The organism is Mycoplasma corogypsi, assembly GCF_045276875.1.
Taxonomy (GTDB): Bacteria; Bacillota_I; Bacilli_A; order Mycoplasmatales; family Metamycoplasmataceae; genus Mycoplasmopsis; species Mycoplasmopsis corogypsi.
Genome location: NZ_CP174163.1, coordinates 749728 through 862285, shown reverse-complemented (window position 1 = coordinate 862285; position 112558 = coordinate 749728). Strand labels below are relative to the sequence as shown.

Sequence of the window (112558 nt, the reverse complement as noted above, 5' to 3'; positions counted from 1 at the left end):
TAATAACACACTTATAAAATTTTTTATGGCGATAAATAAGCTATAAAAGTTAGTTATTCACATATTTAATATATATGTTTATAACTTTCTAAATTACTGGTAATTTCATATTTATTAACATGTGTATAATTATGTTTATTTATTAATATTTTGTGATTTATTATATTAATTCACCACATAATACAACAGCTAAAAAATGACTAATTTGGTATAATTTAAAAAACAATTTTTTAAAGAGGAAATAATGGACAAAGCAGAAAAATTAGTAGGTCAATTTACTAAGTGAAAAAAGAAATTTGCAATAACAAGTGGAACAAATAAAAATAACTGTTATGGGTTAATTTTATTTAAATTAAAAGATGAGGCAAAAACTATTTTAGTTTATTATAATGGTGCCAATCCTGCTTTAAATATAACTTATGAAATTGAAGTTGTTAAAAATCCAAGATATAACAATTTAAAAGTGATAAGCAGTAAACCAATAATCGATGAAGAAAAAAAGGAATTTGATTGAATCAAATATTACAAAATCAACGTTCCAAATGTAGGAGAACAAACTGCTAAAAAAATTCATTCTCATTTTGGTCCATCACTTTTTGAACTTGTTAAAAAAACTAACACTGAACCACAAGTTGAACAAGAATTATTAAAAGTTCTTTCAAAACAAGTTGTCCAATCTTTAATAAAACACTACCACGAATACTCTTTAGAAATAAATGCTATTTTAATTGAAGGTGATTCTGATCACAAAAAAGTCTTAACCACATTTTTTGATTTAGCTTTACATAGTTTGTATGACAAAATTACTAGAATTTGTGAAAAAAGAGGCATAACAAACTTGTTTAAGTTATTTAATGAAAAAGAAAATGATCCATATTTTTTATATAACGAATTTGACATACCTTTTGTTGATTTAGATACGATTGCTGCTAAATTAGGTAGACACGATTTAAACGAATTGTATAGTGAAAAAGATATTTATCGTTTAAGAGCGTGATTAACTTGAAAAATTGAACATAATTTAATTAATAATAAATCTAATTCAACAAAAATAGATGCTCATTTAATTAAATTTAACGAAAATTTTAATGATTGAAAAAGTATGTCATTACCAAATTCAACCGTAAATAACTGACACACTTTTGTAGATTTATTTAATAAATACAAAGATAAATTTAAATCTTGAATAACCTTAATAGAAAACAATTGTTTTACAATTGACAAAATTTACAAAAAAGAAAAATTGATTTCTAAAATAATTTACAAACTACAAGTGTTAAATGAACCACTAATTCTTAAAAGATTAAAAGATCAAAAATCTCTAGATGTTTTATCACCATCACAACATGAAGGTTATGATAAATTTTTAATTAACAATGTTTCAATAATTAACGGTGGTCCAGGTAATGGAAAAAGTTATTTGATTAAAGAAATAGCAAAAACTTTAAAACAAAACAAAGTGAATTATGTCGTTCTAACACCAACAGGCCGTGCTTCAACAGCTTTAAGTAGTAAAATCGATGATGAAGCAAAAACAATTCACAGTTTTTTAAGTATCGCTGACGATACAGAAACTCCAATAGTTAGTGAAAAAGTTGAAGAAGTTGAATGTATAGTTATCGATGAATTTTCAATGGTGAACTTAAACATCTTTTTCAAACTATTAACAAGTTGCAAAAATCTTAAAAAACTAGTTCTAGTTGGTGATTTCAATCAACTTCCAGCTATCGGTTTTGGTAATTTATTAGCTGACCTAATAAATTTTGGAAAAATACCAACAACTACATTAAACACGTATTTTAGAAGTGATAACATTGAAAATTATAATGTTTTTAATTCAATTTTAAGAAACCAAGTTCCTTTATTTGAACATAGCGCTAAGTTTCATTTAACTTTATCAAATGATAGAAATGAAAATTATGAATATGACTTTATTAATGAATATATCGATGCCATACAGAAATATGGTGTTGAAAATGTAATTATTATCACCGATGTTAATAAAGAATATTTTAAATTTAGTACTTCGAATATAAATAGATATATTCAATCTATTTTAAGAAAAAACAATAAACCTATCAAGTTTAAAAATGAACAAAGATTAGGAAGTAGAATTTTCAAACTCAATGACCGTGTAATGCAAATTGAAAATAGATGAATGGATAATATTTATAACGGTGATATAGGAACGATTATCGATCACGAACCAGCATCAGTTTCAAACGGGAATAACGGTAAAATCACAGTAAAATTTATCAGACCTCATAGCAATAATGCTGTTATTTATAAATATTCAGAAGATGAATTTTTAAAAGAGGTTGAGCTAGCTTATTCAGTTACTGTACACAAATTCCAAGGTAGTGAAGCTGATAAAGTTATTTATGTACCAAGTAGACAACAAAGCAATTTGAAAGCTTTATATACAGCTGTAAGCCGTGCTAAAAAAGAACTATCTTGATATGACTTTATTGATGTTAAAACAAGACTATCTTCAACATCTAAAGGTGATGATATTAACACTAATATGCTGGAATTACTAAGAAAAGAGGGAAAATGAGATTAATTGTAGGTTTAGGAAATCCAGGAGATGAATACAAATTCACGAGACACAATGCTGGTTTTTTAGTTATTGATAAAATACTCGATAAATTAAAAGTTTCATTAAACAAAAATAAATTTAATGGTAATTATGTAAAAGTGGATGATTTAATTATTGCAAAACCAAATACATATATGAATAAATCAGGTGAATTTATTTCTCAACTTATGTCTTTTTTCAAAATTTTACCTCAAGATTTGATAGTGATTCATGACGAAAAAGACTTTCCTGTTGGAAAAAGCGCTCTTAAAATTGGTGGTAGTGGTGGTAGCCACAACGGAGTTAAAAATATTATTGAAAAACTTAACTCACAAGACTTTAAAAGACTTAAAGTTGGTATAGGAACTCCACAACATGGAGAATTAAAAGATTATGTTTTAGGTAAATTTAATTTAAATGAAATGTTAATTTTAGAACCTGTATTCGAAAAATGTGCTGATGCAGCAATTCAATGTGCATTTAATGATGTTTTAACGGTAATGAATGCATTCAACAGTAAAAAATAAATTTCTTATTGCTGTCAGTGGAGGTCCTGACAGCTTATTTCTTTTATTTAAATACCTAAAATATCAACCTGTAGTTGCTTTTGTTAATTACAATCAAAGAGAAGATTCGTGATATGACGAAAAATTAGTAACCGATTTTTGTCAAAAACACAAACTAATACTAGAAACTAAAACCTTAAAAAAATCAGACTTTAAAGGTGGAAATTTCCAAGATTGAGCCAGAACAGTAAGGTATGAATTCTTTAGAGAAATTTATAAAAAATACAGTTGTACTAGTTTGCTAATTGCCCACCATTTAGATGATTTTTTAGAAACAGCAATATTACAAACTAATTCCAATCGAAAAGTTAGGTTTTACGGTATTAAAAGTCAAACAAAACTATATGGAATGAATATTTATAGACCATTTTTATATAAATATTTCAAAAGCACAATACTTAAAAAATGCAAAAAAAATAATATTACGTTTCAAACCGATTACACTAACGGAACCGATAAATATACTCGTAATGCAGTAAGGTTAAAAAATAACAAATTAAGCGAATTTAACAAATATTTAAAAATACTTAAATTTAGACTAAAAAACCTATTATTAAGTATTAAAAATCGTAAATTAGAAAAAGATTACACCAAATGACAAGCTAGTGATTTTGAGCAAAACATACTAAAAACACTAAAAAATCAAGAGTTATTAGTTAGTAAATATATTTTTGAACACTTCAATAACATCAATTTACCAAGTAGCAAACAAAAACAAATTGTTAAGTTTATTTTATCGAATAATCGAACTGCAAAATATTTGCTAAAAAATGAAGTTTATCTATTTAAAAACAAAGGCAAATTAATAAATTAATTAAAAATATAATAAAATTTAAACAATTAAGCCTAAAGAAAGGAAAAGATGAAAACAAGAAAAATATGGCCAATCATCTTTACTATTTTCGTAGTATTAGGTGTAATTGGTTGAATTATTTACACATATTTAGGTAACGGTACACAGCAATTTAGCACATCACAATTATTAGAATATATTGCTAATGCTGGTAAAGACACTCATGATAAAGTTTATATTTCTACATTTACCTTAAATCATAATAGTACAGTTACATTTACATATGTAAATGGTGATAGTACTATAAATGGAGTAGCAACTACAACTTGAAGTGTTTTAAAAGACATTCCATTAGTGCAAAGACTTATGATTGAAACTCAAGACGCCTTTGCGACTGCAGGAAACAGTGGAAGCGGTGTTTTAGTTGAAACTATCAAACCACCAAGTATTTGATCACAATTATTACTTTCATTATTACCTACAATTATTTTCATTGGTGCTTTATTCTGATTGACAAAAAGTCAAATGAATATGATGAACGGACAGGGTGCAGGAGGACCGTTTGGAGATAAAAGTCCTGCCCAAGTTATTAAGTCTGATAAAAAATTCAGTGATGTCGCTGGAAATAAAGAACCAATTGAAGAAATTAAAGAAATTGTTGATTTCTTAAAAAACCCTCAAAAATACGCTTCATCTGGAGCGAGAATGCCTAGAGGTATTTTACTTGGAGGTCCTCCAGGAACTGGTAAAACATTATTAGCTAAAGCAACAGCTGGTGAAGCTAATGTTCCATTTTACTTTGTGTCTGCTTCAAACTTTGTTGAATTATTTGTTGGTATGGGTGCTAAACGTGTTAGACAAGTAATTTCAGAAGCTAGAAAAAATTCTCCTGCTATCGTCTTTATTGACGAGTTAGATGCTATTGGTAGAACTCGTGGATCAGGAATTGGTGGGGGACATGACGAAAGAGAACAAACTCTTAACCAATTACTAGTTGAAATGGACGGAATCAAAGAAAATTCTGGTTTAATTTTCTTTGCTGCAACTAACCGTACTGACGTTTTAGACCCAGCTCTAACACGTCCAGGTCGTTTTGACCGTATCATTACAGTTAACTTACCTGACGTTAAAGAACGTGAAGAAATCCTTAAATTACACGCTAAAGGTAAAAGATTCAACGATGATGTTAACTTTGAACGTGTAGCAAGAAGAACACCTGGTTTTTCAGGTGCTCAACTTGAAAATGTTATTAATGAAGCTGTACTTCTATCAGTACGTGAAAATAATAGTTTAATCACACTTTCAATTATTGACGAAGCTATCGATAGAGTTATGGCTGGTCCTGCTAAAAAATCTCGTACAATCACACAAGAAGAATTGACTTTAGTAGCTTACCACGAAGCTGGTCATGCTGTAGTTGGGTTAAAAGTTCCAGGTGGAAATAAAGTTCAAAAAATTACAATTATCCCACGTGGACAAGCAGGTGGATATAACTTAATGATGCCTGAAAACGAAAAATACAACTACACAAAACAAGAACTACTTTCATCTATTGCAAGCTTTATGGGTGGTAGAGCAGCCGAGTTATTAGTTTATGGTGAAAAAGACATAACAACTGGTGCTTCAGATGACATTAATAAAGCCACAACAATAGCTCGTAGAATGGTTACTGAATTTGGTATGAGTGACCTTGGTCCAATTAAATATATGGAAGAAAGTGGTTCACCTTTCTTAGGTAAAACATTAGCTCAAAGCAGTTCCATTTCAAACCAAGTTAGTCATGAAATTGACCTAGAAGTTAGAAAAATTATTTTAGAAGCTCAAAATATAGCTCAAAAAGTAATTTCAGAAAACAGACAATTATTAGAATTGATAAAAACCCACTTATTAGATGTCGAAACAATTACTGCTGAAGATATTGAGTACATTGAGAAAAACTTAAAACTTCCAACTAAACAAAAACAAGAAGAGTTAGAAGATGCAAGACTTCGTAATATAGACGAATTAGTTGAAGAATCATACAATGATGTTCGTGTTAACAAATCTGCTGCTGAAGAAATTGTAGTTCCTACAACAGAAACTTCAGAAGAAGATAAAAACAACTAAAACTGCCTAAAAGTAGCTTCAAACGCTACTTTTATTTTTTAGCTTACTATGTAAATTTTTATAAAAAAATTGTAAAATTTAAAAAATAACAAAATAACCACCAAAGGAGGTCAGATGTGAAAATTGTTTAAAGAAGTTATACGATCATTTAAAATGCAAAAGATCGTTATAGCTGGTTTAACTTTACTGATTTTTTTAACCTCTGCCATTTTTACTTCATTAAGCGACACAAGTATCTTAATAAAAACAGAGTACGCAAAATATGAATCTAAGTCAGTTGCTCACGACTTGACTGTTGATTTAAACCTACCTGTAAGTGGTCAAGCCTATAATAATGGTTATTACACAAATGGTTTTTTACCCAACTCAACAAAAAATGCCAAAAATGAGTACAACAAACCATTAAACTATGTAAAAATTAACCAAAAATTTGGTGGAATTCCAGATTTTATCAACAAAATTAAAGTTTTAGATATCCAAAATGATCCAAGCACAAGCACATATATTGCTTTAACTAATTTTCTTGATGAAAAACAGATCCTTTTTATTAATAATGCAAAAAACTATTACCTAAAAACTGAAGATTTTATTAATTTATACAACACATATAATCCTAGTTACACAAACAAGGAACAAACATATGTGTATTTTGACTTCAACAGACTTGGTGATAATCAGAGTATGCATTTTAATCAAGATTATTTAATTAATCTTTATGAAAAAAATACATCAAACAATGTATCTACCTTTCGTCCAACTCAAATAACACATGAAGTTACAAATCAACAAAACCCTTGATTTACCTTTGATAAGAGTTACAAATTAAAGGATATTTTTCCTATTTACACAACTACTACAAATAAGTTTTATACAACTGAATTACCTACTTTACACCTTGATATAACTGATAGTAGTAAATTAAAAGCCACATTTAATTCAATTGAAGCAAATAAATGACAGTATTTAGGAAAGAATGTTTATGTAGTTAGTCCTGAAATTGTTGCAAAAGCATTTGGTTTTGTTAAAGGTGCAAATAACACTTGAGAACATACTTTAACAAATCAAAGCAGTCAAACACCATTAGCTAGATATTCAGATATTAGAACAATCCATGATTCACAAGTTGTTAACGGTTTTAACTATCGGACACTGTTTGGAAATTTACCTAAAATTTCTAGAACAATGCATAAAAAATTCACTTTTGAAACTACAGAAAATTATCGAATACCAACTAAATGAATTTCAAAACAAATTAATGTTGAATTTTTCCAAAGATTTTACTACAGCACAACTTTTGATTGTTTTCACAGAAACAATGAAGCTTACTGACAGGGAACATATAAAAGTTTCTTAAACGATATCTATAGAAAAGGTAATAAACTGCCAGAAGAATTAGATCATTTCTCATTCTGACAAAAACAAGTTTATACTTACAAAATTCCTTTAACTCAACAATTTAATTTTAGAGACCCAAATTTAGTCCCTATTTTTGAGTCTACCCCTTCTTTAACTTTTGATGAGGTTAAAGATTCAAGGTTAGTTTTAGCTGATTTACAATATCAAGCAATTGATCCACACTTTTTTAGAAATGAAAGAGTTATACCTGCTTCAATCACTAAAACAGCAACTGGTGATGTTATTAACCGTAAAACACTTGCATCTGAATTTTCACTAACAACACCAAGTACAATTAGTGAAATTGAAAGAAAACCAAAAGAATTAACTTATAATGATTATTTAAACTTCACAAATAAAAATATTAAAGCTAACAGATTTGACATTATTAAAAATGGTGCATTAAATAAAACAAAACTATCAATATACGAATCAATCAATAAATTACTAGGTACTGATAAAAATATTGGTTTAAGAGAAACTTTAACTGTTGATTCATTTAATAATAACGAGAAATACGTTTATCACTTTGTAAACGTTGGTGATTCTAATGGAAAATTAGATTTAAATATTAGTGGAACAAATGTTAAAGATGATGAAGCTTTTATACCATTAAATGTTGGTAAACCATACAATGGTACAAATGGTCTGTTTTTTAACACAAATGGAACTGATGAAGCTTTATACAAACAAGATCAAATACCTCCTTTTATTGCTGCTCTAATAATTGAAAAAGCTAATATTAATATTTCACCTGACCCAAAATATATTAATGCAGATATTGTTTACCAAGATGTTAAATTTACCAATACAGAAAATAATGAAACATCTATTTTACACGGTCAAAAAATTTATAAATTAACAAAATATAACCCAAATTCACTTGATGCCACTGATAAAGTAGAACACCAATTCAATAATTTAGGTGTTACTTGAAAAGATAATAAATTATTAATCGTTCAACCGATTAATCCTGAAAATCCAAACGAACCAGAGTTAATTGATGGTTGATTTGTTTACTGAAAACAAGTTGATTCTAACTTTACAAATTCATTAATATCAATTGATGAATTTAAAACTTGAATAACAAATAACAATTTCACAATTTTAGGAAAAGTGGGAGCTGATGGTTGAGTTGAACGTTCAGCACAATTTAGTGATTTAGTTTATTTACCATTTGGATTTAGAGGTCCAGCAACAGATGTTGAAGTCGACGCAAGGCTTAACAATTCATTGAGAGTTGGAGTTGATAAAATACAAAAAGCCTTATTAGATACAGATTTAGTATCAAAAGGTTATATTAGCAAAGAATTAATTTATATTGTCACAGACGCTTTACTAAAATCATTTGATGCTAATAATTTTGCTCGTGTATTTTCTAGTGGTGAAATTAACTTAAATTCACTAGCTAAAATAGGTTTAGATACTGTTTATTCTCTTGCGACTAATCCAAATAATAATTATTTAAGATTATTATTAAGAGGTATTTTCGAAAAAGTCTTACAAAATTTAAAAACATTAAACACAGTAGAAGCTCAAAAACAATATTTATCTGAAAATATTACTAAATTAGCCAACTTCATTAAATTAGTATCTGGTTTAGATTTAACTCAAATTTTTGAACCTGAAAACTTAATAAACTTTTCAACTGATCCAGTCATTGTTATTGAATCTATTTTATCTTTCATTAATGCCATAGACTTTAAAAAATTCGCTGTCTTATCACATACATTTCTAAATACAGACTACAATAAATTTTTCTATCAAGATTTAAAAGAAGTTCACTTTATTAATGAAAATACAACGATAAAAGAGGCACAAGCTTTTGTTTCAGAAAAAATTAGTCATATTGATCAAAATAGTGACCTAAAACAGCGTTATATAACTGAACTAAACAACTTAAATTCTAGTGTTGCAAATGGTACTTTAACTGATCGTGCAATGATTTTAACTGAATACACCAAGTTGTTTAATGAAATACCAGCTACCTTATATCAAAGAAAACTTTCATTCCATGACTTAATCTTATGATTCTTACAATCTGTTGATTATGAACAAGTAAAAGTTGCTCTAAAAATGTTAATCAGCAACATTAATACTGAATTAATTGCCCAATTAGATTCAGATGTTAATCCTTTCAATGTATTTTTAGGGAAATTTGTTTTCTTAAAACCAATTATTGAACAAATTAATGGCTTTGAAGGTGAAGATAAAAAACAAGCTTATAACAATGTTAAAGAAGGTTTAATCGAAATTTTAGAGATGTTAAACTGACAAATTTTTGTTGACATTCTAAAAGCCGAAACAAGTATTGAAAAATTAGTAATTGATGCATTGGTTTACTCAAAAGATGTTGATAAAAATGTTTTAAGAACTAGATATTATGTAGGAACTTATTTATATGATGAAAGCTACATTTACAGTTTAATTCAAGCATTCTTTAGAACCAACGGGGTTAATACAGTGTTTAAAAACGCTTTAGTTAAAATATTTAACTTATCTGACAAGACATCAGTTATTCCTGCTGGTGATGGAGCAAATATTTATCTACCAGCTTCAGACCCAGCAAAACTAGATTATTTTGATTTACTAAGCTTATTAAATACTCCTATTGCTAAAACTAATGAATACGATGTTTTCAATAAATTCGACATTTTATTACAAAAATTAGAAGCTAAAACAGACTTTATACCTGTAAGTGAATTAGACAAAACAGAACGGTCAATTATTGCTACAATCTTCCCTAGTTGAGATGTTTCAAACAAGAAAAATAGCGAAGGCTGAAATAAAGCAGATATTCAAACTGATATTAAAGAATGAATGGATATCTTAAATTCTTTAAAATTCAAACTACAAGATAGTAGATGACTTAAAAATATGCCAGTAGAATCATTAATGGCAAACATTAATGATACTGACATTACAGGTAATTTAGCTAAATTAGCCTCTTCATTTGTTTCAAAATTTGACAACTTCAAGCAACAAAATAACTTTGATTTATTAAAGCCGGCTTATCAAATTTTTGAATTATTCTTTGCTCTATTAAGCGACAATAGTATTGAAAATAATATTAGTCAAGCTGACAGAGTTAACTTTGCTAATGCTATATTAAAACTAGCAACCAACCCAGCTACAGTTGCTTCATTTAATAGCCAAGAATTATTTAGACCATCATCAGACAACATTATCAGTTACAAAGAAACTGGATTTGGTGTTACTAGATCACTTGCGAATCCAAATGCAATGCGTGAATTCTTCTTTGCTAAAGATAACGCCAAAAGATATACTAATTCACAAGTGTTAGCTTTAATTAGAAGTTTTCCAGCTTTTGAAAACTTCATTAGAAAATATGAACTTAAATTAATTTACTTATTAAGTTATATTGCTTATTCAGAAGAGAATTTAATTGAAAATGCAAAACCAAACTATCAAATGGCCGTTAGCGCCAAAGGTGTTATTGGTATTGCGCTAGAAAACTTTATTAATGGTCTGTTAACTAATCCAAATCTATTCAAACATGCAAGTATGTTAAATGCTTTCTTAAAAACTAATTTAGAAAGTGTAGATATTGGATATTTAGGTTTAAATCCAATTTTAATTAATAATGTTTTAAGAAAAAAAGTTCCTCAATTATTAATTTGATTGTTAACTGATTCATCACAAACATCAAGCAATCAAGGTAACCTTGCTTCCTTCTTAAATAACAAAATTATTAACTTTAATAATTTGGCACAAGATAGAAACAAAACTTACGAATTTATCAGAGGTTTACTATTTAAAGGTGAAAAATCAGCTGTTAAAAACTTTAACGTTGAAAAAGATGTTACTTTCCAAGTAAGTGTTGATGACGATTTCTTCGTATATATCGAAAAAATCATTAATCAAAATAGACCAGCTTATAGCCCATTCGGAATAGACCTAGGTGATTTATTAATTGAAATGATGAACTCAATCACAGGTGTTTCTTACACTTCTGGTATTTTGAAATTTTCTGATGTTGATTCATATTTAGCTCATGTTAACTTTGCGTGACTACAAAAAAATAATAAAAAAATCTATTCAGGTTTAATTCCGAATGACCCATTTGAAATTATCCAACTATTAAACAGATTACCAGCCGACTATAAAATTAATGTTAATGGTTCTGAATTTATTATTACTGGCGATAACATAAGTTTTGACTATTTATATCCAGTTTTAGATGAAAATAACTTACAAGTTAATACTAAAAACCAAGCCATTGTATATATCAGCAAAAAAGGTTTTGATAGAGTTAGAAAAGCTTATCTAGGTAATGTAGTAAAACAATACTTTTTAGTTAATACAAATGTCAACTTAACCAACAACCAATTAAGAAACAGAATTAGAAATTTAAGACTAAACCAAAGTTTCTTAAGTGCTGTTCCACAAAATGACGAAAAAGTAAATGACTGAACTTTTAAAAATATTTTTGAACAGGTAGTTCAAAATAGAATTACTGATCCAACCAAACGTCAAAGAGTTTATTTAGCAACTGAAATTGACCCAGTCAACCCTGAGCGTTCAATTAGAATTGTTACATTAAACAAAATTATAGAAACTATTAAAGTAGTTTCACAAGTGTTCTTATTTATCTTAATTTTCCTAGTAGTTGTTTCAGTTATCTTCATTATTAAGCGTTATATTTCAAATAAAAACAAAGTTATTGGTATTTTAGTGGCGCAAGGTTATACACCGATGCAAATTGCTATTTCACTAACTGCCTTTGCTGTATTTACTATTATTATTGGCTGTGTTTTTGGATATATAACTGGTTTTGTAATATACCCATTATGAATTTATATTATTCAAAACTATTGAACAATACCTATAAATACACTATCATTTGACTTTTTAAGTTTATTAGTTAATGTAGCTGTACCTTTAGTATCTATGGCGTTATTAATTGTCACAATCGCTGTTAGATCATTAAGATACAAAGCTATCGATTTAATGAGTGGAATTGTGGAAGTTAACACTTCTGAAATTAACAATAAAGCTCAAAAATTAATTAGAAGAAAAAATATTAAAACTAAATTTAGTCTATCGCTTACTCTAAGTAGCTTCTTCAAGTTAGCTTCATTCGCTATTTCAATTATCTTGTCAACTATTGCAACAACTTTTGCGTTTGCAACTTTTGGAGTATTTGATAAGTCAATTAATCAAACCTATAAAGATAGGTTATATACCTATAAATTTGATTTAACAACACCTACAAAAGAAAATGGAGCTCATATACCATTACTATTTTCTAGTAATGAAGCGAAAACTAGAGATACAATTAACAACTCTTTATATGTGCCTAGAGGTGAAAATAACGAGATCAATGTCTACCAAAACAACTATTTTGCACCTGGTTGATCACTCGCTATAAACGGAAATCCTGATACACAAGAATTTGCAAATGGTAACCCAAAAGATCAGAAATTGGGTCACTTAATTACTCAGTTCTCAGTTAACATCAGAATAAACAAAGGAGTTTCAATCGATCCTTGATCAATTGTTTATAACTCACTACCTGATGCTCAAAAAGCTCGTGTAAATAAAATCAGAAATGAAGTCGGATTAGCTTTAACTAGATTCCAAGATACAATTTGAAATTCAGGTGCTAGCGAAATTGACAACTATCAAGACTTATTAAAATTCCGTATTGATTATGAAAAACTAAATAAACAAGGTATTATAGAATTTTTCGAATATGTACCTAACGAACAAAATGTGGTTGATGGTAAGTTTTACCTTAAAAAATGAAGTGATTTAGACAAAGAATATCAAACAGTAGCAATCACTACTGAACCAGAATTAAGAACGAAGTATCGTGATTTCTTAACTCAGACTTACGCTCGTATGTTTGAATATAATTCTAGGTTAGAAAATAAATTAAAAACTATAGATGACGAAAACTTAAGAAATAAATATGAACCGGTCTATGACTTTATGATTATTTTCAATGGTGTATATTTAAACCCTGAAAAAGATGAAGTTTATTCATATGTAGATGTCAACTTAAATGGTGGTAGAATCAGGCTAAATGGATATAAAAGCAATTCAAGATTAATCACTATTAATAACAGACTGGGACAGGATTTATTATTCCAAATTAACAACAAATATAAATTTGATCCAAATAAACCAATTCCATTAATTATTAATAATGTTGTTAAGTCTAGGCTAAAACTAAATATTGGTGATAAAATCCAGGTTTCTAAGATCCTAAATCATGTAAATAGATATAGCAATCAATTTACAAAAAACACTCCAAAACAAACTTATACATTTGAAGTGTATGATATCAGCAACACTTATATTAATGACGAGTGAATCATCCCTAAAGATGCCGCGGATCACTTAATTGGTTTAAATACATTGGAAACTCCATATACTAAAGAAGTATTTAATGGTATATTATCTGAATCAAGATTACCTCAACAATTATTATGAACTACATCATTATATTCACCTTCAGGTTATGACGCTAGTGTTGATTCATTTAACACAAACACATTAATTGACGATGAACAAAAAGACTTATTTGATGGTATCTTTATAAATCGTGATTTTGCACCAGATAATGTTAAAGACAAGTGAACTGAATTTAACAATGGAGCAATGGCTAAAAACGGATTTAGTAGCAAACAAATTATTAAATTCATTTATCCAGATTTTGATGTCGAAAATGCTTCTGAAAGTGTGTTAAGAGATAAATATAAAGAAGCTCGTGAAGATAAAATTGTAAGATTGAAAACAATAAAAGACTTTGCTGACAAATATGATGGAAACCTATATGTAGCAACTGCTTCAGATATTAATTCTAAAGAAATTGAAGTTGGTTTCGTGCGTTCTATCGGAAGCACTGTTCAAATTATCATTACAATAATTTCTATCTTAAGCTTCGTGATTTCATCAATTATCTTAATTATCATTTCAACAATCTTAATTAACGAAAACGAGAAAAATATCGCAATCTTCAGTATCCTCGGATACACTATGCGTGAAAAAATTAGAATGTTCTTTGGCATTTACATACCATTTATTCTAGGAGCGTTACTGATTTCAATTCCAATTGGTTTCGTATTCGTCTTTACATTTAGTAATTTCTTAGTATCGGCAACACAAATTGCTATCCCTGTTGTTTTATCAATAGGAACAGTGTTAATTACATCTGTAGTTGTCTTTGTTGTCTTTATAGTTACAGCTGCTTTAAGTTGAAGAAGTATCAACAAAATTAAAGCAATTGACTTACTAAAAACTAAGAGTTAATAAATATATTATTAAGCTAGCATTAAGGTGCTAGTTTTTTTATTATTTGGACTTTAGTTTTACTGAATCTATGGCGTTTTAAGAAAATTTCCACATTTTCCACATTTGGGTTTTTAAGTGTTTTTGTGCTAAAAAATTTAGTGTAAAAATTTTCAAAAGGTTTCTAAATAAAACCAAAAACGCTGTAAAAATATAATATTTAAGAAAATAATGCACTTTTTTAATATAATTAAAATATATTTATAACTACTATGTTTTGAATAAATTTTAGTAATAAATATACCACCCAAAGGCTGATCACTGTTTATTTAAATACGCCTATTATATAAATAAACAACTAAATTCTCAAACAAGGAGACGTATGAAAAGACGTATTTTATTAAGTTTATCAGTAGCCTCAACAGCTATTTTACCTGTTGTTGCAATTTCATGTACAGGAGCAGAAGCTTCAAATAAAGAAGATGTTATTGCTAACAAAGACCAAAATGCAGAAGTAAACACAACTTTCGCAGGTAGAGTTTCAGCTAACTTAGGAACAATTGGACAAGTTAATGGTGTTGTATCTAAATATTTAGGTACACCAAAAGAAGGTGAAAAAGAAGCAACAGGACTATATGTACAATTAGCTAAATTAGTTGGAGATGATGCTACTAAAACAGCAGCAGTTACAAAATTTACAACTGAATTTAAAGCTGAATTCAAGAAAGTGTTAGACACACCAGGTCTAAGTGATGGTAATAGTGCTTTAAGAAAAGGTACAGCATCAGCTAGTGACTACGAATCAACATTAACAAAGTTTGAACAACAAGCAGTAGTTGCTTTATCAAAAATTGTTGAACTAGCTAAAGCATTAGGAGTTTCAGGTGTAAGCGACAAATACTGAGAAAATGTTGCTCAAGCTAACGAATTAGAATCAATTTTAGGATTTTGATCAAGAGTTAAAAATATCCCTGGTGGAGCTACACAAGATGATTTAGCTCGTTACTTTGAAGCAGCTCAAGACGTATTAGCACCTATGTACAGTGGAAAAGCTGACACTGATGCAACAAAAGCTGTTCAAAACTTTGCTAGAATTTACTCATTACTAATTGCACGTGAAGTTTGATTATTAGTAGGTGCACATAACGCACAATACCTAAATCAAGAATTAAAACAAAGTGTTGTTTCAAAAATTGAAGACAAAATTAAATCAAGTACTTTATTAGAAAGATTAAGAGTCGCTAAAGAAAGTGTTGAAAAAACAAAAGAATACATTTATTCATTAAAACAACTAAACTGAAACAAAGAAACATATGCAGGATATGTGTCTGCTCTTAAAGGTGTTGAAAGCACTAAAGTTTACGGTGAAGCACTAGAAAAACTTTACGCAAATATCTATGGTGAAGATATGAATGGTAAAGTAATTCCAGTTGGTTTTGCTAAAGGTGGATTAATTAAAGCATATGACAATGCAGCTCCATTATTAAAAGAATACACAATGGATAGTATTTCAAGCTACAAAGCTACATACAATGCTTTAGGTGCAACATGAATTCCTGGAGTTGGTTTCTTCATTAACTCAAGAGATATGAAAGCTGCTCTAGATGTGTTAGTAAAACCAGAATTTACTACAGCAGTAGATGGTGCTGAATTAGCAAATAAAGATGCAATTAAAGCATTAAGCACTAAATTTGCTGAATTAAAAGCTGGAATGGATGCTTCTGAAAAGAAAGTTGGATTTGGATTTGTTAACCAACACATTAGATGAGTTTCAACAGAATTACAAAATGTTGCAAATGCTATCGGACAAGAAAACGCTCCACTTCTATACAAAACAAACGCAAAATTATAATTTCATAAAAATGTTTAAGTACTAAAATTACACCAGTGTTATGCACTGGTGTTTCTTTTAAATTTAAATTTCATTGTATGAAATAATAAACATATATTTCCAAAACACTGGTTTTAATATATGTTTAGTAAAATTATGTGTAATAATACAAAAAACAAAAAAATAACTAGATACTACCTAGTTATTTTTGGTCTATTTATTTAGACCTGTTCATTTTCAATTAACAATTTCTTCTTCGTCAAATCCAACTTCTTTAATGTATCAGTTGTGGTATGCTATTTTTTCATCCATAATAGCTACTAAATCTTGTGCTAATTTTGAATTTCTACCATAAACAGCTTTAGCTGCTGTTTGTGTCATATGGTATCTATCCATATGGCTCATTAAACGAATATCGAATGAAGTTGTAATATCACCGTGTTCTCTGTATCCATGTACAAATAAGTTGTGGTTTCTTCTAGAGAAGAAAATATCCCTGATTAAACCTTCGTAACCATGGAATGCAAATAAAACAGGTTTGTTTTTAGTGAATAATTTATTAAATTCTTCATCTGATAAGCCACGAGGGTCAATACTTGGATGACGTAATTTTAATAAATCAACAACATTAATTAATCTGATTTTAAGTTTTTTATCAAATTTATGTAAGTAATCAACAGTTGCTAAAGCTTCTAATGTTGGTTCAGTTCCTGAACTTACAACAACTAAATCTGGTTCTTCTTCAAGTGAACAGGTTGAAGCTCAATCAATAACTTTTAGTCCTTTTTCCACTAATTCTTCAGCTTCAGAAGCGTTAAATCATTGTGGTCTTGGTTGTTTTGAAGCAACAATTAAGTTAATTAAATTTCTTTCTGTTAAAGTTTTTTGCAATACAGCTAACAATGTGTTTGAGTCAGTTGGTAAGTATTCTCTGATTAAATCAGGTTTTTTATCAGCTAAATGACCTAAAATACCTGGGTCTTGGTGTGTGTAACCGTTGTGGTCTTGCTGGAACGCTGTTGATGTAGCAATAACATTTAGTGATGGATAATCTTTTCTTCAGTGTACTTTTTTAGCTTTAGCTAATCACTTCATGTGTTGTGTAATCATTGAGTCTACAACTCTTAAGAATGATTCATATGAAGCAAAGAATCCGTGACGACCTGTCAATACATAACCTTCTAGAAAACCTTCAGCTTGGTGCTCTGATAATTGTGAATCAATTAAACGTCCAACTGGTCCGATAGCTTCATCGAATTCTGGATTAACTTTTTCTAATCATTGTCTATTTGTAACTTTTAAAATATCAAATAATCTATTTGATTTAGTTTCATCTGGTCCAAAAGCTCTGAAATTTGTAGGGTTTTTAACAATAACATCAGCGTAATATCTACCAGCATTAACCATATCTTGGTCAACAACTGATCCTGGATGTTTGATGTCTAATGCAAATTGTTTTCAATCGCTTAATTGTAAATTAGTTGGATTAATACCACCATTTACAATAGGGTTAGTTGCCATACGTTTGTCACCTTTTGGTGCAATTTCAGCGTATTCAGCTTTAAAACTACCGTCTTTGTTAAATAACTCTTGTGGTTTATATGATGTTAATCAATCGCTTAATTCTTGCAACATTTCTGTTTTGTCACAAGTAACTGGAAGAGGAACTTGGTGTGCTCTGAAACTTCCTTCGTATGTTAAACCTTTAACTTTATGAGGTCCAGTTCAACCTTTTGGTGTTCTAACAATTAAAGCAGGTCAAAGTGGTCTTGTTGCTTCTTCTGCTGATTTTTTACGAGCATTAGCCTGAATTGATAAGATTTTTTCAACTGCTTCATCGAATTTATCAGCCATTTGTTGATGAATTCCTATTTGATCATTAACATCAGCCTCAACAAAAATAGCATCTCAACCATATCCGTATAGCATAGCTTTTAATTCTTCATCAGACTTACGAGCAAAAATGGTTGGGTTTGAAATTTTACCACCATTAACGTGCACAATTGGTAATACAGCACCGTCATTTACAGGGTTAATAAATGAAGATGCAAATCATCCACCAGCTAATGGACCAGTTTCTGCTTCTCCATCACCAATTACTGATGCAGCAATTACTTGTGGGTTATCTAAAATAGCTCCTGTAGCATGTGAAAGTGTATAACCTAACTCACCACCTTCATGAATTGAACCGGGTGTTTCAGGTGCAGCGTGTGATGCTGTTCCTCCAGGGAAAGAGAAACGTTTAAACATCTTTTTAAGACCTTCAACATCTTTAGTTATTTCAGGGAATAGTTCTGTATAACTTCCATCTAAATATGAGTTAGAAATCATAACTTGTCCACCATGTCCTGGCCCTGAAATATAAAACATATTTAAATCATATTTGTTAATTACACGATTACAGTGTGCATAAATTAAATTTTGACCAGGAATAGTTCCTCAGTGTCCAATTGGATAAACTTTAACATCTTCGGCTTTTAAACCACCTTCTAAAAGTGGATTGTCTTTTAAATACATTTGTCCAACAGACAAGTAGTTTGCCGCTCTTCATCATCCGTGAACTTTTGCTAAATATTCTTTACTATCGAATTTTGTTTTCTTCATAGAATTCCTTTGTATCTATTTTGCTAAATTATTAATAATTTACGTTATTTAAATTTTACACTTTATTTAGTTAAATAGCTCAAAAATTCAAGCTAAAATACTATCTTTTATTAGTTATCAAAATTAATTTTTTCAATTAGTAAAACTATTGTAAGAAGTAAAAATGTTTTTTGGCACTTAATTAAATTTTTAAATGCATTATTTATGGTAAAATAATTGCAATCTAAATATTAAAAAACTTTGTTTTATGCTGGAAAATATAGCGTATATCTAAAATTAAAAATTTGGTAAAATATATTTGCTAACTCAATAAATGGACAGGTTCTAGCTGAAAGACTAGACTTTGGTTGGTTTTAGCGCTAAGACAAAACTTAATATTAAAATGTATTTGCTAAATACACTTATTTCAAAAATATAAAAATTGAAAGGAAATTAACACTATGGCAAAAATGGATTTTGACCGTTCAAAAGAACACGTTAACGTTGGTACAATTGGACACGTTGACCACGGTAAAACAACATTAACTGCTGCTATTGCAACAGTTTTAGCTAAAAAAGGTTTATCAGAAGCTCGTGATTACGCTTCAATCGATAACGCTCCAGAAGAAAGAGCACGTGGGATTACAATTAATACATCACACATCGAGTACCAAACAGAAATAAGACACTACGCACACGTAGACTGTCCAGGTCACGCTGACTACGTTAAAAACATGATTACTGGTGCTGCTCAAATGGATGGTGCTATCTTAGTTGTTGCTGCAACAGATGGACCTATGCCTCAAACACGTGAACACATTCTTTTATCTAAACAAGTTGGTGTTCCTCGTATCGTTGTTTTCTTAAACAAATGTGATATGTTAGAGGGTGAAGAGGAAATGATTGAATTAGTTGAAATGGAAATCCGTGGATTACTTTCAGAATACGGATTTGACGGTGACAACGCTCCAATCATCCGTGGATCAGCTAAAGAAGCTTTAGATGGAAACCCAGCATACGAAGAAAAAGTTATGGAATTAATGAACGCTGTTGATTCATACATTGAAACTCCAGTTAAAGAATTCGACAAACCATTCTTAATGGCTGTTGAAGACGTGTTCACAATTACAGGACGTGGTACAGTTGCTACAGGTCGTGTAGAACGTGGAAAATTACAATTAAACGACGAAGTTGAAATCGTTGGATTAAAACCTACTAAGAAAACAGTTGTTACTGGAATTGAAATGTTCCGTAAAAACCTTAAAGAAGCTCAAGCTGGAGATAACGCAGGGCTATTATTACGTGGTGTAAACCGTGAAGAAGTTGAACGTGGTCAAGTTTTAGCTAAACCAGGTTCAATCGTTCCACATACAGAATTTGAAGCTGCTATTTATGCACTTAAAAAAGAAGAAGGTGGACGTCACACACCATTCATGAAAAACTACAAACCACAATTCTACTTCCGTACAACAGACGTAACAGGTGGAATCGAATTCACAGATGGACGTGAAATGGTTATGCCAGGAGAAAACGTTAACTTAAAAGTTAAATTAATCGCTCCTATCGCTGTTGAAGAAGGTACAAAATTCTCAATCCGTGAGGGTGGACGTACAGTTGGTGCTGGTTCAGTAACAAAAATTATTAAATAATATAGAAGTAATTACTTCATTTGAAGGATCAGTAGTAAGCTACTGGTTCTTTTTATTTTAAAGAAAAAAGGTAATAAAAAATACGCTTACAAGCGTATTAGTTTGCGTATGTTTTTTGACCTGTTTTAACTAAATGTTGATTATGTAGAGTAAATCCAATTTGAATAGCGTATAAAACTAAGTTTGTAATTTGTCAAATTAAACCAACGATAAATGGAGCAATAACGTCTAAACCTGCTTTAGAACCAATATTTACAATTAATAAAACTCATCAAATAATTCAAATTAGGTTATTAACTTGGAATGCCACAAACATTCAAATAGATACACCTCTTCAATCTTTTAATTTGAAAGATGTAATTAATTGAGGTAGGAAAGCAAAAGTTGTAAAAGCTGGGAAAATTAGTCCTATAACAGTTGTAATTGTAGGTTTAAATGTGAAAACTAAATCATTAGTTAATTTATCTTTAACCATTGCATCAGTTGCAGTTGCTATCTCAGCACGAATTGGATAATCTTTAATAAATAAAGCTATAAAAATAATTCCTAAAATAAAGGTTACTAATATACCTACATATGCAATGAGTTTCTTTTTAAACTGAAATTCTTTTTTGTAGTGATAAAGCAATCCAGTCATCACACCATTGATAAATAAACCTGCCCCATCAGCTACAATAACAGTGATTAAATTTTGTATTGATGTTGCCGCAAAGAACACTCATCCTAAAATTCCAATGTGGAAAATTCAGAAAGAAATAAAATTGATTTCACCAGTCTTTTTATCCTTTAAAACTTTTAAAAGTTGTGGAATAGACAGCGAAATAATTGTGATTGCACTTAGTCAACCAAAGATGTTTATGGCTATTTCTAAATTCATAATTATATTTTACTATATTTAGCAGTTAACTAAACAATAAGGTTTTTTAAATCAGTTTAGAAACTAAAACACTGATTTTATGCATAAAAAAATACAACTGTGTTGTATTTTAGTTTGATGCTAATATTTCTAAAAGTTTTTGTCCAATTGTACCAGTATTGTGATCATCAATTACTGCTTTAGCTGCTTGTTTAGCATCATCAGTAGCGTTTCCTAAAGCGAAACTCATACTTGCAGCTTCTAACATATGAATATCATTTCCACTATCACCAAAAGTGATTAAATTAGCTCTTGTTAAACCAACTAGTTTTAAAAAGTAATCTAAACCAGTTAGTTTTGAAGTATGGATGTGATTAATATCGGTATAAACACCATTAGTTAAGTAAACTGCAAATTCTTCTTTGTTTAGTTTTTCTCTAGCATATTCTGTTACTTCTAGCGCTTCAGCTTCATCGTTTCTAAAAGCTGATTGTACTATTTTTGCTCCTGATTGTTTAATAAAATCAAGGTATTCTAAAAAAGTCATTTCTTTTTCAACTGTTTTATCTTTTTCTTTTAATAAAACATAACCAGCACTAGTTTGGTCTTTAAATACACCTGTTGTTTTATCAGTATCCATTCTAAATGGTTTACCGTATTTTTGGTTTATATCTAAAACTACTGGAATTAGTTCTTCAAAATTCATAGTTCCTAAAACTGTGACAATATCATTTTTAACATCGTACAATAAAGAACCATTTGAACAAACAAAATAATCAATGTGCTTAATAGCTTCTTTTTTTAGAAATCTGTATAAATCACAAATGTTTCTACCAGTGGCTAAAACATTGTAATGTCCTTTTGAATGAGAAGTTTTTAATGCTTCTAATGTTTCAGGATGAATATTATCACCTTTGGTAAAAAGTGTTCCATCTAAATCAAATGCAAATACATATTTATTCATAATTAAGCAATTTTAGTAATCCCTCCCATATAAGGAACTAGTGCTGTTGGTATTGTAATAGTTCCATCTTCGTTTTGGTAAATTTCTAAAATAGCAGCAATAACACGGTCTACAGCTAAACCAGAACCATTCATTGTGTGTGCATATTGAGTTTTACCATCTTCATCACGATAACGAATCATAGCTCTACGAGCTTGAAAATCTCCCATATAGCTAACTGAAGATACTTCTCTAAAACGTTGTTCTGAAGGTAATCACAGTTCTAAATCAACTGTTCTTCTAGAACTAAATCCCATATCACCAGTACATAATTGAAGCTCTCTATATGGAATTTCTAGTTTCTCTAAAACATCTTTAGCATCTTCTAGCATCTTTTCAAATTCAACTAATGCATCTTTTTCACTAGTAACTTTGACTAATTCAATTTTCTTAAACTCGTGTTGACGTAAAATTCCACGAGTATCTTTTCCTGAACTACCAGCTTCACTTCTAAAACATTCAGTGTAAGCTGTAGCTCTAAAAGGAGTTGATAAATCAACGATTTCGTTATTAAAAATATTAGTTAATGTGACTTCAGCAGTTGGAATTAAATATTCATCTAAACCTTCTAGCTTGTATAAATCTTCTTTAAATTTAGGTAATTGACCAGTTCCGTAAAGCATTTGTTCTTTAACAATAACTGGTGTATTAAATTCTTGGTAACCTTTTTGTACATGTAAATCAAGCATAAAGTTAATTAATGCTCTAACTAATCTCGAACCAAAATTTTTATAAATTACATATCTAGAACCAGAAAGTTTAACTGCTCTTTCTATATCGATAATATCAAGGTTTTTTGCTACTTCATAATGTGGTAAAAGTTCTTTAACACAACCACGACCAATTTTGTCGTGTGTTTTGATAATTACGTTTTGATCTTCATCACTACCGACTGGGACACTATCAAGTGGTAAGTTTGGAATTTGTAAAATTAAATCATTAATTTTTTGATTTAAACTATCACTTTCACTACTTAATTTTGCTTCTTGTGCCTTTATTTCAGCGATTTGGTTTTTTAATTCACTTAATTTAGCAGGATCGTTTTTAAATTCACCAAATTTTTTACTTAAAATACCTAGCTCACTTTTTTTGTTTTGAGCGTCATGCATTAATGACCCTCTTTTTTTAGCTAGAGTGACAAATTCATCAAAAATACTAATCTCAAAACCTCTATTTTGTAGACCTTTACGAACTTTTTCTTCATTATTTAGTACAAATTTAATATCTAACATATTGACCCTCTTTTTTCCAGCTCATATTATATTACTTTTTTGATTTATTTTAGGTAAACACTAGTGGTTTTTTCAGCGAAAAAAGCAAATATATTGCACTAAATAAATTTTTATGGATATATTTCCACATTTATACTTTTAAGACTATATAACTAATGAATAAGTGCAAAGTAAGTTAGTGATTTAAAAAGAGCCAATAATTAAAATTATTGTATAATTATATTTGCTTATATAAAATGAATTTTATCAAGGAGGAATTATGAGCAAAAGAACATATCAACCTAATAAACGTAAACATGCTAAAGTTCACGGTTTTAGAGCTAGAATGAAAACAGCTAACGGAAGAAAAGTGTTAGCAGCTAGAAGAGCTAAAGGTAGAAAAAGATTAACAGTTTCAGACAAATAATTTTCTAAACAATGAAAAAGAAATATCGACTAAGAAAAAATTGAGAATTTAGTGCGGTAATGAAATCAAAAACTCAGCTAATTAATAAATACTTAGTTGTTTATTACAAAAAAGCTGATGAGTTTAAAGTTGGAATTACTGTACCCAAAAAATTCGCTAATGCTGTTGGTCGTAACTTATACAAAAGACAATTAAAAGCAATGGTTAGAAATTCATGCCTAATGAACTTACCTTATGAATTTGTAATTATTGCTCGCAAAGAGTTTACACAAGATTCTTTTGACCGTAAGTCAAAAGAAATTTATAAACTTTTTGAGAAATTTAGGAAAAATGAATAGATCTAAACAATTTAATTATTTTACTAATGGAAACGATCCTGTTCAAAAAAGAAAAGGTTTACTGAAGAAAATATTTAAATGATTAAAAGGTATTTTTTACTTTATCCTTTTCGGATTATCAATGACAGGGTGTATTCAGTCAATGATTGTTAAATCATCAGGTACAGTTGGTAACGGTATCGAGTTTTATAACAACAAAGACGAAATAGCTCCTAGAATCAACACATTCGTTCTAAAAAACTCATTAACTAGCGTAGATGAGGCTTCTAGTAATGCCGCTAGTGCTAGACAATTTGTGTCTACAATTAAAAATATCATAAGCGAAAATAAAGCTTCAGGTAACGACTTACAAAATGCTGTTAAGGAAGCTGAAAACTACATTAGTAATACTCAATCAAAAGATTGAAATACTACAGATGCAAAAAATAAGTTAAACAACTTATTGGTTAAATCATTTGAAAAAACATCATATTTACCATTATTATTTTTAGATAGCAATATTAACTATAATGCTGAAAACTTAACATATGATGATGACAATGAAACAAAATTAATTACTGGTTTAATTAAACAAACAGAACAAAACGGTGGTGATTATGGAAAATATAAAACTTTCAACTCATCAGTTCGTTTTGTTGGTAGTTCAGCACACGACAATGGCGTTTTATTAAACAGATTAAAATCACTTGGTTTTGCAGTTCCAACCAATAAACAAGGTAATGTTCAAGTTTTAAAAAGAAATGCACAGTACGCATTTAAATCTACTACTGAAACTAAATACGTAAGTCTTTTTGGTGGTACAGAGATTCCAAAAATGTACTTCATTAAAAATGCTAGTGCCAATGGTGCTTTAGCACAGGCTGGAACAACATCTGAAGGTCAAAAATACTATTCACTTTCATCAACAGAAAAAGAAATTCTAAATGTAGAAACATTAGTTGAAAAACTAAATATTCAAAACCCATATGCAATTTCAACACTTAAATATAACCAAGACATACTAGTTGCTTTATATAACTATCAACTTGGTGAAGGATCACATTTCTTAACTTTAGTTAGAGATTTAACGAAAGATCCAAACATTACTCCTGATCAATTCATTAAATCAATCTATAATCGTCCAAATAATTCAACAGATGAAGATTGAAAAAACTTTACTTCTAATTTAAAAAGTGATTTAACTAGTGACCAAGTAGCTGCAATTGATGCACAAATCGAAAAATGAAAAAACGATAAAATCATCAATGAAGCTGACAAAACACAAAATGCTGATGTTGCTAAAAAATATTTAACAAACTTAGCAGTACTAAAAGGTTATGTTGCTCAATTAGAAGCAAAAATTGCATATTTACCTACCGCAAATGCGGAAACATTAAAACAATACTTTATTACCGAAGAACAAAAAACTAAAGGTATTAATTCATTAAAAGAGTTAGTAAAATCAACACAAAAAGCTATTACTGAAAATGAAAACAAAACAACTGAATTAAATAAATATGCTGATGCATTATTTAGACAACAGTTTTTAACAAACGAAACTTTCATTAATATCTTAAAAACTGATTTTCCTACAAAAATAGTTCTAACAGATTTAGAATTTTCATTGTTAAAATACTATCAAAACGTAGTAAATACTGCTTTAGTACAAGCTAACTATGTTGAATACAACAACAAGGTAGTAACAGAAAAATTACCAAAAGATGGTATTAACATAACAATGTATTTAACAAGTAAATCAGCTATTGAGTTTGAAAATTCAAAACCTAATAGCACAAATGATGCTGAATCAATTCTAGCTCTTAAAGGTGATGTGGCACAAAGTGCTATTACTTCATGAAAACAATCGTGAGAACTAGGACCATTCTTTGGATTATTTGTTTATCCATTAAGTAAATTTGTTGGTTCAATGCGTAGTTCATTCGGTGACTGAAATGGTTGAGGAACAATTTTAGCTATTTTAATTGCTGTTATTATTACTCGTTTAATATCATTAGCTTTAACTTTCAAAGCTACAATGATGCAATCAGTACAAGAAGACTTAAAAACTAAAAAAGCACAAATTGAAGCTAAATATGTAGGTTTCGAAAATAATAAACAAATGAAACTTCGTAAACAGCAAGAAATTTCTCAACTATATAGTAAATATAATATTAACCCACTCGATCAATTTGGATCGATGTTACTTGCAATGCCAATTTTCCTAGCGATGTGGCGTGTAATTCAGTCGCTACCTCAATTAAAAGCGACAGTATGATTAGGATTAAACTTCTCTACAACTTCATGACAAGCTGTGCTTGGTGGACAATGAGTCTACCTATGAATTCTAATTGTAGCTATTTTAGCTCAATTAGCTTCACAAATTCTTCCACAGTTATTAAACCGTAAGAGAATGCGTGAAAGAGCCACAGCTGCTGAAATTGCTGCACTGAAAAAATCAGAAAGAACGCAAAAAATTCTGATGGTTGTTATGGTTGTTATAACCGTACTATTTAGTGCTGGTGTGCAAGTTTACTGAGCATTTGGTGGTATTTGACAATTATTCCAAGTTTTAGCAATCCACAAACTAAAACACTCTGATTGATTCAAAAACAAATATTCCAAAAAAGCCCTCAAAAAAGCCTAATTTATAATTAATACTAACAACTCACTTGGTGGGTTGTTTTTTTTACAAAAAAATTAAAAAAATATTTTGCTTTAAAAAGTTTTAGTATATAATAATAACAAGTGGTTATAGCAAAGAGGTACACCTGATCCCATTCCGAACTCAGTAGTTAAGCTCTTTAGTGCCGACGATAGCCGAAAGGTGAAAATAGGGAGCTGCTTTTTTTATTTTAAATTTTTTAAATAACTAAAGAGACTATAACCAAAGTCATGATTTTATGCATTAATTTGATAAATAAACTATAATATTCTTACACTAATTTAAAGTCATGAAAATCAATGTATAAACTAGATAGTTAATATTTTTTACTATCTAAACTTCACAACACTATTTACAATAAATTATTAAAATTCTAAAACGTTGAAATAATCATATTAAAAGTTTTATAATTTAATAATTATGCATCAATTTAAGCATACGTATGCTAAACAAGCAAATTTTAACTTTTTGATATAATTTAAAATATAAATATTTTAACCTTGCGTAATAGGAGCAATATGGCTAAAAATAAAGACAACCACAATACAGATACAGAAAAAGTAAGTTTCTGATTTAAATTCAAAAAAAATAATAAAGAACAAAAAGAAGCAAAAGTTAGAAAAGTTAAGGAAGAAAGAAAAACTTACTTTGATCGTCTAGCTGATTTAAATGCTAAATACGATGATGATAGTAAACCAAAAGATGTAGAGATTGTAACTAACAAAAGTAAGAGAACAAAAAGAAACATTATCATTCTTTCTTTACTTGCAGCAGGGGCGTCTACTGCTATTGCTGTGCCTTTAGCTATTTCTCTAACTGCAGTTAATGAAGTTGCTGCTTATCCTAAAAACGAAAACTTTGGTGCAGTTTACAAAAATGGAACTTTAATCAATGGTTCACAAGAAAACTATGGGTTAATTAATACAGATGGTCAATCATTAGCAGATAAAGCTAAAAACCAACGTGAAGCAATTTACCGTGAAGCTGTTAAATACTGATATAATGAAGAACAAAAAAGTTCTGTTTTATACCAAAGAAAATATAATGCAGCAATCGAGTCAGCAAATAACGGTTTATCAAGAAGAACTGATTTAGCTCTTAAAACTTGAGATGAGTTAATGCAAGAAGCTACAACAGAATTAAATGATGAAAAAGAAAACCAAAAAACTACTTATGGACTAGAAGAATGAGAAAACAAATTCAAAGCTCTTCTTTTAAGTAAATACGGCAACAGTAAAACTGAACAAGAAGCTATTGCGTATTCAACATTTAAAAAAGCAGAAAAAGATGCTTTAAGAAGATTTGAAGTTCAAACTGTAAAAATGCCTGCATTTTTAGTAGACGCAGTATATTCAAAAAATGAAGTAGTTGTTAGTTCAAATGGAACTAGAGAGACTATCGGAACTAAAGGAAATAAAATCTTCACAAACTTTAAAGACGGATCAGTAGCAGACAATTTTAATGATACAAACGCAGTTTTATATTTTAAAAATGCTTTTGCTAAAGATGATGTTGTAGTTTTATCAACTAAGTCATTTATTCCTAAATTCCAATCAGCTATTCCTCAATTTAATAAGTATGTAGCTGAAAACAATGTAGGTATTAGCACAAATATTTTACTTCCAGGTGTTTTAAAAGGCGGAATTAACCCAACTGTAACAGTTGATGATAACGCCAAAACAGTTTTAGCTAACTTACTTAAATTTTCAAATGTTTTAAATGCTTCTGGGAATGCAACAGCAGTAAGTAACTTTAATTACGCATTTAAAAAAGATGCTTCTATTCCTAATTCAGGTTTCTTTACACATACAGCAAACGAATTTATTGAAAACAATAACTCTACTGATGTTTCATCAGTTTTTGAAACATATAGACCATTATTAAGTTTAAGTACTGACAAATTTGCGTCTAGTGGTGTTACAACATTAAACAAAGAATACTTAAATACAGCTAACTTTGTTTATGCTTTAGCTAACTCTACAACTGATAGTATTTTTAACAACAAATTAAATGAAGTGGCTTTATTAAACTTATTTAAAGATGTTTACACAGCTTTAGAAATCCCTACTTCAGATGTTCCTAATAGTTCTACACAAAGTTCTGATGTTAGAGCATCAGTTGAAAAAATCAACAGAACTATTGATCAAGTAATTAAAAACGCAACACCTGACCAGTTAAACAAAGTATTATTAAGTATTTATCGTGCAACTAGTGGAAAATTATTAATTGGAAATAATTCTATTTCATCAGAAAATCAACTTTCATTGATGTATAAAGTTAGCGATTTAGGTGGATATTTAATTCCAACTAATAAAGGTGTTCTTTGAACAAGAAGAACCGCATTAGATAAAGCCGCTTTAATTTCACTAATTCAAAAAGATATGAATAATATCTGAAACGATAGAACAGAGTTTCTAAAAATTGCTCAACAATTAACAAGAGAAAGTCAAGTTCCTGCAATGGTTAATGATGCTTTAGCTGACGTTAAATTCAAAGCATCTCTTAAAAAATCTACTAATCCAGAAGTTAAAAAACTTACAGATGCCCAATTAAATAAAATTCAATCAGAAATTCAAACTGTAAATAAATTCCAATCATCAATTGAAAATTCACAAGCTTTACAAAATGCTAAAAACTTCTTAAATACTGAAGCTCAGAAAGTTGCAAATCCAAATGTTAAAATCCAAAACGGTAAAATTGTATTTGTTTTTGGAAACACAACCCAAGACGCTTACACATCTTTAGAAGGTGTTATTAATCAAGTTTTCAATAAAGAAGGGGGTAGATAATGAAGAAAATTTATAAATGATTTCTAACTGCTGCTCCTACTCTTTTAGCTCCTATTGCGATGGTTTCATGTGGTCGTGATGTAAAAACTTCACAAAGATTAGCTCAAGAAAAAGCTTTTGAACAAGAATCTACTAAAACAACAGTAGAAAAACAATACTTACAAAGTACTTTAGCAAGCTTATACAACGTAAATAACGTTCGCCAATTAACAAACAATGCTCAATATAAAAAAGACGCATTTAATGCTTATAATTTATATTTACAAACTCAAAAAGCCAAAGACATTGGTTTTATGAATACTTTAGCAATCAACCAATGATTACACCAATCATTAATTGACACTGAATTATCAGCTAAATTAATCGATCCAGCCTTTAATGGTTTAACTGAAACAGATTTTTGAGCTTTATATAACAAAGCTGAAACAAATGTAGCTTATGAAGCAAATAAATTATTATTAGTTTTAAAATACTTCACACAAGACTTTACTAACGATAAAACAGTTTCAGAAGCTGATAAAAGTAGTTACGATTTAAAGTATTACAACCTAATTAAGTACACATTGGATAAAAAATACATTCAAGAATGAACCATCACAAAAGAAGGTGCTGATGTATTATTTAACCAATCTAATACAGTTATTACAGGTACAAATAGCTACAATCAGTTATTTGAAAACAATGACATTAAAAACCTTGATTTAAACCAAACTGCTGGTTTTTTAGGTAAATCATACATTCAAGGACTTAATGGATATAAAGGTTTTGTAGCTTCAACCAGCTATGAGTTACCTTTTGATAAAGAAAAATTATTAAAAATTACAAGTCTTGATCAATTAATAGGATTTTATGACTTTGCTAAAAAACAAATAGTTCAAGTTGATGCACAAGGTCAAATTGTAAACGCTACTATCGCAGCTTCAAATGGTGATAAAAATAAATTACAAGTGTCATTCTTAAATGTAATTGCTCCTATTAGCCAAAAACAACAAACTACAGTTAAAGAAAACAATATGGATAAAACCGTAGAAGTTGATAAATTAACATTTAACAACACTTTATTTGCACTTCCATCAGTTGATTCAAATTCTAAACTATTAAATTTAGTAGTTTTATTATCAGATGCAGATAGTAACTTATATAAAAATGCTCAAACTCATTTTGCTAAAACTTACAAATTCAAACCAGATGCAAATATTAGTATTGAGTTATACAAAGCCTTAAGAACTTTAGATTTTGTTGAAAAATTAACTAAATTAGAAGACGAAATTGCTAAAGAAGGTAAAAAATAATGCCATCTATTTTCACTAAAATCATTAACCGAGAAATTCCTGCTAACATCTTGTATGAAGATGATAAAGTTATTGCAATTTACGATATTCAACCAGTACAAGAAGGACACTTTTTAGTAATTCCTAAAATACAAAAAACTGATATTTTAGAATTATCAGAAGAAGAATACACATACCTTCTACTTAAAGCCAGAGAGCTTGCTAAAAAATATGTACAAGAAAACAATTGTGATGGATTTCAAGTGCAAATTAACACAGGTGAAGCAGCAGGACAAACTGTTTTTCACACTCATGTGCATGTAATTCCTTATAAAAAGTAATTTCTTAAGTATGACTTCGGTCATACTTTTTTTACATTTTGGATCGTGCACCAAAAAAACCTGACTCATTGAACAATTTATTTATCATTTTGATTTTTTAGTTTAATCTTAAAATCTTGTCTTTTCCACATGTAAAATATGTTAACTATTTACACTTTTTGTATAATATTGTTATACAAATACTATATGGAGGATTTATGAAAAAAGGAAAGGTTTTATTACTTTTTTCGTCCATTTCTGCAGCCACTTTATTAAGTGCAGCTTGCGATGTTTCAAATAATAATACTGAATCTAAAAAAGCTACTACTGCTGATAAAAAATCAGAAGTAATCATTAAAAATAAAAACAATATGGGTGTTGATATTCATACTACATCTACTACAAATGTAAATTTAGATGCAAATAAAGAAACTGGTACAACAACAGAACCTACACCTGTTGAAACAAATACAGCAACTGAGACTACATCTGAACCATCTATGGATAAAAAACCAGAAAGTGTTAGTCCAACACCTGAGACACCTGAGCCTGCTGAACCAGTAACTCCAACCAAACCTGTTAAACCTACACCTGACCCTGTTACACCGCCAAAACCGAAACCATCAGTAAACACTAATGGATCTGGCTCAACATCAGGAAATAACAACAACAATAATAATACTTCTAGACCTAAACCACCTAAACCTACAAAACCAGCAGAAGTAAACAACAATAATAACTCTACTAACACTAATGCAAGTATTTTGGTGACTCCAGAAGTTAATGTTCCTGAATTTAGTAAATTTTTTAATGAAGCTAAAGAATCAGCTACAAATGAATATCCATCTGTTTACATCACCAGAAATGCTGCACAGGTATTTAATGCCAGCTTCATGTTGATGGCGGCTGAATTCAATATCAGAAATAACGCAACTAATAAACCGAAACTAGCATCACAACCTTACAATGACACAATTTTAATGATTCCAAATGAAGTTAATGATTATAATAAAACACTTAACGGTGAAAAACAAAGATTTAATTTTAAAAATCTGTTAGATACATATGGTGATGTTCTAAAGAAAACTAATGATAAATTTAATGTTGAAGCTGGTCAATTTTCTGTAATTAACAATTCAAATTTAACTGGTGGTGCTATAACAAACCGTTCCCAGGATGAGCACCTAATTTTGAACAAATGAAAGCTGCATTGAAGCCTTATTTAGAAAAAGGTGTTAAGTTATTCGATTTCTACATTCCTGAAATTTCAGTGACTGAAATGTCAACTAACCCCAAAGCAATAAACTGACTATTAAGACATGCTAATAAAATTGTTTTATTAAATGATGGTACTGCGCAACCGTTTAGATTTTTAAATGATCCATCACCAGCTAAAGGTTATATATCTTGAGTTAGAGGTCAATCAAATAGTTATACAAGAGATCAACTTTTACAAAAATGAAATAGCCTTAAACAAAATGTAGATCCATACACAGATTCAAATACTGGTATAGATTGATGACATTTTTTAACACTAGGCGATAAAATGAGATTGTACAACATTGATGGAACATATTGAAAAGGTTTACGTGAATATTTAAAAGCGATCGGTAAAGAAAATAAATCGTTCCAAATTTTTAGTTATCCTACTTTTTATAAAACTATACCTAATATTGATGGCTTAAATAATAACGAATACATTGAATTATTTAAAAGCATCAGTAACATCAAAAATGAGGAATTTACAGATTTATTAAGTTTTATAGATAATGCTGAAGATGCTAAAAACTATGACCCTAAAAAGAAAAACGTTGTATTCTTATCACCAGCTATAAAAAAAGATAATAATCAAATTGCAACTTCATACGAAAAATTTTTCGATGCTATCACTAAAAAATATCCTCCAACACTTTATAATTACTTTTTCCAGTTTCACCCATCGTTTGTTCCTAACACAATTAAATCTTATTTAAGCAACACAGTTGTTAAAAGTAAGTTTGATATAAAACCTTTAATTCTTAAAAATACAGTTTCATGAGAAAATATGATGTCTTTTGACTATGAAAATTTATCAAAAGGTAAATCTATATTTTTTAACGAAAATGATTTTAGAGAAGATTCTAATGATTATAAAACAACTTTAGTAGGTGTACAACCATCATCAACTGTTTTAGGAAGTACAATTTATTTTGTTAAGCAAGCATTTAATATACCGCTGGAAAAAGCCTTAAAATATATCAATCCAACAAACTTCCCAATTCCTCAAAACTTTCATATTTTAACCGGTGTTCCAGTTGCAAACGAAAATGACAACGTAAATATAATGAATCGTATTTACAAACAATACATTGCAACTGGCCAGTTTCATTCAGTTAAGAAATTTCCGATTCTAAATGATAGTTATAAACAAAATATTTGAAATAAAGACGCTGTTATAAATGCTATTTATGCTTCTAAATATTTAATGTCACAATCAGTGGTTAATAGCTTAAAAGACTATGTAAATTCATTATCTGATACTGATCCTAAAATTGCACAAATAGGTAATAAATTAGTAGAGCTAGCAAATGAAGTAGATAAATCAAAATCTTTACTCCCAGATTCATTAACTACAAAATTAGATTTTGCTAAAAAATATTACAATGCGTCAAATAAAGTGGATTTTGATAATTCGTTAGATAAATTAACATCAATTTATACAATAGGTAATAATAATTCATACAGAATTTCTAACGATATCAGAACTAAATATGCTTCAAATTCACTATTTTGAACATCAGAATTTTTAGACAAAAACAATGTATTTTTAAACAGCTTATTATGAAATGATGGTGATGTTTTAGAAAAAGTTTCTAAAACATTTGAAATTATTAAAAAAGCTAATACAGAGTTAGATAAACAATTAAAAGAATTAAATGGTGATACTCAAACCGAAACACACACATTTAATTTAGGTGATAATAAACATTCATTCGCTACTTGAGATAATCATTTACCTAAAATTGAAATTAGTGATTATAGTGGTGATGGAGTTCATGTTGGTTCTGAACATTCAAACAACACAGAAGAACAATTATCACAAATAGTAGCTGTTAAAAATCATGATGATCAAAATAAAACTAAACTTGATGAATGATTCCAAACACATTTTAATGGTGATACCAAAACAAAAGTTGAATTAGAACTTATAAAACAACTAGGTGTATCAAAATTCAAGAACTCAACATTATCAGATACTGAAATAACCTTTAAACATGTACATTTTATTGATAAAGTTTATTCAACACCAGTTGTCACATTTACTGTAAATAATGCTAATAACTCTGAAAATTCAACACATAAGGTTTCATTGGTAATAAGAAACATCTTTAACTCATCAAATAATTCACAAGTATTTTCATCTGTACAAGGAACACACTTTACAGCTGCACCAGGTGCTAAAAACACAGGAACTCCTAACATAAATGATGTAGAATACACATCTAAATATGTCAATGTTTACCTAAATTATGAAGGAGCTCCTATTCCAATTGACGGCATTCCTCTAAAAGGTAATGTTGGTAATGCAGACAACAAGAGTTTAAATGGAACATCTATTGTTGAACATGATACAAATAATAAGTTTTCAGATTGATTCTTAAATACAGATCAAGGGAATGCTTTCCTTGATAGTATTGTTGCATATATAAATAGTTTTGATCCTAAATTTGCAAACCAAAGAGCTTACAATGATAACCGTACAGTTCTAATTGATGGTGTTTCATACGCAGAAACTAAATCACCAGCAACTGGAAATCAAGTGGATAACGACAATAGACCACAACTTAGAATTTGAAACTTTACTCCTAGACAAAATGTTTTAAGGCTATTACAACAAGTTAAAGGAGATACAGAAGCAGTTTACTTACCAATTGGAGCTGCAACTAATCAAGGTTGAATAAATACATTCCTAATTAGAATTCCATTAAGTAAGTTTATTGATAAAGGTGATTTAAAAGCTTATTTAGAGGAAAATAAAGCTACATCAAATAGATAAAATTTTACACTTTTGCAAAATCACTAGCAAAAGTGTTTTTTAACAACTTTAAGGGTAACAAGTTAAATAAGAAGCCAAAAAGTTGTATAATATAAATATTATTAACCGTAAAACAAGGAGTTCTTATGATGATAAAATCAATCGACTCACATAGAAATGAATCTATGTTAGTAAAAGCTGTATTTAAAGGTGACCAATATCCAAAAATTACAGAAAAAAATAATGCTTTAAGTGAATACTTTGAACAAAATGTAGCCTATTTATATTTAGGTGAAAAAGATAAATATAAATACGAATCAGTTGTTGCTACAGCTAAAAAATTAGCTGAATCATTAGTTAGAGATGTTCAAGTTGATTTAGATAGTTTTGTTAGTGAAAAAGTTTCTCTAAGTGAAGTTGTCAAAGCTTTTGTATCAGCTTACAACTATGCTAAAGCTGACATTTATTCAGCTAAAACAGCTAAAAAAGAAGAACAATACAAAATGAGCTTATACACAGCTAAAGATGCTAAAGAATATCAAGATGTATTATTTGAAACAGTAGTTTTAGCTGAAGCTGTAAACTTTGCAAGAAACTTACAAATTACACCACCAAATATTTGTAATTCAGAGTGATTAGCTAAATATGTTGCTGATGATTTAAAACAATACTCAAATTTAAAAGTTACTGTTTTAGATAAAAAAGCTATTGAAGCTGAAAAAATGGGACTATTATTAAGTGTTAACCGTGGTAGCATGTACGAACCTAGAGTGGTTGTAATTGAGTACAATGGAAATCCAGAATCAAAAGATAAAACAGTTTATGTAGGTAAAGGTATTACTTTCGATTCAGGTGGATACAGCTTAAAACCTTCAAGAAGCATGCTAGGAATGAAATTTGATATGTCAGGTTCAGTGTTTGTAGCTTCAGCTCTTAAAGCTATTGCACAACTAAAACCTAAAACTAATGTAGCTGCTGTGATGTGTATTACAGATAATAGAGTTAACGGGGATGCTTCATTACCAGATTCAATTTGAACAAGTATGAACGGAAAAACAGTTGAAATCAACAACACAGATGCTGAAGGTCGTTTAGTTATGGCTGATGGTTTAACATATGGTGTTAGAAACTTAAAAGCTACAAGACTTGTTGATGTTGCTACTTTAACTGGAGCTATTTTAATGGCTTTAGGACATACATACACAGGTGTTTGAGCTACAACTGACAAAGCTTGAGAAGAACTAAAAGTAGCTGCTGAAAAACAAAATGAATTAGTATGAAGAATGCCTTTAGATGAAGCTTTTGCTAAAGAAATCAAAAATTCACCAGTTGCTGACTTAAAAAACACTGATTTATCAGGTTTAGGTGGATCTAACTCTGCTGCTATGTTCTTAAAAGAATTTACAGAAGATGTTGAATACATTCACTTAGATGTCGCTGGAACAGCTGATATTAGCGCTCGTCCAACAGGAGTTATGGTTAAAACTCTAGTTCAATTAGCTTTAAATTCTAAATAGCATTTAATCATAAATCTGCTTTATAAGGAATAAATTAGGGATCTAAATTCCTAAAAAAAAGAAGGTATAGTCAAATTAACGGCTATACCTTTTTGTTTTGTAACGAAAACTGAGTCAATTCCTATATATTTAATTTCAATTGTTTAGCATTGCCTGATGTCTACTTTTTCTGCTTTGTGAATAATAATTTTTTGTATTGGCAGAAATTTATTTAAAAATGTGCTATAATTTTTAATTTTATTTAATAAATTGCATGGAGGTAATAAGATGAAACTAGACTATGCAGCAGCTATAATAAGTTTAAGAGTTAAGCTAAATTTATCACAAATGGCTTTAGCTGAACTTTTAGGTGCATCTTTTACATCGGTAAATAGATGGGAAAACGGCAAATATGCACCAACAAAATTGGTTAAGAAAAAAATAGAATTATTATGCCAAGAAAACAATATACAAATGGAGGTTTTAAAATAATATGGCAAAAGCAGTAAAGAAAACACAGGAATTAACACTTGAACAAGTATTATGGAATTGCCGTGTTGACCTTCGTGGTGTAGGAAGTTTGGATAAGAATAGAGATGCTGTAATCAGCCTTGTATTCTTAAAATTTGCAGGAGATAAATTTAATAAAAGAAGAGAAGCTATCATTGAGGAACATGGCGAAAACCCTATATTCCTTGAAAATGTTGCTTTTTATAATGCAGAAAATGTTTTCTATCTTCCTCAAAATTTAGAGGGTGATGATCAATGGTCTACAAGATGATCTTATATTGTCGCACACGCAAGTGATAACGATATTGCTGTAAAACTAGATAGAGCCTTAAAAGAACTTGAATCTGCCAACCCTTCACTTAAAAATACATTATCAAGGAATCTTTTTGTATCACTTGGAGCAAGCAAAGAAAAACTAAAGAGCCTTATTGACAACGTAAATCAAATATCAGAAGAAAGATTCCAAGTTGAAGACCTTATTGGAAGAACTTACGAATACTTCTTACAACTTTATGCAGCGTCAGGTACTAAGGAAGATGGCGAATTTTATACACCTGCTTGTGTAGTTGAACTTATCACAGAAATGATAGAACCATATGAAGGTACAGTGTATGACCCTTGTTGTGGTTCAGGGGGTATGTTTGTTCAGTCTATGCGTTTTGTAGATGAACATAAAGGGAACAAAAAAGCAATTTCAGTTATCGGTCAAGAAAGTGTTCAAGAAACTTGACGACTTTGTAAAATGAATCTTGCCATCCGTGGTATTTCACACAACCTTGGCAAACAAAATGCATCTACTTTCACCGATGACCAGCATAAAGATAAAAAGGTAGATTTCATCATGGCTAACCCTCCATTCAACCTTAAAAGATGGTGGGCAGATAACCTTCAAAAAGACCCTCGTTGAGATGGGTATGGTGTACCTAGAGAATCTAACGCTAACTATGCTTGGATTTTGCATATGATTTCAAAACTTGACGTAAATCACGGTGTAGCAGCTTTCCTTCTTGCGAATGGCGCTCTTAATGATAGTGATGATGATGAAATTAGAAAAAATATTCTTTTAAAAGACAAGGTTGAAGCTATTATCGTTCTTCCTCATGATATGTTCTATACAACAGATATTTCAGTTACACTTTGAATTCTTAATATGAACAAAGGCGCAGGCGAAATTAACGGACGTAAGGTAAGAGATAGACGAGGGGGAATCTTGTTTATGGATTTGAGAACTTGGGATGAAAATATCGGCGTAATTGAAATTGACAAAGGTAAAAACAAAAAGAAAACTGTTCTTACAAAAGACCAAATTTCACGCATAAAAGAAATATACAATAATTGACAAAGTGTCGATACCACTCTTTATAAGGATGTGCCTGAACTTTGTAAGTCCGTAAAGGTTAAAAAATGGTTTAAAGAGGATGGCACAGAAGGATTAAGTGTAGAGCAACAAGGTTGGGTGCTTACTCCTAGCAAATATATCGAGTTTATTGACCACGATTTGGATATCGATTACGAAACAGAAATGGCTCGTATTCAAGAAGAAATGAAAGCTGTGTTAAAGATAGAAAAAACGTCACAAACAAAGCTAATTAATGCATTTAGAGGTATTGGATATGGCATTGACGAAGATTAAACTTGGTGAACTTATTTCTTTGAGTGATGAGCGTAATGGTCAATTGTATGGTTTAGATGCAGTAAAAGGGATATCCATTCAAAAGAATTTTATTGAAACAAAAGCTTATATGGATGGTGTTTCATTAAAACCTTATTTACTTGTTAAACCTGATTATTTTGCTTATAACACTAATACAGCTAGAATGGGAGAAAAAATTGCATTAGCACATAACACTTCTGAAAATACATATATTGTTTCTTCTTCATACATTGTTTTTTATGTAAACAAGCCTGATATACTTCTTTCAGACTATCTTTTTATGTATTTTAACAGACCTGAATTTGATAGATATTCTCGTTTTCATTCATGGGGTTCAGCTAGAGAAACTTTCTCTTGGGAAGAAATGTGCGATATAGAAATCGAACTGCCGCCAATTGAAACCTAACACAAATATGTGGAAATATATAAAGGTATTGTAGAGAACCAAACTGCTTATGAAACAGGTCTTGAGGATTTAAAACTTGTTTGCGATGGGTATGTTGAAAATTTGAAGAAAACTACAAAATGTGAAAAAATTGGCAAATTTATTGTAGAACTTAACGAAAAAAATGAGGATGGAAAAATTACTCTTGCACAAGGTGTAGATTCCAATCTACAATTTATCCCTGCAAAAAGAGAGCTGAGAGATAAGGAAAGTGGAAAAATAGTCCACAATGGCGAGTTTGCTTTTTGTAAGGTTGTTGCGTGTAATGGTACTTCATTACCTATCGCATTAAGAAAAGGTCAAACTTGTTTTATTTCGAGCTCATACACAATTTTTAAAGTGATTGATGAAAATGATCTAATATCTGAATATTTAATGTTATGGATGAGCCGTGAAGAAACTCAAAGAAAATGTGGTTTTAATGCTTGGGGTTCAACAAGAGACGTTTTTCCTTTTGAAGAATTATGTAAATTAGAAATTCCATATCCATCTATAACTGTTCAAAAATCTATTGTTGATATTTATAATGCATATACTATGCGTAAAGAAATCAACGAGCAATGAAAACAACAAATAAAGAATTTATGCCCTATTCTTATAAAAGGTGCTGTTGAAGAGGCAAAACGAAGTTAGGAGGTAAACTTATGGATTATGTATTTGAAAAAGGTACTTTCAATGAAGAAGATTTAGAAAATGCCATAATTCAGTTATTCCATAAAGGCGAAGGCTATGAGTATGTTCATGGTGACAATACCCATAGAAAGCTGGAAGATGTCATACTTGTTGAAGATTTAAAAAGATTCATTACTTCTAAATATTCTGCATTTGACCTTACCTCTACTGAAATAAAAACTATCATCAAAAAAGTTATTGATGTTGGTAGTAGTGCCTCGTTATATGAAAATAATAAAGAGGCATATTATCTTATCACAGAAGGCTTTGACCTCGCTAGTGAGGATGTTACAAAAGTTGGTGTACATATTGATTTTATTGATTATGAAACGCCAAACAACAATATATTTAAGGTAGTTAATCAATACTCAGTAAAGGGTATCTCTGAAAGACGACTTGACTTAATTATCTTTATCAATGGTATCCCTGTTTGCATTTGCGAATTCAAAACCGCAATCAAAGAAGATACTACCATTTATGATGCTTGAAAGCAACTGACAACTCATTATACAAGTGATATAGAAAACCTGATGAAATATTGCTTTTTGGCAGTTATCAGTGACGGTGCAAACAATAAGCTTGGTAGCATTTTTACACCTTATGAATTTTTCTATTCTTGGAATAAAGTAAATGAAACGCAAAAAGTATCCAACGGTATCAGTTCCTTGGTGAGTTTAATAAAAGGTGCATTTGCCAAAGATAGAATTCTTGCTATTTTACGTGATTTTGTATATTATCCAGAAATTGAAGGAAAAGAACAACAAATTGTATGTAGATACCCTCAATTCTTTGGTGCTAACAAAATGGTGGAAAATATAAAAGACCACCTAAAGACTCAGGGTGATGGTAAAGGTGGCACATATTTTGATGCGACAGGTTGCGGTAAAACCTATACAATGCTATTTTTGACAAAACTACTGATGCAAAGATATGCTAGTGTTTTTTGCAATCCTACTATTCTCATCATTACTGATAGAGAAGATTTAAATAACCAAGCAAGAGATGTATTTGCAGGGGCTAAGCGTTATTTACACGATGACGATATAAGAGCATTTGAGTCTAGACAGGACTTGCGTGATACATTGCTCACAAAGGAAAGTGGTGGTGTTTATATCACTACCATTCAAAAATTCTGCGAAAGCACAGGACTTCTTTCTACTAGAAGTAATATTATTTGTATCTCTGACGAGGCTCACAGAACGCAAATTGATAAAAGCGGTAATATAAAAATAACCGATGACGGTATTATTGATTCAAAGAGTTTTGCTCAGTACTTAAAAGCAAGTTTGCCTAATGCTACTCGTGTTGGTTTTACAGGGACTCCAATTGATGAGACGATTGCTGTTTTTGGTGATATTGTAGACCAGTATACTATGAAGGAATCAAGTGATGATGGTATTACTGTCCGTATAGCCTATGAACCTCGTCTTGCAAGAGTTATTGTTTCTGATGAACAAGCTAGACAAATTGAGGAATATTATAAAAAATGCGAGCTTGAAAGCTCTAACGAAGAGCAAATTATTGCAAGCAAAAAGGCAATGTCGAGTATCTCTGCTATTTTAGGTCATCCTGATGTATTGAAAAAACTTGCAAGAGATATCGTTACACACTATGGGAATTTATGTGCCGAAAAACCTGACATTTTGCAAAAAGGTATGATTGTTTGCCCTGATAGACATTTAGCGTATGCGTTATATCAAGAGATCATCGCAATTCGTCCTGAATGGGGAGTTGCTAAAAAGTGCGAAGATGAAAGTTTACTTACAAAAGATGAACTTGATGAACTTTCTGATATTCCATTTATTAATCTTGTTGCAACGCAAGGTCAGGATGATACTAAGCCGCTTTATAACATGTGTGGCACAAAGGAACATCGTCAAAAATTGGATAAGCTTTTCAAAAACGATAAATCTAACTTTAAATTAGCTATCGTAGTTGATATGTGGATTACTGGATTTGACGTTCCTTCACTTTCTGTAATGTATATCAACAAGCCGCTACAGAGACACACCCTTATCCAAACTATTTCTCGTGTTAATAGAGTTTTTGAAGGTAAAGATAAGGGCTTAATTGTTGACTACATTGGTATTAAAAACAGTATGCTTGAGGCAATCAAAATTTATGGTGATCCTCAAGAAAGCCCTGTTGACGAAATTAAACTTTCTATTGATTTTTTAGAAATCATTTGTCTTTGATAAATGACTTGATGAAAAACTTTAACGCTAAGAAATTCTATGTGGGTAATCCGCTTGAAAGATTGCTTTGTCTTAATGATGCTGCCGAATATGTGCAGTTAAGCAAGGAAATGCTAGATAGGTTTATGAACCTTACAAGAAAACTTCGTATAGCTTATAATATTTCTTTCCCTACAGGCGAATTAAAGGATGATGAAATAAAGCAGGCACAATTCTTCTTAGCAATTCGCGCTATTATCTATACGCAAACCAAAGGTGATGCACCAGATACAGAAACTATGAATCTCACTGTTGTATCCATGGTAAAAGAGGCACTTGCTTGTACAGGTGTAGAAAATATTATGGATGATAAGAAGGAAGTTGATATTTTTAGTTAACAGTTCCTTGAAGAATTGAAAAATATCAAAATGCCTTTCACTAAATTCAACGCATTGCTTAAATTACTTTTAAAGGCTATTTCTAGTTATGGTAAAGTAAATAAGGTTAAGGCTCAAGAATTTAATGTAATGTTAAAAGAGGTAGTAACTCGCTATAACAATCGTGATAAACTTATTTTTACAAGCGAAGTAGTAGCTGATTTTGTCGACGAGCTTTCTAGTGAATTGATAAATATCCTTCATATGCTTAAAGAGGATATAACATCCTTTGAGGTAATGGGCATTACGTATGAAGAAAAGGCATTTTACGATATTTTAATTAAGGTAAGAGATACACACAAATTCCCATATGCTGATGAAAAGTGCTTATTGCTTGCGAAAGAAATAAAAAATCTAGTAGATGACAAGGCTCAATATGCCGATTGATCTACTAGAGATGATATCAAGAGTCAGTTAAAAATGGACTTAATTATTCTGCTATACGAAAACGGTTATCCGCCTGAATGGAATACCGAAGTGTATGAAAAAGTGCTAGAACAAGCAGAAAACTTTAGAAAATATAGCAATTAGAAAAGAATACAATAATAAAATAATAACAAAAAACCACACCATTGAGCTAGTAACTCTTGGATGTGGTTTTTTTTACATCGCTTTAGACTTTCTAATATAAGGTTTTTTATTCAAATATCCATATTACATCATCTTTATGGTTGATTTTTTGTATAAAAAATTCATCACTGTAGTGATGAATTGGATAATTCACAGATAAAGCCTGTTCTAATTAGGGTAATGATAAGTTTAATACTTCTTGTGGTCATTCTTTGGTTTCGTTTGTGATAATAATCTCCTTGGTTAATTAATTTTAAGCTTAAATATATGTAATATATTTAGCGTTTGGTTTTATTAACTTCATTTTCATTTATATAAAAAATTTCGTATATCTGTATTGTAATAAACTAACATTGCAACACAAGCAATAAATGTAATTAATACAATTAAAAAAGGCACAAATAGTATCAATTGTTCTCGTATTAATATACTTTTAGCCCTTTTTAAGTCTGTTTCAGTTAAAGAATTTAAGTTTTTTATTGTTGATTTTGCTCTTTTTAGTAATCAAGGGTTTAAATATATTGTGATTATACCAGTAATAATAACACTAAGTGAGAAAGCGACTACAATATTAATAGTTCGTTGTAGGTCATCCCCTTTAACTTGTTGTGTAATTAATAATTCGTTAAATCTTTCTTCAGTTATTCGACCCAATTCATGTTTATAAGGAATTGTTGTAGCGAATAAAGATACCATTTCTGAAACTTTATATCACATCATGATAATGGTTATGGTGAAAATAATTGATAATATCAAATAAATTACTCAACTTGATATATGAAGTTTCGCTAATTTTGAATGTTTGGTTTTGGTTTTTTCTTTATTTATGACCATAATTAATTATTGTTTAGTGAAACCGAAGATTTCAAACTCTAGTTGTTTATATCTTTCTTCAGAAACTCAGTTTTTAGCCATTTGCATTCCTAGTAGTGTTGAAGCACCAGCTGCATTAGCTACTATTGAACCATTAGCATAACTAACTACAGAAACATCATTTTTTCAGTTGCTTTTTTGTCTAGCTTCTTCAGATCATTGACTTGGGAAAGATGTGTAAGCTGAATCTAAATATTCAAATAAACCAGATTGATATAAAGCGTTAGGAGCATCACAAATTGCGTAAACTGGTAAATTTAGTTCTTTTTGAGCTAAATGAATTTGTTTAAATAATTCTTGATCATGACGGATTGAAGCATTTACAGCTACCCCACCAAGGACAAAAATTGCATCATAATCTTTAAAATCAACTTTGTGTTTAATATCTGTAATATTAACAATTCCGTATTGTCCAGTAGTGTGTTTTACTTCTTTATTAGGATTGTAGTAGTGAATTTCAAGTTCACCATGAAGAGCTCTTTTAAGAATTGATAAAGGAGTTACAAATTCAATATCATTGAATTTGTCATATGTAATAGCTAGAATTTTTTTCATAATTAAATTAACGTTTTCTTTTTAGAATTCCTCTGTAAGTTAGATATAAAACTAACGCAAGTGGTAGAAGCACTACTAACACGAATATGATAATAAATGTTCGTCTTCAAGCTTTGTTTTCTTTAATTCTTAAAGCATCAGTTCCGTCAATAAAAGCAACATCGTTTCTAATCTGTGTTTTAATATCTGCAATTCTTTTTTTATCGTAAAATAGCACAAACACATATAAAAGTGACAATCCAGCAATGGTTGAACCATAAGCTGAAAAGAAGATTGTCATATTACCAAATGCATTTTCTAAAATCGGTTTAAAGTCTAAATCGAAAGTGAACTTAAATCCAGGTGATTGTGATTCAACTACTCAAGGTTTTTGTTGGCTATATAAAGCAGCGATAATGATTAAAATTAAACCACCATAAGTCATGAAAAATCCATACAATCAAGAAATTCTTAAACCTTTTAGAACAAGTGTTCTATAAGCATCCCTTAGTTCAGGAAGAGTACTATCGTGTTTATCACGAGACTGTCTAATTAATTGTTCATTTTTCTTTAATGAACTTAACTTAATTGCATTCTTAATCATAAATGCAATTGAAATTATGAACAAAATAGTAATTCATGCATAATTAGCTAAACCTTTGGTTTGTTTAACTGATTGGGAGAAATTAGCTTTAGTAAGTTCATAGAAATTAAAATCTACATTTAAATATCAGTTTAAGAATGCACCAATAACGCATCCTACAATTAATAAAGCTCAAAATATAATTGAAATAGTCTTAATACGTTTTTCACGCTTGATAACTGTGTATAAGTTTGGATCTAATTGATTTTTAGGGTCTTGGTAAATCCTAAGTTGAGTTTTACCAATATTTGAAGGAACGGTTTGATTAATTACATTAACTCCATTTGTTCCTGTTTGTGTAGGGTATAGAGATGAATCTTTATTTTCATTAGGCATTTAAACCTCCGTTCACTTAGGCATTGTTTCCACTTGCAGAGTTTGTTGAAGCAGGTTTAGAATCAGCTTCTGTATCTACTGCTTCTTTTTCAGATTCAGTTCCTGATATTTCAGTAGATTCATCAGGACGAGTTTCTGTTTCTTTATTTTCTGGTTCCGCAGCTTTTTCATCTGTTTCGGTTGGTTGAGATGTTGCTTCGCCTGAATTAGTTGAATCTTCTGCTTTAGGTTGATCGCCTTGAACATTTGCACTGTTATCATTGTTTTTTGGTGCTGCACCTTCATCAGTTGAAACTACTTTCATGTCATTATTATCTGATGAATTTCCACCATTAGTAGGTTGACCACTATTATTATCTTCAGCAGATTCATTACTTACTGAACGATCAGAATTTGTACTTTCACTAGTACTGTCATTTGTAGGGTTTGTTGGATTTGTTTGGTTATTAGAGTTTGATGGTGAATTTTCTACTTCACTATTAGCATTAGTATCATTACCGAATGTACGTTCAACATTTGGTAATTTTTTAATTAAATCAAATACTAAACTAACTGTTTCTTTTGAATCTAATTTTTCTTTTGTTGCATCTGTTAGTGAATTTTTAACGACTGTGCTAAATACACTATTTAAGACTTCATCAACATCTTTATTAGCTGATTTGACTGGTTTTACGAATGTTTCAATAATGTTTGTAACTGTTGGATCATCTTTGAATTCTTCTCTAATTCTTTCTAAATCCTTGAATTTATCTTTAATTTGGTTTTTTACATTTTCTGTAACTAATTTTTTAACTTCTTCTTTAGTTGCGGTTGGATTTTGTTCTCGAACTTTTGCCTCTTCTTCAGTTGCATAAGTTTCGATTTTTTCAGAAATACCTTTAAGTGTTTCAGTTCCTTCTTTAACTAAATCTGAATTTTCAATTGTTTTAACAATTAACTCTTTAACACCTTGTTTTTTAACAGCATTATTTAATACTTTAACGATGTTATCAACCTCTTCAGCATTTTTGTTATCTAATTTTTTACCATCAATTAATAATTGTGTAACATTTTTAGCATTTTGAATTGCTTCAAGAGCATCTCTAAAATCAATTGCTAATCCATTAATATTGGCAATATCTTTATTTCCAGTAATAATTAATGAGGTGAAGTTTGTTAATTTGATTAGTGGTTTATCTTTTTCGTCCAACGTACTATAAAGTGATACTACAGCTGAAGCTGCTGGTGAAGTTGCCACAGTAGTAGCACTAGCGTAAACTAATCTTAATACAATACGTCTTTTTCTATTTGGTTTGTGTTTTTTAATAATAATGTGAATTGCAAGTGCAATTATAAAAATTAATATGTTTAGTGAAATGAATGAAATTAGTGCGACTACTAGTGATAAAATTGGTAGAACATTACTTACTAGTTTGTTTAGCACATCTCGATTTTCTTCTTCCAACAATCAGCTGAAGTCTTTATCATTTGCGATAACTTCTTGAAGTTTGGTCACGATCTCATCATTTATTTTTGTAACTACTAAAATGGTAATAATAGGTGTTAAAATCAATGTTGCTATTGTTAAAACACTTCATTTTAGTCTTAAAAAGAAACCAATAACAAATGCAATAACTAATCATAAGGCTAAAAGCGCCATTACGATAGGAAATGCATTGTGTGCTACAGATAAAATTTTATTTAATTGGCTAATAACCTTTTCAATTGTTCCATCATTAGCCGCAATTCTTGTTCCTACATCTGCGTATATCATAAATTAAATATATTCTGCTTTCTTATTTTTTCTTCATGGATCAGAAGTTTTGATTCGGTCGATAAATAATCTACCTTGAAGATGGTCTAACTCATGTTGAAACACAATAGCTAAAAAACCTTCAACTTCAAACCTTTTTCAAGCTCTTTCGTAATAACTGTAAGCTTGTACTACCAATTTTGTACTTCTATGTACATAACCTTCTTGGTTTGGTCATTTTTCATCAACACTTAAGCAACCTTCACCTTCACTTAAAGCGATTTGTTTATCACTTTTTGAAATAACTTTAGGGTTAAATAAAACATCTTTGAAAATAACTTGATTAGTATTATCGTCTTTTACATAAACATAAAAAACATTTTTTAAAACACCATATTGAACTGCAGCAACACCGATTCCAGGACGGAATTCAGTGTTAGGTTCTTGTGAATTATCAATGTGATAAATCATTTTTTCAGCAAGCTCAATATCTTCTTCTTGCAATGGGATTGGAACGTCTTGAGAACGCTTCCTTAACACGTTTTCAGGGAGTTGGACTAATTCAACTTTATATTTTTTATTCATATCTAAATTATATAATATAATTTATTTAACGTGAGAAAACTACGATTTTCTCGCACTTATCCACAAGGGGTATAGTCTTAATGAATTATTTACTCGCAGTCATTATAAACATTGGTTTTATGGTTTTTGGCTACCTAGTTGGTTCGCTAAATACCTCAATTATTTTAGGTACATTATGAAAAAAAACAGACATTAGAAAGTTCCACTCAAATAATGCTGGAGCTACTAATTCTGCTAGAGTTTTAGGTAAAAAATTCGGTCTATGTGTTTTACTTTTAGACATAGTTAAAGGTGCTGCTGTTGTAGCGATTGTACAAGGGTTAGCGTTAATTAATCAAGTTGGAGAAACTTATTATTTTTTACCCATTTTAGCTGGTTTTTCTTGTGTAATTGGTCATATTTATCCAGTCTTTTTCGGATTTAAAGGTGGAAAAGGTGTAGGATGTGCTATTGGTGTTTTAACTGCTGTTAATGTAGTTTTATTTGTAATTGCAGCCATTGTATTTTTCTCAGTGGCATTAATTTGAAAATATGTTTCATTAGCAAGTATTTTAAGCGCTGTAGCTATGATTATTTTTGGTTTTGTACCTTGAATGATTAACGGAACTTTAACTTGAAACACTGAATTTGTAATGCAATACTGGTATGTCACTTCAATAATCTTTGCTTTAACTTGTTCATTAGTTATTTTCGCTCACCGAAGCAATATCGTAAGACTTTGAAACAAAACAGAAAGAAAAATTAATCTATTTCACAAAGCCTAATAGCTAGGCTTTTTCATTTTAAATGCATAAAATGCTATAATTAGCATATTATGCTAAATATCGTTTTATACCAACCTGAAATTTGTCCAAATACTGGAAATATTATTCGTACTTGCTTTGCTTTACAAGCTAAATTACACATTATAAAACCGATAGGTTTTGATTTGCACCCTAAGTGATTGAAAAGATATGGTGCTGGTAGAATGTTATCGGATATCAGACATGAAATTCACGATAGTTATGATGATTTTTATAAAAAATACAGTGATAAACAAATTAATTATGTAACCAGATATGGCTTAAAAACCTATACAGAAGTGGATTACAAACAACAATTCAATCAAAAAGGTGAGCTATGATTTATGTTTGGGCGTGAATCAACTGGAATTGATAAAAAAGTTTTAGCTAACAATATTGATAATTGCATTAGAATACCGATGGTTTCAGCGATGCGGTCAATTAATTTAGCCAACTGTGTTTGTATTTTAGGGTTTGAAGCTTTAAGACAACTAGATTTTATGGATCTATCACTATTTGAAGTCGAAAAAGGAAAAGATTTTTTACTTAAAATCAAAGAGGAAAATTAGTGGAAAATTTTATTTTACGCAGTAAAAATAATCCTAAAATCAAAGAGTTTAAAAAACTAAAAGATAAAAAATATCGTGATTTAACTAGTAAGTTTTTGGTTGAAGGGTTTCATTTAGTAAATGAAGCGCTAAAAGCCAATTTAGTTGTTGAAATTTTAGAAGAAGAACACTGAAATGTTTACGAAAATGCTACTAAAGTTGATCAAAGTATCATTGAACTTTTAGCATTTACAAAAACTCCTCAAAAAGTGGTTGCAGTATGTAAAAAACCTACAAATAATTCTGTTTCTAATCGTGTTGTAGTGCTAAATGATTTGCAAGACCCAGGAAATATAGGAACAATAATTCGAACAGCCAAAGCTTTTGGATTTGATACTGTCATAATTGAAAATATTGATCCATTTAATGACAAAATCATTCGTTCATCACAAGGAGCAATATTTGAAACAAATATTATAGAAACAAACAGTGCGTATAATACACTTTTAGAGCTAAAAAACCAAGGTTTTAGAATATATGAAACCTTATTAAGCACAAAAGCACAAAAGTTAAAAGAAGTTGATTTTAGTGCTAAAAAATTGGCAATTGTTTTAGGAAACGAAGGAAATGGTATTTCTAGCGAAATTCAAACATTATCTGATGTAGATGTTTATATTCCAATTGAATTTGAGAGCTTAAATGTCGCAAGTGCGTGCGCTATAGTATTAAACGAAATTTACAATAATCGAGGTTAAGATGAATAATATGCTCAAAATTGAAAAGATCTTAGAAGAAATTAGCTCACATCGCTTCCATTTATCACTAGAAGGCTACGATATTCAAGAAGTGAATGCATTCTTTGATACTTTAAGTGCTAGTTTAAAAAATATTGCAGATGATTTAGAACTACAAGCCGAAAATATAGGTGAAAAAGATAAAAAAATCACAGAATTAAATAATAAGTTAGAAGTATTAAAAATTGATAATAGTAGACTTAAAGAACAAATTACAAAACTAGAAGACGTAATTAAAAGGCAATAATGAAAGATATTAAAACAAACGAAAACTTTCAAAATTTAATACAGTGATACCCAGGGCACATGGCTAAAGGGATGAAAGAAATTAAAGAAAACGCTAATTTAGCCAATGTTTTTATTGTTGTTTTAGATGCAAGATGTCCAATTAGTTCATATAATGAAGAATTTGATACGATAATGCCTCAAAAACCAAGACTTTTTATTATTACAAAAAGTGATTTAATGGACAAAAACAAAAAACAAAAAATAGAATCTCGTTTCAAAGGTGAACATGTTTTATGGCTTGATTTAAGAAAAGCTTCAGCCAAAAAAGTAATTCTTAATAAACTAAAAGACATCATGAAAGAAAAAATAGCTCGTGATAAAACCAAAGGTCTATTAGTTACCAGAATTAAATCATTTGTAGTGGGTGTTCCAAACTGTGGTAAAAGTACTTTAATTAATTTAGTCAGTGAAAAAGCTAACTTAAAAGTTGCTAATTTCCCAGGAGTAACTCGAGAGAAAAAATGAGTTGTAAGTGGTGAATTTATGTTTTTAGATACCCCAGGAATTTTATTACCTAAATTCGAGAATCAAGAAGCAGCAATCAAACTTTTAACTATTGGTTCAATCAAATCAGAAAACTTTCCAACTGAATTTATAGCTATAAGCATTTGAAAACTACTTTCTAAATACTATCCTGAAAAATTACAGGCTGAGGGATGTACTCCTAGTTTTGATGATAAAGAAATTTACGCATACATGCATAGATATGGTGAAAAACTAAAATTTTATAAATCACAAGGAAAAATTGATTTAGCTAAAACTGAACAACATTTTATTAATTGAGCAAGAAATTTGGTTGGTGTAACCTACGATTAAAACTAATTTAACTAAATAAGGAATGTTTTAAAATTTAAATATGGGATTTTTTAAAAATTTAATCAATAAAGTTTTCAAAAGAGACAAAGAAGTAAAAGATGTTAAGCAACTTGAGCAATTGCATAACGAAACTCGAAGTGAAGAAATCTTAAATAGTAAAAAGTTTGAAAAATATGAAACTGGACTAAATAATTCATCTAACTTTGGTAAAAAACTTTTAGAGCTACAAAATAGACATTTAAAGGTTGATGAAGAATATTTTGAAGAACTAGAAGAAATATTAATAATGTCCGATATTAACTCTAAATTAGTCGAAATTATCATTGAAAAAATCAAATCAGAAGTTAAAACCAATATGATTAGTGACCCAAAACTAATTGGTGAAATTATTGCCGATCAGTTATTTGTTATTTATACCAATAACTCAATTGTTAATACTAATTTTAACTTTGAAGATGGTAGAACCAATGTTTTTGTGTTTGTTGGAGTTAATGGTTCTGGTAAAACAACTTCAATAGCTAAAGTGGCTAATAAATTCATTCAAGAAGGCAAAAAAGTTTTAATTGCTGCAGCTGATACATTTAGAGCTGGAGCAGTTAATCAATTAGAAATTTGAGCTAATCGAATTGGAGCTGAAATTATCAAGCCTTCTAAAGAAGGTCAAGATCCTTCATCAGTTGTTTTTCAAGCAATGGAAAAAGCAACTGCTGAAAAATATGATTTAGTTATCATTGATACAGCTGGTAGATTACAAAATAAAGTAAATCTAATGAGAGAGCTAGAAAAAATGATTTCAGTAATGAATAAGTTTGTTGATGGTGCTCCTCATGAATCGTTATTAGTTTTAGATGCAACTACTGGTCAAAATGGTTTATCACAAGCTAAAACTTTTAAAGAAGTTGCTAATTTAACAGGAATTATCTTAACCAAACTAGATGGAACATCTAAAGGTGGAATTGTGTTATCTATCAAAGATGAATACGATTTAGATGTTAAATATGTTGCTTTAGGTGAGAAATTAGATGACTTACAAGAATTTGACCTAGAGTTATTTATTTATCAAATGACTAAAGACTTAATTAAAGACTATGAACAATAAATCAATTGAAAATATTACAAAATATTCAGAGTTATTTGCTAAATACCAAAATTTTCTAACCCAAAATCAAAAACAAGTTTTTCACTTATATTTTTTTGAAGATCTTTCATATGGAGAAATAGCTAACATTATGGCTACTTCAAGATCAGCAGCTTTTGACACCTTAAAAAAAGCTATTTCAAAGTTAGAAAAAATAGATCAACAAATGACTAATTAAAAACCTTTATTAACTAAAGTTCCTAAGTAATCAATAACAAAAATCACTTACCTAAAAGTAAGTGATTTTTAATCTATTTCTTTTTAGTTTGCACTTTGACTACACGAGTAAAAATTAAGTAAACTGGTATTAATAAAGATAAAATAGCAGTTCAACCACCCATAATAATTACTGATAAAATTTTAGCCACAGTATCATTTCTTAACATAGCTATGATAGTTAAGATAATAGTAATGTACATTAATCAGAACATAATAAATGCCATAAGTTTCTTTTTACTTGAACCAAATTCATAAAAGAATGCAATTGATAAGTGTGAAATTAAAGCAATTAATGATGCTGATACTGATAAACCAAAACAAGCTAAAACTGCTTGGCTTAATCCTGACATATAGCAAATAATTGTACCTACTAAAGCTAAAATAACTGCTACAAAACTAGCAATTACAGTAGTTCAAGTCAATGATTTTTTACTAATAATAATTCTCATTATTCTCCTTGTTCTAATAGTATATACCAATTAATTAAAAGCTAAAAAAGCTTTTTATGTAAAAAATTAGCAAACTAGTGGGTTTTATGCTAAAATAATAATATTATGAGTAAAAAAGACTATTACGATATTTTAGGGGTCTCAAAAAATGCTTCACAAGCGGAGATCAAATCTGCATATAGAAAGTTAGCAAAACAATATCATCCAGATAAATTAAAAGATGGAACAAGTGATGCTAAAATGCAAGAATTAAACCAAGCTTACGATATTTTAAGTGATGAAACCAAAAGAAGAACATATGATCAGTATGGTCATGATGCAGCAAATGCACACGGAGCTGGTGGATTTAGTGGACAAGATTTTGGTGGGTTTAGCGACATTTTTGAAAACATTTTTTCATCATTTGGTGGAGGATTTGGCTTTGGTGGGGGAGGTCAAAGATCTAGACAAAGTGCAGCTTCACCATTAAGAGGAGCTGATTACAAAGCTAATATTTCTATTTCATTTTTAGATGCAGTACACGGAAAAGTTCTTAAAAAGAAATTCAAAAAATGAGATCTATGTTTAGGATGTCATGGAACTGGTGCTGAAGGTTCAAGTGGTCTAAAAGTTTGTGATTCTTGTCATGGACAAGGTCAAAAATTAAAACAAACTAGAACAATTTTCGGTGCAGTTGAAACAATGGTAGTGTGTGATGATTGTCATGGTACTGGTAAGAAAATTGTTAAAAAATGTTCAATGTGTCATGGTAAACAATACATCGAATCTACTAGAGAAACCACAATTAATGTACATCCAGGAACTAGTTCTAGCACAAGATTAGTCTTAAGTGGATATGGTGATAAGGGACAAAATGGTGGACCTTGTGGTGATTTATATATAACATTTACCGTTGAAGAACATCCGTTTTACCACCGTGAAAAGAACCACATTTTCCTAGAATTTCCAGTCTCTTTCCAAGATGTATTATTAGAAAACGAAGTTTTAGTACCTACTCCATATGGAAACGAAAAAATTCGTCTAAAAAGAAAATATGAAACAGACACTGTATTAACTCTTAAAGGAAAAGGTATCAAAACACCAAAAGAAACTGGTGATTTAAAACTAATCTTAAAATTTGTAATTCCAGATTACAAAGGTAAAGATGAAAAAGCTTTAGTTGACTTACTAAAATGTTTAAAAGATACTTCAAATGAAGAGTTTGTTAAAAAAGTACAAAATAGTAAATAAATTCAAGTTCGCTTGAATTTTATTTTGTTAATTGATATATTAAGGAAATTGAAATAATTTAATTTATAATTTAATTACTTATGAAAAATAATTATACTGCTGAAGATATTACACAATTAAAAGGTTTAGAAGCTGTTAGAAAACGTCCAGGGATGTACATTGGTGGTACTGATGTACATGGATTACATCATTTAGTTTGAGAAATTGTAGATAACTCAATTGATGAAGCTTTGGCTGGTTTTGCAAATAAAATAGAAGTCACCTTAAAAGCAGATGGATCAGTTGTAGTTTCTGATAATGGTCGTGGAATTCCAGTTGATAAAGCTAAAGGTGAAACTAGAACTGCTGTGGAATTAGTTTTTACTGAGCTACATGCTGGAGGAAAGTTTAACTCATCAGTTTATAAAAGCTCAGGTGGGCTACATGGGGTTGGTTCTAGTGTCGTAAATGCCTTATCTACCAGGTTAGAAGTTACAGTTGCTAGAAATGGTAAACTTTATAGAACAAGCTTTGAACAGGACAAAATTATTGAAAGAACACATGAAATTGGTACAAGTAAGCATTCTGGAACAACTGTTCAGTTTTGACCAGATTATAGTTTTTTCAAAAAAGCTAAATTAAGTGCCAATGTTATTTCAGAAAGATTAAAAGAAAGCTCATTTTTAATTAGTAACTTAAAAATAATTTTAAGAGACGAAAACACTGATACTGTAGAGAGATACGAATATGAAAATGGTTTAATTGCATTTTTAGGTTTCTTAAATGATGCTAAAACTAAAATTACAAATCCAGTTTCTTATAAAGATGAGAAAAAAGGTATCGAAGTAAATTTTGCTTTCCAATGAACTGATTCATATAATGAAACTATTTTTAGTTTTGTTAACAATGTCAAAACTAGAGATGGTGGAACTCATGAAACAGGTTTAAAAACCGCTTTAACCAAAACTTTCAATGAATTTGCTATTAAAGAAGGTGCATTAAAAGGGAAAAATGCTTTTGATGGTGATGATATTAGAGAAGGTTTAACCTGCATTTTATCTCTAAAAGTTCCTGAAAACCTACTTGAATTTGTTGGGCAAACAAAAGATAAATTAGGTACACCAGATGCTAAAAATGTTGTTGAAGAAATAGCGACTAAATATTTAGAAACTTGAATCGCAGAAAACAAACAAACAGCCAAAAAAGTTTTAGATAAAATTAAAAGTACATACTTATTAAGAACGGAAGAGAAAAAGCGTAGAGCTGAAGCTCGTAGTTCTAAAAAAGCTTTAAAAGAAAAAACAGTTTTAAGTGATAAATTAACTCCAGCTACTTCAAAAAATGCACTCGAAAAAGAATTATTTTTAGTCGAAGGTGACTCAGCTGGTGGTAGTGCGAAAAGTGGTAGAGATAGAAAATATCAAGCTATTTTACCATTAAGAGGTAAAGTCTTAAACTGTGAAAAATCTAAACTAACTGATGTAATAAAAAATACTGAAATAGGTACTATTATCAATACCATCGGTGCAGGATTTGGAAAAGACTTTGATTTATCAAAAGCTCAATATGGAAAAATAATCATTATGACTGACGCTGATACTGACGGTGCTCATATTCAAGTTTTATTACTAACCTTTTTCTACCGTTTTATGAGACCTTTAATTGAGGATGGAAGAGTGTATATTGCTTTACCACCTTTATATAAAGTATCAAATAAAACTAAAAAAACTGTTAAGTACGCTTGAGACGAAAGTGATTTAAAAGATATTTTAGATAACGAAAAAGGAAGCACTGAACTTCAAAGATATAAAGGTCTTGGAGAAATGAACGCAGACCAATTATGAGAAACAACAATGAACCCAGAAACTAGAACACTTATAAAAGCAACATTAGAAGATGCTTCATTAGCTGAACGGCGTGTAAGTGTGTTAATGGGTGATGACGTTGCAAGTAGACGTAAGTGAATTGACGCTAATGTTGATTTTTCAGCAGAAGATGATTTTATAGATAAATTACAAAAACCAAATATTAGTGATATTATTTAATTTATTTGGTTTTATTAAGTAAATATATAGTAAAAGAACTCCGTTTTCCTAATTAAAAACGGAAGTGGGGTTATTTTTTGTTCTATTGTTTGTGTAAATAAAAAAACTAGAAACTAAATTCTAGTTTAAGTGTTTTTTAGCTAAATGTGAGTATTTATTAACTTTTTCATGCTTAACTTTAGGTATATTCAATACTAAAGTGTATTCGCCTTTAATTGAGTCTAATGAATTAAAGTGTTCTAATAATTCGCTAGCTTTACCTCTAAATCATTGCTCGTGTATCTTTGTTAGTTCTTTTGCTAAACATAAGTCAGCTTTATCGGAAAATACTTCATTTATATCTTCTAAAGTTTTGAGTAATTTGTGAGGTGAAACATAAAAAATATATGTTCCTTGTTGCAGCTCTTTTAGCTGATTAATTCTTTGTTGAGTTTTATCCTTAATAAAACCTAAAAAAGTAAACTCACTAGTAAAATTAGAACCAACAAAAGCAGTAACGGCGGCATTTACACCTGGGATAATTTCAATCTCAATATCATTTTCAAGCGCTAATTTTATAATCGCAAATCCAGGATCTGAAACTACTGGCATACCAGCATCAGAAACTAGTGCTACATTATTGTTGTTTTGTAATAAACTTAAAAGACCTTTAGCACTGTTGTTTTCGACTACATTGTTATAAGTAATTAGTTTTTTGTTACTAATTTCATAGTGAGCTAGTAATTTGCTAGTTACTCTAGTATCTTCACAAGCGATAATATCAACTTCGTTTAAAGTTCTAATTGCTCTAAAAGTAATATCTTCTAAATTACCAATAGGTGTTCCGACAATATAAAGTTTAGCCATTATACAACTCCATTAATTTATTTAGCAAAATTACTTTTTCTAGTTCAAAATTAATTTTTGAGCTAATGTTATTTTTAAATTCTTCTATATCTACTATAAAAGTCAGTAAGGAAGGTTTTTTATCCAAAATTTTGTGATTTAAAGCTATAGATTTACTAATAAACTGATTTGATGTAGGAATATTTGAGTTTTTAACCCTATAAAAAGCAGTGAAAATGAATTTTAATGAGTTAAAAATTCGTTCATTTTGTTCAGTGTCATCCTTCTTTAAGTATTTAGTTAAAAATAAGTACATTAAAGCTGGATTTTTTTGTTTTAAACTTAAAGATACAGTTTCTAATAGTTCGTTATAAATTGAACTAAAATTACTATTTACAATTGCGTTTGCGCTAAGAAAATCAAAGGAAATGAAGCTAGCTACAGCTGCAAATTCGTTAAATATGTTATTTTTTAAAAACTCATTATAAATAGTATTGCTATCATCATGAAATACTTTAATTTGTTGTGCACGAGATAAAATAGTAGGAAGTAGTGAGTTAATTTTATTTGTTGTCATTAAAATAATTAAGTTATCAACTGGCTCTTCAATACTTTTTAAGATTGAATTTAGAGCGATAGTTGAAGCATTTTCAATGTTTTTTATAACTAAAAGATTAAAACCAATAGAGCTATACTGGTTAACAAAAGAGTTATTATAAAAAGCATTTTCCAATGTTTCTTTTTCAATATTTTTTACTGATCCATCAATAAAACTAATAAAAGGTGGCAAGTGTTCATGATCTAAAGAACTAATTTTAAAGTTAGTAAGTATTTCAATCACAGTTTTTAAGTCTTTATTTATATCAAAACCAAATGGTGCATTTAATAGGTATAAATGACTTAATTTATAGTTGTTTTTAGCAACTGCTAAAGCTTGTAAAATATTTGGTTTAATCATTTTTGAACTTATTTAAGTAGTTAATAAAATTTGGGTGTTGAAGCAGTTTGCTATAAACTTCTTGAAATACTTGGTCAATTTCGTTTCTTGCGTTTACAACAATAAAACGATTAGGTTCACTTATGATAATTTCTTTATAACCTAAATAAACCTTATTGTGAAAATCTTCTTTTTCTTTTTCTAAACGATCTTCAATTAGTCTACTTTTTTGAATTCTAGTTCTCGATTCACTTGGTGTGATGTCGAAAAACACAGTAATTTCAGGCATAGTGTTATCAATAGCTAAATTTGTAATAGCTTTTACATAATCTAAACCTAAACCACGTGCAAATCCTTGATAAGCATAAAAACTATCTACATAACGATCACAAAATACAATTTTGTTTTCGTTTAAAGCAGGTCAAACTACTTTTTCTAAGTGAATTCTACGACTAGTTGTGTATAAAAAAGCTTCAGCAATAGATGATAGGTCGCTTTCAGGATCTAAAATTATTTCTCTGATACGTTCAGCTTCTTTTAAATCTTTTCCACCTGGTTCACGAGTGAAAATGTGTTTTAGATGTGGAAAATCAATTGATATTTGATTAACTATCATATTAATAATTGTTGTTTTACCTGAACCATCTAATCCTTCGAAAGTAATAAACATACGTACCTCACTATTTTTTTCTATTGCTTAATGACATTTTTAAAGTTATATCATCAATATAGTCCACTTGAGCACCGATTGGAATACCGATAGCTAAAGATGAAACTTTTAGATTTAAATACGAAAGTCTTGATTTGATGATGTTATTGGTCATTTCACCTTCTAAAGTAGGTGAAATAGCTAAAATAATTTCATCAAATGACTTTGCATATTTTTCTAGTTTTGATAGGTTATTTTCAGCTTTTTTTAAGTCAATATCATTTTTAATTAGCGTATTAAAAATGAAGTATTTACCAAAGTAATACCCACCATTTTCAATTTTTTGTAGTGCTGCTAAATTTTCCACAACTAATAAAACGTTATCTCTTTCGTCATTGTGACAAATTGAACACTTACCATTTTCAATACTAAAACCACAAATTTCACAAAATGAAATTTGAGTTTTTATTCTTTTAAATAAGTTTGCTAGTACGTTTACATCTAATTCTTCACTAGCTAATATTCATAAAACTATTTTTTCTGCTTGCTTTTTACTTATCCCTGGAATTTTTTTGATCCGTTCAATAAATTCGCTAATAGTAGGTAAGTCAAACATTATAATCCACCAGGCATTTGTGAAGTGATTTTTTCTTGTTCTTCTTGAATTAGGTCAATTGCTTCATTAAATGCAACTACCATTAAGTCTTCTAATAATTCTTTATCGTCTGGATCTACTAATTCCTGCATTAAATCAATTTTTACGATTTGTAAATCACCTCTAATAACAACTTTAATTCCTTGTTTTTCAACTGTGAATTCTTTTTTGTCTAGTTCCGCTTGCTTTTTCTCTAATTCAGCTTGCATTTTTTTAAGTCTTCTCATCATTTCTGGATTCATAATTTACCTCTTTTACATATATTGTTTAAACTCATTTTTTAGATTTTCATCTCAAGCGATAATGTTCATTTTTTTACCAAAAAATTCAGTCAATAATTCTTGAAACTCTTCTTTGTTATTTAAACGTTCATAAATTTGAATTTCATTACTATTATTAACCAAAAGTATTAAGTTATCGTCTGAAATTCAAGCTATTCTTAAGCCAATAATCATTTTAGCTAAATTATATTTTGAACTATTTTTAGGACTTGATTTAGCTAAATGAACTGCGGCTTGCTTAAGCATCTTATTTTGATAGTTACACTTGTTTTTAAGATTTTCATCTTTCATTTGATTTGCAATTAGTTCAAAAAGTTTAACTTTTTCATCCTTTTCGAGTTCAGTTTTATTAGTATCTAAATCAAATAAGTCAGTTTGATATTCACGATAATCAAAATCTTGTGAGTTTGATTGTGAAAAAATATCTGAACTGATTTCAAATCCTTCATTTGGTTCTACTTTTTGATTTTCAAAAGAATTAGCATCAACGGTTTCTAATGGAACTTGATTTACATCTTCTTCATAAGTAGGTTCAAAATCATTTACAAAAGTGTTTTCAGTGTTTTGGTTTGAAGGGTTAGCTTCTTTAGTAAAATACTGACTATTTTGAACATCAAAATGCTCATCAGTTTTAGTCAATTCATTTTCAAAATGTGAAACTGGAGCACTTATTACATTATTTACTGATTCAACAACTGGTTGTTGAGATTGGTTAACACCTAATTTAGCTTGACTTTCTTCATAAGTTAGATTAGCAACATTTCTCATCAGTTTTAATAAACTAATAGATAACATTTCAAATGGTTGATCAATTTTAGCTATATTTCCAAGCAATTCATACATAGAAGCTGAAATTTCTAACGCTAAAGCTAAATTAAGTTTTAATTGTTGAATTTGGTTTACTGAAGCAAAGTTTAATAATTGTGGATTATTAGTTTTAAATAGCACAATTCAGTCTTTTAATAATAAAACTATGTTATTGCATAGAAGTATAGGATCAATACCTTGATTGCTATACTTATCAATAGTAGTTAGAATTTTTGGAATATTACCTGTAGAAATAAAATTAATTAGTTCAATAATTTGTTCAGTCGAAGTAATACCAAAGTTTTCAAATAGATTTGATTGAGTTATAGTTCCGTTTTGGAATGAAATTGCTTGGTCAGCTATACTTAAAGCATCACGCATACCACCACTAGCTAGTCTAGCAATACTTGGTAAAACACTTAAATCGTATTGTATACCTTCTAAATCTAGGATTTTTTCTAAATGTCCAACTATTTCTTTTTCGTTCATTCTTTTAAAGTTAAATTTTTGGACACGAGAAAGAATTGTGTTTGGTATTTTGTGAGCATCTGTTGTAGCTAAAATAAAAACAACATGAGCTGGCGGTTCTTCCATAGTTTTTAATAAAGCGTTAAAAGCAGCTTTAGAAAGCATATGAACCTCATCGATAATAATTACCTTATATCTAGAGTTCATAGGTACTTGCGCTACTTTTTCAACTAAATCACGAATATCATCAACACCGTTGTTTGAAGCTGCATCCATCTCAATAACATCAATATTGTTATTGATTTTTGAGTGACAGTTATCGCAAGCTTCAGCATCATTTTGATGCATACAGTTCACTACATTGGCAAAGATTTTAGCCATTGTGGTTTTACCTGTACCTTTTGGACCGCTAAATAGATAAGCGTGTCCAATTTTATAGCTTAAAATGATATTTTTTAGTGCTTTAACTATATGTTCTTGACCTACAACCTCACTAAAACGAGTAGGACGATATTTACGATATAAAACTTTATAACTCATCATTCTCCTAGTTTTAAATTATATATCTATTATTAATTATATTAATAATAAAACCTATTTTATGAGTAAAAGTGATTAAAAAATTGACAGCATGAGCGTCAATTTTAACCTTTTATAGCTATAATTAAGCAGCTTGAGCTCTTTCAGCTCTTCTTTTATCTCTTGCGTTTTCTTTAGCTAATTTATGTGCTCTTTTTTCAGCACGTAATTTGTTTTTTAATCTAACAACTTTACGCATATTTTTCCTTTTCTTATTTTATTTAATTTAATATGTAGTTCTGCTAATGAATAAGTTTTCGTAACTTTGTATATTTATTTTACAGGATTTTAAGTATTTTAGAAAAATTTAATAACTATGCTTATAATTTGCATTTATATGTTGAATTTACTGTGGTTTTAGTAATTAATTAAGGTAAAAAATGGGTATGATAATCCGTTTGATCAACTGGTAACAGAATTACTTTATAAAACTTTTTAGCTCAACTTTTAATGCTATGATTATTTTTTTATTAAAATTAAAATACAAAGAGCAATTTTAAAAAGGCAAAGAATTAGTGCTTAAATACCTAATTTAAGCAAAGAACCAAGCTTTTAGAAAATTGAAATTCCTAAAGCAGTTTTAAAACAAAGTAAACTTTAGTCATTGAGGTAATAATATGACAGATAAAAATAAAATTTTAGACAAAATTATTAATGAATCACTTGATAAAATCATGTCAGATCGTTTTGGTCGTTATTCAAAGTATGTTATTCAACAACGTGCTTTACCTGATGTTAGAGATGGGTTAAAGCCTGTTCAAAGAAGAATTTTATATTCTATGTTTGGACTAGGTTTAGAGCATGATAAACAATATAAAAAATCAGCTCGTATAGTTGGTGATGTTATTGGTAAATATCATCCACATGGTGATTCTTCTGTGTATGACGCAATGGTTAATATGTCTCAATGATGAAAAATGAACATTCCACTTTTAGATATGCACGGAAACATTGGTTCTATTGATGAAGATCCAGCAGCCGCAATGCGTTACACTGAAGTAAAAATGGCTAAAATTGCTGAGTATATTTTGGGTGATATTAAGAAAAATACCGTCACATTTGCACCTAACTTTGACGATTCTGAAATTGAGCCTACAGTGTTACCTTCAATTTTCCCAAATATACTTGTAAATGGTGCTAAAGGTATTGCAATTGGTATGGCAACAGAAATGCCGCCACACAACTTAAATGAAGTTTTAGATGCAACAATTTTTAGAATTAAACACCCTAAATCACATATTAGTGAACTATTTAAATATATTAAAGGACCAGATTTTCCTACTGGTGCTGTTATTAGAGGAACAAAAGGAATTATCGAAGCCTTTGAAAAAGGTAAAACAGAAAAAGATAATATTAAACTATTTAGTAAGTTCACTACTTACACAAAAGGAAAAAATAAGTTCATTGAAATTACTGAAATTCCATACGGTGTAAATAAATCTAAATTAGTTTATGCAATTGATTGCATCATAAATGAGCAAACAATTGGTGGTATTTTAGAAATAAAAGATCAGTCTGATCGTGATGGAATTAATATTTTAATTACACTAGATGAAGATGCTAATGAACGTAGTATTTTAAGTTATTTATGTCAAAAAACTGACTTGCAAATTACTTATTCATACAATAATGTTGTAATTAAGAATAATTCTCCAGAAATATTGAATTTAGCTGGTTTAATTGATAGTTATATAGATCATGTTAAAGATGTAAAAACGAAAACTATTGAGTATGATTTACATAAAAGTTTAATCAGACTTGAAATTGTAGAAGGTTTTATTAAGGTTAGCGAAATTACTGATCAAGTAATAGCAGTAATTAGAAAAGCTGAAGGTTCTAAAGCTGGTGTTATTAAAGACTTAATAGCTCATTTTGATTTTACTGAGCTACAAGCTAAAGCGATCGCTGAACTTAGACTTTACCGTTTAAGTAAAACTGATAAAGAAGCTTATTTATTAGAAAAAGCTGAGTTAGAAGATTTAATTAAAAAATTAAGATTACTTTTAAGTGATGAAAATGAGTTTAACAATCACATAATTGAACAGCTAAAATTTATCAAAAAAGAGTTCCCAACACCAAGAAAAACTGTGATAGAAGAAAATGAGTTCAACTTTACTTATGAACAATCAGATTTAGTTAAGGAAGAAGAAATTAACATTGGTATTTCAAGACAAGGTTACATTAAACGTTTATCTCAAAGAGTAGTTGATTCGAATGAGTTTACAACTTATGGTTTAAAAGAAGAAGATTACTTAATTTATTATGATAAAATCAGCACCTTAAATAATTTACTAGTATTTACATCGCTTGGTAATTATGCTATTGTTCCAGCTCACAAGTTAGTTGAAAGCAAATGAAAAGACCTAGGGATGCATTTATCTGATTTTGTGGATGTACATCCAAGTGAAGAAATAGTTGCTGTATTTAGTATTAAGGATTTTGAAACTACTGGATATTTTGTTATCGGAACAAAGTTAGGTATGTTGAAAAAGACTTTAATTAAAGACTTTGAAGTTTCAAGAATAAATAAATTTTATACTGCAATAAAACTAGATGATGGTGATACAGTTTTAAATGTATGCTATTCAGATGGTAAAAAAGATGTTATCTTAATTTCAGAAGAAGGATTTAGCACTAGATATTCTGAAATGGAAATTGGTTTATATGGAACAAAAGCCAAAGGAAATAAAGGTATTTACTTATCGCTAAAAGATAAAGTTAAATATTTTACTTGTGCAAATAACGACAATATTATCACAATAACTTCAGATAATGGATGAGTTAAAAAAGTTTCAGTACAATTTATTCCTTATATTCCAAAACATATTAAAGGAAAACCAGTATTTAAGGATTTACTATCAAAACATAAATTTAAAATTTCTGATATGGCTGTAATGGGTCAAGATGATTTATTTATTACAAAAGACACATTAGGTGGTACACATTTAGTACAGCAAAAACCAGCTAGTTCAGAAGAAAACTTAGTAAATCTAAAAATAGATAATATTTATAAGTTAAATATCAAAAAACCACTAAATCCTTTTGATTTAGTGGTACAAAAAGATATCTTTTCAAGTGAAGTTATCACACAAGAATCTAAAGTTATTGAAGAAAACAAACAAAAAGCTAAACAAGCTAATTTAGATATCGAAGCATTACTTAAAAAAGTAGATGGTATCTTAAATAAAGACAAAAAATCTAAATAACGTATTAAAAGGTTCAGGTAGCTGAACCTTTTTTGTAATTTAATTGTTAGTGACAGTGTTATTTAAAAAGTTAAATGTCCACACGGAAAGATAGAACTTAATAACAAAAGAGTAAATTATTTGGTTTTATTCATCTGATTTCTAAACTTAATACGATATAAAAAACAAGCTCACAAAATGAAACAAAATTCATTTGTAAGCTTGAAATTGTATAAATAAATTAGTTATATATGATGGTTGTTTTAGAACATTCCACCTAGTCCGCCTAAACCGCCCATACCAGATGGCATTTTACCTGCTTTAATATTTTTAACCATTTCAGACATTCTTTTAACCATTCCATCATAGTCTGAAAGTAGTTTATTATACTCTTGAGCAGTTCTACCACTACCTTTAAGAATTCTTTCTTTCCTTGAAGCTTGTTTTAGTAATTTAGGATTTTTTCTTTCTCTAGCAGTCATTGAAGAAATTAGAATTTGATATAGTTTCATTTTTTCTTCAGCTTTTTCAATTTGATCTTCTGAAACTTTACTTGATAAATTACCTGGAAGCATTTTCAGAATTTTAGAGAATTTACCTAGGGTTTTCATTTGTTTAATTTGTTCCATTAAATCATCTAAAGTATATTCACCAGTAAACATTCTTTCGACAATATTTTGAGCTTTATCAGCATCGATTACGTCTTGAGCTTTTTCAATTAAGCTCATAACATCACCCATACCTAAAATTCTATCTGCCATTCTTTCTGGGTGAAATAAGTCAAGGTTCGAAACTTTTTCACCTGTACCTATAAATTTAATAGGTAAATTTAAGATATATCTTAAGCTTAATGCTGCCCCACCACGTGCATCAGAGTCTAATTTTGTAATAATTGTTCCTGAAAGCTTTAATTTATCATTAAATGTTTCTGCCACATTAATAATGTCTTGTCCACTTAAAGCATCAGCAACAAATAAAATTTCACTTGGTTTAGCAATAGCTTTAACATTTTCAAGTTCTGTCATTAATTTTTCATCAATTGATAAACGACCAGCAGTATCGATGATAATTAAATCATTTCCATTTTCTTTTCCGTGTTCAATAGCATTATTTACTATTTGTTCAACAGGTGAAGAAACACCTTCTTCATAATAATCAATTTGAATACTTTTAGCTAATGTTACTAATTGATCCACAGCAGCTGGACGATAAATGTCTGCTGCGACTACTAATGGTTTTTCAACCATTTTCTTTTTTCTTAAGTAGTAAGCCAATTTTGCTGTTGCAGTAGTTTTACCTGACCCTTGTAAACCAACCATCATAATTACTGTTGGTTTTTTTTCTAATTTAATATCTTTAGCTTTTCCACCTAGTATGCTTACTAATTCTTCGTGGAAAATTTTTAGCATTTGGTCTGATGGATTTAATTTACCTATAATTTCACTACTTAATGCTTTTTCTTTAACGTTTGTAATGAATGATTTAACTACTTTTAAGTTAACGTCAGCTTCTAAAAGAGCAATTTTAACTTCTCTAGTAATTTCTAAAATATCTGCTTCATTTAATGTGGTTTTTTTAGCCATTTGAGCTAAACTTTTTTGTAATTTTTTTTCTAAAAATCCTAACATAATTAAATTATACAATATTAAGCATTAAGCTAGCTATAAGATAGCATTATAGCTGTTTTTTAGTACTTAAATTGTTAGCTTTCCTATATTCTTCTCTAATTTCTGCGATAGAAATTAGTTTATTATTTCTTAATACACTAAAATATTCAAATGCATTAACTCTTCGTTGTTTTGACATCATAATTCCAGCAATTTCATGCATAGAATCAATTATATTTTTATAACTTAATTTCCCTTTATTATCAACTAAAGTTGCTTGCTCACCATTCTTATGGTAGAAAATTTCTCCAACTTTAAAATAACCATTATCAATTAACTGATTCATTGGTGTTTTTGGTGGTTTAGTATCTAAAATAGCAGTTTCTACTTCTGTTATTTGAGGTTTTATGTTTTGTATCCTTAATTAACCATATTCGATGTATTTAGCATCTTTTTCAATCATAAAGTAATTTCGACCAGTTCTTTTAGCAACAGCAGCTGTAGTCATAGTTCCACCAAATGGGTCTAATATTAAATCGTTTGGTTTAGTGAATAAAACAATTAGTCTATGAATTAAAGCTTCAGGTTTTTGTGTATTATGCAGTTTTTTACCTTCATTATCCTTTAGTCTTTCATTACCTGAACAAACAGGGAAAGTTCAAATTGAACCCATTTGTTTACCGTTATTTAGGTGTTTACCAGTTTTATAATTAAAAGTGAATTTAGATTTCTTACTTTTAGTAGCTCAAATAAGAGTTTCGTGGCTATTGTTTAATCTAGTGCCACTAAAATTAGGTGTTGGGTTTGATTTTTGTCAAATAATATCGTTTATTACTCAAAAACCTAATTCACGTAAAATTGAGCCAATTTCATATATAGACTGCATGCCTTAAATAACACAAATAGCACCATCTTTTTTAAGTGTTCTATGAACTTGCTCAAGTCATTTTTTAGTGAATTCCTTGTACGATTGCATATTTTCGAATTTATCTCAATCATCATCACAACCATCAAATTCTGTTCCTTCAACCCTGTATAATTTTTTTACCTTCCTGAATTTGCATAAAGTAAGGTGGGTCTGCGAAACAAAAATCAAAAGTTTCTGAAGGTATTTTTGGTAAAACTTCAATTGAATCACCTTGAACAATTTTATTTATATATTTATCTTTCATAATCACTACTTATTCTTCATACTTTTTATAAATTTCCTCAATTCCGTACTTTTTAAACAAAGCTGATAATTTTCTTCTTAGTTTCATAGTCGGCATAAATTTAGAATTTTCTCAACGATTTATAGTTTCAAATGTAACTGATAATTTATCTGCTAATTCTTGCTGAGTAAGCATCATTTTATTTCGTAAATTTTTAACCATTAAAGCATAATCCATACTAACTCCATCTTTATGATTTAATTATATCATTAATATGACACTTTAGAGTTAACTAGTTCTTATTTTGCTAGAATTTAACATATAAACTAACTATTTTTGCTTCAATAACTAAAAAAGTTATTTTTTTGCTAATAATAGTAGAGTTTTTACAATTATTTAGCATTATAAAGTATAATTTAAGATATGATTGAACTAAAAGTAGAATATAAAGAGAGGATTGATAAATACATCTCCGCAAACACAGAAATTTCACGTAATGATGCTCGTTTACTAATTGAAGAAAATGCAGTTTACGTTAATGGTAAAGTTGTTATGAAACCGAAATTTATTGTACAAGAGGGTCAAAAAATTTTCATCGAGCGTGTAATTGATAAAGAAGTAAATATTGAGCCTGAAGAAATGGAACTTAATATTTTATATGAGGATGAACATTTATGTGTTTTAGATAAGCCAAGTGGACAAATAGTGCACCCAGCACCAGGACACTATAGTGGGACATTAGTAAATGGGCTACTTTATCATTTTAAAAATAATTTATCAAACGAAAATGGTCTCTTAAGACCTGGAATTGTTCATAGAATTGATAAAGATACAAGTGGTTTATTAATCATTGCTAAAAACAACGAAGTGCATAAATTACTAGCTGAAATGTTTGCAAAACATGATGTAAAACGTTCATATGTAGCAATATGTGATGGAGTAATAGAACACAGTCTTCTTAAGTTAAATTTACCAATTGGTCGTAGTGTCAAAGATCGTCAAAAAATGACAGTTACAAACCAAAATTCTAAAGAAGCTATTACTTATGTGCATATGCTAAAAACATTCTATTTAGATCATTTACCTAAATCACTTGTTAAATGTGAACTAGAAACTGGTCGTACTCACCAAATTCGAGTTCATTTAGAATATATAGGAAATCCAATTTATGGAGATCCAATTTATAACAAGGCCGTGGATGAATTTGGACAAAGGCTACATGCTTATAAAATTGACTTTGTGCATCCAATTACAAAAGAAAGAATTATTTTAACTAGCAAGCCACCTAAATACTTTGATGTGGCTGATTATAATTTTGATGAATTACTATCACAAAACTAGAAAGGAATCGCATGTTAAAAAGATCTGAATATTCGAAATTTAATTCTGTGCCAGAGTTATGAAAACACGAAAAAGATACATTTAGATTTTGAATTGTTGGCTTACTTGTATCATTTATTCTTTTGATTTTTATTAATATTTTAATATCAATCTTTTCAGGTATTAGAATAGCAGAACAATTAGAACCATTAGTTCAAGAAGGAATTAAAAAATTTAACTTCAATGAACAGCAGGCAGCTACTTTTAGAAATAATGTATTAATTGAAGCTGTTGTACGTTATATTATTCAATATATCGTTTTATTTGGGATTTATGGATTCGCTTTACATCGTTATGTATCATCATTAATTAAATCATATAAAGCACAAGATTTTTCATTATTAAGTCGTGGTGTATTTATGTTCGCTTTCTTTATTGGTATTTGATCACTTATGAATATTATTGTGCTTCTAACTAGAGATTCAAGTGATATAGCAGGAGCAAACTGACAATACAAAGTAATTTTTGCTCTTAATATAATTGCTTTAGCTGTGGCCATTGTTAACTGACTATTATTTAGCAATAATGTTAAAGCCATTTATGTCGCATTTGCTACTATCAGATTTAATGAACAAATGCTAGAAATGCAACAAAAATTTAATGAAATGGTTCAAAATGGCCAAAATCCATTTGCTCCATTCGCGCAAGGTATGCCACAAGTGAATTTAAACAATGAGCAACCAAATGATAATCTTCAAAATAATACTCAGGCAACCACCTCGCAAACTGAACAAGAATTAGAAAATAAAAAAGAAAAAGCCGAGTTAAACAAATTATTAAGTTTGCCAAATGAACAACTATTTTCGATTGCTAAAAAGCTAAAAATATTCGGTTATGAAACTATGGAACGTGAAGAATTAGCTCAAACTATTATCAATACTCTTAAAGTAACTAATAAAGATAAATAGCCATTAGGCTATTTTTATTTTAAAATGAAATAAACCTATGCACTCATAGAATTAGCGACTAATTTAGCTATTTGAATATTGAAAATGTAAATAACTAAATTGTGGAATAAATATGAAATTTAAATATGAATTCAACAATTTGTTAACATTGTTTTTTTTTTTTTTTTTGAAATAATTATTGTGTTAACAATAAATATATAATTTCGGTTTGAGTTAGAGTTGCTAAATGTTAGGATATTCGTGATCTTATCACTGAGGAATTAACTCAATTAAGAGAAAAATGTTGTACTCTAGGTACTAGAGGTGTTACAACCATCTTTCTTAGTAATTGAAAAATGTAAAAGGTTACTTACATTAAGTAACGTAGCTTTTAGAGATGGTATTATAGATAGATTTATACGTTTAGGCTTTAGTTTATCATACAAAATACTTAATGCTGTAGGTTTTGGTATTTCACAAAGAAAAGAAATTGTTTTCTTTGTTGCTGTAGGAAATGATAGGGATATCAGCTATCGAACAAATGAGTCAAATTGTTAGGAAGAAATTGATTTTTCTAACATCATATAATTTTTTACCACATTACTACCTCAAACAGGTTTTGTTTCGAAAAATTAGGAGTATTTTTTGTTAAGGTAAAATAAAGTTAAATTGTGTAAATCAATATTAGAGGTAAAACATGGATAATACAAATATTAAAATTGATGAAAAATCATCAGAGAAAAAGTCTTTACAAGGGTTAAATAACAAAGAAATGGATAGTTCGAGTGTTGATACAGAAATCAAGCTTACTCCTGAATGGTTTAAAGCTCATTCCAATGAGTTTGAGGGTATACGTGACGAGGCAAAAAGCCATTATAAAGATTTCAAAAGTAAGTTTGCACCTGAAGTTTTATCTACATTAAGTGGTGAAGAGTTACTCATCAAAATGTTCTATAGTCGAGATTATAACAATGACAATCTTTGCTATTATTTGGAGCACGGTTGAAATGATAGTGAGTTGTTTGGTGAAATTAAAGGTAGGTCGGCACTCAATTTTAACCTTTACTATGAAAGAGGAAAATCTTCTTGGAAGACAGGATCGCCTAGATACCCTAAACTTATTTCTTCGAAAGAAGCTATTGCATTGGGAACTAAGATAAGAGATGCAATTGTCAAGGGTGCAGAAATTATTAAAGCTAACAGAGATATTAGTGATGCAGAAGGATATAATAAACTTTATTCTCAGCTTTCTACAACTATAGGAAAATATGTCAACTTAATGTTTGTTCTAAAATACTACCATTTGCTTTTCCCTGATATGTTTGCTACGTTTTATAATGAAGATTGGCAATATCATGTATTAAACAAAATTGATATCGAACCTTTCAATAGCCGCTTTGTAAGAATGGGGCAAATCAGCTTGTTTGCTAAAGAATGCGATATTGAAAATGTTGTATTTGGTCAAATTATTAATAAGTACTATCCCTTTATAAAGGATAAGAAAAAAGAAGGAAAAGTTAAAGGTATTAGTAATAAAACTTCCAATACAGAATTACAAACATTATCTCCTAGACAAAAGAAAGTAATGCCTTTGAATTTCATTCTTTATGGTGCTCCTGGTACAGGTAAAACATATGCTACTGCAGAATACGCTATGGTAATTATTGAAAACTGTAAGGTTGATTTGAGTCAAAAGACAAGCGAACAGCGTGCTGCATTAATGGCTAAATATATAGAAGCGACTAAAGCTGGTAGAATTACGTTCACAACATTCCATCAAAGTTACGGTTACGAGGATTTCGTTCAGGGATTAAGACCTGACACAAAACAAGGTGGTTTTAACTTTGTATCTGTTGATGGTGTATTTAAGAAAATAGCAGATGAGGCAATTAAACACAGAGACCAAAACTATGTTATTATCATTGACGAAATTAACCGCGCAAATATTTCAAAGGTTTTTGGTGAGCTTATCACATTGATTGAAGGAGATAAACGTTGAGGTGAAATCAACGCTCTTAGTGTAACTTTACCTTCAGGTGAGCATTTTAAAGTACCTAACAATCTTTTTATTGTAGGTACTATGAACTCTGCTGATAAGTCTATCTCCCTAATTGATGCTGCGCTGCGTAGAAGATTTGATTTCATTGAAGTTGTACCTAATGCAGATATCGTAGAGAATACAACTTTAAAAATAGTTCTTACTAGATTGAATGATGAACTTTATAAGGAATTAGATAGCACTGACCTTTTAGTAGGACACGCATATTTTATAGGCAAAACTGAAGAAGACCTTTGTGATATTATGAATCACAGCATTATTCCTTTGCTTTATGAATATTTCTACGATAATACTAACAAGGTTAAAAACATACTTGATAAAACAATAGCAGGTTATAACTTTCAAGTAAGTCCTGCAAAAGTTGGAAGATTAAGACTGGGGAAAAAGTAAAGTTATGATTAAAAACGTCTTTGAAGAAAAAACAATAAAAAATTCTAAGCTACCAGAAGCATGGCGAAGTCAGCCTGCTCTAGACGATTTGGCGGAGTTTTTGCAGCTTAATTGGGAACAAAGAGCAGTATTCTATGAAGACGGGAAAATCGATACTAAACAACAATTCTTAACTTTTCTAGGTCAAAAAGCATTAAGAACAAACAATTACATAGGCACAATTGTTTTCAAAGGTGAACAGTTGAATATCTTTCCAAAGATGTTTAGATTGGATTCTACCGATGATGATGTGTCTGAATTGGACTTAAAACATTTAATGCACAATCTTATACAATGACTCGATTATTGCACTAAAATTGATTATCCGTATATGGGTATAACTAGTGATTTAAATGAATCTGCAGATTTAAGAGAGTTGTTTATCACACTTTATATAAGATATGTAAAAAACGCTTTAGACCGAAGTTTGTTTTATAAATACGAGGAAGAAACTGAAGATCGCAGCGTAATTAAAGGAAAGGTTGATTTGAGAGATTTTTTCTCAAGGAAGTTTCCCAATGGCCAATTAGATAAATTCCGTTGTATATATTCTAACTTTGATTTTGACAACACACTAAACCGAATAATCAAGTTTACTTGTAAGAGCCTTTTGAATGTGACTTCAAAGCAGAATCAAAAGCATATCCGAAATATTCTTACGAAACTTAATGAAGTATCTGACGTCAGATGCACACCGCGTGATTGCGATAGAATTAGGTTGAGTAAATTGAATAAACACTATAGTATTGTTCTAAGTATGAGTAAGATGTTCTTGCTTAATAAAACTTCTACATATAATGTGGATAAGACTGAATCATTTTGTTTCTTGTTCCCAACGGAAGTTTTATTCGAAGGATTTATTGGTGGCTTTATGCAAAGTATACTTAAAGGCAATGCAAAGGTTAAAATCCAAGCGAGTGATAAAACGGTGTTTAGTGATGTCATTTACGCAGGACAGTCTCTTGGTAGAACTATGCGTATGAAACACGATATCCTTGTCGAACACAAAGAGAAAGGTTTATTTATCCTTGATACTAAGTATAAAAAGGTTAACCGATTCGATGGTAATGATGATATTAGAGCAGTTGTTAATGGTGAAGTCAATGCAAATGATATATACCAGGTATTAACCTATGCTAGAACAAGACAAGTTAAGGATGTATATTTACTTTATCCATTATTTAGATATGAGGATATTGAACCGCATAATCCTATAGCAATTAATAAAACAACATCAGGTACAGACCCAATAAATGTTCATCTAGTAAGACTTCCTTTTGTCTTTGAGGATGATATAGAAGAAACAAAAAATAAACTCTCAAAAGTAATTCTAGACATTTTTGATTAAGGAGTAACTAGATAGTTAGTTAACTCAAATCAAAAACTACATGTATACAATATGCGATTAACCTTAAATGCTTAATGTATAGAAAGAAACTTTTACAATAATAAACAAAACAAGCCTATCTAGGAGTAAATCTTAGGTAGGCTTTTCTACGTCCAAAGTATTAAATGCTAACCTGTAAAAGTTATTTGCGAGAATAAAAATTAGTTTTATAAAAGTAAAACAAAAAACCTGCACCACAAGGATACAGGATTTTTGCACACAAACTTCTAATCGAAGCTTATGTAGTGAAAATAAGAATTTAACGATTATATATATTTTATTTAATTTTTTTATTTTTTTATTTTAATTTTTATTGTCCAACAGATGGCTGATTGGACCGATTATCTGCTGGAACGTCTGTTGAATCGTTAACTATAGGATTAATTGGTTTAATGAATTTATGTAAAGGAATTCTTACAAGGAAGGTTCTCAATCAGCCTGAGTTTAAAGCTTGTAATGGGATATACACAGCTTCTCTGTCACCTTTAATTTCTTGTAATCAGAAGTCTTCTCTGACATCTTCTAATGATTGAAGTTTTAAGTTATAACCATCACTTCTAATTGCAGGGATTGTTGTTCCGTTTGCAAATCTTTCAGGTGAACTGAAAATTGGATATGATAGGAATACACCAGTACGACCTGAATTAGAAGCATTATTAACATTAAATCTGCCATCGTACTTATTGATGTAGTTTCTTAAAATAAGTCTTAATTGATTACTTGGATCTTGGCTTGATAGTCATTTTCTTACTTCTTCTTCTTCCACTGTAGAAGTTCCGTTAACTGTAGCTTTATTAGTTAAAACAACTCTACCAATTCTGCTTTTAATAGCTGAAAGGTCAAATGGAATTTCAGGACCATTATAATAAATTACATCATTTAAATATTCATTTGTTAATTTAACATTTTTTTCGTTTACTGGTCTACCTGGAATTGTTGTGAAATATAATGAAGGATATCTTAATTGTTCATTGCTCTCTGTATTTCTTAAAACACTTAAGTCAAATGAAACTTTTGGTGTTTGTCCTTCAGCTAATGTATAACCATCTTTAGCTTTAACTGTGAATGTAACAACTGGTGTTGAGTATAGATTTCTTTGTCTATTACGGTTATTGTTGTTGTCGTAGTAAACATGTTTAAATGAGAATTCAGGAGATACTAATTCAACATTGTTAATTATTTCTGAACCATATTGTTTGATCAATGTATCTACTAAACTAGATCAATTAGAAGTTGTGGCAAATCAAGTAGTTAATTTTTCTTTTAATTTTTTAATATTTTCTGCAACTTTTGTATTAGCCATTGCTAATTCATTAGAAATTACACCGTTACTAAAGTTTCTAATGTTTTCAACATCATCAGCTGTAAATTCGGTTGATATTGCAAAATCAGCAATAATGATTTTTGGTAAAAATTCATTTCAACGAAATACAACATTTTGTGGGTTTTTAAAGTAAGCTAATTTACTTTCGTTTGTTTCACCGTTTAATGATGCTGTTTGGTTTTTTAATTCTTTTTCTAATTTAGCTAATAACTCTAATGTAGTATCAATTGTAGCTTCTTCAGAAACAATTTTATCATCTGTTTCTTTTATAAAGTTCACAAGTTTTAGTGAATCTGATGTTCTTGCAGATGCTCAAACTCTTGGGTTTGTACTGCTGTTAATTGAAGAAACAACATTAGCATTAGCATAATCATAAGCTGGATAAATTACTAATAATTTATTAACAAGGTTATCGAAATCTTGTTTATTTGTAGCGTTATAGTAATTTCTTGGGTAATCTGTTCTAACTTTTAAAGCTTTTAATACTTCAGTTTTTAATGATTTTAGACTACTTAATAAAGTGTTAACTTTTACAACATTGTTTACACTTTGTTCATTATTAACATCTCCGCTTGTATCCACTGTAGCCATTAATTTAGCTTTTAATAAGTCAACCACTGGAACGCTTGCTTTATTTAATTCTGTTTTAATAGTTGAGATTAAACTAGCGTGATGTTCTATATTTGTTTTAGCATCTGTAACTTCTTGTGTTGATGTAAGTAAAGCGTTTTTTAACAAGATAACATTAGCTAATGTGCTTGATAATGTATCACCTACAACTTTTAATTTACTATCAGCTAATGCATTTTCAGCGTTTGTAACTGCTGAATTATATTTATTTTTAATAGTATCAAATACTGTTTCAGCTTCATTTTTTAATTGTTTTGCTGAATTTAAAGACTGATTAAGTAAAGCAACTTGTTCATTTAATTTTGTAGAATCTTCAACAAATGTTTGAACTCTTGATGTAGATGTTAATGCATTTAATTGGTTTTTAAGCCCATTTTTTGCAGCCATTGATAGATTGTTGTATCCATCAATAAAAACTCTAGCTTCAGTTTTAGCTTTACTTAATTCAGCTGAATTAGTTGATGAAGAATTATTTTCTCCACAACTTGCAGCAACTAGTGTTGGAATAACTGCTAATGAAACACCAGCAGATAATACTAGTCTGAATCTTTTACTTTTCATAATTTAATATTCCTTTATATGAGAATGGAAGGATAATCAATAATAAAAATTCCTTTGTACATATATAGTACTATATATTTTATTATTTTAATCATTCAAAATAAATGTGGTTGCTCATTAATTAGTATTTATTCATTTATACTATCTTACAATATTTTAAGAAAAACTAAAATAATGTAATAATGTGGAAATAATGATAAGCAAAATTTGTCCGTATGTATATTTATAATTATATATTAATAATAAATTTAACAAAAACCTGCACAAAAAAATCAATTCAGGTTTTTCATAATTTGTTTATTAATAATTATTTGAATCTAATTAAACTAAACTGTGGATAAAATCAAAATTATTATTTAGGTTTGTTCAATATTCATAATAAGTCGACTTTGCTGAACTTATATTTCATAAAAGAATTTAAGTGAGATTTAACACTTAAATAGTTATCAGGCTTTTGATTTGTTAATTATTCAAAAGTGTAAATTTTACATTAGATTTTTTTGAGTAAATAAAACATTTAATCTGAATACACAAACTTTTTAATTAAAAATTTATTTTCATATAATTTTTTATATGGATAGATATGAAAACAAAATCAAACAAATTTGAAAAATAGAAAGAAATAAATTAAAAGATGAAATAAAGCGAAATGGTTTACCTGATTGATTGGAATTTAAGATACAAAAAACTGTTTCTAGAATGAATTTAGATAAAAAGTACATAAATATCATTAAAACATCGATACTAAAGGATGATTTATTACTATCATTTTTTATGAAAGATCCTAAAAGACAAAATATTTATGAAAATATATTTAAGGATGAATTAATAAAAGAAGGTTTAGATATTCAAAAATTACCTCAAAATGGGTCAAAAGCATTTTATCTGTTAAATGATGAAGTTGTATCAAATCCTGTCAATAAACCTAAAGAACTAAAATCTTTAGATTTTGTAATAAATAAAAATGGTAGACAAATTTACGTTGTTAATAAATATACAAATGAACCTGGTGGAGCTCAAGACGACCAATATAATGATGTTATTACTCAACTTAAAAATTTAGGCGATAATACATGCGATAAAGTTTTATTCTGTTTAGACGGTAATTATTATACGGATGATAAAATATCAAAATTACGTGAAATAAATTATAAAGCGCATATTATCAATATCGAGCAATTAATTAAGCGTAAAAAAGAACTATAAAATTGAATTAATAATTCTTCTAATAGTTTTAAAATCTAATCTTTTACGATAATTACCAGTTTCTAAAACACCTTTAAATGCACTTCATAAATAGTCACAATTATTTTCTCTTAGTTGTAAAATTTTATGATTCAATTTGCCTATGAATTCACTATCAACAATTTTGTTTTCAACCAATAATTTCACTTTATGTCTATCGCTTTTTTTGATTTCTGAATCTGATTTTCAAGAAGAATCATAAAATTTAATATTGTCTTTATTTTTAGTATTATCACCAGTGTTGATACATAAATTTCCTAAAATTTCATTGAATTTAACATTAAAGTTATTATTTGGTTTTAATATTTCTTTTTCTTTATTTAGAAGATTTTCATAACTATCAATAAGAGTATTGTTTTCATAAATTATAAAATCATTTCCGTTTTTTAGATTATCAAAATAAGCTAATGCAACAGGGTGTTCGGTGTCACTGAAATTATTTTTATCAGGTAATAATTGAAAAATCAATAATTTTTCAATTATTTTTTTATCTTCTTTTCTGTTGCTGCTAATTAAAGTGGTAGGTATGATTGCGATAGTGAATCTAACATTTTTTACACATCTATCTAGCGACAATTTGTATAAATCATCATAGTTTTTAAATTCAATATTTAAACCCATTCTTTTGGCTGAATGTTTTGATAAATAAGGTGGATTGGTTACAACTAAATCAAAATTTTGATAGTTTCAATTGTTAATACTATCATTTTGTAATACATTAGCATTTTTAGGTTCTATATCATATGATTGATATTTTAAGTTGGGATTATATTCTTGTAAAAAGGTTATTAAATTATTAGCTCCTGCAAATGGTTCAAGAATATTTTTATTTCACAAATTGTGCTGCTTCATAAAACTCTCAAAAACAGTATTGTTTTTGAACACATTTTTTTCTGTAAAAAATTGACCATTAATAATTTTATTCATACAATTCCTTTTTACTATTTAGTAATCATATTATAGCAATTTAGTGGTTAGATTTTGTAGGTTTTTTTGTCGGTTTATACCAAACGACTATGATAAATTCAAATTCAAGAAAATAGTATTAATATTGAATTTTGTGTTACATAAAAAATGAACCCTATCCTTTGAAAAAATAAGGAATATGGGTTCATTTTATTAATAGATTATTAGTTTCCTTCAAACTGCTCAACCATTTTTTGAGCATCATCAAGAGTAACGGTGAAGAAGCTGGTCACCCCTCTTCTTTGCATTGTCGCACCAAATAAAGCATCCACATTTGACATTGTTCCTACACGGTGTGTAATAACAATAAATTGTGTTTGTTTTTTAAGTTCTTGTAAATATTCTGCATAACGCACAACATTTGATTCATCTAGTGCAGCTTCTACCTCATCCAAAATACATAAAGGAAGTGGTCTAGCACGTAAAATAGCAAATAGAAGTGAGATAGCAATTAGTGATTTTTCACCACCTGAGAATAAACGTAAGTTCTTAACTGTTTTTCCAGGAGGTTGTGCGAAAATACCAATTCCACTTTCAAGTACATTTTTAGGGTCTAAAAATCTAACTTCAGCGTATCCTCCACCAAACATTGATGAAAATACTTTGTGCATTTCGCTGTTTACGTCAGCAACAATTTTTTCTAAACGAGTAACAATAACTTTATCAAATTCAGCGATAGCTTCAACGATTCTAACTTTAGCTTCAATTAACTCTTCATAGTAAGTGCTGATTTGATTGTATTCTTCTTCTAATGTTTCTAATTCTTGAATAGATTCAAGGTTAACGTTTCCTAAAGCTTCAATTTCTTCCATTAATAACTCAATGATTTCTTTTGCAGCTTGCACTGACATTTCTAATTTGTGATTTTCGTAAGCAACTTCAAAAGTTAATTTGTAATGTTGAGTTAAACGGTCACGGCTTTTTTCTAATTGTTCTTTAGTTTTGTTGAATTTAACAAATTTATCTCTAAATGAGTTATCTAATTCCTTAGCTAATCCTTGTATTTGGATAAATTCAGCTTGATATTTATCAGCATCTGCTTTAGCTTGTGTTTTTAGTTCATCAAATGAATCTAAATCAAATTTAAGTGTGCTAATTTGTTTTTCTTGGTTAATAATTTCTTTGCTTAAAGCTTTAACTTCATAATCGATAGAAATTTCATCATTAGTTTGGTTTTTATCAAAACCAATGAATTCAAGTTTTAAATTTTCAATTTTAGTTTCATTATCACTAATTGAATATTTTAACTTGTTAGTTTGATCTTCGAAAATAGCGATTCTACTATTAACTTCGGCTTCATTAGTTTGTAAAAGAGAAATCTTTTTAGTTAATTCATCAATAATTAATTCTAAACCAGTAATTTCTTTTTTTAGTTGATCAATTTTGGTATCTAAATTTAAGGTATCGCCCCCTTTAATTGCACTACCACCTGTCATAACTCCACCGGTACGGACAATATCACCATCTAAAGTTACAATCATGTATTTTTTCTCAACTATATCTGCTATTTTATTAGCTGATTGAATGTTATCGACAACGATAATGTTTCCTAACATATATTTAGCTAAAATATCAAATTCAGCCTCAAAATCTACTAAAGTATTTGCAACACCAATAAATCCTGGGTGATTTCTAATTACAAATAAATAGTCATCTCTAACTGATTTTTCTTGAATTGAAGCAAGTGGGATAAATGTTGCTCTACCACCATTATTTGCTTTTAAAAATTCAATACATTTTACAGCTGTATCTGATTTATCAACAACAATGTGTTGCATAGCTGCACTTAAAATAACTTCCATAGCTTTTTCGTATTTTTCATCAACCCTAAATACTTCAGAAATTAAACCTCTATAACCTTTAAAAGCGTTTTTGTTTTGAACAATTGTTTTAACACCATCGTATAGGCTATTTTTATGTCTCTTTCTATCTTCCAATGTATTAAGATCATATACAAACTTATTTTTACGTTCAGTATAAGTTATTTTTTGTGAATTAAGTCTTGAAATTTCTTGTTTATTTTGGTTGTTTTGTGCTTTTAATTCATTTAATTTAGCAAAGTTTTCAGCATATGTTTCTTTTTGAGAATCAACACTTGATTGCAGTTCTCTAACTTGTTCTCACACTGCTCTTAAACGTTCTTTTTGGTCGACTTTAATTTCGCCACTTGCGATTAAGTTTCTACGTTCGGTTTTACTTGCGTATGTAACTTTTAATTGAGCAACACGAGCTGTTAAATCATCTGATTTAGCTTTAGTTTTACGGTATGAAGCTTCGTATTCAGAATATCTTTCGTTAGCGTTATCGATTTTAGCTTTTAAGTCTTCTAAACTTTTATCGTAGCTAACTTTAGTTTCTTCAACACCTTTTAATTGTTCTTCTAGTTGTGTGTAATCTAAAGTTAAAGCATTGATGTTGTAAGCTAAATATGAAATTTCAACTTCTTTTAGTTCCTCTTGTTTTTGCTTGAATTTTAAAGCTTTTTCAGCTTGTGTTCTTAACGGAACTAAACGTTTTTCCATTTCTTCGACTTTAATTCTAGTTTTATCTAAAGCTACTTCGGTTTGAGCTAAGTTTCTTTCGGCTTCAGTTTTATCTACTTTATATTTAGAAACTCCAGCTGCTTCTTCGAAAATTTGTCTTCTTTGCTCATCGTTTGATTCGGCAATATCACTAACAGTTCCTTGAGAAATAATAGCTAAAGAACTTTTACCAATACCACTTTGCATCGCGATTGCTTTAATATCTTTATGACGACATGGTTTTCCGTTTAAGTAGTAGTCGTTCATTCCTTTTCCGCGTTCTAAAACACGTGTAATAGAAATAGTATCAGGTTGATTTTCAATAGTTTTGTCTGAATTATCAAAAGTAAGTGTAACTTCAGCTTTATCCATTGGTTTTACAGTGGCTGAACCAGCAAAAATAACATCTTGCATGCTATCTCCACGTAATTCCTTTGAGCTTTGTTCACCAAGAACTCATCTAATGGCATCGTTAATGTTACTTTTTCCTGAACCATTTGGTCCAATAACACCAACTACGCCACCATCAAATCTTAAAATAACTGGATCAGCAAATGATTTAAATCCGTGTGCTTCAACTTTTATTAATTTCATAATCTATCCTTTAGTTTGCTTTTCAAGTGCAGCTTTTGCAGCGTTTAATTCTGCTTCTTTTTTATTAAGCCCATAACCTTCACCGAACACTTTATTTTCGTGAATTACCTTCGCTTTAAAGGTTCGATCAGGTAAAGATTCAACAACATATTGAATACTTTGCTTGCTAAAACCTTGGAAAAACTCTTGTAGTTCAGTTTTAGCATCTTTGTTATTTTCATTATGTTCTGCATCTATGATAGGAAAAACATATCTTTCAGCAAACTTTTTAGCTTGAGATATTCCTAAATCAGCATAAATTGCACCAATAACTGATTCAAAGATATCTGCTTGTACTTTTTGTGATTCTTTAACATCCTTTTCCATTTGACCAGGACCTGTTTTTAATATATCAACTAATCCTAATTCTTTGGAAATAGTACTTAAAGCTTCTGTACAGACAACTTTAGCTCTTAATCGTGTTTGAGCTCCAGAATCTAAATGCGAATATTTTGAATAAATATAAGCAGAGGTTAAAAATTGTAACACTGCATCGCCTAAAAATTCAAGCTTTTCGTAATCTCTACCATCAACTTTAGTTGGTGGTTTATTAGCCGATGAGTGAGTCAGAGCTTCAATATACAGCAATGATTTTTTGGGTTGCATTTCATGCAATTCAAAAAATTCATTTAGACTACTGATTTTCTGTATCTTGCTCATCAGAGTGCATTTCCTCTCTTAATTTAGTTAACAAGTCTTTTTCTAAAGCTTCATGTAATGAAGCTAAAGCACTTTGGTAAGCAATTTGATCACTTGAACCGTGTGCTTTTAGTGCTAAACCATTAATACCAATAACTCACGCACACCCTACATTACGATAATCAAGCACTTTAGCAGTTTCTTTAAAAGCTGGTTTTAACATTTTCGCAGCCACTTTACGCATAAAGCTTTTGTAAATGTTTTCTTTTAGTAAGTCCATAAAGGTAAAAATTGCACCTTCATAACTTTTTAATACTAAATTACCACCATATCCGTCAATTACAGCGACATCCACCAGACCTCTAAATAAGTCTCTAGTTTCACTAAAACCTACATAATTTAGGTCTTTTTCATCTTGTAATAAGTGATGTGCATCTTTAGTAAAATCATGTCCTTTATAATCTTCTGTACCAATATTTAATAAGGTAATTGAAGGATTTTTCTTGTTTAACATGATTTTAGAAAAAACATTTCCAAGTTTAGCTCATTCAACCAAAAACTCTGGTTTTACTACTAAATTCGCTCCAACATCCATAAATAAAAACTTGTTTCCATTAATTCCATTACATACTGGCATAAACGCTGGACGATTTACATTTTCTAATCTACCTAATAAAAGAGTTAAAGCAGTAATATATAACCCTGAATCACCACTACTTAAAATCGCATCAACTTCTTTTGCTTTTAACATTTTAACAGCTTCAATAAGTGATGTATTTTCTCTTAATGAACCTCTTAAATCTGATGTATTTGTAAACTTTAAGGTGTTTTCAATATATGAAACATTTTGTGGTAGGTTTTCTTTTAATTCTAAAACGCTAGTTAAATCACCTAGTAAAATAATTTGTAAATTTGGATGTTTTTTTGCATATGCAATTGCTGCTAATGTTGCAGCTTTTGGACCATTATCATTACCGTTTATATCAAAAGCTATTTTAAAATTCTTTGCCATTATTCAGCTCCTATTAAAAAGTGGTAGTTTGGTTGATTTCCTTCAATAATTTCAACCTCTACATCGTATTTACTTTCAATAAAGTTAGCTAATTCATTTGCATCTTGATTAGTTGCTTCATCTCCATAGTAAATACTAATTAATTCCACTTGTTTTTTAGCTAATTTACCAATTATATATTTAGCAGCTTCAATATAAGTCTTTTTAGCAGCAATGATTTTGCCATTTAAAATTGCTAAAAAGTCTCCGTTTTGAATTTCAATTCCATTAAGTTTAGTATCTCTAACTGCTCTAGTTACTTCACCAGTTGAAACATCTTTAATGCTTTCTTCCATCATTTCAATGTTATCATCAGGATCGGTTTGAGAGTTATAGTTTATTAAAGCTGTAACACCTTGAATTTGAGTTTTAGTAGGAATAACAATAACATTACTATCTCTGTATACTTGTGCAGCTTGTTGAGCGACTAAAATAACATTTGAGTTATTAGGAAGCACGAAAATATTTTCCGCATTAACTTCTTTAAATGCTGTAATTAAATCTTGCGCTGATGGGTTTTGAGATTGTCCGCTTTCAACAACGTAATCAGCACCATACTCTTTCATTTTAGCAATAATCCCACTACCTAGATTACATGATACTATTCCACAAACTTTACGTTCTTTATTTGGATTTAGTTCATTTAATCTTTGACTATTAGCTTTTGAATTATTAGCCTGTAAAGTCATATTTTCAGATTTAATTTTGATAAATTCCCCAAAGTTTTGTGCAAAGTTTAATAAATCCCCAGGTTTAGTAGTGTGTCCGTGCACTTTTAATAAGTTTTCATCAACTACTATAACTAGTGATGAAGCTTGTTGAGTTAATTCTTCTTGAAAAAGTTCTTTATTAAATGCATTTGGGTAGTTTAAGTCAACCAAAACTTCAGTACAGTATCCAAATTCACCTTCATACACTTCACTATCACTTATGAAATTTGAAATGTCATATGATTGTTCAGAAACTTCAACAGGTCTACCATTAAAGTACTCATTCATTCCTCATAAAATTGTGTATAAACCTTCACCACCAGAGTCAGTTACACCTACTTCTCTTAAAGTTTTTAGCTTATTAGGTGTTTCATCACAACTTTTACGAGCAAATTGTAATGTTTTATCGAAAAACTCAACTAATGTAACTTCTTTATCTTTAAAAGTTTCTGTTAGGTTTTCACTAATTTCTCTAATAACAGTAAGAATTGTTCCTTCAACAGGTTTAAATACTGCTTTATAAGCCCTATCTTTAGCTCCTTCAAAAGCATATAGCAACTCATTAATTGTTAAACTTTCAAGGTCTTCACAGTTTTTAGCAAAACCACGGAAGATTTGTGACAGAATAACACCAGAGTTTCCACGTGCTTCATAAATCATACTGTGAGCGATTAAATCAGTAACTTCACTCATTGTGTTACATTCGTTAGTGTTTAATGGACTAATAACTGCAGAAATAGTTGAAGCCATATTTGTTCCAGTATCTCCATCTGGAACTGGGAAAACATTGAGAGCATCAATTCTGTTTTTTGCATTTATTAATGCATTAGCACCTGAAATTACTGCTTTAGCAAATTCCTTAGCACTTAAGATCTTATTCATATATGACTCCTTTAATGAACACAATAAGTTTACTTAAGTTAAATTTTCTTTCCTTAAGCTGGAATAATAGTTGTTTGTGAATTTGTGTGATAATAAATTTTGCACTAACATCACCTAAAATGCTAATACATAATTTAATCACAATACCGTCACTAGTTTCTTCGATTTGTACCAAATCTAATCAGTTATCGGTTTCAGAAGCTTTATCATCAAACGATATAGGGTGAAAATTGTAAATACCTACTGTACCACTAATAACAGTCGCTAAAATTTCTTTAATTTCATTTGTATTCATACTGTTACCTCCACAAATTTACAATAGTATTTATATTTTACTAGATAATTAATTTAATTATTATAATTAATAATTATATAGTAATAAATGATAGTTTGTTGTGTTGTGGTTTTTGTTTGTATAATAAAAATATGGCAGAAACAATCCGTAAATGTGTGGTGCTAAAAATAGCCCAAATTGAAGAAAATACTTCAATTGTGACTTTTTTTGATGAAAATGGTACATTTTCCTTAAGAGCACTTGGTTTAAGTAAGATAAATTCAAAAAATAGAATGAATTTACAAATTGGTAATGTAGTTGAAATTGAATATTTTAAAGCTAGACTAATTGGTAGTTTAGGAAAATTAAAAAAGCCACTGCACTAGCAGTTTTAGACTATTCTATTCCAAATGTCGCAACTGCAATTTACAAAATTACAACTAATTTACTAAATATCAAAACTAAAAATCGTTTATATGATATGTTTATTCGTATTATGCCGTTTCTGAATGTTAAAAATGCTGAATTTATAGTTACATATTTTTACGCTCACAGCTTATATTATTATGGAATTAAGTTGCAATTAAAAAGCTGCGTAATTTGCCAAAACCCTAGTGGTTTATACACTTTTAGTCCAATTCACGGTGGCTTTTTATGTTATAAACATCCTAACTTTCAAGTATTAGAACAAAAATACATTTATGGATTTTACAATAGCTACTACAATCTCAAAATGTATGTTGATAACACTGATTTTGAAACTAATTATTTAATTCAAAAAACATATGTTGATTTAATTAGAGAAAGTGGTCAGAAAATTTAAAAAGACAGGATTATTGTTTTCCTGTCTTTTTCTTTTTACGCTTGGCACGTGCTTTTTTAGCTTTTGTGCCACGGATAATTTCGTTAAACATACGTGATTCTTCATTAAAATGTTTATCACCAATTCTAATGTAATCATTTAATGCTTTTTCGTTAATTAATTTATCCTGTCATAAAATTGTTAAGTAATATTCAATAATGCTATCATTAAAAAAGTACTGATATTCATTATACATTGTGATGATATTTCTAATTTCCTCGTAAATTAATTGTTTCAAACTTACTGGGTAATTCATGATTTTTGAATTAGTCGTAAATTCTTCACGATCAACAACTTGCAATTCACGATCTGGGTAACATTTGACATCTAGATCGTAATCGATGAATTTAATGGTATTGTCTTCAAATATTGGTTTTGAGGCAATATTTATATAATAGTAATTACCAATATCTTTTTTTAGGAGAATGATAGCATTATAAAACGATTCTTTTGGTATAAATCAAAGTGCATCTTCAGTATATTTTCAACCAGATGATTCAGAATCAGATTCGGACACTTTTGTTCCTTTTAAATATAGAACAATGTGTCTTTTATTGTGGAAAATTACTTTAGCTTCATTTCATTGCCTATATAAATAACCACTGTGCTTATAGGCTTGAATTGAAATCATGCTACCGACTTTGAGTTGAGAAAAATCTCACTCCATTCTCCCTCCTTACTTATCATTTTAATTTTACACTTATATAATATAAAGCGTTATAAATTGTCCAAATTCATACAAATATTTGAATGAATTAGACTTAAAACACTGGTTTTATAGGTTTAAAAGTTTACAAATATTTATAGATATAAAATTTATTAACTAAAACCTGTTTGCTTGTAATTTTTTATTAAAAATGTGAAAAATTAAACTATTAAAGCTATTTGCTTAATTAAAAACTAGAATTTTATAAAATTATAAAGTAGAACATTCTACATTTTATTTAGCACTTAGTGCTTACATGGAGGTATGTCATGTACAAATATTATGCAAAACTTTTATCAAGTGGTGAAGTGGTAGCACAAGCTCACACTTTAGAAGATCTTGAAGGAAAAATTAAAAGTTTCCGTAGAGGTCAAAAACACGGAGAACATACTCAAGGGAATGAAAAAATCGAAATCATTCATGTTGAGCAAAACCATTTAGAAGGTAAAAAAGCTTCTAAAGAGGTTAAGGTAAAAGTTGTATAACTCCATACTAAAAACGCCAGCGAGAGCTGACGTTTTTAATTATCAAATTTCAAAAATATCTTCTAAAGGTGTATACATTGGGTCATCTTTTGAAACTTTATAAAATTGTTGGAAATCTTTTAAGATTTTAAGTTGCAAATTAACTCTTTCTTTAGCTGGAGAATGAGGATCGGTTAAAAGTTTATTAATTGCAATTTCTTTTTTACTTTTACCTCTTTCACATCAAGCGTAGTTTCTAAAAAACTGGTCTGCATCGAAATCATCTTCAGTTTGAGCTGCAATAAGAGCACTAATAATTCCACCTTGATCAGCGATGTTTTCTGAAACGGTTAAACGACCATTAATTTTCCCAAATGGTGTTTTAAATCCGTCAAATAATTTCACCATTTGTTCTGTTTTTTGCTTAAATGCAGCATAATCTTCTTCAGTTCATCAGTTTACAAATTTTCCATTTTCATCAAATTGAGCACCATTATTATCAAAAGCGTGTGAAATTTCGTGTCCAATTGTCATACCTAAACCAGCATAATTTAAACTTGAATTACGATTAACATCAAAAAATGGAACTTGTAAATACCCAGCTGGAAACACAATTGAGTTGGCTAATGGATTAAAGTAAGCGTTCACTTCAAATGAATACATGCCTCAAAGTTTTCTATCAACTTGTTTTTTATATAGTGATTTAGTGTATTCTGAAATTACTAGTGAAAAGTGATTTAGGTTAGTTATGATATTTCCACCATCTTTATATGGAGTAGTTTTAAGTAAATAATTAACTGGTGAAATGTATTCTGGATAACCGATCATAGGTTTTATATTATCTAGTTTTTTGATTGCTTTTTCAACAGTCGATTTAGTCAATCAAGTGTTATTTTTTAATCTATCTTTATAAACATCAATAATTTTTTGAATCATTTTTTCAACTTCTTGACGTTCAAATTCAGTAAAGTTTTTTTCACCTCAATATAAGCTGAAAATATCTCCATAGCAAGATAATGCTTTTGAATAAGCCCATTTTTTAATAGTTAAAGGTTTTAATGCACCTGTAAATAATTGTTTAATTTTAAAGTATTCTAAACGAGTTTCAGGTGTTAAAATTGCTCCACAAGAAAGAATATGACGCATATACATTAAGTCTCTAAACTTTTCAAAATCTTCGTCATTAAATAATTTATCTAAATTCTCAAAATATTTAGGGTTTGTAATAATGTACTGGTCTAACTCTTGCTTAATTGTTTCAGTTGTTAAAGCAACTAAATCAAAAGTTTTGCTGAATTTTTGTACTTGCTCTTTAGTGTACACATTGTACATTTTTTCAACTTGCATTAATTCTTCACTACTTCAGTGGTATTCAACCACTTTTCTATCAAATTCTAGAGCGTTTTTAATAATCTTTTTAGCTTGTTCTTCTGTTTTACCAACTTGTTGCATATAGCTTAAAACTACACTTGAAATAGTTTTTAATAATTGATCTTTATTCTCTTGTTCGTAATATTCTTTAGATGGTAAAAGTAATGAATCTTCTGATATCCATAATGTATAAATATCATTTTCAACAAAATCTTCAGCAATTTCAAAATGAAAAGGTAAACAGCTAAATAAATCAGAATAATATTGATAATTATCATTAATATCTTTAAAATTTTTAATTGTTTCAATAATTTCCAATTCATTTAAAACAGGTGTTCAACCTAATTTTCTTTGTTGTTTAGTATTTAATAACATTTTGTAAAACATCACAAACTGTTTAATACCATCATTATCAGGCATTTTTTCTTTGTTAAATGCTCACCGATCAACTTGTTTTCTTAGTTTCTTTTCTAGTTCAATACCTAGTTCTGAATATGATGAAATTGAGCCTAAATGGTTTGGAATTTTCTTTTTCTTAATTCAGTGACCATTAACAGCTTCATAAAAGTCTTTTTTGATTAATTTTTCATTCATTTTAGCTCCAATTCTTAACGTAAATTTTATACTTTTATATAATATAAGTATATTATTTAAACTATAAAGGTAGATATGAATAACTTTCTTAGCTTAATCGAAAAACCTACCAGGGTTTTAGTTATTGATTGTGATGATTCTAGGATGCTAGAAGCTAGTATTTTTTTTAAAAATCACAAAAATATTTTATTAACATTGTTGTGTGATGATGAAAATCATACACACGAAAATCGCTTATTCATCAGTGAAAAAGAAAAACAAGCTCTTAAACAAGATTTTCTTTTAAGAAAGAAGAAAAAAGAAACTCTTGAGCAAGTTGATGCTTTGTTTAAAGATAAGCTTTATTCGGCAGCAATGTTAGTTGAACAAAATAAATTTGATGTTTTAGTAGCTGGTTTAGTGCATAATACAGCAAGTGTGCTTAGGTGTGCTCTGAAGTGTATAGGTGTAAAAAATGGTGTTAAAAGAATTTCTGGTAATGCAATTTTAACCAAAAATAAAGAGCAATTAATTTTTGCTGATGTTGCAGTTAATACCAAAGTTAATCAAGCAACTTTATTAGAAATTGCACAAAATGCTGCTTATTTTGCTAAAAGCTTAAATATTGAACCTAAAGTAGCATTTTTGAGTTATTCTACTAACTTAAGCGCACCAACTAAAGAGGCTTTAGCAATCAATAAAGTTGCTAAAAGATTTGCTAAAAAACATAATGATATTAAATCAATTGGCGAAATTCAATTTGATGCAGCAATTGATTTAGCAACTCAAAAACAAAAATTTAAAGTTGAAAATCCTGAAAAATATAATGTAATGGTTTTCCCTAACCTAGATTCAAGTAATATTTCTTATAAGGTTGCTGAAAGATTAGGGAATTATAAAATGAGTGGTCCATTTATTAGTGGATTAAACAAAGTTGTTAATGATCTATCTAGAGGTTCTTCGGTTGAAGGAATTATTGAAACTATAGTAATTTCAGCATTACAAGCACAAAAATAAGGGGATAAAATGGAAAGCAAAGTTCTAGTTATTAATGCAGGTAGCAGTTCAATTAAATTAAGTTTATTTAAAAAGAGTGATTTAACTTTAATTGCTAGTGGTTTGGCAGAAAGAATCACACTCCCAGAAGGAAGAGTTGTCATTAAACACAATGGAAATATTCATGAAATGTTTGTTGATTTAGAAAATCACGAAGTAGCAGTTGAAAAAATTTATGAATTAATGCAAAATATCAGCTTAGTTGAAGATAAAAGCGAAATTGCAAACATAGGTTTTAGAGTAGTTCATGGTGGAAATTACTTTTTTGATGCAACTAAATTAGATAAAGATGCTATTTCAAAAATTGAAGAGTGTTCAATTTATGCACCACTACACAACCCTGGTGCTGTACAAGCTATTTTAGGATTTAAAAAAGTGTTTCCTAAAGCAAAATTAAGCGCAACTTTTGATACTTCATTTCACACTACAATTAATAAAATTAACCACACATACCCAATTCCTAAACAATTAACTGAAAAATATGGAATTAAAAAGTATGGAGCTCATGGTATTTCGCATCAATACATTACTGAAAAGTTAGCTAAAGTGTTAAATAAAGATAAAGTTACTTTTATTAATTTACACCTAGGTAATGGTGCAAGTTTATGTGCTGTAAAAGATAGTAAATCATTTGATACTTCAATGGGCTTAACACCATTAGCTGGAATTATGATGGGAACAAGAAGTGGCGATATTGACCCATCTATTCACGAATTTATTAAAACTCAAGCTAAATTAGATGTTGTTGAATTTACTGATATGTTAAATAAAGAAAGTGGTTTATTGGGTGTATCAGGTATTTCAAGTGATATGCGTGATCTAAGAGGTTTAGCAAAAGAGGGTAATTTAGATGCCGAATTTGCCATCGAATTATTTGCTCAAAAAGTAGCTGATTACACAGCTAATTACGCAAATAAAATTGGTGGAAAACCTGAAGCTATCGTATTTACAGCTGGTATAGGTGAAAATGACTTTAGTATTAGAAAAAGAATTATCAGCAAACTATTTTTTAGAAACATTGAAATTTGTGATCAAAGAAATGAAGCTGATTTTACAGATTACAAATTAATTTCTACTGATAATAGTGAAGTTCCTGTCTATGTAATTAGAACTAATGAAGAACTTTTAATTGCTAGAAATGCAGTAATGTTAGATGAAAAATAAAAAAATAGCTCTCTTTCCAGGGAGCTTTAATCCTATTCATGATGGTCATTTAAGCATTATTAAAAAAGCAGCTAAATTATTTGATTTTCTATATGTAGCTGTCACAATTAATCCAGATAAAGAAAAAGCAGATATAGCTAAAAACACTGAAATTGCTATACAAGAAGTTAAAAAACTTAACTTAGATAATATTTTAGTTATTTCTAACCCAAATAAATTTACAGCAGATTTGGCTAGAGAACTAAATGCAACTTATTTAGTACGTAGTGCAAGAAATAACATAGATTACGAATATGAATTAGAAATGGCTGAGGCGAATTTTCAACTTAATAATCAATTACAAACAATCTTGATTTTTCCTGATTTTGATAAAATTGAATATAATTCAACTATATTAAGACACAAGGAGAAAATGAATGTTTAAGTTTGTCCAATCTAGTTCAGCTAAAGAGAATTGATACAACCACAGCAACTATGAAGTAGCATTTTGGGGTCGTTCAAATGTTGGCAAAAGCAGCTTAATTAATGCTATTTGCAACAATTCAAAAATGGCTCGTGTGTCTAAAACACCAGGAAGAACACAATTATTAAACTTTTTCGAAAATGAACTTGGTGCTGTGTTTGTCGATTTACCTGGATATGGATATGCTAAGTTATCTCAAACCCAGCAACAAAAAATGTTAGATATGATTGAACAATATTTACTTGAAAGAAGTAACTTAAACCATATTTTTCTACTTATTGATGCTCGTCATGGTATTCTAAAAAATGACCGTGAAATTATCAATTATTTAACTGAACTAAATCGTTCATATACTTTAGTTTTTACTAAAGCGGATAAACTAAAACAAAAAGATAAAAGTGCTTTATTAAAAAGTATTGCTAAAGATCGAGCAGAATTAAATTTTAATGAATATTTTATTGTGTCTTCAGAAACAAACTTTGGGATTGATAATTTAATTACAGCGATAAATGATAAACTTGGGGGAGAAAATGAATAAAAAAACCAAAATTTTAGTTAGTTCAATGTTAGCTTTATCAACTGTTTCAATAGCTGGAATTGCTGCTACAGCGATTGCGATTGCTCAAACTAATGAGCAAAAAAATGAGAACTTAAAACTAAACCAATTCCTTAAAAACTTTAAGTTAGTAGCAAGTGGTTCTCTAGCTAAAAAGAATGCTAATAAACAACCAAACTACACAATTTATCCAGCTTCTTCATTTACAAGCAATCATACTTGAAGTGCTTATTTATTAGATCACAATCAATACCCAATTTTATATTCAAACCAAAAATTCAATCCAAGTGATTGAAAAACTATTTTATTCGGTAAACCATATGGTAGCAACTCTTCAGATGGAAAAACAACATCTTCACCATCAAATACACTTTTATCTCCAGAAGAACTTGATAAAAAACTATTTGTTTTAGAAAATATAAGAGATGCAAATCCTTTTTATGAAGTAGTTAAATTCATCACTCAAAACCCAGGTGTTCAAGAAGGTTTTTTTGCCAGTGGTAAAGATGCATTTGATGCAGCTTACCGTAGAATTGAGTTTGAATCATTTGCTAACGATTTAACTGGAGAATTATTTTTACGTTTAACTTTAACACCTATTAATGATGCAAATCAAGATAACCAAAAACAAGAAAAAGTAGTTCATACTTATGTTTTAAATGGCTTTAACAAAAATACCAATTTTATAGATGCTTTGTATCACTTTGATGATGTTGAATACACTAATGCTGTATCACTAAATAACAGTGCATTTACTAAATACCAAAATGCTACTGAATTTATTAATGCAGTAAACGAAGCAAATAGCGATGATACTAAAAAAACAGCACTAATAAATGAATTATTAAACTTACCACCCAAACCAAACTATGTTTCAATCGATTTATTAAAATCAAAATTAACTGTAACTGAAAATAATGGTGAGGTGCAATTATCATTCATTATTTCTTTAACTAAGAATATCCCAGCAGCCAAAAGCAACAATTTAGGCGCATATGAATCTAAAGATGTATCTGTTACAAAATCATTTACTTATTCAGGTTTTAATAACAGAGGATAGAGATTATTTAAAAATCGCAAGTAACTGCGACTTTTTTTATTCACTGATATGTTTTTAATTAAAATTACTCTAAAAGATAAAAAATAATACCAAAATATTTAAGTTAGTTTATTTCCTATAGTAAAACCAGCCTAAAAGTTTTTCTTATAATTTGATAATTTAAATATTAATACTATAATTCTAATTAGTAATTAATATGATAGTTTATTTTATTGCATATCATTTAGTTTAGTTTATATGTAAAGTCGCAATTTTGATTGACGACTTTTTCTTTTAAAAGAGTAATAATGCTGTGGGAAGAATATTGGTTTTAGATAAAAATCAACCTTTATAACTTATTCACCTAAAAAGAAATAGTAGCTCAATTAAATTCAAAAAAGTGGTTATTAAGTTAAAATTATGACAATTTTTCACAATTTTTGCCAATTTGTTTAAAAGTCTATAATTTAAATATATTCAAAAAAGAAATTTTATGAAAGACAGATGTTATGTAATAACATCTAGAGGTTGCTATGAAACATAAGCATAAATTTAAAAAATTATTATTACCATCATTAACAATTTTACCGATTATGGCAGTCGGTCTTGTTTCTACTTCATGTAATGAAGAAAAACCAGTTAAAAAAGCAACTAAACCAAGTCCTAAAAATGATAAACCAAAAGATACAAATGCTAGCACAAGTACTAGCGAAACAAATACTAAGCCAGTTACTTCAAACACCAATACAAGCGAATCAGTTTCTACAGAAACTGATGGGACATCTGCTTCAACTTCTACAACCGAAACCTCATCAACTTCAACTACTGATAACTCAACTAGTACAACCACAACCACTCCTCCAGTAACTCCAACAAATAGTGGTAGTGGCTCAACGAATACAATCACAACTACTCCATCAACAAATACTAAACCTAGCACAGGAACAACTAACGGAAGTTCATCAACTTCAGGCTCAAGTAATTCATCAAGCGGAACTAGAACTCAAAGCAATGGTGGAACTTCAACAAATACTGGTACATCAACTAGACCAAGCGGAGGAGGGTCAACAAGTAGCAATTCTAGTGCCTCTTCAAGTGGTAGTGGTTCAACGAATACAAGCACAACTACTCCATCAACAAACAATAAACCTACTAAGCCTGCAAATAACACAGGAAGTACAACTAATACAGGTGGATCAACCAGTGGTGCAAATAGATCAAGTGGAAATGGAACTACAGGTGGTAATTCTGGTACTTCTTCAACAGGATCTGGATCAAGTTCAGGAAGTGCTAATGCTAAACCTAGTACAGGAACAACTAACGGAAGTTCATCAACATCAGGTTCAAACAATTCATCAAGCGGAACTAGAACCCAAGGCAATGGAGGAACTTCAACAAATACTGGTACATCAACTAGTCCAAGCGGATCAGGTGGAAGTTCAAGTTCTGGGGCATCGAGTCAATCAGGTGGCAATAATAAACCTTCAACCAATACAAGTGGTAATTCTGGTTCAGTAGGTGGTACTACTACAACACCAAATACTAAACCTGTTAACCCAAAACCAGCCGTAGTTGAAATCCCTAAAGACCAGTGAGTTAAAACTAAAAACCCTGGCATTCACCATTATGAAAAATTTAAATTATCACCTCCAGATACAACACAAGAAAGAAGATTTTTAGATAAAATAGCAACTATTATCACTGCTGCAAATGCAGCAACTAATTCAAATGATTGAAATGCAAAAATTAATAAATTAGGTGCATTAATTAATGAATCAAACTTAACAGAAGACGAATTAATTAAATCTGGAGCTTCTATGTATTCTTCTAGATATGACTTTGTAAGAAGCGACTTAGGCGACGCAGTAAAAAAAAGTAGTACCAAGCAACACTGAAGTTAAATTCGTTTCACTAAACAATAGCCCAAGAGAATTAGGAACACTAGGTTCAAAAATCGGTAATGATAATAGACCATTAGAATTTAATATTGACTTCTTAGGTGGCAAATATTCATTTTTAGAAAGAGGACAAAGAATAGGTGGTGGTGGTGCTAACCCAAATAAAATGATTATATGAAATACATACGGTACGAAAAATCCTTTATATTTTGCAAATGGATTTATAAATGACACAACCTTAAACCAAACTGGTGGAGTATATGATAATAATACTGGTATTTATGTTAAAGGTTTAGGATTCAATACAGATGAAAGCGATCCACACAGATTTAATGTGCCAGATGATACTGCTGTTGTTATAACATTACAAAAAACAACAACACCTGGTTTATATAAAATATGATTTTTAGGTGCTAATGCTAATAAATATTGAATGGGTATTTATTCAAGAGGTGCTACAAGACAAGATAATATAAATGATCAAAGATGACTTGGTTTCTATACATTTATCAGAATGAAATAATGAATTTTAAAAAGCTGCTAAGCTGCAGCTTTTTTGTTTTTTTTCAATGCCAAATTATTAAATTATCATATTTAAAATAATGTTAAATAAGTGGTAAAATAATAGTAATAAAAATATTAAAAAATCAAATTAGGAGCATTGATGAAAATAACAAATAAAAGAACTAAATTAGTTGCTACTATCGGACCTTCAAGTGATAACTACGAAACAATGTTAGCACTTGTTAAAAACGGTGTTACATGTATTAGAGCTAACTTCAGCCACGGTTCATATGAAGAACAAGGAAACAAATTTGATTTAGCTAAAAGAGTTTCACAAGAATTAAGAATTCCAGTTTCATTATTATTAGATACAAAAGGACCAGAAATTCGTGTTGGTAAAATGAAAGATGGTGCTCAAGTTGTTACAGCTGGATCAGAAGTTTTAATTCACACAACTCAAGAAGCTTACCAAAACCTAGAAGGTACAGCTACAGAAATTTCAGTTGCTTATGATATGGCACAAGACTTAGTAATTGGGAACCAAGTTTTATTAGATGATGGTAAATTATCAACAGTTGTTACAGAAGTTGGAGCTGGATACGTAAAAGTTAAAGCTGAAAACACACACAAATTAAAAACAAACAAACGTATTAACTTACCAGGTGTTGACTTTACATTACCTTTCTTAGCCGAAAAAGATATCAACGATGTTAAATTCGGTATTACACAAGGAATTAACTATGTTGCTGCTTCATTTGTTAACTCAGCTAAAAATGTTAAAGAGTTAAGAGAGTTATTAGACGCTAATGGTGGAAAACACGTTCAAATTATTTCAAAAATTGAATCACACTTAGGATGTACAAACATTGACGAAATCATCGAAGCTTCAGATGCTATCATGGTTGCTCGTGGGGATCTAGGATTAGAAATTCCTTACTACGATGTTCCTTACTACGAAAAGAAAATGGTTAGAAAATGTCGTGAAGTTGGTAAACCAGTTATTGTTGCTACACAAATGTTAGATTCAATGGAAAACTCACCACACCCAACTCGTGCTGAAGTTACTGACGTTTACTACGCTGTTGAATTAGGTGCTGACTCAACAATGCTTTCAGGTGAATCAGCAAACGGAAACTTCCCTGTTGAAGCTGTTAAAACAATGACAGCGATTTCAAAACGTGCTGAAAAAGAATTCTACGGAAGAAACTACTACCCAATTCAATTAGAAAAAGTTTGAGAAAATTCAGACCAATCAGATAAAAGAACAAAAATCGCTTACGAAATTGCTAAAAAAGCAATCGATGGAGAATTTAAATTTATCGTTGTATTATCAAGAACAGGTTCATTATTAAAACAAGTAGCTAAATTCCGTCCAAATGCAACAATTATTGGTATTATTGAAGACCAAAAACTAAACAAAGGATTTGGAATTTACTCATCAGTATTTACATCATTAGATTCACAAGCTTTATTCCCATTAATTAAAGGTGATCACTCAAAAGCTGTTGAAGCTTTAGTTCCATATGGAATTCAAAAAGGTGATAGATATGTTGTTGTTGAAAACGACAAAATGACAGAACACGTTGTCAAATAGTCTAATTAGTTACTAATTATTAATTATATTTATTAAAAAAGCACAATGTTAATTTTCATAACAAGTGCTTTTTTCATTCCGTTATCTACTAATTTTAAGCAAAAGAAATATAATATAGGCACTTATATAATAAATATCAAATGCCAAAATAAATTTTTCCTATAAAAAGGAGGTCAGTATGAGTAAGAAAAACCTTAAAAAATGATTCTTTTTATCATTTATTTCATCAGTTATTGCTCCCATAACATTAATTAGTTGTACTGATACATTAGATAATAAAGATAAAAATACAAAAACTGAAAATGCTACCGACAAAAATATAGACGCAAATAGTTCTGTAACTGTAGATCCAGCAAATCCAGAAGTTCCCTCAAAACCAATGTATGAAGAACGTGAAGGTGACAATAATAATGAAACTGTTATAACAAAAGATAATATCAATCTTTCTTCAGTGGCTACAGACGCCAATGCAACAAATACAGTCGAAAGAAATAATGAAGTTAAAGAAATAACTTCAGATACATCTACATCAAGCTATAAAGATGTAGCACTACAAACTAATTTAGCTAGTAAATTAACTAATAAAGTTGATAGTGTAGCGTACTCATCACAGATTTTAGGATACGAAGACAGAAAAGGTATAAGTCATTCATATTATGAATCACCTGTACAAGAAAAATACAAAGAATATGGATTTAAATTCCCTGGATACGATTATAACTATGAAGGTGGTTGAGATGGTACAACCAGAAATTTCGCTAATTCCTTTTTAACTGTTGCAAATGGACAAAAAGTTAACATTTAAGAAGAACTTTTAGCAGAGAAAAACTCTGAAAATAAAGACTTTAGTGATCCAGAATGAATTAAAAAAGAAATCAAAAACGGAACTCTTAAAAAACACCCTGCTGCTGATAAGTTGTACGAAAGAAAAATTCCAGATACTGCTAAAGCTATAATTAAAAAGATTAATATTGATACTAAATTCCCTGGTTTTAGTAGTTTAGGGATTTATGGTGTTGCTGGTGAAGTTGTTGAGGTTGAATTTGATCAAGCTACATATGACGCCTTAAAGTACAATTATGGAAAAGATAACAACAACTTACCATTTGAATTAACTTACAACAGAAACTTTTGAAATAACTATCACTACAATAACAGTGGTCGTATTTCAAATAGATATCCTAAAATTCAAAGTAAATTTTTCTGAAAATTTAATGATATAGATCCAAAAACCAAAACACTAAAATTAGGTTCACCTTTTGGTGGTGGAATTTCAATGAATGTTTGATGAACTGTAAAAGATGCTTCAGGTGAACCGATTAGTTTAGGTATGACATTTAGAAATGCTATTGAAAACTTGCATTTTGAATACGGTAAAACCACTTTAGAAGATTAAAACAAACAAATTGAAAAAGTTAAATCTGGTGAAATCGCTGCACCTGCAGCTTCAATTCAAACAAGATATACTTCTATATTAATGCCATTTACTGGTAGAGATGAAGTTTCACGTGTTAAAGTAAGTGACATTAAATACCCAGGTGAAGTTCTAAGAAAATGAGACAACTTCTTTAGAATTTCATATAAATGAAAAAATTACAATGGAAATAGAATGGCTATGGACTATTGTGATGACATTTGAAGTGATGCTGCTGCTTGAAATGGTGGAAATATTCTATGAGCAGATACTTGAGCTGCAGCTAGCTACTTTAAAGGTAATTTAGATTTTAGTTATGATAACTGAGTTAACTATCATGAAATTAACCACTATTTTGAAGACTACCAAGACCCATTTAATGTAAGGGATCATGGATGAACAAATATTCCAACTGTTATTGACCTTTCATTTATTAACGACAAAACTAGAGAAAGAAATACATTAACATCTAATGATGAATACAATGATGGTTGATCAAGACTTGCTGAACCATGAGGAATTGCTAATACTTATACAGATTGATACGGAATGTATGCATCTATGGTTTATAACTTAGGTCCATTAAACTTCATTGAAGCAACTAAATATGTTGGTTATGTTGGTGCTAGAAATAATTTACCTAAAGCTGCTGTTGCATATTCAGATTACTTTAAATTAGATGTTCGTTATGCATTAAGTGGTTTCTTATACTTACCAGAACATAATAAGAACTTTAATCAGGTAATAAATAGTGTTTCAGCTGAAGATAGAGCGAAAATTGAAAAATACCCAGCATTTGATTTTGTCGGAAACTTATATGCAGCTGGTCAATATTTAAATACTAGTGGTAAAACTGGACAAGATACTTATGAATACAACGGAGATGCTTTACCTGCTTTTGAAATAGCAGCAGGACAACCATTTGTATTTCAATTTGATAAATTTATCAGATCACCAAATCCTAAATTTAAGTGAGATAGATTAAGTGTTACAGAAACTTCTAAATTAGGTGGAACATTAGAAGTTATTAATGGTGGTAAACAAGTTAGATATACTGCATCAAATAATAAACTTGAAGAAAATGATGAATTTGATTTAACAATCTATCCTGGAAGTTGAGATGGTAAACCTCAAAACTATGTAAAATCTTATAAATTCAAAATTAAAATTAGAAATGTAGTAAACAGACAACATATCAAAATTATTAAAGGTGAAGAACTTAAAAAGCATAATATCCCATTAAATAGTATTGATGCAATCGCAAAAAGCGTTCTTCCTAAAATTGAAAATAATACAATCGTAAGTCACGATATGATTAAAGATTATGACGGTACTAATTTCTTAAATAGAAATAGAGGTGATTTAATGCTTTCTGAATTCATCATTAAAACACCAGATTTAGGAACTTATATTTTCAATTGAAGTAAAGGAATGTCATGATTTAAAATTGACATTCAAAAAGATGGACAAGGTGCATGAGAAGAAGTCTTTAAAAAGAATGATGTTTTAGCTGATAACGATTCATTAAAAGCAGGTTTCCTAAACATTACTGGTAATTATGAATTTGTTAAAGTTAGAATCTGATATTACAATAGACACGATAATAGAAACTTTAACATTTGAATGTCACGTAGAGAGCCAGGGAGAAATGGTGCAGAAACAAAAGGTTATGACCTAAACACAGTAGTATATTCACCATATATTAATAATTTAGAACCAGATTTCCGAAACTGAGACAAATTCCGTGATGATGCAATATATGGATATAAACGTAGATTTTTACCAGAAGATCAAAGAGATCAATTAGAATACAAAAAATTTGTGCCTAAAGTTGCCACAAAACCTTCTGGTTATACAGTAACTGGGGTTGATAAATCTGGAACTGCTGGTTTTGATAAGGTGTTTGACGGAAGTGAATCAACTAGATTAGAATATTGAGGTGATGCAACAGTTGTAGCTAACCTTACATACCCTAAAAAAGAAACACTAAACTACATCTTATTTAAAAGATGAAACAATCATAAAAACTGATTTATAAGAAGTCTAAAAGTCGAAGCTAAAATGGAAGATGGAAGTTATAAAACAGTTGTAAACTGAACTGGTAGAGGTAAAGATTTACCTGACTGATGAGCTTTATACTTTAGTGAAATTGTAATGACCAATGAAGTTAGAATTACAATGGCTTCAAGTAATGAAGCTGGTAAAAGTGCAATGATTATCAGCTTAATGGAATTAGGTGATGATTTAAGAGTTCCAAATGCAGTAGTTGCTGCTAATAACACAAACAATGAATTTAGAGGAACTTGAGAACTTAAAGAAAACGATGCAAATACAGTAAATAGCTATATAAATGGTGTTTCTGCATACACTACAACTGCTAATTCATCAATCACCTTTAATGTTGTTGGAAATCAATTTAGCATTATCGGTAAATCTGCTGATAATCTTGGAAAATTTGATGTTTATGTTGATGATAAATTAGTTGGAGTTGATGTTTCAGCTGCTTCTAAAATCGCTAACTTCAATAAAATGTTATTCTTTGCTTCACTTGGTGAAAATGGTAAACACAAAGTTACAATTGTAGCCAAAGAAAATAAACCAATTTACATAAATTATCTAGCTACAAGCGATAAATAATTCAATCATTAGATTTATAATTCCAAACACATCTTAATTGAGATGTGTTTTTTAAAAACTGAATGTTATCACCAAGAATTAATAAAAAACACCTTTTTAGAAATAAGATTTAACTATTGTAAAAATATAAAATTGAAGCAAACGAGCTAATACTTTTACAGCCAAAAAACAACCAATAAATATCAAGAATTTAATAGCGAATTTAAATAAAATCAATATAATAAGGAAACTTATAACATTAACACTTAAACTGAATAAAAATCTTTACCTAGATATAAAAAATAACTATTAAATAAGGAGGTTGTATGAGTAAGAAAAATCTTAAAAAGCGATTCTTTTTATCACTTTCAGCAACTATTTTAGCACCTATAACTTTAGTTAGTTGTGAACAAGTAATAGAAAAAATAGAAAAAGTAAATAATAAAACTACTGAAAATACTGCCGATAATACAAAATCAACCGAAGAATCTAAAACAGAAAATAATAATTCTAATACTGTTGAACCAAATAATTCAAGTGCAAAAGATAGTGAAACAGTTTCAGATACTACAAATAGTACAAATACAAACGAAAATAACAGCACTCAAGAAAAAATCAATATATCAGCTGAAGGAAATAATTCCGGAAATACAAATACTGATAGTCACGGTAACACCGAATCAACAAGTAATTCAAATGAAAACGCAAATGCTGAAACTTCTACAAGCAACAACACAAATACTAGCTTAAATACTGAAACGATCGATGAATCTGAGACTGATGATAATGCGACAAGTTATAAAAATGTTAGATTACAAACTGATTTAAATAATCAATTAACTAATAAAGTTGATAGCGTTGCTTATTCATCTAAAATCATTGAATATACACCTAGAAAAGGTATTAATAAGCAATATTATGTTTCACCAGTTCAAACAAAATATAAAGCACATGGATTTAAGTTTCCTGGTTATGCTTTTAATTATGAAGATAATTGAGACGGTGTAGCGAATGAATACAGAAATTCATTTTTGACCGTTAATGGTACAAAAACCAATATTTCTGACATACTTCTAGCTGAAAAGAATGATGAAGGTAAAGATTTTAGCGATCCAGAATGAATTAAAAAAGAAATAAGTAAAAATACACTTAAAAAACACCCAGCAGCTGATGAAATTTACGAAAGAAAAATTTCTAATGAAACTAAAGCTATTGTTAAGAAAATTAACATTGACACTCAATTCCCAGGTTATAGCAGTTTAGGTGTTTATGGAGTTGCTGGTGAAGTGGTTGAAATTCAATTTGATGAAGATACTTACAATACTTTAAAACACAATTACGCTAATAATACACAGAATCTACCATTTGAATTTACATACAATAGAAACTTCTGAAATAACTACGGATACAATAATACAGGTCGTATTTCAAATAGATATCCTAAAATTCAAAGCAAGTTTGTTTATAAATTTAGTGAAATTGATCCAGAAACAAGAACTATAAAACTTGCATCACCTTTTGGTGGAGGAATTTCCCTAAATGTATTAAATACAGTTAGAGATGCAAGTGGTGAACCTATGATTTTAGGTATGACATTTAAAAATGCTATTGAAACTTTACATTTTGAATATGGTAGAACTACAATTGAACAATGAAATGATCAAGTAAGAAGAGTTAAAAGCGGTGAGATAGCAGCTCCAGCAGCCTCAATTCAGACTAAATTTACTTCAATTTTAATGCCTTTTACAGGCTTAAATGAAGTTTCAAGAGTTAACATTGATAATGTTAAATACCCAGGTGAAGTTTTAAGAAAATGAGATAACTTCTTTAGAATTTCATACAAGTGAAAAAATTACAATGGTAGACGTATGGCAATGGACTATTGTGATGACATTTGAAGTGGTGCAGCTGCTTGAAATGGTGGAAATATCTTATGAGCTGGGACATGAGCTGCAGCTGGTTATTTTACAGGTGATTTAGATTTTGGTTTTGACAATTGAGTTAACTACCATGAAATTAATCACTACTTCGAAGATCACGGATGAACTAATATTCCTTCAATTATTAACTTGTCATTTATTAATGATAAATCAAGACAAAGAAACACTTTAACTTCTAGTGGTGAATATGGTGCAGGATGATCTTGACTTGGTGATGCTTGAAGTGTAGCGGATAAAAACACTAACTGATATGGTATGTATGCTAATATGGTTTACAATTTAGGGCCTATAAACTTCATGGAAGCAACTAAATATGTTAGTTCAATTGGGTGAAGAAGAAGCTTACAAAAAGCAGCAGTTGGTTATTCAGATTTCTTTAAATTAGATGTTCGTTATGCTTTAGAGGCATTCGCTGGATTAAGAAAAAAAGCTTGAGAATTTAATCAAGTTGTTACATCTGTTTCAGAAGCTGATAAAACTAAATTATCTAAATATCCTTCTTTTGACTTTGTCGGAAACTTATACGCTGCAGGGCAATATTTAAATACCAGTGGTAAAACTCAAAAAGATACATATGAATACATTGGTGATGTTATGCCTGCTTTCGAAATTGCAGCAGGGCAACCATTTGTATTTGAATTTGATAAATATATTAGATCTGTAAATGATAAATTTGTATGAGATAGCTTAAGAGTTGAAAAAACATCTAAATTAGGCGGAAAATTGGAAGTTTTAGTTAATGGTAAACAAGTTAAATATACAGCTTCAAACAATAACTTAAATGAAAATGATGAATTTGATTTAACAATTATTCCTGGTACTTGAGAAGGAAAACCAGAAAATTATGTCAAATCATATAAATTCAAAATAAAAATCAGAAACGTTGTAAATAGACCACATGTAAGAATTATCAAAGCTAATGAATTAGAAAAACAAGGAATTCCTTTAACTAATATCGAAACAATTTCAAGCAAAGTTTTAGAAAAATTAAACTCTAATTCAATTGAAGCGCATGATATGGTAAAAGATTACGATGGTCCACACTACTTTAACAGAAGTAGAGGTGATTTAATGATTTCTGAATTTATTATGAAAACCAAGGAATTAGGTCAATATGCGTTTAACTGACCAGAAAATACTCAATGATTTAAGATAGAGATACAAAGAGATGGAACAGGTAATTGAGAAGAAGTGTTCAAAGTAAATGATACCCATGGTGGTAATAGTACTAGAAGAATTGCATTCTTAAATAGCCTTGTAACTCAAAATGATTTTGTTAAGGTTAGAATTTGATATTACAACAAACACGGACAAAACTCATTTAATGTTTGATTATCATATAAAAAAGATTCTCGTTCTGATTGATCAGATGGTTATGATATTAATAAAGTAGCTTATTCACCATTTATTAAGTCTCTAGAAGAAGATTTTACAGTTTGAGATAAATTTAGAAACGATGAAATATACGGATATAAACGTAGATTCTTACCAGAAGATAATCGTGATAATTTAGAATTAAAAAGATATGTTAAAAAAGTTGTTCCAACTATCGCTAGTTATACATTAGAAGGTGCTCCAAAAGACGGAAGTGCTGGTTTTGATAAGGTATTTGACGGTAAAGAAAATACTAGATTTGAACTATGAGCTAATGCAACAGTAGTTGCAAATATTTCTTACAGTAAAAAAGAAACTCTAAATTATATTCAATTCAAAAGATGAAACACTCATAAAAGCTGATTTGTAGGTAGTGTAAAAGTTGAAGCTAAAATGTCAAATGGTACTTATAAAACAGTTGCATCTTGAAGTGGTAGAGGTAAAACTCAACCAGATTGATGAACATTATATTTTAATGAAATAGTTACTACTGACGAAGTTAAAGTTACACTAACTTCAAGCAACGAAGATAACAATAATGCTATTATTTTCAGTTTAATGGAATTAGGAGCTGATTTAAGAAAACCTAATGCTATCGTTCCTATAAATAATATTAATAATAAATTTAGAGGTAAATGAGAACTAAAAACAAATGATGCTCAAACTTTAAATAGCTATATTAATGGTATTTCTGCTTACACAACCAAAATTAATTCTTCAATTAGTTTTGAAGTTACTGGTACTCAATTAGGTATTATCGGTAAAAGTGCTGAAAATTTAGGTACATTCGATGTTTATGTAGATGATGTTTTAGTAGGTGAAAATATATCAGCAGCATCTGAAAATACCAATTACAATAAAATGTTATTCTTTGCTCCACTTGGACAAAAGACAAATCACAAAGTGACAATTGTGGCAAAAGAAAATAAACCACTTTATATTAACTATTTAGCAACAAGTAATAAATAATATCAATCAAGTGTTAATAGCGCTTGATTTTCTTTATGTAATTAAAAGTTTAATTTAATATAATTAAATTACTAGCGCAAGGAGTTATTAATGACAATTACTAAAAAATTTAAATCATTCAAAACTGATAAGCAAGATTGATTAAAATATCAAGAATTGGGAGAAGAGTTTTTAAAAAAAGAAGGTAAAACAAACTACAAACAAAAAGATATTTTAGAAGCTGCTGCTAAAATATGCTCAACATATCACCACACCAAATTAACTGAAGAAAATAAAGGCAAATACCAAGTATCATTTACGTTTATTGAACGTACTGATTATTCAATTGAACATTGTGAGATTGAATTTGTTATTTATGTTGTTAAGTTCGATGACAACTTTACTTTTCCAAAATATGATCAAATTAAAGCTTCGAAAATCACACAATCAGAATCTCAGGTTAAAGAAGCATTAAAAACAGCATTGTCACATGTTTCTATTATTTATTCATTAGATAAAAAAGATTTGGATAAAGCTACTTTTTTTGGTTACTATGATCCAAATAGACCAGAAGAACCTAGATATATTCCTGTAGAAGAAAAAAATAAACCTGCAAACAAACATTTTAATGATTGAGAAATTAAACCAGATAAGGAAAGGCAAGAGTGACTTAAAAAAGAGAAAAAACCTTTCTTTTCTAACTTATTATTTACTTATGTAGGTCCTTATGAAAAAAGTCTCTTACCATATATTAATAATGGTATTTATAAAAATGAAGATGAGTATTTTGCCGCTATAATTGAAAAAGAAAAAAGATCTTGAAAAGCTTTCAGGTTATATGATATAGCTATTGAGTTTGTAACTTTATTTGCTAAAGATATTGATCTACCATATATAGATGAAATTTGTAAAAAAGGTATTAGTGACCCATTATTTGTAGCTGATCCAGGAGATATAAGTGAATCAGAACTTAGATATTCAACTATTAGTGTCATACTATATTCTATTGTTATATCAAAACAACTAAAAGAAGTGAACGAAAAGTTTGAAAAATTCGTTGAACTTTATAGAAGTCAATTCAGTCTTACTGATCAAGATAAAGCTTTAACAATTTACTTTATGCTTAGACTTGCTGAATGATATATTAAAACACATTATCCAGAATTAAATCCAGAATTTGTTTAATTTATGATTAATAAAAAAATAAAACTTTGATTTCTAAACAGTACTGTTTTAGCAGGTAGTACCAGCGTTTTAGTTGCAACTGTAAGTTGTGAACAAACATCAGTAGATAATTCAAAACAAAAGCAATTAGTTTCATTAGAAAATAATTTAGTTTTAGCTCCACTGGTTAAAGATGAATTTATGAAACTATTAGATCAAGCCAAAACCATAAATAAACTACAAGAAATAACTAATGATATTAATCAATTAAGTGTGGGATATAATCACTTAAATGTTTTAATCAAAAAATATGATTCAGTTTTAAAAAGTGAATCATATCAAAAAGCTACAGCTGCCCAAAAACAAAATTTAACTGCTTTATTTAAAAAAGCAACTGATAAAAACTTTGTCTTAAAAACTACTTCTCCAAGCGGCAAAGTAATTTATCAAGGTTTATCAACTGCAAAAGTTCCAGTTGAAAACACAGCAACAGGTAAAATTGATAATGTTTTTAAAGCTATTTCATTAGCTAATCAATTTGAAGATGCTTTAAATTTAGTAACTAGTAATTTAACAACTGCTCAAACAACGAGACAAACTTTAGGTTTTGTTGTTTTAGTGATTTTAATAATTCTATTTGTGGCAAATATACTGTTTATCATTTATAAAAAATTTATATATAAGAAAATTTTAGCAAAACGTGAATTAGAACTAAAAGCTGAAATGGAAAATCAAAATTTTGATGAATCAAAATTAGTAAATGATAACGTAGATAATATAAACAAATAATTATAAAAAAAGTCGCAGTATTTTGCGACTAATCAAAACTTAACCTTAAATTATGGGTTAAGTTTTTTAATTTTAAAAAATAGGTTTAATCAATGCTTGTGTTATTGATTTTTTGATTTTTGATCTTAAATTTAAAGCCATTTTTTAACAATGAAATTAAAGTTAAAAAATAGCAAAATAAAAATGTGGAAATATTTCCACATTTGACTTTTTACACCTATACCAAAGCAATTAAACAAAAAATGCTAAAAAATGACGTTTTTAAGGGTTTTTCGTTATAAAATTTAAGCAAAATGCTTAAAAAAGCGCTTGTCTGTTCAAGTGATTAGCTCAAAACTATTGTCAAGATAAAATAGCGCTTTATGACTAAATAACATATATAAAATAAAATAAAAGTAGGAGTTATGAAAAAAATACAATTTCAAAAAATACCATTTCGAACTAAAATACGTTGACTATTTCTTGGTAAATTACCACTAGAGAGAAAAAATAAACCAAAAATTGTTGAATATATGTTTTTATTGTTTAACAATTTACTCTTATTAGCTTGTACGATTTACCTACCATTTATGCTACTAACTATGAAAGAGCATAATGCTGGAATTATAAGCACAAGCATTTTTATCAAGACACTTCAACAAGAGATGTTTCTAAAAGTATTTGTTACTTTGGTTGTTGTTTTGGAATTGATGAATTTAACCTTAGCAATTCACATTTATTACATTCTGTCAAAGACCGAATTTAATAAATGAATTCCGATTTTAGCGACACTAAGTTCAATACTTTTTATTTCACCAGTAGCAATTTTATGTTGTATTGCTGCTTATCACAAAAATGAATTAGCGTTCGAATAGCTCCATGAGAGGATAATTATGAATAAAAAACTAACTACTTCATTATTAGCTGCTGCAACTGTTATAGCACCTACTACATTTTTAGTTTCATGTGGTAATGAAGACACTAACACAAATGGAAGCTCATCTTCATCTTCTTCATCAGATTCAACTGGAAATTCAAACGTTTTATTATTTAAGGATCAAACAATTGAATTACAACCTACAAAAGAATCTGAAGTAGCTGATGCTATTGCACCAAACAATTACCCAGCTGAAAAAACAATTAAATTTTTCAGAGACGCAGTTCAAACAGATGCATTCTACGCTGCTTTAAAAGAGTTCAAAAAATCACAGTCATTTAAAGACGGATACAAAATTAGATTTATTGACAAAGGTGTATTTGATGCTTTAGATACAATGGCTAATATTAACTTAAATGACCCACAAGTAGCTGACATTTTCTACGCTCCAGGGGATAGAATTACCAACTTAGCAACAGCTAACCAAGCAATTGACTTAGATGCTTTCAGAACTAATGAAAAGAAAACAATTTTTGACTACTTACAATTATCATTAGGTTTATCTAGAGATGAAATTGACCCATTAATTAAGTTTGGTGCTTACACAGGTTCATTAGCAAAAGATCCTGAAAAAAGAACAATTGAAATTTTAGCTTTACAACACAACGTTGAAGGTATCTTCATGATTTCACCTAAAGAAAAAGAAGAAGCCTTAAAAATTCTTAATAACTCAGAAACAAACTCAATGGTTGAGTTAGCAAAAGCTGGAAAAGCTCTTTGATATACACAAAACTTCTGATTTGGTTTAGGAGTTGTTGGTGGTGTTACTTCACCTTATACAGATCAATTAATTGCTAAAGCAAAAGCTGATGGAAATGTAGCACAAGCAAACAGTTTAGAAACTACACGTATTATTGAAAAACTAGTTTACTGAGATACTGCACAACCTTCATCAGGATGAATCCAAGGTAACCAATATGCTGAAAAATTCGGTGAAGCTACAGCTAACAACGCTAAATTAGTTTACCCATTCTGAAAAGCTGCTTTTAAAGATTCAGCAGAACAATACAAATCAACAGTTTGAGGTCAAAAAGGTATTCAACAAGGAACACTTGAAGCTGCTATGAACTCAGATGGTGGAACTTACTTAAACACAATCTTCCAATTATTTAAAGAAGGTCGTTTAGACTTTGGTATGGCAGGAACTTGAGAATTAAGAAATGCTATTACTAAAGGTGGAGTAAAAACTATCTTCACACTTCCAGAAGTTGTAGATGGAACAAAATACTTACAAAGTCCAGGATCATGATCATGAGGAATTGTTAAAAATGACCAAAACACAAAAGCTTCAGACTCACGTAAATTAGCACTAATTAACTGATTATTATCAATTTACTCACCTAACGCTTCATACCAATACTTCTTATCTGATTCAAAAATTAACATTTTCAAATCAATTCAAGACAAATTAAGAACAGCTATTGATAGAAGTTCACAAAACTCAAATACAGAATTAGTTTCAACAGCTAAAGATTTAGGATATGCTACAGTAGACGCTTTAAAAGCTAAATATGATGAATTAGTACAACCTTTAAGCAACGCAAGTAAAGAATGAAGAGGAGAAGGTTGAACTAAAGCTGTTGAAGGTGATAATGTTTTAAGTGAAGCAGGATTAAACTTAAAATCACTTTGAGAAGCAAACTTAAACAGCCAAATTCCAGCTGAAACATTAACTAGATACAAATCATTAATCCAAGATGCTGCTCCTGTAAGAAATGCATTAGCTTACTTATTTAACACATCACTTAAAGGGTTAGAAGATCCAAATCAAGGTTGAAAAATCAATAACTCATTATTAAAAGATGGTTTAGTTGCTGACAATATGTTTAAAGAATCTTCAATCGCTAACGAAGAAGACAGAGCTTTAGTAAAACAATTATTTGACGGACAAGCAATTCACGTTAGAAGACTTGAAAGTGCTATTTTAGGATATAACGGAGATGGAAATGACAACTTCGTAAATGGAAACCTAGAATTATTAGACCAATTATTAAGCAGTGATCAAGCTGTAGCTGCAAAAGCTAAAGAAAAAATGGATGCTCAAATTGCAACAGCTATCGCAAACGCTAAAAAAGTATTTGGTTTAATTGCTAAAACAATGCCATCAGCTGACAAAATTGAAAAAGCTGTTAAATTAATGTACTACGAATTCTTAAACAACGGATTATTAAGAAGAATGAACGTTTTAGCTTTAGATAGTGCTAAAATGCAAAAACAAGATGGAACACCATCAAACTTAAGCTACTCAGATGTTGCTAAATTATTTAACTCATCAGAAACAACAAGTGTTATTAAAGATATTTTAAGTGCTGTAACAAGTGATAAATCATACGCACAAGGTGGAACAGGTATTTTCGAAACATTACCAAAACGTCCAGGAACATCTAACCCACAATTTGGTGCTGTTTGATCAACATGAAATGAAAAAACATTTGGTAACTTAGAATTCTTCAAAAGCATTGTTTCAAGTACAAATTCAGAAGAAGAATTTATTAAAGCAGTTAAAGCACAATTAAGTAGCACAATGCAATTAAGCTTAGCTCCACTAAAAAATCCAAACTCATTTACTATTCAATTCGGTTCTAAATAATATAATTTAACTATTGTGTATCAAAAATATAAACAGAATATATCAAAAAGAGCTTTTTATAGTTATGTAGCTATTTTAGCCGTTCTTTCATTAGTATTAATTGTTTGAATTGCCATCCCTTACACAGTCGGATTTGATGAGCAATTCATTGAAAAACTAGCTAACGCTAGTCAAAATCAAAACAAAGAACAGGCAAAATACGAAATTATAGCTAGTGGTAAATTAGCTGCATTTCTATCGTATATTGCTAACTCATTTACCTTATTATTCTTCCTGTTTTATATTACTATGGCTCGCCATCGATTAACAGTTGGATATGGGTTTTATGTAAGTTGAATTATTATCTTTGTTACTTTAATCGCTATGCCGTTTTATCAAGGAACTGAAAGACATGTACCTATTGCCTTAGGAATTGGTGGTCTGATTACTGGTTTATCTTCATTAATGGTTTTAGCGCTACTAATTAACCTATTTCAATATTATGTGCAACGAAAAGCACATTATTACGAATGATACAAAATACATATTGGGAAAGCGAGGTAATGAATGGAAAAACTGAAACTGTACAATTGATACGGTGAAGAGTTTGAAAGTAAATTACCTGAGTCGGTTGACACATTAAAAGCTTACAAAAAGCAAGTAAACAATGTATTTAATCGCTTAACTGATAATATCAAAACTCGAAACAATATTGACAAGGACTTATTCTTACGTGCACGTAATAAAATTGAAGACAATTTAAAACGTGAACTTGCTAGTTTTAAAATCGCTTATAAAAATAAGTTAAAGGTTTTAAAAGACTCAGTAGCAAAATTAGTTTATGTTGAAAGTATTCAAAGCTTATTAAAGTTTGAACTAAAAAAACTTCAAGCTAAGAAAAAGTACAATAAAAAATATGTTGAAGATTTTGTCATTTCACTTAAAAACTTAGGTGACAGCTTAGAAGACAAACTAAGAAACATTGAACAATTAAAAGAAAAAACCAATAAAACAGATGCAGAAATTGCTAAAATTTACTGCTTGTACCGTACAATTTTAGTTTATACAAATAACTTTAGTGATCGTGATTTTGATTTAAGTAAAATCAACCATTTACTAGATCCATTTGAAATTAAACTATTAGATACTTTAGAAAATAAAAATCTTTATGTAAAAAGCTTGTACGTAAAAATTGAATCTAGACGTATTTCACTACTAAACAAACGTAGAGAATTACAAAGAAAATACCAAAGCACTGTAGCTTTACAAAAAGAACT

General features: G+C 29.4%; 87 protein-coding genes, 1 rRNA gene and 1 pseudogene (1 of these 89 cut by a window edge). 60 read left to right on the top strand and 29 right to left on the bottom strand.

What is annotated here, in order from left to right; all coding sequences use genetic code 4:
• Positions 1 to 244 precede the first annotated feature (244 nt).
• The 6 genes from ACJA23_RS03630 (at position 245) to ACJA23_RS03605 (ending at position 16547) form a co-directional block, all read left to right on the top strand.
• Entirely contained in the window at positions 245 to 2563 is a 2319-nt protein-coding gene (locus ACJA23_RS03630) for an ATP-dependent RecD-like DNA helicase (protein WP_406614099.1), read from the top strand.
• Positions 2554 to 3105 (top strand): aminoacyl-tRNA hydrolase, encoded by a 552-nt coding sequence (gene pth, locus ACJA23_RS03625; protein ID WP_406614097.1) that lies wholly within the window; start codon positions 2554 to 2556, stop codon positions 3103 to 3105. The genes ACJA23_RS03630 and pth overlap by 10 nt, the downstream gene beginning before the upstream one ends.
• Positions 3083 to 3958: a tRNA lysidine(34) synthetase TilS gene (gene tilS / locus ACJA23_RS03620; RefSeq protein WP_406614095.1), complete on the top strand. Its 876-nt coding sequence runs from the start codon at positions 3083 to 3085 to the stop codon at positions 3956 to 3958. Before pth ends, tilS begins: the two co-directional genes overlap by 23 nt.
• 48 nt (positions 3959 to 4006) lie before the next feature.
• Positions 4007 to 6043, top strand: a complete 2037-nt coding sequence (ftsH, locus tag ACJA23_RS03615; RefSeq protein ID WP_406614093.1) for an ATP-dependent zinc metalloprotease FtsH — start codon at positions 4007 to 4009, stop codon at positions 6041 to 6043.
• Between the two features lie 153 nt (positions 6044 to 6196).
• The gene (locus tag ACJA23_RS03610) at positions 6197 to 14716 is read left to right on the top strand and encodes an ABC transporter permease (protein ID WP_406614091.1); all 8520 of its coding nucleotides are present in this window, start codon (positions 6197 to 6199) and stop codon (positions 14714 to 14716) included.
• A gap of 361 nt (positions 14717 to 15077) precedes the next feature.
• The gene (locus ACJA23_RS03605; RefSeq protein WP_406614089.1) at positions 15078 to 16547 is read left to right on the top strand and encodes a variable surface lipoprotein; all 1470 of its coding nucleotides are present in this window, start codon (positions 15078 to 15080) and stop codon (positions 16545 to 16547) included.
• 192 nt (positions 16548 to 16739) lie between these two features.
• Here the strand turns inward: ACJA23_RS03605 and ACJA23_RS03600 are convergent, their stop codons facing one another.
• Entirely contained in the window at positions 16740 to 19130 is a 2391-nt protein-coding gene (locus ACJA23_RS03600) for a phosphoketolase (RefSeq protein ID WP_406614087.1), read from the bottom strand.
• A 440-nt stretch (positions 19131 to 19570) separates the two neighbouring features.
• On the opposite strand from ACJA23_RS03600, the gene tuf reads away from it, so the two are divergent.
• Positions 19571 to 20758: an elongation factor Tu gene (gene tuf, locus ACJA23_RS03595; RefSeq protein ID WP_406614085.1), complete on the top strand. Its 1188-nt coding sequence runs from the start codon at positions 19571 to 19573 to the stop codon at positions 20756 to 20758.
• Between the two features lie 97 nt (positions 20759 to 20855).
• Here tuf and ACJA23_RS03590 read toward each other — a convergent pair whose 3' ends face one another.
• The 3 genes from ACJA23_RS03590 to serS all read right to left on the bottom strand — a co-directional run bounded on the left by ACJA23_RS03590 (position 20856) and on the right by serS (position 23849).
• Positions 20856 to 21635, bottom strand: a complete 780-nt coding sequence (locus tag ACJA23_RS03590) for a PQ-loop domain-containing transporter (protein ID WP_406614083.1) — start codon at positions 21633 to 21635, stop codon at positions 20856 to 20858.
• Positions 21636 to 21744: 109 nt separating this feature from the next.
• Positions 21745 to 22578 (bottom strand): HAD-IIB family hydrolase, encoded by an 834-nt coding sequence (locus ACJA23_RS03585; RefSeq protein WP_406614081.1) that lies wholly within the window; start codon positions 22576 to 22578, stop codon positions 21745 to 21747.
• A 2-nt stretch (positions 22579 to 22580) separates the two neighbouring features.
• Entirely contained in the window at positions 22581 to 23849 is a 1269-nt protein-coding gene (gene serS / locus ACJA23_RS03580) for a serine--tRNA ligase (protein WP_406614079.1), read from the bottom strand.
• 259 nt (positions 23850 to 24108) lie between these two features.
• On the opposite strand from serS, the gene rpmH reads away from it, so the two are divergent.
• The 16 genes and pseudogenes from rpmH (at position 24109) to ACJA23_RS03500 (ending at position 43548) form a co-directional block, all read left to right on the top strand.
• Positions 24109 to 24255 (top strand): 50S ribosomal protein L34, encoded by a 147-nt coding sequence (gene rpmH, locus ACJA23_RS03575; RefSeq protein WP_004794083.1) that lies wholly within the window; start codon positions 24109 to 24111, stop codon positions 24253 to 24255.
• A gap of 11 nt (positions 24256 to 24266) precedes the next feature.
• Entirely contained in the window at positions 24267 to 24593 is a 327-nt protein-coding gene (rnpA, locus tag ACJA23_RS03570) for a ribonuclease P protein component (protein WP_406614076.1), read from the top strand.
• On the top strand, positions 24586 to 27216 hold the full coding sequence (locus tag ACJA23_RS03565; RefSeq protein WP_406614074.1) for a YidC/Oxa1 family membrane protein insertase: 2631 nt from the start codon (positions 24586 to 24588) through the stop codon (positions 27214 to 27216). The genes rnpA and ACJA23_RS03565 overlap by 8 nt, the downstream gene beginning before the upstream one ends.
• Before the next feature lie 97 nt (positions 27217 to 27313).
• A 5S ribosomal RNA gene (gene rrf / locus ACJA23_RS03560) occupies positions 27314 to 27419 on the top strand.
• 333 nt (positions 27420 to 27752) lie between these two features.
• Entirely contained in the window at positions 27753 to 30023 is a 2271-nt protein-coding gene (locus ACJA23_RS03555; protein WP_406614072.1) for a HinT-interacting membrane complex protein P80, read from the top strand.
• A complete protein-coding gene (locus ACJA23_RS03550) occupies positions 30023 to 31315 on the top strand; it encodes a HinT-interacting membrane complex lipoprotein P60 (protein WP_406614070.1) in 1293 nt (430 codons plus the stop codon). The genes ACJA23_RS03555 and ACJA23_RS03550 overlap by 1 nt, the downstream gene beginning before the upstream one ends.
• Positions 31315 to 31635 carry a histidine triad protein HinT gene (gene hinT, locus ACJA23_RS03545; RefSeq protein ID WP_406614068.1) on the top strand — a complete coding sequence of 107 codons (321 nt, stop codon included), beginning with the start codon at positions 31315 to 31317 and terminating at the stop codon, positions 31633 to 31635. The genes ACJA23_RS03550 and hinT overlap by 1 nt, the downstream gene beginning before the upstream one ends.
• 197 nt (positions 31636 to 31832) lie before the next feature.
• Positions 31833 to 32840 carry a hypothetical protein gene (locus tag ACJA23_RS03540; RefSeq protein WP_406614066.1) on the top strand — a complete coding sequence of 336 codons (1008 nt, stop codon included), beginning with the start codon at positions 31833 to 31835 and terminating at the stop codon, positions 32838 to 32840.
• The gene (locus ACJA23_RS03535; RefSeq protein ID WP_406614063.1) at positions 32813 to 35650 is read left to right on the top strand and encodes a hypothetical protein; all 2838 of its coding nucleotides are present in this window, start codon (positions 32813 to 32815) and stop codon (positions 35648 to 35650) included. Before ACJA23_RS03540 ends, ACJA23_RS03535 begins: the two co-directional genes overlap by 28 nt.
• A gap of 125 nt (positions 35651 to 35775) precedes the next feature.
• Positions 35776 to 37146, top strand: a complete 1371-nt coding sequence (locus ACJA23_RS03530) for a M17 family metallopeptidase (RefSeq protein ID WP_406614061.1) — start codon at positions 35776 to 35778, stop codon at positions 37144 to 37146.
• Positions 37147 to 37413: 267 nt separating this feature from the next.
• A complete protein-coding gene (locus ACJA23_RS03525; protein ID WP_406614059.1) occupies positions 37414 to 37617 on the top strand; it encodes a helix-turn-helix domain-containing protein in 204 nt (67 codons plus the stop codon).
• 1 nt (position 37618) lies between these two features.
• A complete protein-coding gene (locus ACJA23_RS03520; protein ID WP_406614056.1) occupies positions 37619 to 39268 on the top strand; it encodes an N-6 DNA methylase in 1650 nt (549 codons plus the stop codon).
• On the top strand, positions 39249 to 39695 hold the full coding sequence (locus ACJA23_RS03515) for a restriction endonuclease subunit S (protein ID WP_406614054.1): 447 nt from the start codon (positions 39249 to 39251) through the stop codon (positions 39693 to 39695). Before ACJA23_RS03520 ends, ACJA23_RS03515 begins: the two co-directional genes overlap by 20 nt.
• Before the next feature lie 9 nt (positions 39696 to 39704).
• Positions 39705 to 40367: a restriction endonuclease subunit S gene (locus ACJA23_RS03510; protein WP_406614052.1), complete on the top strand. Its 663-nt coding sequence runs from the start codon at positions 39705 to 39707 to the stop codon at positions 40365 to 40367.
• 11 nt (positions 40368 to 40378) lie between these two features.
• Positions 40379 to 42604 carry a type I restriction endonuclease subunit R gene (locus tag ACJA23_RS03505; RefSeq protein WP_406614050.1) on the top strand — a complete coding sequence of 742 codons (2226 nt, stop codon included), beginning with the start codon at positions 40379 to 40381 and terminating at the stop codon, positions 42602 to 42604.
• An 8-nt stretch (positions 42605 to 42612) separates the two neighbouring features.
• A pseudogene (locus ACJA23_RS03500) lies at positions 42613 to 43548 on the top strand (DUF3387 domain-containing protein).
• A 333-nt stretch (positions 43549 to 43881) separates the two neighbouring features.
• Here the strand turns inward: ACJA23_RS03500 and ACJA23_RS03495 are convergent.
• The 5 genes from ACJA23_RS03495 to def are packed head-to-tail and all read right to left on the bottom strand — an operon-like array spanning position 43882 to position 48290.
• Complete coding sequence (locus ACJA23_RS03495; RefSeq protein WP_406614048.1) at positions 43882 to 44421, bottom strand: hypothetical protein; 540 nt, start codon at positions 44419 to 44421, stop codon at positions 43882 to 43884.
• Between the two features lie 6 nt (positions 44422 to 44427).
• Positions 44428 to 45015 carry a DJ-1/PfpI family protein gene (locus tag ACJA23_RS03490; protein ID WP_406614046.1) on the bottom strand — a complete coding sequence of 196 codons (588 nt, stop codon included), beginning with the start codon at positions 45013 to 45015 and terminating at the stop codon, positions 44428 to 44430.
• A 7-nt stretch (positions 45016 to 45022) separates the two neighbouring features.
• Positions 45023 to 45973 carry an MSC_0882 family membrane protein gene (locus ACJA23_RS03485; RefSeq protein WP_406614044.1) on the bottom strand — a complete coding sequence of 317 codons (951 nt, stop codon included), beginning with the start codon at positions 45971 to 45973 and terminating at the stop codon, positions 45023 to 45025.
• 16 nt (positions 45974 to 45989) lie between these two features.
• Positions 45990 to 47726 (bottom strand): hypothetical protein, encoded by a 1737-nt coding sequence (locus ACJA23_RS03480; RefSeq protein ID WP_406614042.1) that lies wholly within the window; start codon positions 47724 to 47726, stop codon positions 45990 to 45992.
• A gap of 3 nt (positions 47727 to 47729) precedes the next feature.
• The gene (def, locus tag ACJA23_RS03475) at positions 47730 to 48290 is read right to left on the bottom strand and encodes a peptide deformylase (RefSeq protein ID WP_406614040.1); all 561 of its coding nucleotides are present in this window, start codon (positions 48288 to 48290) and stop codon (positions 47730 to 47732) included.
• A gap of 80 nt (positions 48291 to 48370) precedes the next feature.
• On the opposite strand from def, the gene plsY reads away from it, so the two are divergent.
• Genes plsY through ACJA23_RS03440 form a run of 7 tightly spaced genes read left to right on the top strand, consistent with a single transcriptional unit; the run spans position 48371 to position 52834 of the window.
• Complete coding sequence (gene plsY, locus ACJA23_RS03470; protein ID WP_406614038.1) at positions 48371 to 49054, top strand: glycerol-3-phosphate 1-O-acyltransferase PlsY; 684 nt, start codon at positions 48371 to 48373, stop codon at positions 49052 to 49054.
• Between the two features lie 50 nt (positions 49055 to 49104).
• Complete coding sequence (locus ACJA23_RS03465; protein ID WP_406614036.1) at positions 49105 to 49641, top strand: tRNA (cytidine(34)-2'-O)-methyltransferase; 537 nt, start codon at positions 49105 to 49107, stop codon at positions 49639 to 49641.
• On the top strand, positions 49641 to 50375 hold the full coding sequence (locus ACJA23_RS03460; protein ID WP_406614034.1) for a TrmH family RNA methyltransferase: 735 nt from the start codon (positions 49641 to 49643) through the stop codon (positions 50373 to 50375). The genes ACJA23_RS03465 and ACJA23_RS03460 overlap by 1 nt, the downstream gene beginning before the upstream one ends.
• A gap of 1 nt (position 50376) precedes the next feature.
• The gene (locus tag ACJA23_RS03455) at positions 50377 to 50661 is read left to right on the top strand and encodes a DivIVA domain-containing protein (protein ID WP_406614032.1); all 285 of its coding nucleotides are present in this window, start codon (positions 50377 to 50379) and stop codon (positions 50659 to 50661) included.
• Positions 50661 to 51518: a ribosome biogenesis GTPase YlqF gene (ylqF, locus tag ACJA23_RS03450; protein WP_406614030.1), complete on the top strand. Its 858-nt coding sequence runs from the start codon at positions 50661 to 50663 to the stop codon at positions 51516 to 51518. Before ACJA23_RS03455 ends, ylqF begins: the two co-directional genes overlap by 1 nt.
• A gap of 40 nt (positions 51519 to 51558) precedes the next feature.
• Entirely contained in the window at positions 51559 to 52617 is a 1059-nt protein-coding gene (gene ftsY / locus ACJA23_RS03445; RefSeq protein ID WP_406614028.1) for a signal recognition particle-docking protein FtsY, read from the top strand.
• Positions 52607 to 52834: a sigma factor-like helix-turn-helix DNA-binding protein gene (locus ACJA23_RS03440; RefSeq protein WP_406614026.1), complete on the top strand. Its 228-nt coding sequence runs from the start codon at positions 52607 to 52609 to the stop codon at positions 52832 to 52834. The genes ftsY and ACJA23_RS03440 overlap by 11 nt, the downstream gene beginning before the upstream one ends.
• 73 nt (positions 52835 to 52907) lie before the next feature.
• On the opposite strand, the gene ACJA23_RS03435 is transcribed toward ACJA23_RS03440, so the two are convergent.
• Positions 52908 to 53324, bottom strand: coding sequence for a hypothetical protein (locus ACJA23_RS03435; protein ID WP_406614024.1), 417 nt, complete (start codon positions 53322 to 53324; stop codon positions 52908 to 52910).
• Positions 53325 to 53429: 105 nt separating this feature from the next.
• Between ACJA23_RS03435 and ACJA23_RS03430 the strand changes: the two genes are divergently transcribed.
• Positions 53430 to 54554, top strand: coding sequence for a DnaJ C-terminal domain-containing protein (locus ACJA23_RS03430; RefSeq protein WP_406614022.1), 1125 nt, complete (start codon positions 53430 to 53432; stop codon positions 54552 to 54554).
• A gap of 80 nt (positions 54555 to 54634) precedes the next feature.
• Entirely contained in the window at positions 54635 to 56578 is a 1944-nt protein-coding gene (parE, locus tag ACJA23_RS03425; protein ID WP_406614020.1) for a DNA topoisomerase IV subunit B, read from the top strand.
• Positions 56579 to 56698: 120 nt separating this feature from the next.
• Here parE and rsmI read toward each other — a convergent pair whose 3' ends face one another.
• From rsmI to dnaX, 6 genes are read right to left on the bottom strand one after another with little or no spacing between them, the layout of a single operon-like run.
• Positions 56699 to 57424 carry a 16S rRNA (cytidine(1402)-2'-O)-methyltransferase gene (gene rsmI, locus ACJA23_RS03420; protein ID WP_406614018.1) on the bottom strand — a complete coding sequence of 242 codons (726 nt, stop codon included), beginning with the start codon at positions 57422 to 57424 and terminating at the stop codon, positions 56699 to 56701.
• Positions 57417 to 58361 (bottom strand): hypothetical protein, encoded by a 945-nt coding sequence (locus ACJA23_RS03415; protein ID WP_406614016.1) that lies wholly within the window; start codon positions 58359 to 58361, stop codon positions 57417 to 57419. The genes rsmI and ACJA23_RS03415 overlap by 8 nt, the downstream gene beginning before the upstream one ends.
• A complete protein-coding gene (gene tmk, locus ACJA23_RS03410; protein WP_406614014.1) occupies positions 58354 to 59010 on the bottom strand; it encodes a dTMP kinase in 657 nt (218 codons plus the stop codon). Before tmk ends, ACJA23_RS03415 begins: the two co-directional genes overlap by 8 nt.
• Positions 59011 to 59020: 10 nt before the next feature.
• Positions 59021 to 59605, bottom strand: a complete 585-nt coding sequence (locus tag ACJA23_RS03405) for a toprim domain-containing protein (protein ID WP_406614012.1) — start codon at positions 59603 to 59605, stop codon at positions 59021 to 59023.
• Positions 59605 to 59886, bottom strand: a complete 282-nt coding sequence (locus ACJA23_RS03400) for a YbaB/EbfC family nucleoid-associated protein (RefSeq protein ID WP_406614010.1) — start codon at positions 59884 to 59886, stop codon at positions 59605 to 59607. Before ACJA23_RS03400 ends, ACJA23_RS03405 begins: the two co-directional genes overlap by 1 nt.
• 12 nt (positions 59887 to 59898) lie before the next feature.
• On the bottom strand, positions 59899 to 61740 hold the full coding sequence (gene dnaX, locus ACJA23_RS03395) for a DNA polymerase III subunit gamma/tau (protein ID WP_406614008.1): 1842 nt from the start codon (positions 61738 to 61740) through the stop codon (positions 59899 to 59901).
• 656 nt (positions 61741 to 62396) lie between these two features.
• Between dnaX and ACJA23_RS03390 the strand changes: the two genes are divergently transcribed.
• Positions 62397 to 64985 carry a DNA topoisomerase IV subunit A gene (locus ACJA23_RS03390; RefSeq protein ID WP_406614006.1) on the top strand — a complete coding sequence of 863 codons (2589 nt, stop codon included), beginning with the start codon at positions 62397 to 62399 and terminating at the stop codon, positions 64983 to 64985.
• A gap of 242 nt (positions 64986 to 65227) precedes the next feature.
• On the opposite strand, the gene ffh is transcribed toward ACJA23_RS03390, so the two are convergent.
• From ffh to ACJA23_RS03370, 4 genes are all read right to left on the bottom strand, one after another.
• Complete coding sequence (ffh, locus tag ACJA23_RS03385) at positions 65228 to 66592, bottom strand: signal recognition particle protein (protein WP_406614004.1); 1365 nt, start codon at positions 66590 to 66592, stop codon at positions 65228 to 65230.
• Between the two features lie 46 nt (positions 66593 to 66638).
• Positions 66639 to 66917: a hypothetical protein gene (locus ACJA23_RS03380; protein WP_406614002.1), complete on the bottom strand. Its 279-nt coding sequence runs from the start codon at positions 66915 to 66917 to the stop codon at positions 66639 to 66641.
• 78 nt (positions 66918 to 66995) lie between these two features.
• Positions 66996 to 67457: a DNA-methyltransferase gene (locus ACJA23_RS03375; protein WP_406614000.1), complete on the bottom strand. Its 462-nt coding sequence runs from the start codon at positions 67455 to 67457 to the stop codon at positions 66996 to 66998.
• A gap of 295 nt (positions 67458 to 67752) precedes the next feature.
• Entirely contained in the window at positions 67753 to 67959 is a 207-nt protein-coding gene (locus tag ACJA23_RS03370; RefSeq protein WP_406613998.1) for a multiprotein-bridging factor 1 family protein, read from the bottom strand.
• A 186-nt stretch (positions 67960 to 68145) separates the two neighbouring features.
• Between ACJA23_RS03370 and ACJA23_RS03365 the strand changes: the two genes are divergently transcribed.
• The 5 genes from ACJA23_RS03365 to ACJA23_RS03345 all read left to right on the top strand — a co-directional run bounded on the left by ACJA23_RS03365 (position 68146) and on the right by ACJA23_RS03345 (position 73825).
• Positions 68146 to 69063 (top strand): RluA family pseudouridine synthase, encoded by a 918-nt coding sequence (locus ACJA23_RS03365; RefSeq protein ID WP_406613996.1) that lies wholly within the window; start codon positions 68146 to 68148, stop codon positions 69061 to 69063.
• A gap of 11 nt (positions 69064 to 69074) precedes the next feature.
• Positions 69075 to 70010 (top strand): hypothetical protein, encoded by a 936-nt coding sequence (locus tag ACJA23_RS03360; RefSeq protein WP_406613994.1) that lies wholly within the window; start codon positions 69075 to 69077, stop codon positions 70008 to 70010.
• Positions 70011 to 70313: 303 nt separating this feature from the next.
• The gene (locus tag ACJA23_RS03355; RefSeq protein ID WP_406613992.1) at positions 70314 to 70547 is read left to right on the top strand and encodes a DNA cytosine methyltransferase; all 234 of its coding nucleotides are present in this window, start codon (positions 70314 to 70316) and stop codon (positions 70545 to 70547) included.
• A gap of 139 nt (positions 70548 to 70686) precedes the next feature.
• Positions 70687 to 72438: an McrB family protein gene (locus ACJA23_RS03350; RefSeq protein ID WP_406613990.1), complete on the top strand. Its 1752-nt coding sequence runs from the start codon at positions 70687 to 70689 to the stop codon at positions 72436 to 72438.
• A gap of 4 nt (positions 72439 to 72442) precedes the next feature.
• Positions 72443 to 73825 carry an McrC family protein gene (locus ACJA23_RS03345; protein ID WP_406613988.1) on the top strand — a complete coding sequence of 461 codons (1383 nt, stop codon included), beginning with the start codon at positions 72443 to 72445 and terminating at the stop codon, positions 73823 to 73825.
• Positions 73826 to 74174: 349 nt separating this feature from the next.
• Here ACJA23_RS03345 and ACJA23_RS03340 read toward each other — a convergent pair whose 3' ends face one another.
• The gene (locus tag ACJA23_RS03340) at positions 74175 to 76379 is read right to left on the bottom strand and encodes a hypothetical protein (protein WP_406613986.1); all 2205 of its coding nucleotides are present in this window, start codon (positions 76377 to 76379) and stop codon (positions 74175 to 74177) included.
• Between the two features lie 573 nt (positions 76380 to 76952).
• On the opposite strand from ACJA23_RS03340, the gene ACJA23_RS03335 reads away from it, so the two are divergent.
• Positions 76953 to 77585 (top strand): hypothetical protein, encoded by a 633-nt coding sequence (locus ACJA23_RS03335; RefSeq protein ID WP_406613984.1) that lies wholly within the window; start codon positions 76953 to 76955, stop codon positions 77583 to 77585.
• Here the strand turns inward: ACJA23_RS03335 and ACJA23_RS03330 are convergent.
• From ACJA23_RS03330 to ACJA23_RS03305, 6 genes are all read right to left on the bottom strand, one after another.
• Entirely contained in the window at positions 77580 to 78551 is a 972-nt protein-coding gene (locus ACJA23_RS03330; RefSeq protein ID WP_406613982.1) for a hypothetical protein, read from the bottom strand. The two genes, ACJA23_RS03335 and ACJA23_RS03330, sit on opposite strands and share 6 nt — an antisense overlap.
• Positions 78552 to 78754: 203 nt before the next feature.
• Complete coding sequence (locus ACJA23_RS03325; protein ID WP_406613980.1) at positions 78755 to 81706, bottom strand: AAA family ATPase; 2952 nt, start codon at positions 81704 to 81706, stop codon at positions 78755 to 78757.
• 3 nt (positions 81707 to 81709) lie between these two features.
• On the bottom strand, positions 81710 to 82405 hold the full coding sequence (gene rnc, locus ACJA23_RS03320; RefSeq protein WP_406613978.1) for a ribonuclease III: 696 nt from the start codon (positions 82403 to 82405) through the stop codon (positions 81710 to 81712).
• Positions 82380 to 83396: a phosphate acyltransferase PlsX gene (plsX, locus tag ACJA23_RS03315; RefSeq protein ID WP_406613976.1), complete on the bottom strand. Its 1017-nt coding sequence runs from the start codon at positions 83394 to 83396 to the stop codon at positions 82380 to 82382. The genes rnc and plsX overlap by 26 nt, the downstream gene beginning before the upstream one ends.
• Positions 83396 to 85027: a DAK2 domain-containing protein gene (locus ACJA23_RS03310; protein ID WP_406613974.1), complete on the bottom strand. Its 1632-nt coding sequence runs from the start codon at positions 85025 to 85027 to the stop codon at positions 83396 to 83398. The genes plsX and ACJA23_RS03310 overlap by 1 nt, the downstream gene beginning before the upstream one ends.
• Positions 85020 to 85322: a hypothetical protein gene (locus tag ACJA23_RS03305; RefSeq protein WP_406613972.1), complete on the bottom strand. Its 303-nt coding sequence runs from the start codon at positions 85320 to 85322 to the stop codon at positions 85020 to 85022. The genes ACJA23_RS03310 and ACJA23_RS03305 overlap by 8 nt, the downstream gene beginning before the upstream one ends.
• A 131-nt stretch (positions 85323 to 85453) precedes the next feature.
• Between ACJA23_RS03305 and ACJA23_RS03300 the strand changes: the two genes are divergently transcribed.
• On the top strand, positions 85454 to 85687 hold the full coding sequence (locus ACJA23_RS03300; RefSeq protein WP_406613970.1) for a recombination protein O N-terminal domain-containing protein: 234 nt from the start codon (positions 85454 to 85456) through the stop codon (positions 85685 to 85687).
• Positions 85666 to 86124: a DNA repair protein RecO C-terminal domain-containing protein gene (locus ACJA23_RS03295; protein WP_406614763.1), complete on the top strand. Its 459-nt coding sequence runs from the start codon at positions 85666 to 85668 to the stop codon at positions 86122 to 86124. Before ACJA23_RS03300 ends, ACJA23_RS03295 begins: the two co-directional genes overlap by 22 nt.
• Before the next feature lie 10 nt (positions 86125 to 86134).
• Here ACJA23_RS03295 and ACJA23_RS03290 read toward each other — a convergent pair whose 3' ends face one another.
• Positions 86135 to 86830 (bottom strand): DUF402 domain-containing protein, encoded by a 696-nt coding sequence (locus tag ACJA23_RS03290; RefSeq protein WP_406613968.1) that lies wholly within the window; start codon positions 86828 to 86830, stop codon positions 86135 to 86137.
• Between the two features lie 308 nt (positions 86831 to 87138).
• Here ACJA23_RS03290 and ACJA23_RS03285 point away from each other — a divergent pair, with 308 nt between their 5' ends.
• The gene (locus ACJA23_RS03285) at positions 87139 to 87354 is read left to right on the top strand and encodes an MAG6790 family protein (RefSeq protein ID WP_406613966.1); all 216 of its coding nucleotides are present in this window, start codon (positions 87139 to 87141) and stop codon (positions 87352 to 87354) included.
• A 39-nt stretch (positions 87355 to 87393) separates the two neighbouring features.
• Here ACJA23_RS03285 and ACJA23_RS03280 read toward each other — a convergent pair whose 3' ends face one another.
• Entirely contained in the window at positions 87394 to 89298 is a 1905-nt protein-coding gene (locus tag ACJA23_RS03280; protein ID WP_406613964.1) for a M13 family metallopeptidase, read from the bottom strand.
• Positions 89299 to 89373: 75 nt separating this feature from the next.
• Between ACJA23_RS03280 and ACJA23_RS03275 the strand changes: the two genes are divergently transcribed.
• The 18 genes from ACJA23_RS03275 to ACJA23_RS03190 form a co-directional block, all read left to right on the top strand.
• Positions 89374 to 90294, top strand: a complete 921-nt coding sequence (locus ACJA23_RS03275) for a phosphate acyltransferase (RefSeq protein ID WP_406613962.1) — start codon at positions 89374 to 89376, stop codon at positions 90292 to 90294.
• A gap of 9 nt (positions 90295 to 90303) precedes the next feature.
• A complete protein-coding gene (locus ACJA23_RS03270; protein WP_406613960.1) occupies positions 90304 to 91497 on the top strand; it encodes an acetate/propionate family kinase in 1194 nt (397 codons plus the stop codon).
• Positions 91487 to 91921, top strand: coding sequence for a pantetheine-phosphate adenylyltransferase (coaD, locus tag ACJA23_RS03265; protein WP_406613958.1), 435 nt, complete (start codon positions 91487 to 91489; stop codon positions 91919 to 91921). Before ACJA23_RS03270 ends, coaD begins: the two co-directional genes overlap by 11 nt.
• Positions 91914 to 92498 (top strand): ribosome biogenesis GTP-binding protein YihA/YsxC, encoded by a 585-nt coding sequence (gene yihA, locus ACJA23_RS03260; protein WP_406613956.1) that lies wholly within the window; start codon positions 91914 to 91916, stop codon positions 92496 to 92498. Before coaD ends, yihA begins: the two co-directional genes overlap by 8 nt.
• Entirely contained in the window at positions 92491 to 93576 is a 1086-nt protein-coding gene (locus tag ACJA23_RS03255; protein WP_406613954.1) for an MAG1430 family protein, read from the top strand. The genes yihA and ACJA23_RS03255 overlap by 8 nt, the downstream gene beginning before the upstream one ends.
• Positions 93577 to 94088: 512 nt before the next feature.
• Positions 94089 to 95456 carry a hypothetical protein gene (locus ACJA23_RS03250; protein WP_406613952.1) on the top strand — a complete coding sequence of 456 codons (1368 nt, stop codon included), beginning with the start codon at positions 94089 to 94091 and terminating at the stop codon, positions 95454 to 95456.
• 163 nt (positions 95457 to 95619) lie between these two features.
• A complete protein-coding gene (locus ACJA23_RS03245; RefSeq protein WP_406613950.1) occupies positions 95620 to 95976 on the top strand; it encodes a hypothetical protein in 357 nt (118 codons plus the stop codon).
• Between the two features lie 141 nt (positions 95977 to 96117).
• Entirely contained in the window at positions 96118 to 97551 is a 1434-nt protein-coding gene (gene pyk, locus ACJA23_RS03240) for a pyruvate kinase (RefSeq protein ID WP_406613948.1), read from the top strand.
• 178 nt (positions 97552 to 97729) lie between these two features.
• On the top strand, positions 97730 to 98356 hold the full coding sequence (locus tag ACJA23_RS03235; RefSeq protein ID WP_406613946.1) for a hypothetical protein: 627 nt from the start codon (positions 97730 to 97732) through the stop codon (positions 98354 to 98356).
• Between the two features lie 111 nt (positions 98357 to 98467).
• Positions 98468 to 98947, top strand: a complete 480-nt coding sequence (locus ACJA23_RS03230; protein ID WP_406613944.1) for a hypothetical protein — start codon at positions 98468 to 98470, stop codon at positions 98945 to 98947.
• An 81-nt stretch (positions 98948 to 99028) separates the two neighbouring features.
• Complete coding sequence (locus ACJA23_RS03225; RefSeq protein ID WP_406613942.1) at positions 99029 to 101602, top strand: hypothetical protein; 2574 nt, start codon at positions 99029 to 99031, stop codon at positions 101600 to 101602.
• A gap of 305 nt (positions 101603 to 101907) precedes the next feature.
• Complete coding sequence (locus tag ACJA23_RS03220) at positions 101908 to 105864, top strand: hypothetical protein (RefSeq protein WP_406613940.1); 3957 nt, start codon at positions 101908 to 101910, stop codon at positions 105862 to 105864.
• Positions 105865 to 105954: 90 nt separating this feature from the next.
• On the top strand, positions 105955 to 107028 hold the full coding sequence (locus tag ACJA23_RS03215) for a hypothetical protein (RefSeq protein ID WP_406613938.1): 1074 nt from the start codon (positions 105955 to 105957) through the stop codon (positions 107026 to 107028).
• Positions 107029 to 107031: 3 nt separating this feature from the next.
• A complete protein-coding gene (locus ACJA23_RS03210) occupies positions 107032 to 107796 on the top strand; it encodes a hypothetical protein (protein WP_406613936.1) in 765 nt (254 codons plus the stop codon).
• Positions 107797 to 108200: 404 nt separating this feature from the next.
• The gene (locus tag ACJA23_RS03205) at positions 108201 to 108650 is read left to right on the top strand and encodes a hypothetical protein (RefSeq protein ID WP_406613934.1); all 450 of its coding nucleotides are present in this window, start codon (positions 108201 to 108203) and stop codon (positions 108648 to 108650) included.
• Between the two features lie 18 nt (positions 108651 to 108668).
• Positions 108669 to 111302, top strand: coding sequence for a hypothetical protein (locus tag ACJA23_RS03200; RefSeq protein WP_406613932.1), 2634 nt, complete (start codon positions 108669 to 108671; stop codon positions 111300 to 111302).
• A gap of 15 nt (positions 111303 to 111317) precedes the next feature.
• Complete coding sequence (locus ACJA23_RS03195) at positions 111318 to 111845, top strand: hypothetical protein (RefSeq protein ID WP_406613930.1); 528 nt, start codon at positions 111318 to 111320, stop codon at positions 111843 to 111845.
• 3 nt (positions 111846 to 111848) lie between these two features.
• On the top strand, positions 111849 to 112558 hold the beginning of the coding sequence (locus ACJA23_RS03190; protein ID WP_406613928.1) for an ABC transporter permease subunit. The gene runs 2467 nt beyond the window's last position; the window shows 710 of its 3177 coding nt (coding positions 1-710); it begins with the start codon at positions 111849 to 111851; its stop codon lies beyond the right edge, outside the window.